The sequence below is a fragment of the Chryseobacterium sp. FR048 genome (genome assembly GCF_056844665.1).
This window is the reverse complement of the sequence record NZ_JBXDSE010000002.1, coordinates 461,371-576,713: the sequence shown is the minus strand read 5'-3', so window position 1 is coordinate 576,713 and position 115,343 is coordinate 461,371. Positions and strand designations below refer to the sequence as shown.

Annotated in this window: 104 protein-coding genes and 2 tRNA genes (1 of these 106 running past the window's edge); 57 read left to right on the top strand and 49 right to left on the bottom strand. The window is 36.8% G+C overall.

The genetic code is table 11. The features are described from left to right. Positions 1 to 117 precede the first annotated feature (117 nt). Both AC106K_RS07580 and AC106K_RS07575 read left to right on the top strand, forming a co-directional pair. Positions 118 to 1,398, top strand: coding sequence for a hypothetical protein (locus AC106K_RS07580; protein WP_482444196.1), 1,281 nt, complete (start codon positions 118 to 120; stop codon positions 1,396 to 1,398). Between the two features lie 213 nt (positions 1,399 to 1,611). Then, positions 1,612 to 1,986 (top strand): hypothetical protein, encoded by a 375-nt coding sequence (locus AC106K_RS07575; protein ID WP_482444195.1) that lies wholly within the window; start codon positions 1,612 to 1,614, stop codon positions 1,984 to 1,986. A 452-nt stretch (positions 1,987 to 2,438) separates the two neighbouring features. Here AC106K_RS07575 and AC106K_RS07570 read toward each other — a convergent pair whose 3' ends face one another. Next, positions 2,439 to 2,669, bottom strand: coding sequence for a molybdenum ABC transporter permease (locus AC106K_RS07570; RefSeq protein ID WP_482444193.1), 231 nt, complete (start codon positions 2,667 to 2,669; stop codon positions 2,439 to 2,441). Positions 2,670 to 3,124: 455 nt separating this feature from the next. After that, on the bottom strand, positions 3,125 to 3,421 hold the full coding sequence (locus AC106K_RS07565) for a hypothetical protein (RefSeq protein WP_482444192.1): 297 nt from the start codon (positions 3,419 to 3,421) through the stop codon (positions 3,125 to 3,127). A gap of 729 nt (positions 3,422 to 4,150) precedes the next feature. Between AC106K_RS07565 and AC106K_RS07560 the strand changes: the two genes are divergently transcribed. From AC106K_RS07560 to AC106K_RS07550, 3 genes are read left to right on the top strand one after another with little or no spacing between them, the layout of a single operon-like run. Then, the gene (locus AC106K_RS07560) at positions 4,151 to 7,270 is read left to right on the top strand and encodes a SusC/RagA family TonB-linked outer membrane protein (RefSeq protein WP_482444191.1); all 3,120 of its coding nucleotides are present in this window, start codon (positions 4,151 to 4,153) and stop codon (positions 7,268 to 7,270) included. Between the two features lie 10 nt (positions 7,271 to 7,280). Continuing rightward, positions 7,281 to 8,672, top strand: coding sequence for a RagB/SusD family nutrient uptake outer membrane protein (locus AC106K_RS07555; RefSeq protein WP_482444189.1), 1,392 nt, complete (start codon positions 7,281 to 7,283; stop codon positions 8,670 to 8,672). Next, positions 8,662 to 11,142, top strand: coding sequence for an alpha/beta hydrolase family protein (locus AC106K_RS07550; protein WP_482444188.1), 2,481 nt, complete (start codon positions 8,662 to 8,664; stop codon positions 11,140 to 11,142). The genes AC106K_RS07555 and AC106K_RS07550 overlap by 11 nt, the downstream gene beginning before the upstream one ends. 43 nt (positions 11,143 to 11,185) lie before the next feature. Here the strand turns inward: AC106K_RS07550 and AC106K_RS07545 are convergent, their stop codons facing one another. From AC106K_RS07545 to AC106K_RS07525, 5 genes are all read right to left on the bottom strand, one after another. After that, positions 11,186 to 12,673 (bottom strand): serine hydrolase domain-containing protein, encoded by a 1,488-nt coding sequence (locus AC106K_RS07545; RefSeq protein WP_482444186.1) that lies wholly within the window; start codon positions 12,671 to 12,673, stop codon positions 11,186 to 11,188. 30 nt (positions 12,674 to 12,703) lie between these two features. Next, positions 12,704 to 13,537 (bottom strand): helix-turn-helix domain-containing protein, encoded by an 834-nt coding sequence (locus AC106K_RS07540; RefSeq protein WP_482444185.1) that lies wholly within the window; start codon positions 13,535 to 13,537, stop codon positions 12,704 to 12,706. Positions 13,538 to 13,689: 152 nt separating this feature from the next. Beyond that, on the bottom strand, positions 13,690 to 14,493 hold the full coding sequence (locus tag AC106K_RS07535) for a helix-turn-helix domain-containing protein (RefSeq protein WP_482444183.1): 804 nt from the start codon (positions 14,491 to 14,493) through the stop codon (positions 13,690 to 13,692). A 136-nt stretch (positions 14,494 to 14,629) separates the two neighbouring features. Next, positions 14,630 to 15,358 (bottom strand): SDR family NAD(P)-dependent oxidoreductase, encoded by a 729-nt coding sequence (locus tag AC106K_RS07530; RefSeq protein WP_482444182.1) that lies wholly within the window; start codon positions 15,356 to 15,358, stop codon positions 14,630 to 14,632. Positions 15,359 to 15,411: 53 nt separating this feature from the next. Further along, positions 15,412 to 16,404: an SDR family NAD(P)-dependent oxidoreductase gene (locus AC106K_RS07525; RefSeq protein WP_482444181.1), complete on the bottom strand. Its 993-nt coding sequence runs from the start codon at positions 16,402 to 16,404 to the stop codon at positions 15,412 to 15,414. Positions 16,405 to 16,712: 308 nt separating this feature from the next. On the opposite strand from AC106K_RS07525, the gene AC106K_RS07520 reads away from it, so the two are divergent. Beyond that, a complete protein-coding gene (locus AC106K_RS07520; protein ID WP_482444180.1) occupies positions 16,713 to 17,549 on the top strand; it encodes an SDR family NAD(P)-dependent oxidoreductase in 837 nt (278 codons plus the stop codon). A gap of 94 nt (positions 17,550 to 17,643) precedes the next feature. Next, positions 17,644 to 18,594 (top strand): helix-turn-helix domain-containing protein, encoded by a 951-nt coding sequence (locus tag AC106K_RS07515; protein WP_482444178.1) that lies wholly within the window; start codon positions 17,644 to 17,646, stop codon positions 18,592 to 18,594. A 105-nt stretch (positions 18,595 to 18,699) separates the two neighbouring features. Here the strand turns inward: AC106K_RS07515 and AC106K_RS07510 are convergent, their stop codons facing one another. Genes AC106K_RS07510 through AC106K_RS07495 form a run of 4 tightly spaced genes read right to left on the bottom strand, consistent with a single transcriptional unit; the run spans position 18,700 to position 20,884 of the window. After that, the gene (locus tag AC106K_RS07510) at positions 18,700 to 18,948 is read right to left on the bottom strand and encodes a DUF6520 family protein (protein WP_482444751.1); all 249 of its coding nucleotides are present in this window, start codon (positions 18,946 to 18,948) and stop codon (positions 18,700 to 18,702) included. Positions 18,949 to 18,982: 34 nt separating this feature from the next. Beyond that, on the bottom strand, positions 18,983 to 20,476 hold the full coding sequence (locus AC106K_RS07505) for a MauE/DoxX family redox-associated membrane protein (protein ID WP_482444177.1): 1,494 nt from the start codon (positions 20,474 to 20,476) through the stop codon (positions 18,983 to 18,985). Between the two features lie 10 nt (positions 20,477 to 20,486). Beyond that, positions 20,487 to 20,660 (bottom strand): hypothetical protein, encoded by a 174-nt coding sequence (locus AC106K_RS07500; protein ID WP_482444175.1) that lies wholly within the window; start codon positions 20,658 to 20,660, stop codon positions 20,487 to 20,489. Continuing rightward, positions 20,657 to 20,884 carry a hypothetical protein gene (locus AC106K_RS07495; RefSeq protein WP_482444173.1) on the bottom strand — a complete coding sequence of 76 codons (228 nt, stop codon included), beginning with the start codon at positions 20,882 to 20,884 and terminating at the stop codon, positions 20,657 to 20,659. The genes AC106K_RS07500 and AC106K_RS07495 overlap by 4 nt, the downstream gene beginning before the upstream one ends. A gap of 304 nt (positions 20,885 to 21,188) precedes the next feature. Between AC106K_RS07495 and AC106K_RS07490 the strand changes: the two genes are divergently transcribed. From AC106K_RS07490 to AC106K_RS07465, 6 genes are all read left to right on the top strand, one after another. After that, positions 21,189 to 22,841: a helix-turn-helix domain-containing protein gene (locus AC106K_RS07490; RefSeq protein WP_482444172.1), complete on the top strand. Its 1,653-nt coding sequence runs from the start codon at positions 21,189 to 21,191 to the stop codon at positions 22,839 to 22,841. 126 nt (positions 22,842 to 22,967) lie between these two features. Then, positions 22,968 to 23,753 (top strand): RteC domain-containing protein, encoded by a 786-nt coding sequence (locus tag AC106K_RS07485; RefSeq protein WP_482444170.1) that lies wholly within the window; start codon positions 22,968 to 22,970, stop codon positions 23,751 to 23,753. Between the two features lie 95 nt (positions 23,754 to 23,848). After that, positions 23,849 to 24,130 carry a helix-turn-helix domain-containing protein gene (locus AC106K_RS07480; protein WP_482444169.1) on the top strand — a complete coding sequence of 94 codons (282 nt, stop codon included), beginning with the start codon at positions 23,849 to 23,851 and terminating at the stop codon, positions 24,128 to 24,130. 497 nt (positions 24,131 to 24,627) lie between these two features. Continuing rightward, complete coding sequence (locus AC106K_RS07475; protein ID WP_482444167.1) at positions 24,628 to 24,756, top strand: hypothetical protein; 129 nt, start codon at positions 24,628 to 24,630, stop codon at positions 24,754 to 24,756. 118 nt (positions 24,757 to 24,874) lie between these two features. Further along, positions 24,875 to 25,294 (top strand): low affinity iron permease family protein, encoded by a 420-nt coding sequence (locus AC106K_RS07470; RefSeq protein WP_482444166.1) that lies wholly within the window; start codon positions 24,875 to 24,877, stop codon positions 25,292 to 25,294. 31 nt (positions 25,295 to 25,325) lie between these two features. Further along, positions 25,326 to 26,795, top strand: a complete 1,470-nt coding sequence (locus AC106K_RS07465; RefSeq protein ID WP_482444164.1) for an alpha-amylase — start codon at positions 25,326 to 25,328, stop codon at positions 26,793 to 26,795. A gap of 84 nt (positions 26,796 to 26,879) precedes the next feature. Here the strand turns inward: AC106K_RS07465 and AC106K_RS07460 are convergent, their stop codons facing one another. From AC106K_RS07460 to AC106K_RS07450, 3 genes are all read right to left on the bottom strand, one after another. After that, a complete protein-coding gene (locus AC106K_RS07460; protein WP_482444162.1) occupies positions 26,880 to 27,884 on the bottom strand; it encodes an SDR family oxidoreductase in 1,005 nt (334 codons plus the stop codon). 34 nt (positions 27,885 to 27,918) lie between these two features. Then, entirely contained in the window at positions 27,919 to 28,383 is a 465-nt protein-coding gene (locus tag AC106K_RS07455) for a PA2169 family four-helix-bundle protein (RefSeq protein ID WP_482444160.1), read from the bottom strand. An 82-nt stretch (positions 28,384 to 28,465) separates the two neighbouring features. Then, on the bottom strand, positions 28,466 to 29,455 hold the full coding sequence (locus AC106K_RS07450) for an SDR family oxidoreductase (RefSeq protein WP_482444158.1): 990 nt from the start codon (positions 29,453 to 29,455) through the stop codon (positions 28,466 to 28,468). Between the two features lie 510 nt (positions 29,456 to 29,965). On the opposite strand from AC106K_RS07450, the gene AC106K_RS07445 reads away from it, so the two are divergent. The 10 genes from AC106K_RS07445 to AC106K_RS07400 all read left to right on the top strand — a co-directional run bounded on the left by AC106K_RS07445 (position 29,966) and on the right by AC106K_RS07400 (position 39,314). Then, positions 29,966 to 30,178 (top strand): hypothetical protein, encoded by a 213-nt coding sequence (locus AC106K_RS07445; RefSeq protein ID WP_482444157.1) that lies wholly within the window; start codon positions 29,966 to 29,968, stop codon positions 30,176 to 30,178. 118 nt (positions 30,179 to 30,296) lie between these two features. Then, the gene (locus tag AC106K_RS07440) at positions 30,297 to 32,048 is read left to right on the top strand and encodes a cbb3-type cytochrome c oxidase subunit I (protein ID WP_482444156.1); all 1,752 of its coding nucleotides are present in this window, start codon (positions 30,297 to 30,299) and stop codon (positions 32,046 to 32,048) included. Between the two features lie 10 nt (positions 32,049 to 32,058). Continuing rightward, positions 32,059 to 33,051, top strand: coding sequence for a cbb3-type cytochrome c oxidase subunit II (locus AC106K_RS07435; RefSeq protein WP_482444155.1), 993 nt, complete (start codon positions 32,059 to 32,061; stop codon positions 33,049 to 33,051). Between the two features lie 2 nt (positions 33,052 to 33,053). Continuing rightward, positions 33,054 to 33,314 carry a hypothetical protein gene (locus tag AC106K_RS07430; RefSeq protein ID WP_482444153.1) on the top strand — a complete coding sequence of 87 codons (261 nt, stop codon included), beginning with the start codon at positions 33,054 to 33,056 and terminating at the stop codon, positions 33,312 to 33,314. A 6-nt stretch (positions 33,315 to 33,320) separates the two neighbouring features. Beyond that, complete coding sequence (locus AC106K_RS07425; RefSeq protein ID WP_482444151.1) at positions 33,321 to 33,728, top strand: cytochrome C; 408 nt, start codon at positions 33,321 to 33,323, stop codon at positions 33,726 to 33,728. Positions 33,729 to 33,807: 79 nt separating this feature from the next. After that, positions 33,808 to 34,404 carry a Crp/Fnr family transcriptional regulator gene (locus AC106K_RS07420; protein ID WP_482444150.1) on the top strand — a complete coding sequence of 199 codons (597 nt, stop codon included), beginning with the start codon at positions 33,808 to 33,810 and terminating at the stop codon, positions 34,402 to 34,404. Positions 34,405 to 34,650: 246 nt separating this feature from the next. Further along, positions 34,651 to 35,493, top strand: a complete 843-nt coding sequence (locus tag AC106K_RS07415) for a KGG domain-containing protein (protein ID WP_482444148.1) — start codon at positions 34,651 to 34,653, stop codon at positions 35,491 to 35,493. 69 nt (positions 35,494 to 35,562) lie between these two features. After that, a complete protein-coding gene (locus tag AC106K_RS07410) occupies positions 35,563 to 36,171 on the top strand; it encodes a ferritin-like domain-containing protein (RefSeq protein WP_482444146.1) in 609 nt (202 codons plus the stop codon). A 1,303-nt stretch (positions 36,172 to 37,474) separates the two neighbouring features. Next, positions 37,475 to 37,648: a hypothetical protein gene (locus AC106K_RS07405; RefSeq protein WP_482444145.1), complete on the top strand. Its 174-nt coding sequence runs from the start codon at positions 37,475 to 37,477 to the stop codon at positions 37,646 to 37,648. Between the two features lie 94 nt (positions 37,649 to 37,742). Continuing rightward, entirely contained in the window at positions 37,743 to 39,314 is a 1,572-nt protein-coding gene (locus AC106K_RS07400; RefSeq protein WP_482444750.1) for a recombinase family protein, read from the top strand. Here AC106K_RS07400 and AC106K_RS07395 read toward each other — a convergent pair. Then, positions 39,274 to 39,348, bottom strand: a tRNA-Arg gene (locus AC106K_RS07395). The two genes, AC106K_RS07400 and AC106K_RS07395, sit on opposite strands and share 41 nt — an antisense overlap. A gap of 890 nt (positions 39,349 to 40,238) precedes the next feature. Continuing rightward, entirely contained in the window at positions 40,239 to 41,015 is a 777-nt protein-coding gene (locus AC106K_RS07390) for an alpha/beta hydrolase (RefSeq protein WP_482444144.1), read from the bottom strand. Between the two features lie 302 nt (positions 41,016 to 41,317). Here AC106K_RS07390 and AC106K_RS07385 point away from each other — a divergent pair, with 302 nt between their 5' ends. Next, positions 41,318 to 41,959 carry an NAD(P)-dependent oxidoreductase gene (locus AC106K_RS07385; protein WP_482444143.1) on the top strand — a complete coding sequence of 214 codons (642 nt, stop codon included), beginning with the start codon at positions 41,318 to 41,320 and terminating at the stop codon, positions 41,957 to 41,959. 51 nt (positions 41,960 to 42,010) lie between these two features. On the opposite strand, the gene uvrA is transcribed toward AC106K_RS07385, so the two are convergent. Continuing rightward, a complete protein-coding gene (gene uvrA, locus AC106K_RS07380) occupies positions 42,011 to 44,803 on the bottom strand; it encodes an excinuclease ABC subunit UvrA (RefSeq protein WP_482444141.1) in 2,793 nt (930 codons plus the stop codon). 714 nt (positions 44,804 to 45,517) lie between these two features. Between uvrA and AC106K_RS07375 the strand changes: the two genes are divergently transcribed. Both AC106K_RS07375 and AC106K_RS07370 read left to right on the top strand, forming a co-directional pair. Next, positions 45,518 to 47,329, top strand: a complete 1,812-nt coding sequence (locus tag AC106K_RS07375; protein ID WP_482444139.1) for a TonB-dependent receptor plug domain-containing protein — start codon at positions 45,518 to 45,520, stop codon at positions 47,327 to 47,329. Positions 47,330 to 47,401: 72 nt separating this feature from the next. Continuing rightward, positions 47,402 to 48,118: a DUF2490 domain-containing protein gene (locus AC106K_RS07370; protein ID WP_482444137.1), complete on the top strand. Its 717-nt coding sequence runs from the start codon at positions 47,402 to 47,404 to the stop codon at positions 48,116 to 48,118. Here the strand turns inward: AC106K_RS07370 and AC106K_RS07365 are convergent. From AC106K_RS07365 to AC106K_RS07295, 15 genes are all read right to left on the bottom strand, one after another. After that, the gene (locus AC106K_RS07365; RefSeq protein WP_482444135.1) at positions 48,115 to 50,160 is read right to left on the bottom strand and encodes a M48 family metallopeptidase; all 2,046 of its coding nucleotides are present in this window, start codon (positions 50,158 to 50,160) and stop codon (positions 48,115 to 48,117) included. The two genes, AC106K_RS07370 and AC106K_RS07365, sit on opposite strands and share 4 nt — an antisense overlap. Positions 50,161 to 50,169: 9 nt before the next feature. Then, positions 50,170 to 50,616 (bottom strand): phosphohydrolase, encoded by a 447-nt coding sequence (locus AC106K_RS07360; RefSeq protein ID WP_047099411.1) that lies wholly within the window; start codon positions 50,614 to 50,616, stop codon positions 50,170 to 50,172. Positions 50,617 to 50,696: 80 nt separating this feature from the next. After that, positions 50,697 to 51,032, bottom strand: a complete 336-nt coding sequence (locus tag AC106K_RS07355) for a YegP family protein (protein WP_047099134.1) — start codon at positions 51,030 to 51,032, stop codon at positions 50,697 to 50,699. Positions 51,033 to 51,067: 35 nt separating this feature from the next. Next, a complete protein-coding gene (locus AC106K_RS07350; RefSeq protein ID WP_482444133.1) occupies positions 51,068 to 51,388 on the bottom strand; it encodes a hypothetical protein in 321 nt (106 codons plus the stop codon). Positions 51,389 to 51,452: 64 nt separating this feature from the next. Further along, positions 51,453 to 51,992 (bottom strand): hypothetical protein, encoded by a 540-nt coding sequence (locus AC106K_RS07345; protein WP_482444131.1) that lies wholly within the window; start codon positions 51,990 to 51,992, stop codon positions 51,453 to 51,455. 87 nt (positions 51,993 to 52,079) lie between these two features. After that, complete coding sequence (locus AC106K_RS07340; protein WP_482444129.1) at positions 52,080 to 53,858, bottom strand: acyl-CoA dehydrogenase family protein; 1,779 nt, start codon at positions 53,856 to 53,858, stop codon at positions 52,080 to 52,082. A gap of 59 nt (positions 53,859 to 53,917) precedes the next feature. Continuing rightward, a complete protein-coding gene (locus AC106K_RS07335; protein WP_482444128.1) occupies positions 53,918 to 54,280 on the bottom strand; it encodes a four helix bundle protein in 363 nt (120 codons plus the stop codon). A gap of 35 nt (positions 54,281 to 54,315) precedes the next feature. Continuing rightward, positions 54,316 to 55,494, bottom strand: coding sequence for an acetyl-CoA C-acyltransferase (locus tag AC106K_RS07330; protein ID WP_482444126.1), 1,179 nt, complete (start codon positions 55,492 to 55,494; stop codon positions 54,316 to 54,318). A gap of 49 nt (positions 55,495 to 55,543) precedes the next feature. Then, positions 55,544 to 55,894, bottom strand: coding sequence for a four helix bundle protein (locus AC106K_RS07325; RefSeq protein WP_482444125.1), 351 nt, complete (start codon positions 55,892 to 55,894; stop codon positions 55,544 to 55,546). Between the two features lie 63 nt (positions 55,895 to 55,957). After that, positions 55,958 to 58,351 (bottom strand): 3-hydroxyacyl-CoA dehydrogenase/enoyl-CoA hydratase family protein, encoded by a 2,394-nt coding sequence (locus tag AC106K_RS07320; protein WP_482444123.1) that lies wholly within the window; start codon positions 58,349 to 58,351, stop codon positions 55,958 to 55,960. A 56-nt stretch (positions 58,352 to 58,407) separates the two neighbouring features. Then, a complete protein-coding gene (locus tag AC106K_RS07315; RefSeq protein WP_482444122.1) occupies positions 58,408 to 58,860 on the bottom strand; it encodes a MarR family winged helix-turn-helix transcriptional regulator in 453 nt (150 codons plus the stop codon). A gap of 166 nt (positions 58,861 to 59,026) precedes the next feature. Further along, positions 59,027 to 59,950 (bottom strand): ABC transporter ATP-binding protein, encoded by a 924-nt coding sequence (locus tag AC106K_RS07310; RefSeq protein ID WP_482444121.1) that lies wholly within the window; start codon positions 59,948 to 59,950, stop codon positions 59,027 to 59,029. A 103-nt stretch (positions 59,951 to 60,053) separates the two neighbouring features. After that, on the bottom strand, positions 60,054 to 60,431 hold the full coding sequence (locus AC106K_RS07305; protein ID WP_482444119.1) for a GxxExxY protein: 378 nt from the start codon (positions 60,429 to 60,431) through the stop codon (positions 60,054 to 60,056). A 651-nt stretch (positions 60,432 to 61,082) separates the two neighbouring features. Further along, entirely contained in the window at positions 61,083 to 62,054 is a 972-nt protein-coding gene (locus tag AC106K_RS07300; protein WP_482444118.1) for a FecCD family ABC transporter permease, read from the bottom strand. Positions 62,055 to 62,083: 29 nt separating this feature from the next. Next, complete coding sequence (locus AC106K_RS07295) at positions 62,084 to 62,590, bottom strand: TlpA family protein disulfide reductase (RefSeq protein WP_482444116.1); 507 nt, start codon at positions 62,588 to 62,590, stop codon at positions 62,084 to 62,086. Between the two features lie 33 nt (positions 62,591 to 62,623). Between AC106K_RS07295 and AC106K_RS07290 the strand changes: the two genes are divergently transcribed. Together AC106K_RS07290 and AC106K_RS07285 are read left to right on the top strand one after the other, a co-directional pair. Continuing rightward, positions 62,624 to 63,748 carry a ferredoxin--NADP reductase gene (locus AC106K_RS07290; RefSeq protein WP_482444114.1) on the top strand — a complete coding sequence of 375 codons (1,125 nt, stop codon included), beginning with the start codon at positions 62,624 to 62,626 and terminating at the stop codon, positions 63,746 to 63,748. Further along, positions 63,745 to 64,362, top strand: coding sequence for a SanA/YdcF family protein (locus AC106K_RS07285; protein ID WP_482444112.1), 618 nt, complete (start codon positions 63,745 to 63,747; stop codon positions 64,360 to 64,362). The genes AC106K_RS07290 and AC106K_RS07285 overlap by 4 nt, the downstream gene beginning before the upstream one ends. On the opposite strand, the gene tamL is transcribed toward AC106K_RS07285, so the two are convergent. Then, complete coding sequence (gene tamL, locus AC106K_RS07280) at positions 64,359 to 66,959, bottom strand: translocation and assembly module lipoprotein TamL (protein WP_482444111.1); 2,601 nt, start codon at positions 66,957 to 66,959, stop codon at positions 64,359 to 64,361. The genes AC106K_RS07285 and tamL overlap by 4 nt on opposite strands. Between tamL and AC106K_RS07275 the strand changes: the two genes are divergently transcribed. Next, entirely contained in the window at positions 66,945 to 67,670 is a 726-nt protein-coding gene (locus tag AC106K_RS07275; protein ID WP_482444109.1) for a TrmH family RNA methyltransferase, read from the top strand. The two genes, tamL and AC106K_RS07275, sit on opposite strands and share 15 nt — an antisense overlap. Positions 67,671 to 67,745: 75 nt before the next feature. Here AC106K_RS07275 and AC106K_RS07270 read toward each other — a convergent pair whose 3' ends face one another. From AC106K_RS07270 to porQ, 5 genes are all read right to left on the bottom strand, one after another. Further along, positions 67,746 to 68,246: a phosphoribosyl-ATP pyrophosphatase gene (locus tag AC106K_RS07270; RefSeq protein ID WP_482444107.1), complete on the bottom strand. Its 501-nt coding sequence runs from the start codon at positions 68,244 to 68,246 to the stop codon at positions 67,746 to 67,748. Beyond that, on the bottom strand, positions 68,239 to 68,559 hold the full coding sequence (locus AC106K_RS07265) for a phage holin family protein (protein WP_068943141.1): 321 nt from the start codon (positions 68,557 to 68,559) through the stop codon (positions 68,239 to 68,241). Before AC106K_RS07265 ends, AC106K_RS07270 begins: the two co-directional genes overlap by 8 nt. A gap of 82 nt (positions 68,560 to 68,641) precedes the next feature. Then, positions 68,642 to 68,992, bottom strand: coding sequence for a YtxH domain-containing protein (locus tag AC106K_RS07260; RefSeq protein WP_047099153.1), 351 nt, complete (start codon positions 68,990 to 68,992; stop codon positions 68,642 to 68,644). A 95-nt stretch (positions 68,993 to 69,087) separates the two neighbouring features. Then, positions 69,088 to 69,762: a (d)CMP kinase gene (gene cmk / locus AC106K_RS07255; protein WP_482444105.1), complete on the bottom strand. Its 675-nt coding sequence runs from the start codon at positions 69,760 to 69,762 to the stop codon at positions 69,088 to 69,090. Between the two features lie 84 nt (positions 69,763 to 69,846). Then, the gene (gene porQ / locus AC106K_RS07250) at positions 69,847 to 70,839 is read right to left on the bottom strand and encodes a type IX secretion system protein PorQ (protein WP_047099155.1); all 993 of its coding nucleotides are present in this window, start codon (positions 70,837 to 70,839) and stop codon (positions 69,847 to 69,849) included. Positions 70,840 to 71,005: 166 nt separating this feature from the next. Here porQ and pyrH point away from each other — a divergent pair, with 166 nt between their 5' ends. Further along, entirely contained in the window at positions 71,006 to 71,713 is a 708-nt protein-coding gene (gene pyrH, locus AC106K_RS07245; RefSeq protein ID WP_482444103.1) for a UMP kinase, read from the top strand. Positions 71,714 to 71,900: 187 nt separating this feature from the next. Here the strand turns inward: pyrH and AC106K_RS07240 are convergent, their stop codons facing one another. Continuing rightward, complete coding sequence (locus AC106K_RS07240; protein WP_482444101.1) at positions 71,901 to 73,247, bottom strand: lipase family protein; 1,347 nt, start codon at positions 73,245 to 73,247, stop codon at positions 71,901 to 71,903. A 396-nt stretch (positions 73,248 to 73,643) separates the two neighbouring features. Here AC106K_RS07240 and AC106K_RS07235 point away from each other — a divergent pair, with 396 nt between their 5' ends. The 4 genes from AC106K_RS07235 (at position 73,644) to AC106K_RS07220 (ending at position 76,473) form a co-directional block, all read left to right on the top strand. Beyond that, a complete protein-coding gene (locus AC106K_RS07235) occupies positions 73,644 to 73,769 on the top strand; it encodes a hypothetical protein (protein ID WP_482444100.1) in 126 nt (41 codons plus the stop codon). A 9-nt stretch (positions 73,770 to 73,778) separates the two neighbouring features. Further along, positions 73,779 to 74,357 carry a hypothetical protein gene (locus AC106K_RS07230; RefSeq protein WP_482444099.1) on the top strand — a complete coding sequence of 193 codons (579 nt, stop codon included), beginning with the start codon at positions 73,779 to 73,781 and terminating at the stop codon, positions 74,355 to 74,357. Between the two features lie 260 nt (positions 74,358 to 74,617). Continuing rightward, positions 74,618 to 75,172 (top strand): ribosome recycling factor, encoded by a 555-nt coding sequence (gene frr, locus AC106K_RS07225; protein WP_482444097.1) that lies wholly within the window; start codon positions 74,618 to 74,620, stop codon positions 75,170 to 75,172. A 239-nt stretch (positions 75,173 to 75,411) separates the two neighbouring features. Continuing rightward, positions 75,412 to 76,473 carry a 3-oxoacyl-ACP synthase III family protein gene (locus tag AC106K_RS07220; protein ID WP_482444095.1) on the top strand — a complete coding sequence of 354 codons (1,062 nt, stop codon included), beginning with the start codon at positions 75,412 to 75,414 and terminating at the stop codon, positions 76,471 to 76,473. 196 nt (positions 76,474 to 76,669) lie between these two features. On the opposite strand, the gene AC106K_RS07215 is transcribed toward AC106K_RS07220, so the two are convergent. The 4 genes from AC106K_RS07215 to AC106K_RS07200 form a co-directional block, all read right to left on the bottom strand. Then, positions 76,670 to 77,467, bottom strand: coding sequence for a hypothetical protein (locus AC106K_RS07215; protein ID WP_482444094.1), 798 nt, complete (start codon positions 77,465 to 77,467; stop codon positions 76,670 to 76,672). Between the two features lie 203 nt (positions 77,468 to 77,670). Further along, on the bottom strand, positions 77,671 to 79,128 hold the full coding sequence (locus AC106K_RS07210; RefSeq protein WP_482444093.1) for an LptF/LptG family permease: 1,458 nt from the start codon (positions 79,126 to 79,128) through the stop codon (positions 77,671 to 77,673). Positions 79,129 to 79,248: 120 nt separating this feature from the next. Beyond that, positions 79,249 to 79,896 carry an outer membrane lipoprotein periplasmic chaperone LolA1 gene (lolA1, locus tag AC106K_RS07205; protein WP_047099165.1) on the bottom strand — a complete coding sequence of 216 codons (648 nt, stop codon included), beginning with the start codon at positions 79,894 to 79,896 and terminating at the stop codon, positions 79,249 to 79,251. A gap of 60 nt (positions 79,897 to 79,956) precedes the next feature. Next, complete coding sequence (locus AC106K_RS07200) at positions 79,957 to 82,542, bottom strand: FtsK/SpoIIIE family DNA translocase (RefSeq protein ID WP_482444091.1); 2,586 nt, start codon at positions 82,540 to 82,542, stop codon at positions 79,957 to 79,959. Positions 82,543 to 83,159: 617 nt separating this feature from the next. Here AC106K_RS07200 and AC106K_RS07195 point away from each other — a divergent pair. The 10 genes from AC106K_RS07195 to AC106K_RS07150 all read left to right on the top strand — a co-directional run bounded on the left by AC106K_RS07195 (position 83,160) and on the right by AC106K_RS07150 (position 94,966). Next, a complete protein-coding gene (locus tag AC106K_RS07195; RefSeq protein WP_482444089.1) occupies positions 83,160 to 84,848 on the top strand; it encodes a DUF8202 domain-containing protein in 1,689 nt (562 codons plus the stop codon). Between the two features lie 12 nt (positions 84,849 to 84,860). Continuing rightward, positions 84,861 to 85,361, top strand: a complete 501-nt coding sequence (locus AC106K_RS07190; RefSeq protein ID WP_482444088.1) for a hypothetical protein — start codon at positions 84,861 to 84,863, stop codon at positions 85,359 to 85,361. A gap of 148 nt (positions 85,362 to 85,509) precedes the next feature. Continuing rightward, positions 85,510 to 86,154, top strand: a complete 645-nt coding sequence (locus tag AC106K_RS07185) for a cysteine hydrolase family protein (protein WP_482444086.1) — start codon at positions 85,510 to 85,512, stop codon at positions 86,152 to 86,154. Between the two features lie 68 nt (positions 86,155 to 86,222). Next, positions 86,223 to 86,804, top strand: a complete 582-nt coding sequence (locus tag AC106K_RS07180) for a Crp/Fnr family transcriptional regulator (protein ID WP_482444085.1) — start codon at positions 86,223 to 86,225, stop codon at positions 86,802 to 86,804. 89 nt (positions 86,805 to 86,893) lie between these two features. Next, positions 86,894 to 88,078 carry a M50 family metallopeptidase gene (locus tag AC106K_RS07175; RefSeq protein WP_482444084.1) on the top strand — a complete coding sequence of 395 codons (1,185 nt, stop codon included), beginning with the start codon at positions 86,894 to 86,896 and terminating at the stop codon, positions 88,076 to 88,078. A gap of 245 nt (positions 88,079 to 88,323) precedes the next feature. Further along, the gene (ccsA, locus tag AC106K_RS07170) at positions 88,324 to 91,668 is read left to right on the top strand and encodes a cytochrome c biogenesis protein CcsA (RefSeq protein WP_482444083.1); all 3,345 of its coding nucleotides are present in this window, start codon (positions 88,324 to 88,326) and stop codon (positions 91,666 to 91,668) included. A 174-nt stretch (positions 91,669 to 91,842) separates the two neighbouring features. Continuing rightward, positions 91,843 to 92,838 carry a type II restriction endonuclease gene (locus AC106K_RS07165; RefSeq protein ID WP_482444081.1) on the top strand — a complete coding sequence of 332 codons (996 nt, stop codon included), beginning with the start codon at positions 91,843 to 91,845 and terminating at the stop codon, positions 92,836 to 92,838. Further along, the gene (locus AC106K_RS07160; protein WP_482444079.1) at positions 92,759 to 93,694 is read left to right on the top strand and encodes a DNA adenine methylase; all 936 of its coding nucleotides are present in this window, start codon (positions 92,759 to 92,761) and stop codon (positions 93,692 to 93,694) included. Before AC106K_RS07165 ends, AC106K_RS07160 begins: the two co-directional genes overlap by 80 nt. A gap of 130 nt (positions 93,695 to 93,824) precedes the next feature. Beyond that, positions 93,825 to 94,691, top strand: coding sequence for an SPFH domain-containing protein (locus tag AC106K_RS07155; RefSeq protein WP_047099169.1), 867 nt, complete (start codon positions 93,825 to 93,827; stop codon positions 94,689 to 94,691). An 86-nt stretch (positions 94,692 to 94,777) separates the two neighbouring features. Further along, the gene (locus AC106K_RS07150; RefSeq protein WP_482444078.1) at positions 94,778 to 94,966 is read left to right on the top strand and encodes a type II toxin-antitoxin system antitoxin; all 189 of its coding nucleotides are present in this window, start codon (positions 94,778 to 94,780) and stop codon (positions 94,964 to 94,966) included. 190 nt (positions 94,967 to 95,156) lie between these two features. On the opposite strand, the gene AC106K_RS07145 is transcribed toward AC106K_RS07150, so the two are convergent. Continuing rightward, positions 95,157 to 95,306 carry a hypothetical protein gene (locus AC106K_RS07145; protein WP_312303825.1) on the bottom strand — a complete coding sequence of 50 codons (150 nt, stop codon included), beginning with the start codon at positions 95,304 to 95,306 and terminating at the stop codon, positions 95,157 to 95,159. A gap of 135 nt (positions 95,307 to 95,441) precedes the next feature. Between AC106K_RS07145 and amaB the strand changes: the two genes are divergently transcribed. The 8 genes from amaB to AC106K_RS07105 all read left to right on the top strand — a co-directional run bounded on the left by amaB (position 95,442) and on the right by AC106K_RS07105 (position 105,871). Next, positions 95,442 to 96,992 carry an L-piperidine-6-carboxylate dehydrogenase gene (amaB, locus tag AC106K_RS07140; protein WP_047099173.1) on the top strand — a complete coding sequence of 517 codons (1,551 nt, stop codon included), beginning with the start codon at positions 95,442 to 95,444 and terminating at the stop codon, positions 96,990 to 96,992. Positions 96,993 to 97,105: 113 nt separating this feature from the next. Then, complete coding sequence (lat, locus tag AC106K_RS07135; protein WP_482444077.1) at positions 97,106 to 98,431, top strand: L-lysine 6-transaminase; 1,326 nt, start codon at positions 97,106 to 97,108, stop codon at positions 98,429 to 98,431. Between the two features lie 61 nt (positions 98,432 to 98,492). Continuing rightward, a complete protein-coding gene (locus AC106K_RS07130; RefSeq protein ID WP_047099175.1) occupies positions 98,493 to 98,723 on the top strand; it encodes a DUF2007 domain-containing protein in 231 nt (76 codons plus the stop codon). 217 nt (positions 98,724 to 98,940) lie between these two features. Then, positions 98,941 to 99,453 carry a GNAT family N-acetyltransferase gene (locus AC106K_RS07125; protein ID WP_482444075.1) on the top strand — a complete coding sequence of 171 codons (513 nt, stop codon included), beginning with the start codon at positions 98,941 to 98,943 and terminating at the stop codon, positions 99,451 to 99,453. Between the two features lie 116 nt (positions 99,454 to 99,569). Then, on the top strand, positions 99,570 to 100,025 hold the full coding sequence (locus AC106K_RS07120; protein ID WP_047099177.1) for a hypothetical protein: 456 nt from the start codon (positions 99,570 to 99,572) through the stop codon (positions 100,023 to 100,025). Between the two features lies 1 nt (position 100,026). Then, positions 100,027 to 101,214, top strand: coding sequence for an efflux RND transporter periplasmic adaptor subunit (locus tag AC106K_RS07115; protein WP_482444074.1), 1,188 nt, complete (start codon positions 100,027 to 100,029; stop codon positions 101,212 to 101,214). After that, positions 101,214 to 104,360 (top strand): efflux RND transporter permease subunit, encoded by a 3,147-nt coding sequence (locus AC106K_RS07110; protein WP_482444073.1) that lies wholly within the window; start codon positions 101,214 to 101,216, stop codon positions 104,358 to 104,360. The genes AC106K_RS07115 and AC106K_RS07110 overlap by 1 nt, the downstream gene beginning before the upstream one ends. A gap of 95 nt (positions 104,361 to 104,455) precedes the next feature. Then, positions 104,456 to 105,871, top strand: coding sequence for an efflux transporter outer membrane subunit (locus AC106K_RS07105; RefSeq protein WP_047099180.1), 1,416 nt, complete (start codon positions 104,456 to 104,458; stop codon positions 105,869 to 105,871). Positions 105,872 to 105,952: 81 nt separating this feature from the next. On the opposite strand, the gene AC106K_RS07100 is transcribed toward AC106K_RS07105, so the two are convergent. Further along, positions 105,953 to 106,933: a BtrH N-terminal domain-containing protein gene (locus tag AC106K_RS07100; protein ID WP_482444071.1), complete on the bottom strand. Its 981-nt coding sequence runs from the start codon at positions 106,931 to 106,933 to the stop codon at positions 105,953 to 105,955. A gap of 187 nt (positions 106,934 to 107,120) precedes the next feature. On the opposite strand from AC106K_RS07100, the gene AC106K_RS07095 reads away from it, so the two are divergent. Beyond that, positions 107,121 to 107,609, top strand: coding sequence for a GNAT family N-acetyltransferase (locus AC106K_RS07095; RefSeq protein ID WP_482444069.1), 489 nt, complete (start codon positions 107,121 to 107,123; stop codon positions 107,607 to 107,609). 2 nt (positions 107,610 to 107,611) lie between these two features. Beyond that, entirely contained in the window at positions 107,612 to 108,091 is a 480-nt protein-coding gene (locus AC106K_RS07090) for a MarR family winged helix-turn-helix transcriptional regulator (protein WP_482444068.1), read from the top strand. Positions 108,092 to 108,153: 62 nt separating this feature from the next. Here the strand turns inward: AC106K_RS07090 and AC106K_RS07085 are convergent, their stop codons facing one another. Together AC106K_RS07085 and AC106K_RS07080 are read right to left on the bottom strand one after the other, a co-directional pair. After that, on the bottom strand, positions 108,154 to 108,957 hold the full coding sequence (locus tag AC106K_RS07085) for a hypothetical protein (protein WP_482444066.1): 804 nt from the start codon (positions 108,955 to 108,957) through the stop codon (positions 108,154 to 108,156). Between the two features lie 234 nt (positions 108,958 to 109,191). Next, positions 109,192 to 111,801, bottom strand: coding sequence for a TonB-dependent receptor (locus AC106K_RS07080; protein ID WP_482444064.1), 2,610 nt, complete (start codon positions 111,799 to 111,801; stop codon positions 109,192 to 109,194). Positions 111,802 to 112,372: 571 nt separating this feature from the next. Here AC106K_RS07080 and AC106K_RS07075 point away from each other — a divergent pair. Together AC106K_RS07075 and AC106K_RS07070 are read left to right on the top strand one after the other, a co-directional pair. Beyond that, positions 112,373 to 112,446 (top strand) — tRNA-Ala (locus tag AC106K_RS07075). A 235-nt stretch (positions 112,447 to 112,681) separates the two neighbouring features. After that, a complete protein-coding gene (locus tag AC106K_RS07070) occupies positions 112,682 to 113,605 on the top strand; it encodes an alpha/beta hydrolase family protein (protein WP_482444062.1) in 924 nt (307 codons plus the stop codon). A 120-nt stretch (positions 113,606 to 113,725) separates the two neighbouring features. Here AC106K_RS07070 and AC106K_RS07065 read toward each other — a convergent pair whose 3' ends face one another. Beyond that, positions 113,726 to 114,298, bottom strand: coding sequence for a YdeI/OmpD-associated family protein (locus tag AC106K_RS07065; RefSeq protein WP_482444061.1), 573 nt, complete (start codon positions 114,296 to 114,298; stop codon positions 113,726 to 113,728). A gap of 151 nt (positions 114,299 to 114,449) precedes the next feature. On the opposite strand from AC106K_RS07065, the gene AC106K_RS07060 reads away from it, so the two are divergent. Then, positions 114,450 to 114,890 (top strand): phosphohydrolase, encoded by a 441-nt coding sequence (locus tag AC106K_RS07060; RefSeq protein ID WP_482444059.1) that lies wholly within the window; start codon positions 114,450 to 114,452, stop codon positions 114,888 to 114,890. 149 nt (positions 114,891 to 115,039) lie between these two features. Here the strand turns inward: AC106K_RS07060 and AC106K_RS07055 are convergent, their stop codons facing one another. After that, on the bottom strand, positions 115,040 to 115,343 hold the final stretch of the coding sequence (locus tag AC106K_RS07055) for a hypothetical protein (protein ID WP_482444058.1). Its footprint extends 383 nt past the window's final position; 304 of the gene's 687 nt are visible here — the last part of the coding sequence; its start codon lies off the right edge, out of view; it ends in the stop codon at positions 115,040 to 115,042.

Genomic DNA, 115,343 nt, shown 5'->3' with positions numbered 1-115,343 from the left:
TCAGAAAACGATTAAAAAAAATGAGCAATATTCGAGATAAAATTGTGCGTGTAAAATACATTGAAGATCCTAATTATCAAAAAATGATATTTTTAAAAATAGATAAAATGTTAATTTATGTTTGAAACAAATTCCATAGGGATTTTACTTTTCTTATTCTTTATAGTACTATTTATTATTAGTTTTATTTATCAAATTAGTGGGGAAATCTTCAATCGATTCGTCACTAATGAGGATAATGATTATAAGACCAATCTTTCACAGAAAATTATTTTTTTAGTGTTGATAGCTATTATCTTTTTAACTTGTTCTATAATAGCAGTGCCATTATTTACTAGACCTGGATTTATGGCTTTTTTTGATCCCAAGGAAACTGGCTATATAGGTGATACAATAGGAGGAATAACAAATCCATTTATTAATTCAGCAGCTGTAATTGTTACTGGATTAGCTTTTTATATGCAGTATAAAGCTAATAAATTGCAAGTTTCGATTTTTAAAAAACAACTTGACGAAGCAAGAGACCAATTCGATAAAAGTTTGAAAGAGGACAGACTAAAAGATATAAGAAATGAAAAGTTAGATTCTTATCACAAGTTAGAGTTACTCTCTGTCAATCTAAATTCTATTTTAGAAGATCTTAATGAAAAAGGTGAAAAAATCTTTAAATATGGACAAGATCTGCATAACGAACCATTTAAGTCTCATATCCTCAGAAGAACACCTTCACGAGATTATTTAAGAATTTTAGAAATTGATAGGCTGGCTGTTTATAAAGGTTTTCGTTTTTTTAACGTTAATGATCAAAGCAAAAATTTTAGCAGACTTTATAATATTTTGGATTTTTTACCTGAATTTTTTCAAGATTTCTATTCTAAAGTTCAAAACTATATCAAAGAGTCTTTTGAAGAAAAAATGGATATAAGAAATAAGATACTTCAGTTTTTAGATTTTAATGCTAAAATTATAATTGATTATGAAGATAACCAATCCCACCCTGTAGCAATCATAGCTAATGAAGCTATTAGGGTTAATTATGAAATAATAGAATCTAGTTATGATGAATTTGGTAATCCTGTTTCCGAAACTGATTGGCAAGAAATCGATGAGAAATTACTAAAGAATTTTATTGAAGAAGCATTGAATTTACGAGGTAGCATATATTTTGATCCCGCTATAATTCCAATTATTGAATTTGCTAGTAACATAAGAAAAGATATTATTTTGTTAAAACAGAGAGCTAAAGAATTTTCTTCTGAAGTTAACAGTCAATATAATAATCTATTGGTTGATGGTGAACAAGAAAGTGTTGGGAAATTACTAGCAGACTTACAGACTGAAATTAATGATAGGCTTTCAATAGCTAAACGTGAAATAGAGATGTTTTATGACGTTTAATTAAATCATCAACTTTGTATTTGGAACAGGCGTTTGTTATATAGCTGGTGATGGTAAAAAACATTGTGATTGTCTGACAGATTGATGTCATTAATTTAACATTACAAATATGTTAATATAGTTATAGTTTTAATTGAAAAAAAATAAGATAAATACCTCTTTTGTGTTATTTTATTAAATGTATATTTATTGAAACAACAAATACTAATAATTATGGGAAGAATCTTTTATGGTAGCCACTCTAACAAAGATGTAGCTATGAAAATCGCCGACGCTGCGGCAAACGCTTATACCGCTGGAGTATGTTATACTCCTTCTTTTAGAATTCCTAATTCTTGTACATTTAATCAAACAAATCGAATATGGACCTGCCAAGCTCATGCTCACCATCATTGGGGTAGTTGTGATTCCGGAACATTCACTTCATCGCATCAGCAAGCAAATGGAACACCTTGGGGACCTATAACAGTTCCCATTCCCATTCCAGATATCTTAGATAAAACTAAAGATAATATTCAAACAGATAAAGAAGAGTATATCGATGCTCTTCCAGAAGAATATTTTCCTGAGATTGATAGTCAATTGTAAATATTTAATAAACTAAAAGAGCCATTTTAAATGGCTCTTTTAGTTTATTAAATATAGTTTTGTTCAATATTTTAGCTATTAATTACATTGAAATATTCATATATTAAAATAATCTCAAAAAGCGATTATTATAGTAAATATTGCTGATCCTAAATATTACGTAAAAAAGAAATTAATTTTTCTGAAGAAATAACTTCGAATGCCAAGGATTGCCAAGAAGTTTAAAAAACTCAAAAACCTAATCTGCTGAATTTTTTCAACTATATCTTATCCCAGACCTACATAGAGTATTAAATAGAGATAAATATTAATAGTACTTTTAAATAGAGAATAAATAGATACTTTAAAAACAACGTAAGACCTAGTGGCATTATCACGAAACAAGATTCCCCCAAATAAAATTGGATTGAATAATACAGGGTTCACTTGCCTAATAACTTCGGATCTTTATATCATAATGTGTGTCTGTAAAATCTCCATACATAAAGTAGACCTATGGCAATTAAAACATAAGCAATCAATTTTCCTAAACGTTCAAAATATCTAAGCATTGTAGCTTTTTCATAACTAGAAAATTCTTCAATTCCACCAATCCCTCGACGATTAAATTTTCGACGATTTATCCAATAACGTAAAGCAAATCCTAGTAGTAAAAAGACCATCGCAATAACCAATAAATACATAGAGTAGAAATTTAGAATTATTTACTAATCTTAAATATATATAAATGTATTTGATTAATAGTCAAATTGAAAATTAGTTTTTACGAACGTTAATAAATTATTGATTTTGGTAATAGTTTTATAACTTAAAAAAGCCTTAATTGTTGTTCAGTTTAGGGGGAAAGTTCAATGTTCTAAAGGATTTTTAGCAGTAAGGTGATAAAGTTTTGAGATTCTAAGAAAAAGATGTAGATGCTTTATTGTGGCAAAACTATCTATTTTTTTTAATATAAGTTATAGTTTTCGATTCATCACATTCGTGCTGGAAAGATAACTCAATAATGACGTAACTATATTTGGCAAAAGGTGGTTTTTGATTTATTAGAAGAATTTAGGATAAACAAGAAGGAATTATACTAATTTTATACAAAATAAACATTAATCAATAATACAATAATACTTAATAATAATTGCATTTAATCTGGTATATTAATACCTTTCGAGTTTTCAAATTCTTTAAAGAAATTTTCTAAGGAATACCGTTCATGTCGTAGTATATTATAGATTGTAGACATGGGTACATCATAACCTTCAGGTAACTTCAGTTTTGAAATTGTAGAAGATGTAATTCCACATAGTTTAGCATATTTGTTTTGTGAAACAATATTACCATCTTGATCATAGTATTCACGAAGAAACTTACCTTCAATAAAATTGCATAAATATTTATTTACTAACGCATTTTTTCTATTCAAAACATCTTTATTTTGCATATTCACAATAATCATTATTCAAAACAAGAGATTTAATCGAAATTTACTGTTCGCTATAGCGAATGATATTCTTTTTTTCTTTATATTTGTAAAATAGGTTACAATAAATGTAACTTTGCGATACTTCAACGAATATTAGAAGCTATTGCTTAGAATCTCACTATTGAAAACTGGTAATTTTTAAACATACGAGACGATAAGCAGGAAGCTCACGACCTAGGCGTGGGCTCTCTTATCTGTATGTAAGGTATACCAGTACCTCAATAGTAGATATGTAGAGTCCCATGCCGTTTTTTATTGATGCAGTTCTGCTTTTCTACAATTATCTTTTTATTCTAAGCCCGCTTTACAAAATAGAGGTATACTGATACTTTACAATGGGGTGTACAATCCATTGCGGCTTTAGGGCTTTCACGGGAACACAAATTTTATTCATATTCATATTAATTAGTTTTTTTTGATGGATTGGGACAGTAGGTTTTGCTGTTACCTCAGTTGGGCTTTTGTTCCTGGTCCATTTTTAAGATGATTAGGTGCTGTATGGAAGGAGTGTGAAGAGAGGAAAGGAATATTGGGTAATTATTAATTAATAGAATAGATAAGAAACAATAGTAATGTAGGGTATAATAACCATAGAAATAGAGAAGATAAAAAGAAAAGCCCTTTCCCTGTAAGTTGACCGCTTGGTAGGAAAGAGCATTGTCTAATAAATTAAACTTATTCAAAAGTATGAAAAAAAACTTTTGCAGCCTGGGTCATGTTCAAATGGCTTTTGGGTTAGCATTGCTGGTGTCTTGCACCGCAATAGGACAGGTACGTGAGATTTCAGGTACCGTCACAGGGAAATCAGGTGCTTTAAGCGGGGTTTCGGTATCTCAGGAAGGAAAGGATCAGGTAGTATTAACGGGAAGTTCAGGAGCTTATCAGATACAGGTTTCGGGGAAGAGTGCGGTACTGGTGTACAGGTACGCTGGGTATATGGTGAAGAGAGTGAAGGTGGGAGATAGGGGTAAGGAAGATGGAGAAGAAGGTAGCGGGAGAAATGGAAATAATGAAGTGGAAAGGAGCGTGATCAATGTTTCGCTTGAAATGGATTCTGAGACTGATGGTAAAGGGGCTGATTTGGGTACGGATAAGGCTGTAGTGACGGGGATTGGAGAGATTGTGCTGAATGCGGGGTATTATAAAGTTCGGGATAAAGAACGGACGGGGAGTATTGCGAAGGTGTCTGCGAAAGAGATTGGGAATCAGCCGGTAGGAAATGTACTGGGAGCAGTGCAGGGGAGAATGGCTGGGGTAAGCATTACCCAGGGTGGAGGAATGCCGGGAGGTGGTTTTGATATTCAGATCCGGGGAAGGAACAGCCTGAGGACCTCTTCCAATAGTGAGATTGATGGGAATCAGCCTTTATATGTGATTGATGGGGTGCCTGTAGGAGGGGATATGAAGTCTGAGTTTTCGACACTCGTTATTCCTTTGCGGAGTATTAATCCGTTAAATGCCATCAATCCTAATGATATTGAAAGTATTGAAATCTTAAAGGATGCGGATGCTACGGCTATATACGGTTCAAGGGGAGCGAATGGGGTAGTACTGGTGACGACGAAAAGTGGAAAGTCAGGGAAAACTGAATTGAGCCTTACTACCAATTATGGGATAAGTAAGGCGATGATGAGACTTACCATGATGAATACAGGGCAGTATCTGGGAATGCGGAAACAGGCCTATGCTAATGACGGAATCTCTGCTTATCCTGCAAATGCGTATGATATTAATGGGAAATGGTCATCGGACCGATATACGAACTGGCCTGAGAAGCTGATTGGAAATTGGGCAGCTTCTTCATCCACTCAGCTGTCATTGAAAGGGGGAAGTGAGACGACCAGTTTTCTGATCAGCCTGGGAAGGAATGAACAGGCTACGGTGTTTGAAAAGGATTTTAAATATGTGAGCCATACCCTGTCAGGGAATCTGTCACACCGTTCTAAGGACAGGAAATTTCAGATGACGCTTGCCAATCAGTTTTCTTTTCAGAAAAATAATGTGGTGAATGAAGATATTACCCAGAAATCACTACTGCTGGCACCGAATGCTCCGGAGCTTTATAAACCGGATGGCAGCCTGAATTGGGAGAATAATACTTTTACCAATCCGGTAGCGGTGTACAACAGTTCTTATCAGAATAAGACCATACAGTTCCTGAGCAGTGTTAATGCGCAGTTTGAACTGCTTCCGCATACGGTGGTTAAGCTGAATGGGGGGATAAACTATGCTGCTTTTGAAGAATGGTCACTTCGCCCGAATACCATTTATAACCCTTCCTTTGTGACAGGACAGTCAAGCTTTTATTCAAGTTCTTCAAAAAGCAATAATAACCGCTTTTCCTATATCGCAGAACCACAGTTAGAGTGGAGCTTGAAAAGGGGAGGACATGAGCTGACCGTATTGTTGGGAGCGAGTGTACAGGTAGAGGAAAATAGCAGGGAATCGATGCGGGGAAGTGGTTTTGCAAGCAATGCCTTATTACAGAATATCGGAGCAGCACAGACCAAGACCATTGCTGATCAGGTGACCACACAGTACAGGTATGCAGCGGTATTCGGAAGAGTAAACTATCAATATAAAAACAGGTATATACTTAATATTACTGGAAGACGTGACGGGAGCAGTCGCTTTGGGGAAAACCGGAAGGTGGCATCCTTTGGAGCGTTGGGCGGAGCATGGCTGTTTTCTGAGGAAGCTTTTTTTAAAGATAGTTCATGGCTGAGCTTTGGGAAACTGAGGGGAAGCTATGGGATTACAGGAAGTGATAATATCGGAGATTATCAGTATCTGGATAATTTTACAGTGTCTGATTATATCTATAATTCAGTCACAGGACTGGTTCCTTCACGCCTGTATAATCCTGATTTCAGCTGGGAGAAGACAAGGAAGCTTGAAACGGCATTGGAGCTTGGATTCTTGAAGAACCGCCTGAATATGTCAGTTTCATGGTATCGTAATACGAGTTCTAATCAGCTGGTGGGTTATCAGCTTCCTGCAATTACCGGCTTTACTTCTGTACTGGCTAACATGAACGCCGTAGTGGAAAATAGAGGTTGGGAGCTGGAGCTGAATGCAAGGCCCATTTCCGGGGAGCTCTTAAAATGGTCATCCGGATTTAATATAAGCATTCCCAAAAATAAACTGCTCTCATTTCCTGGGCTTGAAGGATCACCCTATGAAAATATATTTATTGTAGGACAGCCCGTATCCATAGTGAAGCTTTATCAGCTGGAGGGAATTGATCCTGCGACAGGGTTGTACCGATTTAAGGATTTTAATGGGGATGGTAAGATAACAGCGCCTGAGGATAATAAGGTAGTGGAAAATATCGGAGTCCGCTATTTTGGTGGCTGGAGCAATACCCTGCAATACAGGAACTGGGATTTTTCTTTTCTGTTTCAGTTTGTAAAACAGAGAAATCTTAATTATAACAGCATAATGCCTTTGCCGGGAGGAATGTTTAACCAGCCGGTAGAGGTATTGGATGTATGGTCACCTCAGAATCCTTCCGGGGCTTACATGCCTTACAGCACCGGGACGGTAGGAGATCAGAATAGGGCACAGAACAATTTCAGAAGCAGTACGGCAAGTGTTTCAGATGCTTCATTTATAAGGCTTAAAAATGTTCAGCTGACTTATACCTTGCCGTTGAAAAGTAGGGTGCTGAAAACGGTAAAAATATACTTTCAGGGACAGAATCTTCTGACATGGACAAAGTATTTTGGGATGGATCCTGAATTTACGGTAGGCGGATTTTTACCACCCATGAAAACCTATTCTTTCGGTACACAGATTAACTTTTAAATCTAAAATCATGAAATCATCAATCATTCTTTATATAAAAAATATAGCAGTTATATGTACTGCAATAGGCATAACAGGAAGCTGTGAAAATATGTTGGAGGCAGATCCGCCTTCTAATCAGCTGGATGCAGGGCAGATATTTGAAAATGTACAGACAGCCGATGCTGCTTTAGCCGGGCTGTATGCCAATATCTGGGATAATTCTCCGTTGTCAGGAGGACCGCAGGGAAGTGGGGCTCTGTTGGGGAGCTATACCGATGATCTGGTCTGCTATTATGCTTCGGGAGAAAGCAGTGGAGCACTGGATCTCTATAATAACTTTCAGATTTCATCGAACTCTACGGTATATATGTACTGGGCATCAGCCTATAAAGAGGTGTATATGAGCAATGCAATTATTGAAGGAACAGAAAACTCAAAATCACTGCCGCAGTCAGAAAAAAATAGGATTAAAGGAGAAGCTCTTTTAGTTCGGTCTATCCTGTTTTTTTATCTTCAACAGGTATTTGGAGATATTCCAATGCCTTTAAATACGGATTATAAAATCAACCAGTCGCTTGGGAAAACGTCTGTTTCTCAGGTGCTCTCTCGATTGGAGGCTGATCTGGAGACAGCATCAGGACTTTTGGCGGATGATTACAGGAATACGGAAAGGATTTTTCCTAACCGTAAGGTGGCACAGTTGATGCTGGCCAAAACTTATATGCTTGAAGAAAAATGGAGTCAGGCAGAGGTTTTATTAAAGACCATTGTTTCAAGCCCTCTGTATCCTTTTGAAAATGATATTACCAAAGTTTTTCAAAAGTCTGGAAAGCACATCTTATGGCAGTTAAAACCTAAAAATAATAATGATCCTACAAGCGAGGTTCAGACCTATTACTTTTCCGGTGCCGCGCCTACACAGTATGCCTTGAATAATGATCTGGTGAGTTCTTTTGCTCAGGAAGATAAAAGAAAGCAGAATTGGATGGCAGCGGTGACGATAGGCGCAAATACCTGGTACAGGGCTGATAAATATAAGAATCGTACAGCAAATCCTACAGAGTATTCTGTGGTATTCAGGATAGAAGAAGTTGATCTTAATCTGGCAGAAACGCTCGTTATGCAGAATAAATTAGCAGAGGCGTTGCCGTATATTAATGCTACACGATTGCGTGCAGGACTGTCAGCATTGACAGATCTTACTTCAAAAGAAACCGCATTGAATGAGATTCTTTCAGAATATCGTAAAGAGTTCTTTTCTGAAATGGGACACCGCTTTATAGATCTTAAAAGACTGGGGAAACTCAATACACTGCCCCCTGTAAAGTCCAACTGGAAGTACTACCATCAGCGTTGGCCTTTACCACAGAAAGAACTCCTGCTGAATACCAACCTTAAACCTCAGAATAATGGTTACTAAATGGATCATGAAACTGTTGCTTTTTATTCTGCTATGGTTGATGGTGGGGGAGTTTTCAGGGCAGAAGGTTTCTAAAGATACTATGGATCATTGGCTCTCAGGTTTTTATGGAACAGAAGGTGGGGCGATTTCATCGGATGGACAATGGGTGGTCATGAAGAAAGACTATAAGGACAAAGACAGCTTGTTTATTTTTGATACTCAGGATAAAAAAAATAGTCATAAGATAGCAGAGCAGGCTTCGATGGTCACTTTTCATTTTGGGCATTATGCTATACTTACCGGGGGAAACAAGGTTCTTTGGGTTAATCTTACTACACGTGTGACAAAAGAATATCAACATGTAAAGCAGAGCGGTGTATGGTCTTCAGATGGATATTGTATCCTAAACACATTGGGAGAATTACAGGTGATGGATAAAGAAGGAAAGGTCTTGGCCCGGGAAAGTGATATAGTCTATTACCTGACCGATGGGAAAGGGAATCTTTTTGCACAGAGAAAAACGGATTCCGGATATGATATTCTTAAATTGGAAGGAAAGGAATCTAAAAAGTTGATTTCTCTGTCTGAAATAGAACGAATGGAGTTAACGGATTCTGGTCATTATCTGGTCATTCATAAACAGTCCAGGAGGAAAGGATTTCGTAATATTATGGTGATGAATGTCCTCTCAGGGAAATGGTTTTATCCTTTAGGAGAACAGGATATAAGAGCAGATTTTATTAGGTTTCAGGAAGTTGGAATGGAATTATCCTGTCTTATTGAAGCGGTGAATTTGGTTCCATATCCAGAAAAAGAGGTTCAGATATGGTATGGAAGTGATAGGGATCTTGAAAGCAGGGAACGGGGGAGAAAGAAGTCCCGAAAGTATTGGATATGGAACCCAGGGAGAGATAAAGCAGTGTCCTTGCCTGTTGATGAAGAGGAAACGATAAGCTCAATAGGAAGTGATCGGTATTTTGTGGTGTTTAAAAGTGATGAAGTGCAGGATTATATTCATCATATTCCTGATCTGAATATCAGTTTGTATACTGTGCAGACAGGGGAGCGAAAGAAGATAGGAGAAGTAAAACCTTTGCTGGTCAGCTCAGAAGATGGCAGGCATTTGTTAATGATGGATTCTAAGGGATTGTGGCAGCTCTTGAATGTGGAAACTTTTGAAAAACGAAGCATTGAAGGTCAGGGATTAAAGAAACCTTATTTTAGTAAGGATGCAAAAACAATTTATTTTGAAAGTGATAACGGACTTTGGATATACTCTGTAGGAAATGGAAGGTTATATGCAAATACTGTGGAAAGGGGAAAAAAAATAGAAATTCTGGGCGGTAGCCAGTACCCATTATCTACCGGTTTTAATTTCTATCAGAATTTTATTGAGGATAGCGGTGTACTGCTAAAAGTGAGTAATCAGGAAAAAGGAGAGGTGTCCTACCATAGGCTTAAAAATAAGAAGAATACGATGCTGTATTCTTCCAGTGAAAATCTAAAATCAGTCTCTTTCAGTAGTGATGATCAAAAAATGACCATCTTAGAAGAGAACTTTAACAGTCCACCTAAGCTTTGGTTGATAGATCCTCAAAGGAAACAGAAGAAGCTTATGTTTGATGCTGCCGTATCAGATCCGAATGCGAAATTGTTAAAACAGCAGATTGTTTCCTATTCAAGCTCTTCCGGGTTACCCTTAAAAGGGATTTTATATTATCCGATGGATTATGATCCTTCAAGTCAATACCCCCTTATTGTGCATATTTACCAAAAGCAGTCCGATAAGGCTTCAACATATCTTCTGCCAAGGTATGATGAAGTGGGTTTTAATATCCGTATCTTATTGGAAAGGGGGTATTTTGTATATCTTCCAGATTGTGTAACTGAAAAGGGATCTCCCGGATGGTCAGGGCTGGACTGTGTGAACCGCTCTTTGGATGCTTTAGCAGAATATGATTTGAAAATAGATAAAATGGGATTGATCGGACACTCTTTTGGCAGCTATCTGACTAATTTTATAGCCACGCATTCCAATCGGTTCGCAGCCTATATTTCCGGATCGGGAGTAAGTGATCTCGTAAGTTCTTACTTCTCCTATAACAGCAACTATTCAAGTCCCCATTACTGGCAGTTAGAAACAGGGCAATATGAAATAGGACGTTCTTTTTTTCAGGATAAAGAGCTATATCTTGAAAACAGTCCTGTTTTGAATGCGGATAGGTTGAGTGCTCCCGTCTTGTTATGGACCGGATTGAAGGATAGAAATGTAGTTCCTGAACAGACGATGGAGTTTTATATGGCACTGCGTAGAAGCAGTAAACAGGTGGTCGCTTTATTATATCCTGATCATGGGCATGATCTGGGAATAGGAACTCAAGAAGCCCTGGATTTAAACAGGAGAATACTAGAATGGTGGGACTATTTTCTGAAAGGAAAATCGGAGAGTAGGTGGATACGTAAAGAAATGAAAAAGGATGCTGATTAGCATCCTCTTTTTTATTGTTATGGTTTAAATGGTAAAAAGCTAGTTATTGTATCAGTAATTTATATTTTAATTGAGCATCATGGTCTTCAGGTTCTTTTTCAATATATATCTTAAGATATTCAATCGCTTGTTTTTTTTGACCAGACAATCTATAGGCTTCACTTATGTAATAATAGCCATAAGTTGAGTCTGGAAAAAGGCGATTATTTAGCTTAAATAAATCTATTGCCTGATTAGTTTTTTTTTCGAACAATAGCTTGCAGCCATATCTTTCAATAAGATTTTCTCTTAATGAATATATCTTTGAATTTTGTTCTATTTGCTTAATACCGGCTTCATAACCTTTGTTGCAAACTGTCTTAATTATATTTTTAGTGTAAAAGAAATTGTCAATTGATGGTGTTGAACCCACTAATTGCTTTTTAATTAGATTACTTACTTCCCAATAATTTTCGACTTCTCCATTTGTTAGAATAACAACAGTGTAGTCCAAATCCGGATAGATCATAAGTTCACAGGCAATACCATCGTGCCCACCGGTATGTCCAATAATTCGGTGTCCGTTGATGATGTTTTCTTCGAATCCATAACCATACTTTCCTTCTCTATACTTCACTTTACCGGACGTGCAAAGGGTTGTGCTCTCTTTGGTCAGCAAATTATTGTTTTGTAAAGCATTGGCGAAGTTCAACAGATCTTCGGCTGTTGAATAGCCTCCTCCAGCAGGAGTTCCTTTGGCCATATTTGAGAAAATATTATTCTTCCATTGCCCTGGTTCTTCCAGTGACATTGTGTAGCCAATAGCCAGATTTGAAATGGCATGATCCAATTCGTAAGCATCAGTATTAATCATTTTTGCAGGTTGATATACATGTTCTTTTACGAAATCAAAATAATTTTGTCCCGACACCTTCTCAATAATTAACCCTAAAACCATATACCCAGAATTGCTGTATAGGAAGTCACTACCAGGAGCAAATGCCAGTTTTTTATCAGCAAACAATGGAAGGTAAGCCGCAACGGTTTTGAAGTTAACTTTTGCAACCTTATCGTATTCCTCCCAAAAACTGGACATTCCTGATGTGTGTGTTAATAATTGATGGATGGTCACAGACTCGGCAACCGTTTTATTAGGATAATCCAAAAGATATTGGCCCACTTTATCTTGAAGAGAGATTTTGCCGGATTCTACCAATTGCATAATAGCGATTGCTGTGAACATCTTATTGATAGAGGCTAAGTTGAACTTTGTGTCAGGTTTATTTTTAACACGCTCCGGTAAATTAGCAAAACCAAATGCTTCTTTATATATCGGTCTTCCATTTTTTGCAATGAGAACAACTCCGCTTAAGTTATTTTCTTTTTCAAGAATTTTTAAGTGAGACTTTATAGGATTAACGATGCTTTCTAAATTTTGTGATTGAACGACAATAGGTTGTAAAAAAGCAATTATGAAGAGAGATGTAGTAAAATATAGGTGACGGATTATCATAGTGTATTTACGATTAAGAGACAAATGTAATTTAATCATAAAGAGGAAAATTGTACAAATGTAAACCATCTATAAAAATAGCCAGTGAATTTGATTTTTTTCCAGCGTAGATGTTTTTTTAAAAAAAGCCTTTGGAGAGAGTCCTGTTACAGATCTGAACTCTCTTGTCATATGAGACTGGTCAAAGTAATTAACACTATATGAAATATCCGTTAAGCTGTTTTTTGAATTATCTGATGCATAGATTTTAACTGCATTTCTAAATCTTAGTATCCTTTTAAATTGGGATGGTGTTTTGCAGATATGCCTGTCAAAGTGTTTGTTCAATGTAGTGCGTGAAATGGCATGTTTTTGACATAGTTTAGTAATGGTTAGATCGTCATTTTTATTATCCATCATTTCAGAGAGAACAGTTTCAAGGAAATGATGCTGAAAACCCCTTAATTTGGATAGCCAATAACTTTCAACAGCTTTAATTTTCTCGGGATCATTTTGCAAAGAAAGAATTTCAATCATCGTTTTTTTATAATCTTTAAAAGGTAAAAATTCAGAGAAATCTGAATGGTTGTAATGGTGTAATTCGTGTTCCAAGAATGAATTAATAGCTAACGGTTTAAAGTAGATCGTAATTTCGTTTATCTTCCCTTCGTATTGGATATACACTGGCTTATTGAAGTTAGACACTATATTTGTTTCAATCTCATTGTCATCGCATTGCTGGATTATTAATTTATTTCCTTTATTAATCGATTTCGATTTTTCACTAACAGCTACAATGGTAAAAATAGAAGGGAAGGTGATATAATTGATGGGCTTTTCGTCAGATGTACGTGTAAGTATATAAATACTCTCTATATATATTTTAAGTAAAGGATTTGAAGGGGAGTAAACTTTTATTTCCATGAGGTGTGGTAGGAATTTTGGACCTGACTAAATTGGTTGTTTATTTATTGAATAAAATTAGATTCACTTGCCGTTAAGGAGCCTTTTAATTTATTATGTGTTAACAACAAAGCTATAGAAATTGCTTGATAGATGGTTTTGATTATAAAAATTTAAGGAACTAAAGAGCTTGGTGTAATCCCGAATTGCTTTTTGAAAGCAAATGAAAAATGGGATAGGTTTTCAAATCCTACTTCGTAGCAAACATCCAATGGCCTTTTTTTCTTTTCTGTAATCTGATAATAGGCAAGTTCCAAACGTTTATGAGTCAACCACCTTTGTGGAGTCATGGTGAAAGCCTTCTTGAAATCCCGCTTAAAAGTGGTAAGGCTTCTGCCTGTGAGGTAACCAAACTTTTCCAGCGGGAGATTGAACATAAAATTCTTTTCCATATAGTCGACAAGATTGATTTTTCCGGGCTCTTCAAAATTAGCAAGCACATGATCGATTTTCTGGTTCAGGGATCTAAGAATACTGATGGCTTCGGTAATTTTAATGGAAGCAATATCCACGGGGATGTCCTTCATGTCAAAATAGGGAATAAGCGATGCCAGGCAACTTTCCAGCAGAGGGTGATTATTGAAACAAAAAATCTTTGGTGAATTTTTGGGTTGAGGGTTTATATTCTTGTCTGCATAAAAATTCTTTAATGTTTCCAGTGATAAATGCATGACCACTGTTTTGTGGGGTTCACCGTCTTTAGGATAATTAATAATAGTAGCCAGCTGATTTCTGGGAATCAGAAAAATATCCCCCTTTCCAAATATATAGGTAGCATCTGCCTGTACAATCTTGGTTTCTCCTGAAAGAAACCAGACCAGCATATGCTCATCAAACATAATGTCCGATTTGAAAAACTTGTCTTCGTAGCTTGAAAGCTTTATATCTTCGGTAATGTATCGGGCTTGGTATTCCATGATTTTTGCTTTTTTAAGAAGGACATCAATAACGTAAAGATAAGAAATAGCATCATTTACTTTGTTTAAAAGTTCATAGGTAATGGAAGAGAAGCAAAATGGCTATCCTGCCTCTCTTTTATGATTGTTATTAATTCTAAATAGATTGTCCGCCATCCACCAGAAAATTGGCTCCGGTCAGAAAACCTGCATTTTCACTTGTTAAATAATGGATCATATTAGCCACTTCTTCTGCTTTTCCCATCCTTCCCAGCGGAATGCTTTGTATCAGATGATTTTCCAATTCTTCATTTAAACCGATTTTATCCATGATTTCTGTCGCTATCGGGCCTGGACTTACAGCGTTAATACGTATTTTTCTCGAAGCCAGTTCAAGTGCCGCTATTTTTACAACTGCATTGATGGCAGCTTTACTGGCGGCATATATAGAAGCATTTTGTGGCGAAATGGTTGCAGAAGTAGAAGAAAGCATAATGACAGAAGCACCATCATTAAGTAACGGAATAAAGCGACTCAATGTAAAAAAAGCTCCTTTGAAATTCACATTCATGATTTCATCAAATAAACTTTCCGTTGTCTGTTCAATGGTGGAAAATTTTGTAATGCCAGCGTTGATAAGCAAGATATCAACCTTTCTAAATTGTTGCTTTACTTGACTGACCAGGTTTTCTATATCATTTAATTTCGACTGGTCAGCAATCATTGCTGTTGCATTCAATTCATCAGCAGCTTTCTCAATAGCTTCTTTCCGTCTTCCGGTGATGATAATGTGGGCACTGTTTTCTTTTAGTTTTTTGGCTGTGGCATAGCCAATACCGCTGTTGCCACCGGTAATAACGGCTATTTTACCTTTTAAATTTTTCATTTTTTTGCTTTTTAGGACTGAGTTAGATAAAACATTCGGAGAATAATCAGTATTTACGGATTGAAGCGGATACCCGTCATCTCTTCAGTCAGCTTCCATAGTTTCTTGGCATTGTTTTCATCCAGTGAATAAGGATGTACTCCTTTCTGGTCGGTACTATCTGATGAGACTACTGCGATGTCCCCATCCTCACAATAGACCCCACCAATATCCTCAAGTAAAGGACTGGTAGCGCACCAAACTGTTGTAGCAGCTCCTTGTGGGATAGTTTTTAACGATGCCGCTACTTCAGGTAACATATTGCCATCAGCATCCACGAAACCCATTTTTTGAAATAGTTCCAGTGGAGCTTCCCTGCCTAATTCTGTTCCGCCAATAGAACCGGGATGAACCGCATAGCTTCTGATATGGGAAGATTGTCCCCGCACATCCAGTTCCATCGAAAAAAGATTGACGGCTGTCTTGGATTGTCCATAACCCAATAAAGTTTCATATTCTCTATGCAGGAAATTAGGATCATCAAAATTAAAAGACGCAAAACGATGACCATGGGAAGAAACATTAATAACCCGTGCTCCATTGGCTTTTTTAAGTGCTGGCCATAATCCGGAGGTAAGCTGAAACACAGCTAAATAATTGGTCGCCAGCTGCGATTCTATACCCCGTGCATCTCTGCGGAGGGGTACCCACATAATCCCTGCATTGTTGATCAATAAATGCAAAGGTCTTCCTGACGCTACAAAATTTTCTGCAAAAGCATCAATAGAGGTGGGTGACATCAAATCCATTGCGGCAATTTCCACATTGGCAATTCCTTCCAGATTTTTCTTTGCCTTTTCAATATCACGTGCAGGTACGATTACTGTAGCTCCTGCTGCGGCGAGAACCTTTGTAGTTTCCAGTCCAATTCCTGTATTGCCACCTGTGACAATAGCTACTTTTCCGGTAAGATCGATGTTTTGAATGACATCATGAGTTGTTGATTTTGCATTGAAGCCTGAACCGATTGGTTGTTGTTGAGCTCCCTGATAATTATTCTTTTCCATTTTGAATACGTTTAATTATTATTACTGAGACAAAATTAGAGAAGCTTAAACTGCTCCGCTTTGTTCAAAAGGCCTAATTAACTTTGTTCAAAAGGGCAGGTGGTTTTATAATAATTATTGAAAATGTCTAAAAATCGAACAGTTTAAAACTGAACATGCATCTTTAGATTTAAATCATAACATGAACAAAACAGTTCCTGAATACCAGCAGTTCATTTTCTTTGTTTTGGTTAGGATAATCCTCATTCCGGCAACGTAAGTAGATCTGTTTAGAAGCAACTTTGCATTCATAGTAATACAATTAAAAAATGGAAAATAGACAGAAAGAAAAAGTTTGGTTCATTACAGGATCTTCAAGAGGATTTGGAAAAATATGGACAGAAGCCGCCTTGAAACGCGGAGACAAAGTGGCTGCTACAGCACGTAATATCAATAGTATTGCAGCCTTAAAAGAAAGGTATGGCGATCGGGTTTTGGTTCTTGAAGTGGATGTCACCAACGACTCACAGGTGCAAAACGCTGTGAGTAAGGCCAATGAATATTTTGGAAGATTAGATGTCGTGTTTAATAATGCAGGATATTCTTTGGTAGGAACCATCGAAGAGGGCAGCATTGATGAGGTAAAAGCCATGTACGAAACCAATATTATAGGACCTGTCCATGTCATTCAGGCAGCATTACCAATACTGCGGGCCCAAGGTTACGGGCATATTTTGGGGACATCCAGCGCCGTTGGCATTTACAGTAACCCTCTGATCGGATATTATTGTTCTTCAAAATTTGCGTTTGAAGCGATTTACGATAGTTTATCTAAAGAAGTTGCAGGATTTGGCATCAAAGTAACGCTGATTGAACCGGGGGCCTATAATACTGAATTTGGAAGTGCCGAATCGTTAAAAATAGCCAGAAAAAGACTAGCGGATTATGATGATTTGAAAAGCAGCCTGATGGAAAATTTACAAAAACTGGAACGGGGAAATCCAATTACCACTCCCGATGCCATATTTGCTGTAGTCGATACAGAAAATCCGCCCTTGAGATTACTTCTGGGTAAAAATGATTGGCCACATATCCAACAAATCTATGCTGAACGCCTTCAGGAATGGGAAACCTGGAAAACTGTTTCAGAAGCAGCCCAAGGTTAATTCATCTATGATGTTTTTACATGCTTTTATTCGCTTTTCTTTTTAGTGAGGAAAAGCGAATATTGCTTAACTTGTAATCTAGAATTTTTATCACATGGCTTCAAAAAAATCGCATCATCCCGTAAAAAGATTTAATACGCTGGCTGACGTAATGGAGGCCTCTGGTTTTCCGCCCCCAAAGCACCCTTTAATTGTTTTGTTAAATGGTGTAGACAAACCACTGAAAGGTCGTGCCCCTAATAAATCGCACGTACTGAATTATTATAAAATAGCCTTTAAACCTAATGCCGGAGGAGAGTTAATGTATGGCCAGACTAAATTTGACTTTAAAGAGGGAGGTTTGTTTTTTGTAGCTCCACAACAAATTCTATCCTCAATAGAAGAGCATGATAAAGAGGAAACTGCGGAACAAAAAATACTGAGTCCGCAGATCACATTACTTATAGATCCTGATTTTTTACTGCAATACCCATTGGCACAAAAGATCCATCAGTATCACTTTTTCTCTTATGCTGCTAATGAAGCGCTGCATCTTTCGGTCAAAGAAAAAGAAACCATTCTGTCATTATTCAGAAATATAGAAGAAGAGCTTAAAAACCGTATAGACGATATGACCCATAATGTGATCATATCTCAGATTGAACTGTTATTGAACTATGCGCAACGTTTTTATAACAGGCAATTTCTTACCAGAAAACAAAACTATCCCAGCCTTACCGATCGTATCGATCAGTTGCTGGAGGATTATTTTAACAGTGATAAGGTCCTGAATTCCGGAGTTCCAACTGTTCATTATTTAGCCGATCAGCTGCATATGACAGCAAGTTATTTAAGTGATCTGTTACGAAACCTTACAGGGCAAAACACTCAGCAGATTATTCATGATAAAATGATTTACCGGGCTAAAAATAAGTTATCTACCACAACGCTCAGTATTTCCGAAATCGCGTTTGAATTAGGTTTTGAACAGCCTCAATCCTTTAGCAGATTATTTAAATTAAAAACAAATCAAAGTCCACAGCAATATAGAGCTCAATTCAACTAACTTTTACAGTTATTTAAACACTGATAATCTAACCGTAACTGTTCTATCGTTATATGGATAAGTAAGGAAATTAAAAAGGATGCTGATTAGCATCCTTTTTAATTGTTATGGTTTAAATAAAACACTGCCACACTCGGTAGGGCTTATCGGCGCACTATGAAGTGGCGTCATACCATCAGCTGACCATCTGCAGACAACGTTTTGAACGGTGCTGCATTCCTGGCCAACTTGAATACATAATCCGGATTCAGGATCCATTCTGTACGTTGGAATAACCGTACTTCTGTTCGTGTTTGCTGCTTTAGTTGCAAAGGCAGCGCCTGTGCCCAGTAATACTAAGGCAGCAGGGATCATTAACTTTTTCATAATATAAAGAATTTAGTGATGCCTACTCTGATGTAAGGTTTTCGGCTTCCCCTTGTATTGATTTTCGGAATTGATACCGTAAAAGCTGTTTTCCTGATAAGATATAAAGTCCATGGCCTGTAACCATAATATCGTCAACCTTCTGCTGTGGCAGATAGAAGCTTCCTACATATTCATTACGGTCTGTTCTGTAGATGTCGACCACTTTTCTTCCTTTACGGATTCTGGCAGGCTCAAATTTTCCAGGCTGTCCGGAAACATTATAGACATAATTTCCATAAAGAGCACTGATGATATTAACTCTTAGCGGTGGTGCATTCATGATGTGGGTACCGTCTGAAAGCTTGGTAATAGTAAGCTTGGCTGTAGAGGTAGGATCTATGGTGATCTGTTTCTTTACCTCTGGCAGTTCATTTCCCATAAGGATAAGCTGGTTTCTGTAGAAATAGGTATAAAGAAATTTCCCACTGTATTTCTGATTTTCCGTAAGCTTGCCGTCACAGTCGAAAATACCGTCTATTTGTTTTTCCAGGACAGAAGAAAATAATTTGATAGCATTCTTCTGACTGAGACTAAGCTGTGCTATGGCATACTGATGAGTTTTGCTGTCCTGCGTTCTAAGCATGAAATCTAAAGAATCAATGACTGCCAGCTGGGAAAAGAAAGCATCATCTTTACTGATGGTCCTGGCGTAGGGCTCATTTAATTTACCCCTATAAATAATAGGAACAGTGCCATCATACAGATAGTAGTAAGGAGGCTTAACTTTTATCTGCAGACTCTTGAAAGGGTTGTTAATATGATCAGGTACAATGGTAAAGGATGAAGTATGGTTGAGTTTATAGGTAATTTTTGTTAAAACCATTGGTGTACTCCGACTTCCTAAGTATAGTCCTTCATTGTCCCTTCCAGCGAAATAATAATGGGAGTTGTCAAGATTTCTTTTTTCCTTTTCTAATAAATAATTAGGCAGGAACTTTCTGTTAAAATTATTTTCTTTTTTGATAATATACTCAGAACGGAGGAAAAGAATGATAACAATTGAAAGTGATACAATAACGGTGAAACTTGAATAAAGAATAAGTTTTATTTTCTGCGTTTGTCTCTGCTTTTCGATGATGACAATGGCTGTTAATGAAATAAAAATACATACCGAATTAAAGATCAGGTGTTCGGTCCAGTCCATTTTCTCCAAAATTCCTCCGCATGAACATGGAATAAAGTCACTGTAATTCAGAATGAGGTAAATATAGACCGTAAAAGCGGTCATCATACCCAGTGAACAGTAAAGTCCTGTTAAGCGCAGTCTGGGAATGAGTAAAAAGGAAACAATCACAATCTCCAAAATAATAACACTGTAAGAAGTGAGCCCTGCAAACGCACTAAGCAAAGGTGATTGAGAAATCTGCATCTGAAAATTTTCGAAATCAAAAACCTTACTTATGGCCGCATACGTAAACAGAAGTACAAAAAAATAGCAGATGGCTATTGGGGTAAGTTGAGTTAGCTTTTTCATATGAGAGTGTTCAGGATTGATATAATAACATCCATAAAACCTTTACACCACAGTATTCCGGCATTGCCGCTTTTTCAGAAATAGCTATAGTAGTGGTAAAAGTTCCAAGGTTTTTCCATATTCCACTGACAGGACATTTTTGACCTGATTTTACAGGGGATAGTGGTTTTGTATCACTGGTCATCTTCCGTTATTATAGGTTCTCGATGGTCTCCAGTGATCACGGTCTTTTGGTGGATCCGTTTCCTTATTAGTAGCACTGTCTGACCTTAATGATAAAACACTGTTGTTTTGAAGGTCTTCATCCGTTTGGTAGATTTCATCTATAGAAATTATAGAATCGGGCTGACACGACTGTATCAATATTGAGAATATAATTCCCACTGAAATATATATTAAGTTCTTCATGATCTGGGATTTAAAATGTTAATAATCCCGGCCGGTTTTTTAGAATTCTGAGAACGAAGGTATAGTAAGTTTTAACCGGAAAAAAAGGTGTTTTGGTCTGATTTATAAAAAATAAGGTTATGTTTTGTAAATTGAGTCAGGGTAGAGTTATGGTGTTATGTGTCTGCAAATAAAGCTATTATGTGTTGTGTTTCACTGTGTTTAATTCTCTTATTTATGAAATAAAAGAATTGTTATATGATTTTGCTTACTTTTGAATAATATTCACTGAATTATAAAAAATATTAATAAAACTTTTTCCATTTTGAAAAAAGCAATATTTATTTTCGTATGTATTGGTATTTTAATGAATGGTCAGAAGTTTTCAGACTATAGGGCACGCTATGATAATTTAGAAGAAAATGATGCCGGTGCTATGGAGTTTGTAAATCCTTATATTAAAAAGGCAAAAAAGGATAGGAACTATAAGGAACTTTCACAGGCTTACAGAGATGCCGTTTACTTCAGTAATAATAATAAGCTGGTCTACGCAGACAGTATAATAGGGGCTGCTATTCAGTCAGAAGATCATGATTTAATAGGAAATGCTTATTTAACAAAAGGAAGTATTTATTATTTTACTTTACGGAAATATCAGAAAGCCCTGGATGAATATATAAATGCTTGGGATTATCTGAAAAATTCCAAAGATTCCTACTTGCATTATAAGAATCTGTATCATATAGGAATTGTTAAAAGTTACCTGGGATATTATGAAGATGCCTATATGATTTTTTCAAAATGTAAGGTGTACTATAATAAACAGAATACACCGGAAACCCTTCCCAATCTACGGCATAACAGAAAACGGGGATATTTGAACAGTCTCAACCAGATGGGGATATGTCTCATATTTCTATCCCGTTATAAGGAGGCAGAAGCATTGGTCTCTGAAGGCATTAAGGAATCTGCTAATGATAAAAATTTTGATCTGGAACGAAGTTATTTTTATAAACTTAAAGCCATCTTAGGCTATCTTAAAAATAATGATCAAGAAGCACTGGCAGATTTTAACACAGCATTGGGAGCTATTGAAAAAGCAAACGATTTTACAAACGCATCTGTTATTTATTTTTTAAAAGGTAAAATTCTGCTGAGAAATAAAAAAGACATACAGGGCATTGATTTACTTAAAAAAGTGGATTCAATATTCCAGAAAAATAATTTTGTATTACCGGCAACCAGAGAAACATATGAACTGCTTATTGATTATTACAGGCATGAAGCAGATTCTAAAAAAGAGCTTTACTACACCACTCAATTATTAAAATTTGATAAAATATTATCTACAGATTTTAAATATCTCTCCACTAAGATTCATAAAGAATATGATACAAAAGATCTGGTGGAATCAAAGAATAAGCTAGAAAATACTAACTACTACATTTTTACCATAGCAATAGTTTCAGTCAGCAGTATTTTAGTATTCTTTGTAATAAGCTATTATATAGCAAGGAGGCAGAGAAGAAGAGAACTGGGAGATAATCAGACAACAATTGATGATCCTAATGAATACAGTCCTCCCAAATCTTTAAAGGTACCTGAAAAATTGGTTGAAGATGTTTTAAGTAAGCTGCAGCAGATGGAAGAAAAGAATTTTTATCTTGAAAAGGGACTGACACAAAATCAGCTGGCTAAGAAACTAAAAACCAATACAGCTTATCTATCCGCAATAATTAATGAACATAAAGGCTGCAATTTTAATGCTTATATTAACCGATTGAGGATTATCTATGCAAAAGAAATGCTTACTCATAATCAGCATTGGCGAAAATATGCTATTGATGATATTTCTAAAGAATGCGGCTTCTCAAATAGATCCAACTTTTCTAAATTATTTCTTGAAATGACATCGATGAGCCCCTTGGAGTTTATCCGGAAAATAGAAGTTGATAAAAGCAACGGGTTGAAAATGTAGTATCGAGGATTGATGAAAAAAGGCAGCTCGTTTAATTGTTGTACTTTTTATATAAAAAATATGGAAATACAACTGTTTTTTAAAAAGTGTAAAAAATTACAAGAAGAATTGAGTGAAAAATTAGAAATGATTGAATTAACTGCCCTTGAAGATAGAATTGGGTGCTGTGAAAAATCATTAATGGAAATTGATACCGCTATTAGACTCATCAAGTCAATAGTAAGCGGACTTGAATTTTCATCTGTAGCAGATGAAATATATTTCTTCAAAGAGATAAAGCCATTCTTTATTGCCCGTTTTATTTATTACTCGAACCTTTTATCCATTGAGGCAGCGAAACCAAACGCAGGACAGCTTAATCTTAAAGAATATTATAGTTGTGAACTGGAAGCATTAAAAGATTTTTATCAGCAGCATATTGATTTTTACGAATACTATAGAAGAAAAGCAGCATTTTTGGATCAGAAATATTTTGTCAGGAAGCAATTTGATCTTAAAACAAAGCTTGAATCAGGATTATATAATTACGATGAAAAATTTGCGACCTCCCATGATCACTTAATTGCTCAGATTCTAGCCAATGACCTTTTGGAAAAATATCTCCTGAAATCTATCAATGAAACTGAGGGGTATGTTTATGAAAAACTCAATGACAAATCGCCACTGTACTGGTCTTCTTCAAAGTCTGGATTGGTGGAACTTTTATATGCCCTTCATCAGACACGCTGTTTTAATGGTGGAAATATAGAGTTCAGTGAGGTAATCCGCTTTACTGAAAAATCACTGAATGTTAATCTGGGAAATTTTTATAAAACCCTTCACGAAATCAAAAGCAGGAAAATTAACAGAAACAAGTTCCTTCAGCTTTTAAATGATCATCTTAATCAGCTATTTACAGATTTGGATCAGTAAACTTATTTTGTGGTGTAAATCTTTCGGTAGTTACGATGACCTACCGAAATAATTTTTCCAGAAATACTAAACTTTGCTTCACTAAAAAAAATATCATGAATATTGACAGAACAGAATTTATAGTATGGATGCAGAGGATTATGACAAGATTTGATATCCTAAGTGAAAAAGTAAAAGAAAATCAAAACGCATTAAACAGTATTGATGGAGAACAGCTCCTGGATAATCAGGATGTTTTACAGCTGCTTAAAATCAGTTCAAGATCATTGCAGCGTTACAGGTCCGATAAAAAGCTGCCGTATTATACAATAAGTGGTAAATTATATTACAAACTTTCTGATGTGCATCAACTGATAAGAGACAGTTTTAAAAGATGAATTTGGTATTTCGGAAATAATATGTTTACCCATTAAATAAAGCATTTATCATGTATAGTTCACAAAGAAGTTTTGCCAGAGTCTGCATAGCCTTTTTTGATAGTATCATCGATCAATAGTAATCTTCTTTTCTTAAGAATGATATTTACTATGAATAAAAGTTGTTAATTATATCAAATAAGCTTTCCTTATGTGGGAAAGCTTATTTGATTTCAAGTAAGATATGACTATTAACAGATCAAAACTACATTTAATTTTTATTGAATATTATGATTTGAGTCATAAGATATACATTCCATTTCTAATCAATAGTAATTGAAGTCCTAAAATGAATAATACATAAGGTTTTTAATTATTTACAGATAAAGAATCATTATGAGGATAATCATAAAATAGTCATATTTATGTGTATACCTTTAAAATTAAAAGGTTCTTCACCCCTTAACGGAAGAAATAATAGTCAATAGATAGTCATACATAAATATAATAAGAAATACATGAAAGCAATTATTTTATTAGCAATATGCGCAGCCTGTTTTACAGCCTGCCGTTGCGAGCTGCCTGAGGATGAAGACAAAAAGAAAACTAAGATGAAGCCAGTACCTGATACCATAAAAATCAAATAATATAAAACTAGGGATTGGATAATTGCTTGGGTGTCTGGAAAGAGTAGTATGAATTGCAATACTGAATTGAAAAAATTGACAGCTGCGCTGTTAGACCTTTAAAAATAAAAATTTTGTTATGAAGAATAAATTTTTTGACAGATTCGCAGATAAGGCTGTTTACTTTACCGGAAGTCCTGCAGCTTTTATTATTGCGGTTCTGCTTGTTGTTATATGGGCAGCTACCGGACCTTTATTTAATTTTTCTGAAGCATGGCAAATTGTAATTAATACTGGGACAACGATCATTACTTTTCTAATGGTTTTTTTAATTCAAAAGGCACAAAATAAAGACTCCAAAGCTATTCAGATTAAATTAAATGAACTGATTGAAGCACACGAAAAAGCAAATAACCGGTTAGTAGATATAGAAGATCTTACTGAAGATGAGCTTGACAAGATTCATATTTTGTATGAAAAAAAAGGAAATTCATGGAAAAAACAAGAGCAAAAAGATTCTTATTCCCATGACCATAGCTCTGAATACCGATACCAATAAACCCACTCTTAACTGACAATTGAATAACAGAATGAATGGAGTTATTATTCAATTTTTCCATTGGTATTATCAAGGTAACCTCTGGAACGAATTTATAGAAAAGGCGGACTATCTGAAAAGTCTGGGATTTACCGCAGTGTGGTTTCCACCTGCTACAAAGTGCGTATTGGGAAGAGAAGGGAGAGGATATGATGTTTACGATGCTTATGATCTTGGGGAATTTAACCAGAAAGGAGGGATTCCGACAAGGTATGGCACCAGGGAAGAGTATCTTCGCGCTATTGATAAGGCACATGAGCTTAGCATAGCTGTTTATGCTGATATTGTAATGAATCACCGGATGGGAGGTGATGAATTGGAGAAAGTTACGGTACAGCGGGTTGAGGAAGAAGACCGAAATAAAATGATTGGTGAACCTTTTACAGCAAAAGTTTTTACAAAATTTACTTTTCCTGAAAGGAAGGGAAAATATTCAAAATTTATATGGGATTATACTTGTTTTAATGGAATAGACAGCGTTCAGAAAGATAACGAAGAGCTGAAAGGTATTTTCAGAATTTATAATGAATATAGTGATGACTGGAACCCGAATGTTAGCAGTGAGTTTGGAAATTATGACTATCTGATGGGAACTAATGTGGAATACCGTAATCCTTATGTTGTCAGCGAAATGAAAAATTGGATCAAATGGTATTTGGAAACTACCCATGCCGATGGTCTGCGCCTGGATGCTGTAAAACATATTTCACTTGATTTTCTGCAGGAACTAATTACCTATGTAAAAACAGAACTAAAGTCGGATTGTTATATATTGGGAGAATTCTGGAAAGATGAAGCAGAAAAGATAACACGTTTTTCCGATCAGATAAAAGAAATGATCTCATGTTTTGATGTTCCCCTTCATTATAATTTTTTTGCTGCTTCAGAAAAAGCCCAGGATTACGATCTCAGCCAAATTCTAAAAGGAAGTTTTCTTGAACAAAAACCTGTTTTTTCCGTTTCATTTGTAGAAAATCATGATACCCAGCAGCTACAGTCTTTGGAGTCAACAGTTCAGGATTGGTTTAAGCCGTTGGCTTATGCTCTTATCTTACTTATGGAGGATGCCTACCCCTGCGTATTTTATCCGGACCTTTATGGTGCTGGGTATACAGATATCAGAGAGGGTAAAGAGGTGGGAATTATAATGTCTAAAGTTGAAATTCTCTCTAAGCTTCTTGATGCACGGCAGAAGTTTGCTTACGGAGAACAAATCAATTATTTTGACCATCCCAATTGTATTGCCTGGATGAGGAAAGGAGATGGTGATCATCCAGGCTGTGTAGTGGTCATATCTAACAGTGATGCTGGTTATAAAGATATTGATGTGGGAAATGAAAATGCGAACTCTGTGTTCATTGATTTTACGCACCAAAGGGATGATGAAATTCAAACAGATGAAAATGGGAAAGGCAGATTTACAGTCAGCTCCCGATCTGTAAGTGTGTGGATCAGAGTATAAAGAGAGCACTCAAACCTGATAATATTACTATATAATAAAAGCCACTCTTTAAGGTGGCTTTTATTATCCTATACAAATGCTATTTTAAGGTTGACCGCTTCCTCCTGCAGATCCATAAATCTGTCCGGTTGTAAAACTGGCTTCATTGTCGGCAAGCTGAACGAATATCGAAGCAAGCTCTGCCGGCTGGCCCGGTCTCCCCAATGGGGTGTCTCCACCAAACTTTTCAATATTCTCCTGAGTTTGACCACCACTGATTTCTAGAGCAGTCCAAACCGGTCCAGGCGCAACGCCGTTAACCCGTATTCCTTTAGGACCTAATTGTTTGGCCAGTGATTTTACATAGCTTGTTGTTGCTGCTTTTGTTTGTGCATAGTCATACAGGTCAGCAGAGGGATCATAGGCTTGTACCGATGATAAGCCTATAATGCATGAGCCAGGCTTTAAGTGAGGTAAGGCCGCTTTAATGATCCAGAAGGGGGCATAAACATTGGTTTTCATTGTTCTTTCAAATTCTTCAGTGCTAATATCAAGAATAGATTCATGGGTTTTCTGGTGTCCAGCATTATTAACTAAAATATCCAACCCTCCCAATTGCTGTACAGCTTGTGATACCAGGTTATTGCAAAATGATTCTTCCCGTAAATCACCGGGAATAGAAACAGCTTTTCGTCCTGCTTTTTTTATCAATTCAATAACCTCTATGGCATCCTGCTCTTCTTCTGGAAGATAGGTAATGGCTACATCTGCTCCCTCTCTGGCATAAGCAATTGCCGCAGCGCGGCCAATTCCTGAATCTCCCCCCGTAATGAGTGCCTTTCTGCCAGTAAGTCTTCCTGATCCTATATAGCTTTCTTCTCCGTGATCAGGTATCGGAGTCATTTTTCCAGCTAAACCGGGAAAGGGCTGGAACTGCCTTTTAAATGGTGGTTTAGGATATTTTGTTGTAGGATCTTTAAGATCTGGTTCTGTATTGTTGTTTTTGACATCTTTTTGAGTTTGGGCTAAAGATGCAGGGGCGACGGCTGCCACAGCAATCGTTGCGGCCAATTTTCCTATAGCATTTCGACGTGTGATTTCTTTTTCCATAATATATGAGATTTGGTGAGGAGTAATTTGAAATTTAATTTTCTTTCTTTTTATATTCTTCGATATTTTTGAACTGCTGAAAAGATTTCTTTAGGTTCTGCATTTGTTCCGACACAATTTTTTTACTTTTTTCACAAAGATCTCCACTGTCAAGGGCTGTCTGGTAAGCTTCTATAGCTGCCCTTTCCCCAAATACCACATTCTCCAAGGTAGATTCTTCGATATTACCCAGTATAAATGAATTTTTAATATCTATCCATGTTCTGTGGACTGCTCCTGCAAGTGAAGCTGAATCTTCAGGTTCTCCTTTTTTTTCAGTAATCAGGTTTATCAGTTCATTTTTCATAATCTTGGACTGAGAAATCATCCGGTCATATTCATTTTTAATATCAGGATACATTTCCCAGATTTTTCCTTCTACTTTTTCAAATCCCTCTATTCTGTCGTTAGTGATTTGCAGTAAATCATTTAGTACGGATACTGTTTGTTTTGTTGTCATAATATGATTTTTTGTAATGGCTGTACTAGAAAGTGATTAATTCTTTAACCAGACTATTTATGACGGGTCTTGAGAAAGATTTTTAGGGGAAATATAGTTTTCCTTTTTCCTGATTGAAAAAATAAGGGCTATAATACCGAGACCAACAATTCCTGCAGAGGCTATAATCGGAAGGCATAAGAGTTTTTCCGTCAATACCCATATTTCCTTTTGAAGGCTTTAAGACATTTCCTTCCGTATTTTCATCTGGATTCGCTTTCTCCATAATAAGTCTCATCAGAGCTGAAGATGCAGTTCTGATTGTTTCAGGGAATAAAGTATATAGTTTTTTTGCTGCAATAGAAAACCAGTCAGGATAGGTAGAATTGACTGGGTTTTTGGCAAGCTTAACAATATTATTAGCTAGATCACGCGGATCTAATGATGGAGGAGGTGTACTTAATTTAATTCCTGAATAATTGGCTGCATGCTCTATACCCGAAGACTTCTGAAACCCTGGATATAAGGCGCAAATATGAATATCAGGGTAATTAGATACTTCACCCTGGAGAGTTTCGACCATTCCCCGTATACCAAATTTTGAGGCATTATAGGCCGTTCCATATAGGGCAGGTATCCATCCATCTATAGAAATATTATTAATAAGGACCCCTTTTTTTTGTTTTTTTAAAATAGGCAGAACAGCATGTGCCGAATGGATATAGCCTAATAGATTTGTTTTAATTATCTGGTCTATAATTTCAATAGGCATTTTTTCAAACTTTCCAAATGAAAGAATACCTGCATTATTACTCCAGTAGTCAATTCTGTTATTCAGGGTATATGTTTTTTCTGCCAGATAATAAACATTTTCCGGAATAGAGGTGTCGGTGACAAGGGTAAGCACAACACTACCGGCTTTTCTACATACTTCAGCAGTAGCTGTAAGGGCTTCCTCGCCACGGGAAGCAAGAACAAGATTGGCTCCTTCTTTTGCAAAAGCCTCTGCGGTTGCTTTTCCTATGCCACTGGATGCTACGGTGATAACAACTGTTTTCCCCAATAAAGAAGAAATTCTTTTTTTACCGTTCATAATACATTTTTTAATTGAAGTACTCATAATTTTATTAAAATTAGTCAAGTCGGGATAACTGTATTATAATCTGAATCATAATATGATCTTTTTTTTAAAGATTATGCCGAAGAAACAGACACGAAGATGGACAAGAGTACAATTTTATAAATTGCAAACAGAATAATTAAGTTGAGCAAACTTGCTTTTAAAGATAAAAGTTAGGTAAAATAATACAATAAAGATATGTCATATAAAAGGTAAGTCTTCAACTGTCTCTAAAATAATACTGTGTCACTGGAAATAGTGTTGCAACAGATTTTATGAATAGTGTTGATTTAATGGTTTCATAATTAGTGGATTACATCGTGGTTTTTATAAGTAAGTATACTAAGATAATATTAAGATATATTGCGGATGTTGTCCTTTATGATGTTAAATATTTATAAATAAATCATTATTATGATGCTAATCATAAAATGGCGGACTTCATGTCTATACCTTTGATTTCACACCACAAAATTTATTATTATGAAATTAGTTATTCTGTTAATGCTGTTCACAGGATTTATCCTTAGCAGCTGTAAAAAGGAGTGGCAGCCCCAGCAAACTCATATAGATAGTCTCAATACAGGAGACAGTGTAGTGTCCGGGACAGCACAGATTACACCGGATTCAGCAGATCATACGCTGCCCTTAGATAGTACTGCTTACGACGTAGATTCTATAAAGAAAAGTAAATAGTTAGATACTTTCAGCTTTTAAGGCATCCATTTTATGGAGGCTGGGCTGATATTATCTAATTGTGAGTATTACGATCGAATTCCAGAATCATATTAAAATTAATCCATACACTTTTGTCATGGCAGAATCTTCATTGTTTAATCAGACCGGTATACAGCTGACATTACTTTTAATGTTAATCATTATTATTGCCGGATTAATTGTCCTTGTCTTTAAGTTCTTAGCGCTATATTCAGACATTTTAAGACGGCGGGAATACCTTGAGGTCCAAAAGAAAATTAAAGAATTAAGCCTTTCAGAAATAGAGGAATATCAGAAAAAGGAAGCAGAATTGCACTTTGAACTGCCCGAAAATGAACTGTCAGGAGTATTGCCTGCCGCTGACGAAAAAGGAGTAGTACAGAATATAAATTTCGTAGAAGAATTGAGGTTTTTTCCTAGTAAAAGAAGGACTTCCTCTTTTGTAAATTATGTATCTCCTCAACTTAACCGGCTTATTTTACTGTTCATTGGGACTGCTATATTTTGGTTAATCATCGGTACATCCTTTGGTTTATATGCCGGAATAAAATATGTTGCACCGGATATAGATCATACAGGCTGGTTAAGTTTTGGAAGATTGAGACCTGCTCATACCAATGCTGTATTTTGGGGCTGGGCATCCCTTGCTATGGTTGGGCTTTCTTATTATGTTGTGACAAGAGTAAGTAATATAGAGAATTATAATATGAAATTCGGGTATGTATCTCTTGTTCTTATGAATGCAGCTGTGTTTTCCGGGACAGTATCATTACTTTCCGGTATTAATAACGGAGGAGGAGAGTATAGAGAGTATATCTGGCCCATTATGATCACATTTGGAATAGGAGTTGCCTTTTCCACTTATAATCTTTTTAAACCTGTTGCTGCAAGACTTGTTAAAGAAATCTATATATCCAACTGGTATATCATAGCAGGTTTTATGTTCATTGTTATTGTCATCGCAGTTGGGTATTCTCCCCTATGGCAGGACGGAGTGGGCGAGACCATTACGCAGGGATATTATATGCATCAGGCCATTGGTATGTGGTTTATGATGATTAATCTAGGTTTGATGTACTATTTTCTTCCTCAGCAGTTGAATAAACCTATTTATTCTTATAGTTTGGGAGCCCTTGCTTTTTGGACTCATATTCTTTTTTATACTTTAATAGGAACTCACCATTTTATTTTCAGTGCTATTCCCTGGAGATTGCAAACGACAGCAATTATAGCAAGTATGGGAATGCTTATACCTGTAGCAGCAGGGACTACAAACTTTTTGCTGACATTCAATAATGCATGGTATCAGCTTAAAACCAGTTACACGCTGCCTTTTTATTTTATGGCTATTATTTTTTATTTCACAGGTTCCTTTCAGGGAACGGTAGAAGCATTCAGATATACCAATTTATTGTGGCATTTTACTGACTTCACTGTTTCCCATTCTCATTTGACAATGTACGGAATTATAACCTTTATGTTATGGGGATTCTCTTATACGCTTATTCCCAGGCTGACAGGAATAGAACCTCCGAAATTATTGGTAGGAATCCATTTTTGGTTTGCTTTGCTGGGACTTCTGATGTATGTCATTGCTTTGATGATTGGAGGAACACAAACCGGGCTTATGTGGATGAAGAAAAAACCTTTTATTGATGGAGTGATTAATATGTTTCCTTTCTGGTTATGGAGAGCGATCGGTGGTCTGTTTATGTGGATTTCCCATTTGATTTTTGGATATAATTTTTACAGAATGGTCACATCGAAAGAAAATATAAGTATTCCACATACCCCTTCTGAAATTCTGGCGGCGAAAAAACAATTCAGCAATACCGAGTTACATTCATAAAAAAATAATTATGGTACTACTAAATGATCATAGAATATTATTTGGGTCAGCTCTTTGTCTCTTTGTTTTCCTTACCCTTTATATAGCTGTATTACCAGCATTGGATAACCAAAGGATTAATAAACCTCTGCCAAGACAGTCTAAAGTACTCACAAAAGAGGAAGTAGCTGGGAAAATGGTTTACATCGAAAATGGCTGTGTAGCATGTCATACGCAACAGGTAAGGAATGTGGAAATGGATAATGTCTTTGGAAAGAGACCTAGTATCCCCGCAGATTTTGCAATCAATAAAAGAACTGATTTTTGGCGGAATACAGCCAACCTTATGGGAACTCAGAGAGCAGGACCGGATTTAACGAATATCGGCGAAAGACAACCCAGCGCAGATTGGCATTTAATCCATTTGTTTCAGCCAAGAGCTGCTGTTGAAGCTTCAATAATGCCTTCTTATGAATTTCTTTTTATGGAAAGGGATTATCTGCAGCCTGGAGATGTGGAGGTAAAGGTGCCTGAAAAGTTTTTAAAAAATAAAAGAAAGAAAATTGTAGCCACTCAAAAAGCGCTTCAGTTAGTAGCCTATTTGAAGTCTTTAAGGCAGACCGATTTCACAGATAAATCCATTGTTCCTCCATTTCTATACAAACAAGAAAAAAAACAAGGAATGGGACAGGCAGCAGGTAATCTGCCTGATGGAGGAGAGCTTTTTAGTACCCATTGTGCCTCATGTCATCAGGTTAATGGAGAAGGTGTTTCCGGAGCGTTTCCACCGCTGAAAGGAAGCCCGGTTGTAAATGGGGGAGATATTGAACTATATGTGACCATTATTATGAAAGGATATGATCCAAGACCGGAGTTTGCAACAATGCCTCCCGTGGGGACTAATGCAAATTTTACCCCGGAAGATGTGACAGCAATTATGAATCATGAAAGAACAAGTTGGGGAAATAATGCTAAAAAAGTAACAGCAGAGGAAGTTAAAGTGATAATGGATAAAATCAAATAAATATGAAAGTCTTAAAGTATTTAATAACAATGGCTTCTGTCTTTTTTAACGTATATGGCTATGCATGTGATACCTGTAAACTTAGACAGCCCAAGATAACTCAGAATTTTACCCATGGCACCGGACCTGAAAATGATTGGGACTGGTTTGTTGTAGGGATCGTTATTGCAATAACAGTAGTCGCTCTTATCTATTCTCTTAAATACCTTATAGCACCAGGAGAAAAGAATAAAAGTCACATTAAATATTATTTTTTAAAATAAAAATCCATGACAAAAGATAAAAGTAAGATCTTTCTATTCATTGATGATGGTTCAGCTCCAATTGCTGAGCTTGAGACCCCCATAGTTTTTGATCTGGACACTAAAAAGCTAACGGATGGGGAGCATATTTTAAGAATTGTAAGCCATTCTCCATCAGGGAAAGAAGGAATACGCAAAATTAATTTTACGGTATCTAATGGTCCTGCAATAAGAATTGAAGGATTAAAGAATAAAGACGTAGTAGATGGAACAATTTCATTGATGATTAATGCCTACGATAAAGGAAATCAAAAAAGCTTTTTAATCACAGGAAGTGAAACGCCACAGACCATTCCGTTTTGGATATGGATCATCGTTATTTTATTTGCAGGATGGGCACTCTATTACGAAATAACAAGTGCCAATATGCAATAGCTATTGAAAAGAAGATATGTTGACAAATAAGTGCATCAATGGTACTGAATGAAAATGTAAAATATTAAAACAAAATATTATGGTTATCAATGAAACGTTTTTAGAGGCTGCTGGAGCAACAGTAAGGGAATATTGCCCAGGTGAAGTGATTTTTAATGAAGGGAGTACTCCTCTCTATTATTATCAGATTGTTCAGGGAAAAGTAAAGCTAAGTAACCTTCATAAAGATGGTAAAGAATTTCTACAGAATATTTTGTCCGATGGACAGGCTTTCGGGGATTCTCTATTGTTTATTGATAAGTCTTATCCTATGGATGCTGTGGCTATAGAGTCATGCATCATTATCAGATTATGTAAAGATAATTTTTTGAGTATGCTACAGTTGTACCCCGACCTGTATGATTCGGTTTGCAGATCTTTATCCGATCGTTTATATTATCAATATATAATGCTTCAGGCAAATTCTTCACAAAATCCAGCGGAAAGGATAATGGGATTAATGGAACACTTAAAAAGTTCGCAAAGTAATCAGGATCCATTTTCTTTTAAAGTTCCATTGACAAGACAGCAGTTGGCTAACTTCACAGGCATCTGCGTTGAAACAGCAATCAGAACTATTAAGATTATGGAACAAAAACATCTGGTCAAAATCAGAGATCGTAAAATTTTTATTTAATATAGTAAACAATGGGCGTTAAAAAAAGACGAAAATGTCTTATTATGACCCAGATCATAGCAATACCATTTATTGATTGGTAACTTTGAGTATAAAATAAATTTTATCACTTAACACATCTGTTGAGAAGCATTTGCAGAATCCAATGCTTCACATTCATTACAATATATTCAACTCTTATTGCTGTCTAATACTAGTCACGGCCAGCAATAATTATCACTAAATATTAATATAAAAAATTCAATTATGAACACTAGAAATTCAAAAAATCGCAGTTCAGGAAGACATTCAGAAGAAAACCTGGAAGAAGTATATCAACTAGGATATGATCACGGTTATAACGATGCATCTCAGGATGAAGATTATGATGATGATTTTTCAGAGTATGAAGATTATTTTGACGACGAATACGATAACGATTATGATGATGAAGATTATGATGACGACGAAGATTATGACGATGAAGAAGAAGAAGATGATGATGATTACGATGAAGATTACGATGATGAAGATGATGACGAGAATGATAACAGAGGCCGAAGAGGGGGCGGAAACCGTGGAAACCGAAACCAGCAGAGAGATAGCCAGGGAAGATTTACTTCGGGAGGTGGCAGAGGAAGCTCTGGTAGTAGTTCACGTGGACGTTCAGGCTCACGTTCAGGTTCTGGATCAAGATCCGGTTCTCAGTCTGGAGGCAGAGGCAGATCTTCATCATCTGGAAATGGTACTTCAAGACGAGGCTTTGCTTCTATGAGTAAAGCAGAACGTACCAGAATCGCCCGTATGGGAGGAGAAGCTTCTCATGGAGGAGGTAGATCTTCAGGTTCAGGTTCAAGATCAAATTCAGGAAACTCTGGAAGACAAGGATCATCAGGTAGAGGATCAAGATCTGGTTCCGGAAGCAATAGCAACTCAGGTCGTGGTTCAAACTCAGGTTCCGGAAATGGTACCTCAAGAAGAGGTTTTGCTTCTATGAGTAAAGCAGAACGTACCAGAATTGCCCGTATGGGAGGTCAGGCTTCCCACGGTGGAGGCAGATCATCAGGTTCTGGAAGATCTGGTTTTGGCGGCAGACGTAATAATTCATAATTCACTGTAAGGTTATCCCTTTATATTGTATAGAGGGGTAATCTTTTATCATCAAATCTATTGAATAAAATGGCAACGAAAACAATTGATACCAACAGTCCTAAAGGCGCATCTGATAGTAGTTCAGATCCGGCCAAAAAAACGACAGCAGCAGGCACTGCAAATAATGAGCATGAAAATGAAAACTCTAATCTCCGGAAGTTTTTTATTTCAGCATTAAAAGATATTTATTTTGCAGAAAATACAATCATAGAGGCTTTGGGTAATATGCAGCAAGCGGCTACCACAGAAGAGTTGAAAGATGCTTTTGAGGACCATCAGCTTCAAAGCAAAAAGCACGTCAGCAGACTGGAAAAGATCTTTAAGCTGCTTGATGAAAAACCTGAAAAGAAAGAATGTGAAGCAATAAAAGGGATTATCAAAGAAGGTGAAGAAATCATAAAATCTACTCAAGACGGCTCTATGACTCGTGATGCAGCCTTAATCATAGCAGCGCAGAAAGTTGAACATTACGAAATAGCAACCTATGGCGGACTCATTCAGCTTGCTATTACCATGGGATATGATAAAGCTGCGGATCTGCTTGAAGAAACGCTGCAGGAAGAAGAAGATACAGATTACCACCTGACTGAAATTGCCGAAAATTTTATAAATTTTGACGCTGAGCAGGAGGATTAATGTTCATAACGGTAAACCATATGCCCATAAGACATATGGTTTATTTTTTTTTAGTACATCATGAAAACTCAAGAATTAACCCAATTACTGCGTGAACGCAACTTTTCTAAAACTACAAATAAAGGAAGCTGGTTTAAAGACGCTTCCCTTATTTACTCAAAGAAATAACCGGCGATATTTATCTGTTGTACATCTTCTTTGAAGACAGTATTGAGGGACTGATTGCAAAATTCTACGATGGTACATTGATAGGAAAACATGAGCCGCTAGAATGTTTTATATGTATGTAAAAGAGAAACGTGATGCTGACTATTTTGATAAGTTTTTAGAAGTTTTTCTGGTAGAATAAGGGATCACAAATTCATCTTAACCGGTATGCTAAGGCTTATTCAAAATCCGCCATCCTGGATTCTGAATTTTCTATTCAGGAAGACTTTATCTATCTTATTAATTTAAAATAGGTGATACCTACTATTATGTAACCAATCAATATACCAAGAAAATGACTTATAATGCATTCAATCATATCCTTTACTGTGACCTTGGTGTTGGTATTTTAACATTTCAACGGAGTGGAAATAATGAGATCAAGGATTTTGGTAGGAATGCTTACAGCCGAGTTTCTCTCTGATGATAACGTTTAGTTTTTAGACTGAGACATAATTTATTTAGCCAGTTGTCTTAACAACAAGAAGGCAATAACAAATAGGCTTTTAAATATTAATTAAGCAGACAACTGAAAAGTGTCTGCTTAATTATTTCATAATTGAAGGAAGGAGCATTAACCTACGATAACACATTTTTTTTAAGAAAATGATCTGGCTTGAGATAAAATGGATAATAATATTTTCCACAATTAAATAGTATTATTACTATAAATTTTGTATTTTTATACGATAGAGTTATGCAGGCAATTCTTTGAAATCAAGTGAAATCACTATTACTAAATCATTACTTTGATTTTTACAAAACCTTTCAATAACGTTTCTACCGAGTAGATCTTACTTTTATATTTAAAATATCTTGATGATTATGTAGAACTAACATATGATACCGCATTTTTTTAGAAAACGGTGTAAAATCGAAATTTACTTTAGACATATTTACTTTACCTTTATGATCTCTGCAATGGCTGTAGCAGCAATCAAAGATCTCTATAGGTACTGTATTTTAAGGAGGGATTTGTACAGGAGAGTTTTTTGTAAGGGGAGACATTTACTGCAAAATCTAACGCATCGATTGCTAAATATGTAATTTAACTGAACTACTCTTTTAATTTATGTTCCAAAACAATAATTCGAGCATGGAAAGAGTAGTAATAAGTAAAATAACTTTTGAAGAGCTGAATGAGCTTCTCAAAGCTGATAGCGTGAAGGTTAGCCTGGAAGAGGCAGAGGTGGTTTTAGTATTTTTATATTTAATTGCCAATCTTGTTATTCGTGAAAAATTGAACTTTGAAATAATACCAGTAGAATAATTACTTTAAGAATATTGTTGTTTCTATTGGCTTGATTATTTATTTGATAGTATTTTTGATGTCTTTCAGTAAATTTTTCTTAATATAAATTATTATGGATAGTGTTGTTTTATATATTCGTGTATCAACTGATGAACAGGCAGATAGGGGATACTCTCAGCGTGATCAGGAAGAACGCTTAAGAAAATATTGTGAAACTAATAATCTTAGAATTGATAATATTTTTTTTGAAGATCATTCAGCAAAAAACTTTAATCGTCCGGGATGGAAAGAGCTGTTAACTGTTCTGCGAAAGAAAAGCTCTAAAGTTAATAAGGTCTTATTTACTAAATGGGATCGTTTTAGCAGGAATGCGGGCGATGCCTATCAAATGATAAACCTCCTTAGAAAATTAGGTGTAGAAGTTCAATCTATAGAACAGCCACTTGATCTTTCCATACCTGAAAATAAAATGATGCTGGCAATTTACCTTGCAGCACCTGAGGTAGAAAATGATAGAAGAGCATTGAATACATTTTATGGTATGCGAAGAGCTAAAAAAGAAGGAAGGTGGATGGCTAGTGCTCCTTTCGGATACATTAATAAAATTACTGAGGATGGCAAATATAAATTTATTGAACCTAAAGAACCTGAAGCTTCAATAATACGTTATCTATTTACTGAAATAGCAAAAGGAATTGAGGCTCCTGAAACTATACGAAGACAGCTTTCAGAAAAGGGAGTAAAAATATTGAGTAATCAAGCTTTTCATGTTGCTATAAGAAATCCAGTATATTGTGGCAAAATATTTATACAGAAATATAGGGATGAAGAAGCTCACTATGTAAAATCTTTACATGTTCCTCTTATAAATGAGACATTATTTAATAAAGTTCAGTTAATTTTAGAAGGCAATAAAAGAAAAAACCGAAAATATATAAAATTTAGTTCTGCTGAGATTTTTCCATTGAGAGGTTTTCTGATTTGTCCAAAATGTGGAAGAAATTTAACAGCCAGTGGGTCAAAAGGAAGTCAGAAAGTATATTATTACTATCATTGTAAATCGTCTTGTGGATTTAGGCAAAGTGCTGAACTTACCAATAACCTTTTTGTTGAGGAATTAAAGAAATATGAATTTCTTCCTTCAGTTCAGAAAATCTTACAAAATATTCTACTAACAGCTTATAAAAAGTATAATAGCAAAGCTGACGATAGAAGAAGGAAAATAATTTCTGAAATAGACAATTATAATGCTAAGATAGCCCTTGCCCGAGAAAAATTATTAGCGGAAAAGATTGAAGATGATGATTATACGATTATTAAAGCACAGTACAAACAAAAAATTGAAATTCTTGAAAATGACCTTCATTCTTGTTTAAGTGCTACTCGTAATCCCGGAAAAGTTGATGATCGCTTAAACAAGGCTCTATCAATTATATCTAACTTATCAATATTATACCAAGCCAGTAGCGTAGAAGCAAAAAGAAAAATAATTAGTTCGATATATCCCGAAAATCTTGAATTTACAGGAATTAAATATCGAACTAACAGAGTAAATTCTGTATTAAGTAGTATATCTCTTGTAATCAATAAGTTATGTAGTGCTGAAAATGAAAAAATTGACAAGAAAACAGCTTGTCCCTGTCTGGTAGCCCCACTCGGGATCGAACCGGGATCTAAAGTTTAGGAAACTTTTGTTCTATCCATTGAACTATAGGGCCTTTTTTACTAAATAAAAGTACAACTATTTTACTGAATTTTTCATACACAGAATGATTTAACCGGAAGATCATTGTTTCTACAACTCTTACGTGAAATTTAAACGATTAATGTAAACAATTTGCAGCTCCTCAATTTTGAGATTGATCATGGATTAAGCGCAAAAGCTTGAGGATAATATTGTTTGTGTTGATAGAATTTAATTGACACAAAGATTTTTAACATCTTATCCGATATTCTTAAGTAATCAAAGAATAGAGGCTGTCTCAAAAGGTAAACTAATGCTCTGAGAATCTCCTAAATGACAAAATTTGTCAGACAGGAGTCCGAGAGAGGGGGTACTTTTGAGACAGCCTCTTTCTAAGTGAATGCATATCCATGAAGCTTCATCAGCGACAAAGTCGCTCTTCTTTGCTTCCTAAAATAAAACATTCAAATGAGCTTTCTTTGCGTTTTTAAAATAGATTGTTTTATTCAACGAAAATCGTGTATGTTTTGTCCTGTTCCTCCAACTTTTGAATCTGATCTCTGATCATCCATGTGATTCTATTAAAATAAACCGGTTAAAATAGTATTGATAATAAAAGAATCCGCCCTTTAGAGGCAGATTCAGTAGATAAAACATCTCATTTTTTTAATTAGACAACAATAAAAAGCACAGCCGACAATGCTGTGCTTAAATTTTTATTTCAAATTTAATTGCAATTTCAATACTAGTAAGAAAAGCAAATAAAGTTTCCACTTCGTTTTTTATTACATAGTAAATGTAGTGATATTTTCAATACGAAATATGAATTTAATGTTAAAATTCACAAGTTATCCACATTTTATTGTGGATAACTTGTGGAGATCATCCACTGATTGATAGGAAAAGCTGCAAACAAAGAGATGATTACCCTTCATCCAGATATTTCAGAATAAAATTATTTAGTATTTTCTTCTCTTCTTCATTTCCTTTATTATCCATATGACTATGGTTGATGGAAGTGGTCTGAACGGTCATTTGATACTTTTTCTGCTCCTCTTCACCGGGTAAAACCCCTTCATCAGCAGGGTAGTCATTGGAGCGAAGGGTGTACACCTTAGGAATAGAAGTTCTTGGCAGAAACATTCTCCGGTTATCCATTGTGATCAGCTTATAGACAAGATTAGGATGTTGATTACTGAACAAAGCAGCCATATCACCGCCGTTAGAATGGCCAATTAATATAAGATGCTTGTAATCGAGCTCGGGTTTCCTCTTTTTAAGCTCATTCAAAACATATAGGATATTATCCGAACCAAGCTGCCAGAATGGTCTTCTTACCATTTGCAGATTCCCTTCAGTAGGTAAAGGCTGATCAGTTGTCTGTTCATGCTGGATGCTCACCGTAAAATATCCTTTGGATGCCAACTTTTCAGTCAGGTAAGAATATACAAAATAATCACCACCTTTATTAAAACCATAGCCATGATTAAAAATAACAACCTGTTGGTTAGGTAATGGCTTTTTCGTGACCGGGCTGTAAAAGGCAACAGGAATCTTACGGTTTCTGCTTTGGTCAATTAAAGTCAATGTATCCAGTCTGGTTTCATAATGAGTTTCTGACACTACATTTTTTTTGACTGAGCAATGAGTAAAGAGCAGAAGGGCAGGAAGAAAAGCTATTGGTTGTTTGTAATTCATCATTGAACAGGTTTATGACAAAAATCTGAAATTTTTATTAGAAATACGGAATTAATATTTCTGGAAAATGAAAAATATTGGTATCAAAGTTTCAAAAAATTGAGTATCTTTATTTCATTAAAATCTCGTAATACATAGTACTTCGTTCAGGTATTTCTTTAAAACCTGAAAACCTTAGGTTCAATTTTCGTGAACCCATTATTTCTATTATATAAAAATTAAAACGATGACGGTAAGTCATTGGCAATGTCAATGGCCAATAGTATTGAGATGGCTATTGATATTTAACATTTAATAAAATCATTATGAATACCTATAAAATTGCCGTAATCGGCGGAACCGGAAAATCCGGTCAATATCTGGTACAAAACCTTCTTCAGAAAGGCTATTCCCTTAAACTCTTACTGCGAAATCCTGAAAATTTCAACATTCAGAATCCGCTCATTAAGGTTGTAAAAGGGGATGCAAGAGATCAGTCAGCAGTCGATTCACTGATCAATGGCTGCCATATTGTTATGAGTACACTAGGGCAACCAAAAGGAGAAAAGTCAATCTTCAGTGATGCGACAAAAAATATTATCCGGGCGATGAATAAATATGGAACCAAACGCTATATTGTCACTACCGGTTTGAGCATAGATACCCAATCTGATCAAAAGAATGAACGGGTAAAAATGGCTACAGACTGGATGTACCAAAACTACCCTGAGACAACGGCAGATAAACAAAAAGAGTATGAACTGCTTCTGGAAAGCTGTCTGGATTGGACTTTGGTAAGATTACCATTGATTGATCTTACGGAGGAACATTTTCCGACTGAGACCAATCTGATAGACTGTAAAGGTGGCAATATAAGCGCCTCGGATCTTGCAGCCTTTTTAATTTCGCAGATCGGGGATACTGCTTATATAAGAAAGAGTCCTTTTCTGTATAATACACTATCTTAAAAACTAACTTACATAAAGAAACAGAGAGCTCAATGGCTCTCTGTTTTATATTTAATGTTCAAGTTTTTCCTTGATGTATTTTGCGGTGTAAGATTTTTTGTTCTTTGTCAGATCTTCAGGAGTTCCTGCAAATACAACTTCACCACCATGTTTTCCTGCTTCAGGGCCGATGTCGATGATGTAGTCTGCGCATTTGATGATGTCAGGCTGGTGCTCGATAACGATGACCGAGTGACCCAGATCAATCAATGCCTGCAATGATTTCAAGAGTTTCTGAATATCGTGGAAATGAAGACCTGTAGAAGGTTCGTCAAAGATAAATAAGGTTTTATCAGTAGTTACTCCTTTTACAAGGAAAGAAGCGAGTTTTACACGTTGTGCCTCACCTCCTGAAAGCGTAGAAGAACTCTGTCCCAGCTGAAGATAGCCTAATCCTACTTCCTGTAACGGTCTCAGCTTGGTAACGATCTTTTCTTCATTATTATCTTTAAAGAAGGCCAGAGCCTCATCTACAGTCATGTGAAGGATGTCTGAGATGCTTTTTTCATCGAATTTTACTTCAAGAATTTCACTTTTGAAACGTGTTCCTTTACATACTTCACATTCCAGCTCAATATCTGCCATGAACTGCATCGATACATTGATTACACCTTCTCCTTTACATTCGTCACATCTTCCGCCGTCTACGTTGAAAGAGAAGTGCTTCGGCTTGTAACCCATCATTTTCGCTACTTTTTGTTTCGCAAAAAGATCACGGATGTCATCATAAGCCTTCAGGTAGGTTACAGGATTTGAACGGGAAGATTTTCCGATCGGGTTCTGATCAATAAGTTCTATATTTTTGATCAGCTTTTTCGGGAATTCTACAGAATCATAATCTCCTTTTTTACCGCCCATTCCCAGCTGAATCTGAATATCGTTGGTCAGAATTTCTTTCATCAAAGTAGATTTACCACTTCCCGAAACACCGGAGATTACAACCAGATTTTCCAAAGGAACATCTACGTCTATATTCTTGAGGTTATTCTGGCGGGCTCCTTTGATGTGGATCCATTCTTTTGCTTTTCTGCGCTTTTCAGGAACTTTTATTTCCAACCTTCCGGTAAGGTATTCCGAGGTCAGGGTATTCGCTTTTTTCAGATCTTTATAATCTCCTGCAAATACCAGCTCACCACCAAGATAACCTGCTTCCGGTCCAATGTCAATAATATAGTCTGCTGCCCTCATTACATCTTCATCATGCTCTACAACAATCACGGTATTTCCCAGATCACGAAGGTTTTTCAATACCTCAATCAGGTTTTCCGTATCTTTAGAATGAAGACCTATGGAAGGTTCATCAAGAATATAAATGGAACCTACCAGAGAACTTCCCAGGCTGGTTGCAAGATTAATCCTTTGACTTTCCCCACCGGATAACGTATTCGAAGTTCTGTTTAAAGTTAAATATCCTAAACCGACCTTGAGTAAGAATTCCAGTCGGGTTGTAATTTCGTATAATAATCTTTTGGCTACTTCCTGGTCATGTTTAGAAAGTTTTAATCCATTGATCATTGGTTCCAGTTCATCCAACGGAAGTTCAATCATCGATTGAATGTTGTGTCCGTCAACTTTTACCCAGCTTGTTTCTTCACGAAGTCTCAGTCCTTCACAGGTAGGGCATAGGGTTTTTCCTCTGTAGCGCGAAAGCATCACACGGTACTGGATTTTATAAAGGTTTTCTTCAAGCATTTTGAAGAAATTGTTGATGCATGGGAAATTACCCTTTCCATCACCTTTCCACAGGAAGTTTTTCTGTTCCTTGGTCAGCTGATGATAAGGCTTATGAATAGGGAAGTCACCTGCTTTTTTGATAAAATCCTTTTTCCATTCGCTCATGGTTTCCCCTTTCCAGCATACAATTGCATCTTCATAGACTGAGAGGGTTTTATTCGGAACGACAAGATCTTCATCAATTCCGATTACCTTTCCGTATCCTTCACAAGCCGGACAGGCTCCGTATGGATTGTTGAAACTGAAAAAATGAACGTTTGGCTCCAGGAATTCCATTCCGTCCAGCTCAAATTTATTCGAGAATTCTTTTACTTTTCCTGTATCTACATTCTTTAATGAACAGTATCCACGTCCTTCGTAAAATGCCATCTGGATAGAATCGGCCAGTCGCTGCAGAAAACTTTCATCCTCTTCATAAGAAAAACGGTCAATCACAAGATTGATGTGCATTCCTTTTTCGGGCGCGAATCCAAAACTTTCCAGATCTTCAATTCCGGCTACATTTCCATTGATCTCAAGTCTTGTGAAACCTGCCAGTTTCAGAACATTCAGGGTTTCCTTAAAATTGTCTGCATCATATTCCAGAGGAGCTGTCAACAGGAATGAAGTCTCTTTTTTAGAGGCCTTAATGAAATCTACAACATCAGTAACTGAATCTTTTTTTACTTCTTCACCGGAAACCGGAGAAAAGGTCTTTCCGATTCTGGCAAACAGAAGCTTCATATAATCATAGATCTCCGTAGAGGTTCCTACCGTTGATCTTGGATTGGACGAAATTACTTTCTGCTGGATAGCAATGGAAGGTGCCAGTCCTTTAATATCGTCAACTTTAGGTTTTTCAAGCTTTCCTAAGAACTGACGGGCATAAGAACTCAAACTTTCAACATATCTTCTCTGTCCTTCCGCATAGATCGTATCAAAAGCAAGAGAAGATTTACCACTTCCGGAAACTCCTGTAATCACGATCAGTTTATTTTTCGGAATCAGAACGTCTATATGTTTCAGATTGTTAAGATGAGCATTCTTAACGAATATCTGTTTTTTAATATCAATATCGGTTGCGTTAGCCATATTTTGTTTATTCATAAAAGTAACCGGCTTGTATTATAAGCATCGGTAATGGTGTTTTGCCATAGAATATTCCAGGCTTTTTTGTCATCCATCCAACTTTAAAACTATTCTTGAATTTGAGGGTATCTGTCAAAAATACAGTCGAAAAAAAGAATACTTTCATTGTAAAATTAAGACCCACAAAATTACGAATTTTTAGTGAAAATTTTATGCATATCTTATTGTTAAAAATTGTTATAATGAGCATTAATTGTCGGCAAAAATTGGGAACAGTAACTTCAAAAATTAATAAAAACCAATCTGTTTTGTGGACTTATCCTTGTTTTTGTATTTATTTTACAGGGTCTTATGTGATTTTGTCCAATACATTGTATTTTTTTAGTAAAGTATTGTTTTATGTTTTAAAATTTTTTAAAATTGTACACCTAAATTTGTAATAGAACAATGAGAAAATTATTCAGAGATCTGGTTACACATTTAATGAGAAAAAGATAATAATTACTCCCTCACACAAGCTGTCTCCGCGAGATAGCTTTTTTTGTTTTCTGCTATGACTAAAGATGATCAGAGCGGAGATTTATGTTGTTAACAATCAAAGAAATTGAGATAAAATTGAATTGTGATGATTTGTTTTTATGACAAGTATCATTTGTCTGTATTGGTGAACTCCCTTACTTTTGAATCCTGTTATTAAAGAAAACTACGGAAACGATTATGATCAAAAAGATAGGAAGTGCTTTTTTTCTGGGATCTTTACTTTGGGTAAATGCACAGGAGAAGACAACGGATATTGAAAGCATTGAATTTCAGGGGAAATTTATCTCTACACCTTATAAAAGTGCCAACCAGAATATCAGTGTACTCACCAAAGAAGAAATTGCCAGTTCACCTGCAAAAAGCATTGATGAAATCCTGCAGCAGGTACCGGGAATGGACATCAGAAGGAGAGGTGCCAATGGGGTGCAGAGTGATATTGGTTTTCGTGGAAGTTCTTTTGAACAGGTTCTTTTGCTGCTGAATGGGATCAGAATGAATGACTCCCAGACCGGACACAATAATATGAATATTCCTGTGGACCTCGAAGATGTAGAAAAGATTGAAATCATCAAAGGTCCGGCAGCCCGACGTTTCGGGCAGAATGCTTATGCAGGAGTGATCAATATCATCACAAAAACAACACCAGGTAAAAAGGTTAAAATAAGTGCTGAAGGCGGAGATTATGGCTCTTATGGGCTGGGATTCAATGCTCAGGTTGGAAATGAAAAATTTTCCAATTCACTTCAGGCCAATTCTGCTTCTTCGGAAGGCTATATGTTCAATACCGATTATGAGATCAGAAATGTATTTTATCAGGGAAAACTGAATATTAAGAACGGAGATCTTAGACTACAGGCCGGTTTTTCCGAAAAGAAATTTGGAGCAAATGGTTTTTATGCCTCTAAAGATGCTACAAAACAGTATGAAGAAACACAGGCTTCTATAGTAAGTTTGGCGCATCAGCAGACGTTCGGAAAGCTGAAGCTTAATTCTAATGTATACTGGAGAAGAGGGCAGGATATGTACCTTTATGACCGATGGAATCCCGGATTCTACAGAAATATGCACATTGGAAATAACGTAGGTGGTGAAGTGAATTCAAGCTACCAGTGGGGATTAGGAACTACCGGAATTGGAGTGGAACTGAGAAAAGAGCTTTTGGTAAGCAGTAATTTAGGAGACAGAAACCGTTTTGTTTCTCAGGTTTTCTTTGAACACCACTTTTCATTACTGGATAAAAAGCTGAATATCAGCCCGGGAATTTCATGGGCCAATTATTCTAAAGAAGGTAACTTTTTCTATCCGGGACTTGATGTGGGCTATAATTTTACTCCCAACAGCAAAGTGTATGGAAATATAGCAAAAGTACATCGTGTCCCTACATTTACAGATCTTTATTACGTCAGTAAAACCGAGCAGGGAAACCCGGATTTGCGTCCTGAAAATGCGCTGTCATCAGAAATTGGCTATCAGTATCAGAACAAAAATATTTTGGCTAAAGTCAGCGGATTCTTAAGGAATTCCAGCAATTCTATCGACTGGGTGAAAACGGATCTGAGTGATAAAGTGTGGTATGCACAGAATGTAGGAGATATTAAGACCAAAGGGATTGAGGCAGAATGGAGCCACAGACCGATCGACTGGTTGAAATATACGGTTGGATATACGTACATCGACAGCAAGTATGAGGAAAAAAATGGCCTGGTTTCAAGATATATCCTGGATAATCTGAGACATCAGCTGATTTCCAAATTGGAAGTGAAGTTCCTGAAAAACTTTACCAATGAGCTTGTTTACCGCTACAATGAAAGGGTGAATCTTGGAACTTATAATCTTCTTGATGAAAAGCTTAGTTTTGCGAAAAAAGATTATTCCGTATACGTTTTGGTTAATAATCTTACGAATACGAAATATACGGAAGCATTTGGAGTGGCCATGCCGCAAAGGTGGTTCCATATTGGGTTTTCTTATATAATCAATGTTAATTAGATGTTAAGTTAAATATGAATTAAACTTAATATTAACAAATTGTTAAAAAAATTACATTTGCAAAAATTTTTTATGAAACGTCTTTTAGGCTTAGGTTTGCTACTTGGTATTTCTTTTTTCAAAGCTCAGGAACACATTTCCAGCTTCAATGCAGTGACTCTAACCTACAAGTTTCATCCGAAATTTTTCCTCTATGGCGAAGGGCAGATGCGTGGTAACGAAGATTATACCTATCCCGATTATTATGAGATAAAAGGAGGGCTGGGATATAATCTTACCAAGAATCATAAACCTTTTGTGGGGCTCGGAAGATATGTCAATTATAAAGATCACAGCTTAAGCAGGGAAGAGTTCAGGGTATGGCTTCAGGATGTCATTGATCTTAAAAAAGGTATCGTGAAATTTGAAAACCGTTTCCGTGTTGAAAAGAGTTGGTTTTATGAGCCTAAAACAGACCAGACCTCGCAGAGAATGCGCTACCGATACCGTCTGAATGTAAGTGTGCCTTTGAATTCCAAGACCATTAAGAAAGGAACTGTATTTGCGAATGCTTACGATGAAATCTTTTTTGTAAGTCCTATGACGCCTACTTTTGCCAGAAACAGGGTATATGGCGGTTTCGGCTATCAGATCGATGATTACTTCGGAATTGTGAGCGGCTATCTGTGGCAACGTGAATTCGAAGCTAAAGGGAACAAAAATTTACATTTTGTCTACCTGGCTCTGAATATCAATATCGACGGTACAGATCATCATGTGAAGACTTACGATTTCCCGGGTGCGGATTAATTTTTATGCAAACCTGACTGAAGATTCAACAACTCCAGTTTAGAATTGAGATAATGATCATTAAGTAAAGCCTGGTATTTTTCAATTACTAAAGATACTGAGCTTACTTCATGGTCAATATACCGGTCTTTATTGAAATAGATATATTCAGAATCTACAAACTGCTGTAAAAGATTTTTATCTTCCTCATTCAATGCCTCCTTATAAGCAGAGTTTTCGAGAAGTTCTCTGACCTTTTGTTTGAAAGGTTCTTCAGCTTTCAATAGCTTGGCTCTGTGCTTACGGATCTCTTCAAAAGGTAAAGTAACAGCCATAAACTGTAAATATCCTGTAAACTCATTAAGGCTTTTCTGAAAATCATCAAACTCCTTATCCAGTATTGCAAATGTGCGGTATTTACTGAAAAGCTCCTTTTTCACATCTTCACTGGAAATATGGTAATAGTGGCGGAAAATAGCTTTGTCGTTTTCCTGAAGTTCTTCTTTTACCTTTTTCAGTTCTTTTTCCAGTCTGGGAATAAGACTTACTGCATCTTTGGATTTGTATAAAATAGCATCAAACCTGAATGTCGTTATTTCTTTCGGATGGGAAGCTAAATATTGCAGCGTTTGCAGATCATTTTCTATTCCAGTTTTTTCATAAACCAGGGAGACTTTTTTATCACTGAAGAAATCATGTTCATGATCCGGTACAAAATCGGCAATTACAGATTCGATATTTTCTAAAACGGGATGATGTCTTTCGTAGTATCCGTTAAAGTTTACGCTGAAGGTCTGATAGGTGCTTTTGTCCAGGTAAAGGGCTACAAATTGTTCATCATCTATGACCTCTCCTACATTTTTTACGCCGTATAAAGTCAGGTATTTGGCGGTCATGGTTTCACAGATTGTATCAAAACCATTGATGATTTCTTTTGCATACCTGTGATCTGAAGGAATATTTTGGGTTTCGTTGGTTTTTATCCTTTCAATTCTTTTTAAAATATCGGGATGGGAGGTCCATTGGTCTTCAATTTCTATCCTTGATTTATTATAACGGGTAAGATCTTCAGGATCTATTTGAGGAAGTCCGTTTACATAAGGATGATTATTTCTTTCGGATAAAATTTTCATCAAAGAAACCTGATTCTTATAAAGATCTTTGGGAAGATACTTCTGCTCGCTTTCAATATAGAAGTTGAAAGAATGATTGAAAGCAACATCACTGAGTTCCAGCCTTAATAAAGATGATGTCTGTTCCTCTCGGTTGGTAATAAAGGTTGAAATGGCATCAGCATGATATTCCATTTCTCTTTGAAGGGAAGCATGGTTTTTAAAAAGGAAATTGGAGCTCGTTTTAAGAACAGACTGAAAAGCATTGATGAAGCTGACCGAGATCAGACCAAAAAATTTAAAAATGGCATTTCCTGAAAACTCCATGATGAAATTTTCATAGTCTTTGTTATTGTATACGGTTTCGAAAATAATTTTTTCAGCCTGGTTGACATAGCCTCCCAGCTTCATACTTCTTTGGGAGAAATGCCCGAATTCGTGAGCCAGAATTGTTTTTAATTCTCCTACGCTTGTTGAGTTGATCAGTCCAACCCCAATTGTTAAATTTTTCCTTACAGGCAGGAACATGCTCCAAAAAACAGAATTATAGCTTACACTGGCATTCACATCCGGAGAAAGAAAAACTTTTTGAGGGGCTTTTACTTTTGTTTCCGCTACAATTTCATCAATGATCGCAAACAGCTCAGGCTGGTGAGACCGATGGACCTCTATAAGATGGCGTGTGCTGTAATTTGATTTTCTGAAAATAAATTTAACGAGAAAGATAAATACAAAAACACCCACACTGAATAGTCCCGCAGCGCCAAGCATTGTAAAGTAATTGAATTGTATACTTAATAATTTGATGGCGCCATATCCCAATAAGAAAACCATTAGGAGAGCGGCCGCTATCAGTATCAGATACATCAGAAAAAAAGCGGATACGGATACAACAGCAGAAATCAACTTAGATTGATAAGCTGATGAAATTTTTGGTAGGTTATTAGTCATGTGTTTTTATTAGTATTTCTCTATCAGGTAACGATAGGCTTTCAGGTATTTATTAAACCTTTTGATGTCTTTGGGAGTAAGCTCTCTGTTTACTCTTCTCAGGTCCATATTATCACGCAGATCGTTCAGCTTTACGGCAACTGCCAGCGGAGATCTTTCCGTTCTTTTCACGAATTCGTCATAATCCTCTTCAGGATCAAATTTTGTAAGGCAGCTGATGGCGAAAATAATGTATTCAGGAAATCCCTCGGTTCTTAAATAATCCAGGCTGAATTCCAGCGGATGATCTTCTACAACGTCGTGCAGTACACCTACAATTTTTTCATCCATTGTTTTGCCATATTCCATCACACGCATGACGTGGGCGATGTAAGGAGCATGGTATTTATCAGTTTGACCTTTGTGTGCCTTATCGGCTATTTTGATTGCTTTATTCAGTAGTTCTTCTTTTGTCATTTTTCTGAGAAAATAGACTACAAAAATAAAAAATGCCTTAAAAAAATAAGGCATTTTTATTAAGATTATTTCACGTTAGTTTATCCTTCGGTTTCATCCTCCACAGATGCATGCGGAGCATTGTTTTTTACAGAGTCGATGCCGTTTTCCATCCCGTTATCAGATTCATACATCTGGCTGGTGCCTATGATCTGTCCGTTTCCGGCTTTAAGGTTGAAATAGCATCTGCCGTCTTTGGCTGTATTTCTCTCAAATTTTGTGTCTTCCTGTGAATTGGTTTTTACAGAATTGACTCCGTTTTCGCAGGAAGATTTGGTGCTGTATCCCTGGCTGGTTAGGATGACCTGTCCGTTTCCGGCCTTAAGATTAAATTGAAAATCTCCGTTCGTTCTTTTTGAAATAATAAATTTTCCCATAGTATATTAGTTTTTTATGAATGGTTATCTGAGGGTTATTTGGTAGATTTGGGGATCTTGTCGAGATTCGTTTTGGGCTTTTCAGGGGTAATGGCATTCAGAATTTTATATTTTGAATAATCCTTATCATGTTCTTTTAAAGCCATATAAACAGGGGAGTCCTTAGGTTTCTTGGTAAGTATCTTATAGAAATCTTTTTGTTGTCTGGCTGTTTTGGATTCCACAACTCCGGAGATCTGCTCCTTATTATCCTTTTTTAAAGTATCTGTTTTCTTAAGAAGTGCTTCAGGTTTTTCTTTTTCCTGTGCGGTAAGTGTAATGGAAAGTAAGAGTAGGGGAAATAATAGTGCTTTCATGAGTGCTGCTAGGGTTAAAAGTTTTAAATTAAAATAAAATTAGTAAAAATTATTGATCCTTAGATCATAATTTGTAGTGTTTTGTAATGACTTGCCCGGGAAATCTTATCGTAAGGGTTATTTTTTCTTGCTTACCATCCGTTTTATCTGATATAATAATTGCTGAAAAATAGGAATGATTGCCGTGAGTCATCCATTTCTTAAGTTCTTTTTCTCTATAAGCGTTGATGTTTTTATCACCTTGTGTCTTATCTTTTTCCAGCCAAAATATATCTGCCTTTTTGTAGTTGGGATACTCAGTTGCCTTTTTTTTGATTTCATCAATCACAAAAGGGTATTTCTCAAGTATCATTTGACCATTCCTACACCGATTTCTTTCAGCTTCTCTGGTTTCCCCAGTTTCTGGAGTACCACAGACCGCAGGTCCACGAGGTGTTGATACAATGGGTTGAGTAGGCCTGTTTTCGTAAGCATCGGTTACTTTACTTACAACCAGGTCCTCAAAAAGGGTCTGGCATTTCAATGTATCATTGGGTTTGGTTTGCGAAAAAGAGATCCCTGATATTAGAGATGTGATAAGTAGAAAATATGATTTTACCTTCATTGATTAATGACCAGATTTTTATCGGCTAAATATATAAAAAACGCCCCGGGAATGGGACGTTTTGAATCAAATTTATGTTATCAGAGACTAATAAGCTCCTTTTTCAATATAGTGAGCTGCAACTTTTTCAGTTAAAGCTACTACATTCGGATGGTTGGTATATTTCGTGAATCTTCTTAATCCTGAAAGCATCATTCTCTGCTCATCTCCTTCAGCGAAAGAAACAATTCCTTCTTTAGCCGCTGTGATGATTTTCTCAACCGCTTTATAAAGGTTCAATTGAGCCATAGCCGCTTCTACAGATTCAGGAGAGAAATGTTTCTCTGCTCTTAATACCGCAGATTCTGCCATATAGATCTGGTTAAGGATTTCAGAAGCATTCAACAATAAGTGCTGTTGTTTTTCAATATCCATCATGAATTTCTGAAGAGCCGCTCCGGAAACCATAAGGAATACTTTCTTAAGGTTAGCGATAATTGCTTTTTCTTCGCTCATGAATTCTGAATAATCAGGCACTTCGAATGAAGGAATACCCATCAGTTCTTTGCTGATCGCCATTGCAGGAGATAAAAGATCCAATTCTCCTTTCATTGCTCTCTTGATCAACATTCCAACAGCCAATAGTCTGTTGATTTCGTTTGTTCCTTCATAGATTCTTGAAATCCTTGAATCTCTCCATGCCGCTTCCATAGGAGTATCTTCAGAGAATCCCATACCACCGTACACCTGGATTCCTTCATCAGCAGTGTGTTGAGCAAGATCAGAAACGAATACTTTCAGGATTGAACATTCTACTGCGAATTCTTCAACACCTTTCAGCTCTGCAGCCTGATGATCCATACCACCAGCTACCAATTCGTCTACTTTATCCTGAATATTTTTTGCCGCTCTGTAAGAACCAGCCTCACTTACGAAAACTCCGGTTGCCATTTCAGCAAGCTTCTTTCTGATAGCTCCGAAAGTTGAAATAGAAACTCCAAACTGTTTTCTTTCGTTAGAATACTGGATAGAGTGGTTTAAGATTCTTCTCTGTGCATCTAAACATGCCGCCGCCAATTTGATACGGCCAACGTTCAATGCATTCAAAGCGATTTTGAAACCATTGTTTCTTTCTCCCAAAAGGTTCTCCACAGGAATCTTCATATCGTTGAAGAATACCTGACGGGTAGATGAAGCACGAATCCCTAATTTATGCTCTTCTTCACCGAAAGTTAAGCTTTCCGGGTTCTCAAGTTCAGATCTGTTGATCACGAAACCTGTAATGTTTTTATCATCATCAATTTTAGCAAATAAAGTGAACGTATCTGCAAATCCTGCATTAGAAATCCACATTTTCTGTCCGTTGACGATATAATGTTTTCCGTCTTCGGAAAGTTTTGCTTTTGTTTTCCCAGAGTTGGCATCAGAACCTGCGTCCGGCTCAGTAAGACAATAAGCTCCAAACTTAGTTCCCGTAGCTAAATCCGGAAGATATTTTTTCTTCTGCTCTTCAGTTCCGTAAAGAACGATTGGCAAAGTCCCGATTCCGGTATGTGCTCCATAAGCAGTTGCCAATGAACCCGTAGTTCCGGAAAGATAGTCGCAGGCAAGCATGGTCGTTACAAAGCCCATTCCAAGACCTCCGTACTCTTCAGGAACAGCAATTCCCAACATCCCCATTTCACCAAGCTTACGCATTGTTTCTTCAGTGAATGCATAATCTTTCTTCTCAAAACGCTCTCTTTGAGGAACCACCTCTCTGTCGATAAATTCTTTTGCAGAATCGCGAAGCATTTTTTGCTCCTCATTCAGTTCTTCAATGCTGAAAATTTCGTTTGCAGGAATTTGTTTGATTAGGAATTCCCCGCCCTTTACTATGTTGCCCATTTGTTATTATTTTAAATTTTTAGTTATTTAATTTTGAATTTTTGATTATGGATTTTGAATTATGCTTTCCGTTTTAATTTCTCTTGAAGTGTTTTGACAATTGATGTTAAAATATTTACAATACTTTGTATTTCTTCTTTATATTTTATTTCATCAAATTTTACCAATTGAGATTGTGATAACAAATCAATCCAATATTGTGTTTCTCTGGCTTCTTTACTTGCAATTGACATTTTGTGAAGAAAATCTTTCTCTGAAAATCCAGCTAAAGCTTCCTGAACATTTGCCCCAATAGAAGTCCCACTTCGTAATAATTGTTTTGAAAGGATGAATTCATTTTGAGATTTACAAATTTTATAAAGATCAATAATTGCTAAAGCAAAATTAAATGTCTTTTCCTTGATTAAATTTTCTTTTTGCATCAATCTAAAATTTAAAATCCATGATTCAAAATTTCTTAAAGTAGTTCAAAAATACTCGCAGCTCCCTGTCCTGTTCCCACACACATAGAAACCATTCCGTATTTGTTGCCTCTTCTTCTCATTTCGTCAAGAAGCTGAACGGTAAGTTTGGTTCCTGTACATCCAAGTGGGTGTCCAAGAGCAATTGCACCTCCGTTTACGTTTAATATGTCAGGATTTAAGCCTAGTTCTTTTTTGATTGCTACAGATTGAGAAGCAAATGCTTCGTTAAGTTCGATCAAATCGATGTCTTTCAATTCTAAGCCTGCCTGTTTTAATGCTTTAGGAATAGCATAGATAGGTCCCATACCCATGATTCTCGGTTCAAGACCAGCTGCTGCATAAGCTACTAATCTTGCTTCCGGCTCAAGACCCAGTTCTTTTACCATTTCTTCGCTCATGACCATGACAAAAGCAGCACCATCACTCATCTGAGAAGAGTTTCCGGCAGTTACGCTTCCTCCGTTGGCAAATACAGGTCTCAGTTTAGCTAAACCTGCTAAAGAAGTATCAGCTCTAGGACCTTCATCTACCGAGAAATCAAATTTCTTGGTCTGAATCTTCTGATTTTCATCAAGGAAGTTATATTCTACAGGAATGGGTACAATCTGATTCGCAAATTTACCTTCCTGATTCGCTTTTAAAGCCTTCATATGAGATTCAAAAGCAAACTGATCCTGCTCTTCTCTGGTAATGTTGTATTGTTTTGCTACTTCTTCAGCCGTATAACCCATTCCCCAATAGTAATCAGGGTTAGTCTTTGCTATATCAGTTTCAGGAACCGGCTTATAACCACCCATCGGGATATAAGACATCGACTCAGTACCACCGGCAATGATACAATCTGCCATACCAGCCTGAATTTTTGCAGAAGCAATCGCAATCGCCTCACTTCCTGATGCACAATATCTGTTTACGGTTACCCCCGGAACTTTATCTGTATTTAGACCCATTAAGGAGATCAAACGGGCTACGTTTAATCCTTGCTCTGCTTCAGGCATTGCATTTCCTACAATAAGGTCATCAATTCTGTTTTTATCTAATTGCGGAAGCTCAGCCATTAATTTTTCAATAACGGTAGCCGCCATTACGTCAGGACGTGTGAAGCGTAGGGTACCTTTTGGTGCTTTTCCTACTGCTGATCTGAATCCTTTTACGATGTATGCTGTTTTCATTTTTTTATAGTATTATGTACAATGTACAAAGTACAATGTACCCTGGTTGTTATTTAAAATTATTGATTAATTTGACAAGCATATTTTGAACATGTTTTAATTCAGTAAAAACCAGGTCATAGTTTTCATTTGAAATATATTCTAAATTTTTTGCAACAATGAGTTGTGTTTCAAATTCAAACGAAGAAGCAAGTGCAATAGAAAGAAACTGAACAAATTGTTTATCAGTACCTCTTCCTGCTCCCTCTGCAATATTTGATGGGATTGAAACCATACATCTCCTGGCTTGTGATGTTAAACCAAAGAGCTCATCTTTAGGATATAACTTTGAAAATTTATAAAAAAGCGTAGTTAAATTGATTGCCTTTTTCCAAACTTCCAATTCTCTGAAATTGTGCATGATCTGAATATTAAAAACATCATTTAAAATACTTTGTACATTATACTTTTTACATTGTACAAATTAATTTCTCAACGGTTTTCCATTTTGTAACATATACTGAATTCTCTCCAGAGTTTTTCTTTCACCACAAAGCTGAAGGAAGGTTTCTCTTTCAAGGTTCAATAGATATTGTTCAGTAACAACTGTTGGTTCAGATAAGTTTCCACCTACCATAACGTTGGCCAGTTTGTCAGCAATTTTCTTATCGTGTTCAGAAATGTATTTTCCTGTTAACATCTGGTCTGTACCTACGTAGAACATTCCTAATGCATCTTTACCAAGAACTTTTACTTTCTGCTCGATAGGTTGAGTATAGCCTTGCTCTGCCAATAGTTTTGCCACTTTTTTAGCTTCGGCAATCTGTCTGTTTTTGCTTACGGAAACAATATCTTTCCCTTTTTCAAGGATTCCCATATCATAAGCTTCATAAGCAGAAGTAGCTACTTTACCCATAGCAATATTCATGAAGGCATCACGAAGTCTGTTATTTTTTACGTCATCGTTATGGAATTCTCTGGAAGTTCTTAGAGTAAGTTCTTTAGTTCCGCCACCGCCAGGAATTACACCAACACCTGTTTCAACAAGTCCGATATAAGTCTCTGCTGCGGCAACCACTCTGTCTGCATGCATGGTCATTTCGCAGCCTCCTCCTAAAGTCATTCCGTGAGGAGCTACTACTACAGGAATAGAGGAGTAGCGTACTCTCATCATCGATTTTTGGAAATAAGCAATTGCCATATTTAAATCATCCCAATCCTGCTCGATAGCCATCATAAGGATCATCGCAAGGTTGGCACCTACAGAGAAGTTAGCCCCTTGATTTCCTACTACTAGACCGTCGTATTCTTTTTCTGCTAAATCAATAGCTCTGTTTAATCCATCAAGAACTTCACCTCCAAGAGAGTTCATTTTTGAGCGGATTTCAAAATTGATGATTCCGTCACCAAGATCTTCAATAGCGGCTCCTGAATTGCTCCAAAGCGTTTTGTTTTTTCTTATATTATCAAGGATAATGAAGGCATCCTGTCCAGGGATTTTGTTGTATTGTCCTGAGTTTTTATCAACATAGATGCTTTGTCCTTCATCATTTACTTTATAGAAGGTTTCTACATTTTTTACCCAGTCTGAAACTTCATATCCTGCATCTTTAGCCAGCTCAATACCTTTCTGAACCCCTACAGCATCCCATATTTCAAATGGACCGTTTTCCCATCCGAAACCAGCTCTCATGGCGTCATCAATTTTATATACTTCGTCAGAAATTTCAGGTACTTTGTGAGATACATAAGCGAATAGTGCCCCTAAAGATTTTCTGTATAGTTCACCTGCTTTATCTTTTCCTCCGATCAATACCTTGAATCTGTCAATAGGTTTATCAATAGACTTTGTTAATTCTAAGGTAGGGAATGATGATTTTCCTTGAAGTTCGTACTCCAGTGTATCAAGGTTCAATCCGTGAATTTCAGATTTTCCTTCTGCGTTTTTCACTTTTTTATAGAATCCTTGCTCCGTTTTTGAACCCAGCCATTTATTATCCATCATTTTCTGGATATAGCCAGGAAGGGCAAATACGTCATTGAAATCGTTAGCTTCGGCTCCACTCTGACGAACGCCGTTGGCTACCATAACCAAAGTATCAAGACCTACCACATCTGCTGTTCTGAATGTTGCAGATTTTGGACGTCCAATTACAGGACCGGTTAATTTATCAACATCAGAAACCGTTAAGCCCAGTTTCTGTACATTGTGAAGAAGATCCATCATAGAGAATACCCCGATTCTGTTGGCAATGAATGCCGGAGTATCTTTTGCCAGAACGGTAGTTTTTCCTAAGAATTTAGCACCATAGTTCATGTAGAAGTCTATGATCTCAGGAGCTGTATCGTTGGTAGGGATAATCTCAAGAAGAGGAAGGTATCTTACCGGATTGAAGAAGTGAGTACCTGCAAAGTATTTTTTGAAATCTTCGCTTCTTCCTTCTGTCAATAGATGAATAGGAATACCTGATGTATTAGAAGAAATTAATGTTCCCGGTTTTCTGAACTGCTCTATCTTTTCGTATACTGACTTTTTAATATCAAGTCTTTCTACCACCACTTCAATGATCCAGTCCGTATTTTTTATTTTTGGTAAGTCGTCGTCAAAATTTCCAACTTTGATTCTGTCTGCAAATTTTGGAGAATAAAGAAGTGCAGGACTTGCTTTTTTAAGTTTTTCAAAGTTTTCGGTAGCAATTCTGTTTCTTACTGCCTTATCATCTTTGGTCAAACCTTTTTTCTGTTCAGCCTCAGTCAGTTCAAAAGGAACAATGTCTAAAAGTGACACTTCAACGCCGATGTTGGCGAAGTGAGCTGCGATACCGCTACCCATAATTCCTGAACCAAGAACCGTTACATGTTTGATTCTTCTTTTCATATGTAAATTTTTATTATTTAATAAGATCCTATGTCACCTAGCGGTTTCATTATCATTTATTTTCTGTTATTTAATAATTCGTTTGCGATTTTCATGATCTCCGTCATTACTTCTTTAAAGGTTTCCATTTTTTCAGGAGCAATTTTCTCCATCACCTTTTTATTGAAGTTGACGACAACCTCTTTGGACATATTTCTTGAGTTCAGCCCTTTATCTGTAAGTTTGATGATCACCTCTCTTTTATCTGTAGTGGTCTTTTCTTTATAGATATATCCGTTGTCTTCTAAGAGTTTGATAATTCTCGTTAAAGAAGTGGGTTCTATAGCCATCTTAGGACCCAGATTGGTACTTCTGGTGCCTTCCTTGGGGTCAATTTTAAGAAGAGTGAGGGCCTGTACTGCTGTAGAATCATGTTCCTGAGCCAGTTCTGTGTACATTTTCGAAACAGCCAACCAGGTCTGTTTTAAAATTAAGTCTACGTTTTCTATTTTTTCCTTGTTATTATCCATCAATTTTTGCGCTAATGGTTTTACCCAAATTTAGTAAATATTATGCATGCATAGTATTTATTAACGTTAAATTTTGTTAATAAGCTGGAAATAAGTAGATTAAATTATATGACTAGCATAATACTATGCATGCATAGTATGTGAAATAATCAAAGAAAAGTGCGGATTAATAAATGTTTACGATGAAATTGATGATTTCTTCAAAAGATCCGCATTTGTGCTTTGCGGAATCCTTAGTGATTACCCAAAAATCGTTTTGAAATTCAAAATTAAGGGAAGAAAGGTCTTTTTGGAAGTTTTTTTGAAGCAAAGAATACAGCATTTCCTTGTGAAACTGCGGAGCGGAGATATGAGGCGGAATAAAATACTCGTTGATTTGAAATAGGGAAGCATTGGTCAGTTCATCATGCTGAATCAAAATATCCTCAACAATACCTGAATACAGCTGTTGATCCTTTACATACCATATTTTATCTGCAAATTCTTTGGCAAGCCTCCAGTCATGAGAAGAAAACAGGATTATTTTATGCTGCTCTTTTGCCAGTTTTCTAAGGGTTTTAAGGATAATAATCTTATTCTTTTCATCAAGATGAGTAGTAGGTTCATCAAGAATAATAATAGGTGAGTTCTGCGTTATAGCCCGGCCGATAAATGCTTTTTGAAGATTTCCGTCAGAAAGATTTTTAAGCAGGGTATGTCTGTATTGATTCAGATCCAGTTCATTAATAATATGGATCACCTCATCGCGGTCTTCCTTTTTTAGTTCAAAATAAAACGGGTAGTAGATGTATTTCCCCAAAGAGATAAGATCTTCCACCGTGTAATGTTGCGGAATCACAGATTTTGAAAAGACGATTGCAATATTTTCTGCAATCTCCTTTACAGAAAGCTTCTTTACATTTTTACCCTTAATAGAAATCTCTCCCCCCAGTAAAGGAAGCTGATGCAATATAGATTTGATCAGGGTTGTCTTTCCTACACCATTATTTCCAATCAATAAGCATACATCACCAAGCTTCAAACCTGTATTAACATTTGAAATTAATGTTTTATTATATCCTATATTGGCTTGTTTGATCTGTAAATGCATGTTTAAGATGGGCTAAACGTAATGAGTGCAAAATGTTTTACAAAAATACTATTTTAAGGTACAAAGAATCCGACTTTATCCAATTTTTATCTGAATTTTTGGTTTATAAATTATTTACAATCCTTGTTACCCCATTTTTAAATATATCAGACTGAAAGTTGAGCAATAAACCTAGTTTACAATTGGACATTTTTAGATAAGTCAAAAGCTGAGCTTTGTGAATGGGACTTATGTAATCGACTGTTTTGATTTCCAGGATTACTTTGTTTTCAATCATCATATCAAGTTTAAATGCATTTTCGATTCTTAGATCTTTATAAATAATTGGAAGTAGTTTTTGTTTTTCAACCAGAAACCCGGATTTTTTCAACTTATAAAATAAGCATTCTTCATATACGTGCTCAAACAATTCTGACCCGAGCTTTTTATGGATCTTTAATCCTGCTTCAAAAACGATTTTTGATAATTCATTTTCTGTCATTTGTGGTATTTTTTATAAATATATGAATTGTTGGATGATTGTAATTTTTTTATGTGCTGTAAAGATTTTTATAATTGGAAGGATAATTGTAGAATTAAAATCTGTTAAGAACAAATTGTTGGGTTTCGCAAAGGCGCAAGGTCTATCATATTTCGCAAATTTTAAGGCGCAAGAAAATCAAAGATTTTCGGCAAGTGGAGCGCGTGTTTTATGATTTTAGAAATACTGTATTTTATATTTTATCGGAGATAAAATCTTTGCGCCTTAGAACATGGTTTAGTTAAAAACCTTGCGTCTTTGCGTTTATCCAACAAGAAACGACTATATTTTATTTTACATCAAAATATTTTTATGCTCGTCAGAATTTTTAATAGAAAACTTATACAATATTTGGTTTATAACAGATCAATTGTTGGAAGACGCAAAGGCGCAAGGTCTATGGTATCACGCATATTTTAAGGCGCAAGAAAATCAAACATTTTCAGCAAATGGAGGATGCATTTTATGATTTTAGAAATTGGGTGTTTTATATTTTATCAGAGACAAAATCTTTGCGCCTTATAACATGATGTAGGTAAAAAAATTGCGCCTTTGCGTTTTTCCAATAAGATAAAAAGCTTATATAAGATTTGTCCAACAAAGAGAACAACACTATATCTTATTCTGCTTCAAAAGCATCATCAGAATTACAGGAATCCCAAATACCGAACTTATCACATTCAAAGGGATCTGTGTCTTTTCTGCGATTACAGAGAAAAACAGCATGATCAGCATTCCCAGAAACATATTGAGAATCCATTGCTGCCATAATTGGGATGGATTATAGATCATTCTGCAGAAATGAGGAACCACAATTCCGATAAACAGAATAGGACCCAGAAAGGCTGTAATGGAAGCAGAAAGCAGAGTAGAAGTTATGATGATCAGAAACTTCAGATATTTCAGATTTACGCCTAAACTTTGTGCATATGAAGTCCCTAAGGAATTTCCTATGAGGGGTTTAATCGTTTTAAAACAAAAGAATAATCCCGTTAATACCAAAGCCGACAAAACATAGATCTGATTTCTGGTCACCATATTATTGGCTCCGAAAGACCATAGGATATAGTTTTTCAGACTTTGATTCTCCGCATAAAACTGAAGCAAAGAAACAATTGCTCCGGCAAAAGCGGAAACCAGGAACCCAAAAATAATAAGATAAGACTTATCCTGGAATTTACTGGACATTGATAATAATACCAGCATCAGTATAAAACTTCCTCCAATAGCAGCTAAGCTCAGAAAACTGTTTTGCAGAAATTCCGGCAGTATGATATTATGTGAGAAGAAAATATAAAAGGCTACAGATAAACTGGCTACAGAAGTAATCCCCAGAATATCAGGTCCAGCCAATGGATTTTGAAAATATTCCTGCATCAGAAAGCCGGATGTAGGAATGGAAATTCCTGCCAGCAGCATGACCAGGACACGATTGACCCGGATTTCGGCGATCTGACTTTGAGAAGAATCCTGAAAGAAATCCTGGAAGCTTAAGCTAAGAAATCCTGTATTTAGATTAATGAGCGCACCTATTATGATTGCGATCAGCAATAGTAAACACAGGATTTTAAATCTTTTTGACATGATTCATAAAGACTGCATACAGTCTGTTTTTATTTTAAGAATGAATCAATTTTTGAGTTCAATACTTCTTCCGTCATCATTCCCGAATATTCTTCCGTTTTATCTCCTTTTCTCATAAATGTAAAAGGAATCGATTCTCCGGCCCATGTTTTGAAGCTGCTCGAAAAGAAATTCTGGTCCAGTTTTTTTCCATCCAGCAAGATGACATTCCCTGCAAGGTTGTTTTCTGTGACAAAATCTTTAACGTGAGTATTCCAGTCTTCTTTTTCATCCAGATTGATAAACGTAAATTTTACTGGTTTATCCTTTAGCTCCTGCATTTTGTTTTTAAAACTTGGAATCTCTCTCATGCAGGGACCACACCATGTTGCAAAAAAATTCGTAACATATAATGTATCATTGTTTTTAGCCAGGAATTTACCAACCTCTTCTGGAGACTGTTCAACAGGAGCTACATTTTGTACCGTTGAGGGAGTTTCTTTTTTACAACTGTAAAGTGCCGTTAGAAGTAACGTGGATAAAATTATCTTTTTCATAAATTATTTTTTATCTATTTTTGAATTGAAGTTATGGAACAACAAATCTACAAAGGGAAACTGATACAGTTTCATCGGTTAAAAATAGCGAAAAAGGAAGAGCTGACCAAAAATACTTTTTCTCTGGAGTTCGATATTCCAGAGCATTTAAAAGAAAATTTCAGGTTTGAAGCAGGGCAGTATGTAAGTGTAAAATTCCAGTCACATGGTGAGGAAGTTATTAATGATTACTCAATGACTTCGGCACCTTATGAACGAAGAATCTGTTTAGGGATAAAAGTAAATTCCCCTGAAGGAGCTACTTCGCAGTTATTTCAGAACTATAATGTGGGAGATGAACTGTTGGTAAGTGAGCCTGCAGGAAGATTTACATTAGTCTCCAAACCCAGTGAATTCAGAACCATTGTTGCTTTTGCAGCCGGTATTGGAATTACCCCGATTTTAAGCCATTTTAAAAACATCCTTCATAACGAGCACAGAACAAGATTATTTTTATTTTTCGGAAATAAAAGTTCAGAAGATCTGATCTATCGTGATCAGCTGGATAACCTTGCCAGAACCTGCGGAGACAGGCTTCAGATCTTTTACTTCTTCTCACAGGAAAAGACTGCAGATCAGTTTTTCTATGGCAGGTTGGATGAAAAGAAACTTCACCTTATCATCAACCAGATTCTGCATTTGGATGATACAGACGAAGAATCCACGATCTGGGATGCCGTAGACGAAGTATTGATCTGTGGAAAAGGGGAGATGATTAAAACATTGGCCAATGCCTGCTATCACCATGGAATTCCGAAAAAGAACATTCATTTTGAACTTTTTGAAGAATTCAATAATGATATTTACCCCGTGGAAAAAGAATTTCCTCTTATTGAAAATATAGAGGTAGAATTTACCATGTTGGGGAAAAAATATACAACTCAGCTTCCTGACAACAGGGATAAGATCCTGCAGCAGCTTTTGTTACAGAAATTCCCTGTTCCGTACTCCTGTAAATCCGGAATTTGCGGAAGTTGTGAATGTGCTTTGGAAGAAGGAGAGGTGGAACTATTGGAAAATGAGTATCTTACCGAGAAAGAGGAAGGACAGGGGCATATATTGGCTTGCATGTCGATAGTGAAAAGTCAAAAAATAAAGCTTAACTTTGATCTTAGTTGAGATTGATCAGGAACATATTTAAGCTAGGTTTTATATCACTGGAATTGGGAATTCTAATGATATGCTTCTGCAATGTCTGGGTTTTCGGGCTCACCAATGGACGTACCTATACCAAAATCTCCAAAATACCACCCCGGGAAATCGCTTTGGTTCTCGGCACTTCTCCCAAGATGAGATCAGGGCTTTCCAATCCTTATTTTACCAAAAGAATGGATGCAGCCGCTCTGTTGTACCATCACGGAAAGATCAAAAAAATTATTGTTAGCGGAGAAAAAAGCCGTGGCTATAATGAACCGAAAGCAATGAAAAACTATCTGATTTATCAGGAAGGAGTTCCAGAAGATATTATCTTAGAAGATCCGAAAGGCTTTAATACCTATAAAAGCATCCTTCGCTGTAAAGATGTCTACAAAAAGAAAAATGTCATCATCGTATCGCAGGGCTACCATAACCTTCGGGCTTTGTTTTTTGCGAGAAATAATGATATGAATGCTTTAGGATTTGATGCTCAGGATGTGACAAAACCTGAAAGTTTTTACAGAAATCAGGCGAGGGAAATCCTCGCCCGTGTGATTGCTGTCGTGTATTTTATCTTAGGCGTTTCTCCTGATTAGAAAGGATAACCGAATGCAATATTAAGAGTAGGTTTGAAAGGCTGGAAGTTCTTAAATCTCCATCGGTCACCTTCCGGTTTATTAGGATCATAGATCTTATAGGCGAAGTCGAATCTTGCTGTTACATAGGCGATATTGATTCTTATACCAAATCCGCTGCCGATACCCACCTGTTTTAAGAATCTGTTGAATTTGAATTCATCTCCATATCCATCATTATAGTTATGAAGACTCCAGGTATTCCCAATATCGGTAAATAAAGCCCCTTCATACATTTTGTTGAACGGAATTCTGTATTCTATATTCGTTGTCAGCTTTACATTGTCGGTCATATAAGTACGAACCCTTTCATCTACCTGAGAATCTGCAGGTCCTAATCCGCCAAATGCTACCCATGCTCTTATATCATTCGAACCTCCGTTGAAATAAGACTTGATAATCGGCATATCTTCAGAATTTCCATAAGGAATCCCAACTCCGATAAACTGACGCAGTACCAGGGTCTGATTTCCATTGAATTTGAAATATTTTCTGGTATCAATGTCAAACTTGACAAATTGGGCATAAGGTAATCCAAAAATAGTTCTTTGTGGTCCTGTAACAACACCGCCACTATTATCCTTCTTGTTGAACAGGCTTAAAATATTACCTGCCAATTCTACTTTTCCGTTAAAATAGAACGCATTCGGATATTCTTTTTTACCGATCTCACTATAAACAAAATTATAGATCATAGACGAGATAAGTACATCTTGCGTTTGTCTGTCTTTGTTGACCAAGGTTCCTCTGAATGCGGTTAAAAGATCAGTTCCCTGTTGATCGAGTCCTGCACGATAATCTGCATCATTAAGAATTCTGGTGGCAAGATTGTCAGAGGAAATGAGTCCTGCTTTATATTCGTCTTTAAGGCCGGAATGCTGGTCAAAATAACCCTCGAATACCTGATCTCTTACCACACCGTCATTCACGAAATAATCATAATACGCATCCTTATTTTTAGTCAGACTGACCTGGGTGTTAAATAAGGTAAGCTTATGATATACCTGATCATTAACATTCGCCTGGTAGTTCAGTCCCGTGTTGAAGATCACTCTTCCCAAACCAATATTGTTCTGTATAGATGCCCCAAGCAAGATCGATGAAGTAGGGGTATAGCGTTTAGGTAGGAACCTATAATAATTAAAAGGAAGTAGCAGTCTTGGGAAATTTAAAGAGGCCTGTGCCGACATCTCATATGCTGCAACCCTTTTATCGATATCTTTTGTACTTCTGATGGATCCAAACGTTCCTGAAAGACTCGTAGACAGGTTTTCTGCCCCTCTGAAAACATTACGGGTCGTAAGGTCTATAGAAGGAGAGATCCCGAGATTTAATACCTGGGAATAATTGACATCAGTTCCTACTTTAAGCTCGTATTTCGGAAGAGGTTTCAGTACATACAGAATATCTACAATACTGTCGTTTGGAGCCTTCATTCCCCCTTGTCTTAAGGAGTCTCTCGCTTTCACAATGCTGAAGTTATTCATCGCCAAAAGATTTCTTTTGGTGACATCAAGCTTGCTTTGATCAAATACTTTTTTGCTGTCCGGGATGATGGCTCTCCAGATCGATGAAAGCTTATACTTATCATTCATCGTATGGAATCTTATTCTCCTTAAACTGTCTTTCTTCGTATTTTTAGGATAATCACTGGCCCGATCTACAATGGCAACATCAATATTTCCAAAAGTTGAAATTTTATAAGGACTGTCCAAAGAATCCTTGTGAATTTCCAGGGTGAGCGGAACCTGTTTTCTACTTTTAAGAGAATCGGCTACAAAATAAACCTCATCATTAAGGTTATTGAATTTATAGAAACCGAACTCTCTCATCAGATCTGTAATTCTTGCCACTTCTTTTTCAAGGACGGTCTGATCGAGAACCTGACCAGATCTTACAAGACTTCTGTTGAGATTGTAGGTATAGTATCCTTTGATCCCCTGATCCGGGATATTGTAAAAATAGTCCTTAATGTGAGTAGGTTCGTTATGCTTGATGAAATAATTAACTGCAGCTTTCTTAGAAGAGGAATCAAGCTTTTGTTTATAGGTTACATCAGCATCCCAGTATCCTCTGTAAGTCAGTCTCTTTTTAATAGACTCTGCACTTTTTTCACTTTTGGTCTGATCCAGAATAACCGGAGGAGTTCCCCAGTTGTGAAGGAGGCGGTCAAAAAGAAGCCCTTTTCCTACATTATCCTGCATATTATATCTAATGAATAATGAGTCCCTCAGTTTCTGATTTCTCATCTCACGGGGATAGGTCATATATTCATTAAGGATCGTGTCGTATTTCGGATTGGCCATATTGTACAGAAGAAGACTCAATGGCATAAAGAGGAATTGCTTTTTATTAGGCTTCTGCTGAATGTAATCTTTCAGCTCCTCATCGAAGAATTCTTTCTTATCCCCGAACTCAAAACTGTTCTTGGTAAGCAGATATTCGCCTTCCGGAACCTTTTTTGTCGTACTACAAGCATAAAGGAGACCAACAAATGTTGCAAATGAGATAATTTTATAATATTTTTGAGGAGAATTCTTATAATGCTTACAGCTCATACAATAAAAGTTTTACAATCTTTAGATAAAAAGAAGTTCAGACAAAAATACAATTTGTTTTTGGTTGAAGGTAATAAAATCATTTGTGAACTTTTCAATTCTAACTTTAAAGTTAAAGAAATATTATCAACCGATCCGCAAAAATTGGACCGTACTGACATCCCCGTGACCCATATCTCTGAGAATGAGTTAAAAAAAATCAGTTTTCTTAAAACCCCAAAAGATTCTGTTGCCGTATGTTATCTGGCAGAAGAGGAAAAGTGGGCAGACAAGAATGTGCAGCTTGTTTTGGATGGAATTCAGGATCCTGGAAATTTGGGTACAATCATCCGTCTGGCAGACTGGTTCGGGATAGAACAGATCATCTGCAGTGAAGATACGGTAGATTTCTACAACCCGAAAGTCATCCAGGCTACAATGGGTTCTTTTACAAGAGTGAATATCGTATATACCAATCTTGTGGAATACCTTTCTAAAACCGAAAATGTAAATATCGGAACAGATATGGAAGGAGAGAATATCTATACTTTTGAGAAACCGGAAAAGATCAACCTGATTTTAGGAAACGAAGGAAACGGAATGAGACCTGAAACGGAGAAACTTTTACAAAAAAGTATAAGTATCCCGAGGTTTGGAAAATCCCAGTCTACAGAAAGCCTCAATGTGTCTATGGCTGCCGGGATTATTTTAGGACAGTTGTTTTCAAAATAGAAACTAGAAACTAGAAGTTAGTGTAAATCAAGTTGTCTGAATATTTTCTAACTTCTAGTTTCTAACCTCTAACTTCTATATAAGCTGTTCCATACTGGAAACACTTTTATTTTTCTGATAGACCTCCATTTTTTTTCTGACGTATTTCAATGCAATAGGAGCAAGATAGATCAGGGCTGCCCCGATCAGTTTTTTCTTCCAGTTGGAGCTTTTCATATTCTTTTTGGCATAATTGCCTACCAAAGCTGTAACGCCGAGTTTCACAAGGCTGTCTGTGATGTTTCCCCCTTTGAATGCGGAACTGGCAATTCCTACAGCTGTATTTTTGCTGATCAGCAGATCTTTTACTTCTGAAGTAAGCTGCTTGGCAATGACATCTTTTCTCAGGACTACTTTTTCATCACCGTCTTCATCTATTTTTTCCTGCAGGTACTGATCACTCAGACCGTTGGTAAATGCACTTAGACTTTCCTTTGTATTTTTGAAGGTCAGAAGATTTTCCAGATCATTGATTTCACCCTGAAGCAGTTTCTTCTTTCTTCTTAATTCTTCTATGCTTTCATATTTTCTACTCATGGCTTGAATGATTTAAAAATTTAATAACCTGATCTGCAACAGTATTCACAATTTTGTTCTTGAATGAAATGACGAAAGCCATTACCAAAGCATAGAATGCCGCAACAATTAAGAAACCGTAGGAGTAATTATCCAATGCTTTACCGATAAGAAAAGCAATCCCGAAGTTGAAAAGGATAATAAAAAAAGCAAAAGCAACAAGCAGTACTACAAAGTAGGTAATGAGCCCGGCAGAAAGAGAAGACTTCTCAGTAGCTTCAATTTTCAGAAGATCGATTCTCTTTGATGCGTATTCTTTAATAGTTTCTATCATTGTTTTTTTTTAAAGTTACAAAAAAAGGAACTTTCGCACAAAAGTTCCTTTTCGTAATTTATTTAAAAAGATAAATTACTTATTATTTTTTAAGATCATTCAGTTCCGCTTCTACATCTTTTGCCAAATCTGCAGTTTTAGAAACAATCTGATCTTTGTATTTATCATATCCGTCTTTCACAGTATGCGCTACGCTGTTTGCTGTTTCTTTGAAAGTAGAAGAAATATTGCTGTACTGGTCTTTCATTTTTTCAGAAACCTCATCGTATCTGTTTTTTGCCTGATCTTTAAGATCATTCGCTTTAGTTTTGATTTTTTTTCTGGTTTCTTTTCCTTCTTCCGGTGCGTAAAGCATACCTAAGATTACACCCGCCGCAGCACCTGCAAGAAGTCCTGCCAATATACCTGCTGTATTATTTCCTTTTCTAGACATTTTAAGTTTTTTAATAATTAATAATAGATTAGTTTTTACAGTAATAAAACTTACAATTTGTATACCAAAGGGGGCTTTAAGCCTATTAAAAATTGTTAAATCTTTTCGATGTGAGATAAAATAAGCTTAATTGTTTCGTCTTTGGTAAGTTCGGAATTGTCGATAACAATAGCGTCGTCAGCCTGCTTCAATGGTGCTATTTCACGCTCACTGTCGATTTTGTCTCTTTCGATGAGATTCTGTTTTACCTGCTCCTTATCTGCTTCAATTCCCAGTCCTTTCAGTTCCAGAAACCTTCTGTTGGTTCTTTCGTCAATACTGGCAGTAAGGAAGAATTTATAGTCCGCATTTGGCAGAACTACTGTCCCTATGTCACGTCCATCCATAATCACGCCGCCTTTATCTGCCAAAGAGCGCTGAGACTGCAGTAGAAAATCTCTTACTTCTTTCTGTTTGGCAACGAGACTTACATTGTCAGAAACAATATTAGTACGGATTTCTTTAGAAATATCAGTATTATTAAGGAAGAGGATCAGTGTCCCGTCGTTGTTCTTAAATTCAAGCTGAATCTTATCAAACGAAGAGAATAAGGCCTTCAGATCAATTTCACCGTTTTCATTCAGGCAGTGCTGCAATGCATACCAGGTAACACCTCTGTAAAGCGCTCCTGTGTCCATATGAATAAGTCCTAATTGATCAGCAATGATTTTGGAGATAGAACTTTTTCCGGTAGACGAGTACCCATCGATAGCTATTACAGGTTTTTTCATACTGCAAATTTCAAGATTTTTTCTTAAAAATCAAGAAAAGGGAAGAAATTTCTTACTTTATTTTAAGATTTTTCAATAGAAGAATTATTCACCTCTGTGGCTTGAAAGATCCATTGAGATTCCTATCTGGTTGACATTCGAAGAGTTGTGGTATCTTACGTGGGCGTAATCGATGCGGAATCTTGAGACTTTTACTCCAAATCCTGCAGAAAGTCCGGAGAAGTTTCTTTGATCTGCCACTGCAAGTTCATTTCCTCTTTTTACATTATATCCAAGTCTGATATTGAAGTTTTTTTCTGGGAAAAGTTCTGCACCCAATGAGAAGTGGTCTGCGATTTTTCTGCCCGCATTTACTTTCTGCCCATCTTTGTTGTATTCTGAAGAAATATCAAACTTCTGAAGGTCGTGTGCCGTAATGGTGATGGCAAGAGGGAAGTTCTTGATAATTTTTGTATATCCCAGATCGATTCTGAACGGAAGATTTTCTCTCTCTCCATTGAATGATTTCAGCTGGAAACCGAAGTTTCTCATGACAAGGGAAAGGACTTCCTTATTCTTTTTATTATGATAGGTAATTCCCGCGGTTCCTGAGATGGCGGAAGAAGTATAGTTGTCAATTTTTGAGGTCACAAAATTAAGTCCTCCACCAATGGTCCAGTCTTCTTCAAACTGATACGCATATCCTGCACCAATGGCAACATCCGAAGCTTTGAATTCTCCGTCCTGAAAACCACTGTCATCCGTTCTCGGAGTACTTCCGTAGCTCATATACCTGGCATTGATGGTGGCCATGTGGCCATTTTCAAAATCTTTGGCATAGGCTATGGTTCCGTATTTCGAATCGGCAAGATAAGCCGTAGCATTTACAGAAAGCTGTTTGTCTGAATCTTTATTTAACAGGGCTGGGTTTGCAATAGCAAAGGAAACATCATAATCCCGTACCGAAATTGCATCTCCACCCAAAGCGGCCTGTCTTGCAGATACAGGAACATTTAAGAATGGATAAACATTTGTTCCTGTTTGCGCATAAGAAACAATTCCTGATAGAAATAATGAAAAAATGATAATTTTCTTCAATTCAATTTATAATTAATGCAAAAATAATCCTTTTTCGTACTTTTCAAAATATTTCTTGCATTATTTCTATTTAAATATTTTTCTTCTATCAATATTTTTAATGATTATATTTGCAAAACCAAATTTTGGGGAAACAACGCTAATAAAAAGTTATTAAAAATAAAAGATGAAATATAAAAGAATCCTTCTGAAACTAAGTGGAGAGGCATTAATGGGGAACAGACAGTACGGTATTGACAACGAAAGACTGCAGGAATATGCTGCTGAGATCAAAAAAGTAGTTGAGAAAGGCTGTGAAGTAGCGATCGTCATTGGAGGAGGAAATATTTTCCGTGGGGTAGCAGGTGCTGCAAAAGGAATGGACAGAGTACAGGGAGATTATATGGGAATGCTGGCTACTGTGATCAACGGTATGGCATTGCAGGGAGCATTGGAAGATGCAGGAATCAAAACCAGACTTCAGTCTGCCATTGAAATGGATAAGGTAGCTGAACCTTTCATCAAAAGAAGAGCGGTAAGACACCTTGAAAAAGGAAGAGTCGTAATCTTCGGTGCCGGAACAGGAAACCCTTACTTTACAACAGATACGGCAGCTACTTTGAGAGCGATTGAAATAGGGGCTGATGTTATTCTGAAGGGAACAAGAGTAGACGGAATCTATGACAGCGATCCTGAGAAAAACGCTGATGCTGTAAAATACAACTCTTTATCTTTCGATGAAGTATTTGAGAAAAACCTTAAGGTAATGGATATGACAGCATTTACCCTGAGCCACGAAAACAAATTGCCTATCATTGTATTCGATATGAATAAAGATGGGAATCTGGAAAAAATCGTTGAAGGAGAAAACGTAGGTACTTTAGTTGATTTGTAATTGAGTTGAGCAGGTAGCAGATTGTAGGAGTCGGAGAATATAAACTTAACGATTCTCAGTATTTATCTTTTTCCCTGTCAGAAATCAATTCACTATAAAAATATAAACCACTTGTCACAGCAATTAATGCTACGGCAAGTGGTTTTTTTTATTCATTTATTTCTTGCCTGTTATCATTGACTTTGGATCATCCATTTGATTCGGTGGCTATTGATTGTTTTTCTGCTAAATGAATATGAGCTTCAATCCATTGAAAAATCTGGTCGATTATTTTCAAAACTGTATCCTCATCTGTTACACGGGTTACTCCATTTAATAAACCTGTATCCGTAGGCGGAAGCGGTTGTGACAGGATGATTCCTTCTATCGCTGGAGTATCATTGCCGGCAACACGACCATAATAGAGATAAGTATGCTGCAGGGCTAACTGCGAAACATAATCATGCATAGACTGGGGTGGGATATTGATTTCTCCTGAAGATCCATAGTTTTGAAGGGTACCGGGTAATGACTGATTTCTGATCATGGTATAAGGAGCCCCTGATTTCAGAGAGTCAATAATGGCAAAGTCCCGTAGCGCTTTCAGAATACCGGAGGTGTATGGGTCGGGTGACTGACCGTATAAATCTGCAATCATTTCAAGATAGGTTTCCTGCCAGGCATGAGGGACAACATCGAAATTATTCCAATGCATGGTATTCCAGCTCTGATAATCTCCCTGTTGAGGCTGCCAGCCAGACGGAAGCGCAGGAAAGGTATTGTTGAACGTATTGGCAAAGTTGACATCGCCTGGCGTGGGCCCGGCAGTAGAGTAGACAAGGGTAATATCAAATGCATCCAGTTGCTTCTGTTCCTGCAGATAAAGTGCTAATGTAGGAGATAATGCCCCAGCCAGGCTGTGACCGCAAAATATAATTCCTGTTTCAGTATCAGGTTTTAAACCCGTCAGGAAATGCTGAAGAGTAGTGCCGGGAGCGGCTGCGGTTTCAGGGCTGGTAAGTCCGAGGAGTATACCTATACCCGTGGCGGTACCTTTTGATATATACGGATCATTTTTATTGTACTCTGATGTGACGATTTCTGAAGGATCATAGGTTGTCCAGTTCACAACCTCCGATACTGAAAAATCTTCTGTCTCCCAGTCATAAAGTGAGGCTGGGTTGGTAGCTGCAATCGCAACAACGTAGACAGGTAATGTAGGGCCTCCCGGAAAAGCAAGGGCATCACATTGCACTACATATAATGCATTGTCTGCAACTCCGGTCGGCTGGTGATTTTCATCAGTTTCTTCAATCAGTGCCGGCCCCCACACAAGATTCCAGTTTCCCAGGATCGGAGTAACTGAAGGGTTAGCAATTGAAGGTTTTTTTTGATGGCCTGCTGCAACAGGGGGAACGTTATTGAAATAAAAAGATAAGTCATACTGAAGTTGTTCCTGCAACTTGCTGCGGCTACCGCTGTAATTGCCAGCAAGGTTGGCCAGACACGCCAGACCAAAAACCTGTTGATAGGCATCTAAAGATGGATTTGTCATGATTTGAATGTTTTAAGATTAGAGAATAAAATGGCTAAGAGTTATTGGTTTCCATGAAATTGCTTTCAGGGTATTTCATCATTACAGACAATATTTGTTTTTGTACCTAACCTTTCAGAATCTGTTATGCTGATTTGAATTGGTTTTGTAAAAAGAACATTGTAAAGTAAGAGATAAAAAACGGTGTGTATAAGCGTGAAAACCTCTGAAATATTTTGTAGGTATTTGTACCTAAACTCTTTTAAAATGATACAATGAAAAATAGGCAATTGTGTGCTCTTTAATAGTGGTTTCTAAAATAAATTCAATTATATTAATCACCTGGAAACCCCTTTAAATAAAGGAAATGCTAAAACTATATATGAAGATTATTTTATATTTGTAAAAAATTAATACATGAAAAAGTTATGTTTGCTCATTCTCTTGCTTGCAAATGCTGTGATTTTTTTCCAGAAATTAAAACATGAAGAATTGGTTGTAGTAGACCTTGAAAATAAAACCGAAATAAGTAACAACTGGTAAGACATTGACATGAATAAAATCTCAGTAATGCTATTGCTATTTAGCTTAATATCAATTAATAGTTTAGGACAGAATAAAAAAAATACTTCATGGTTTGCATGTTATTTACCAACTGGATTAAAGTGTAAAGATTTATCTCCTAATGATAATACTATTCATAAAGTAAGTCTGCATTTTGAGCCTAAAGGAAGGATATGGATTGCTTCTACAGATTTAGACAAATCTATTATGATCGTTTTTAAGTCATATACTAAAGAACCTCTATTTATAATATCAACCAACAAGAAGCCATATTCATCTGATAAGATTAAAGATTTTATCCAGAGTGTAAATCCGGATAACAGTAGCTTTAATTACTATTTTGGAAAACATAATTATGGGACACATTGGGGAGTAAAAGCAAATACCAAAACCTTTATTGAAAAAAAGATATTAGATGAAGAATTTCTTACAAAGAATCTAGGATCACCTGCGGAAATTAAAGATTCAATATATGATGGAGAGCCTGCAAAATGTTTTGTTTATCTCATCGAAGGAATGAGAGTTTATTTTATAGATGGTATTGCTGTTGGAATGGAGGAATTATAATTTTGCTTATGAATTACAATTGGTGGTAAAAAGCAAGACAGAAAACACTCTTTTACGTTTAAATAGACTATATAGATTAAAAATACAGAATATAAGCTTGCTTATATATCGAAAACAATCATTATTTTTGCACCACTGAATAGTAAAAAATAGTAAAGAAACAGTAAGAAAACACTTTAAAAGCAGGTGTTGGGAAACTTCAACAGGTTGTATTCAGTAGGTATTAAGTAATGTGCAATTTATCAAACTATACTATAATAATGGAAGAATTAGATCTTATATTAGAATCTGTAAGACAGGACATGGATGCAGCTGTAAAGCACTTGGATCATGCATTTCAAAGAATTAGAGCAGGACGTGCTTCTACAGCGATGGTTCAGGATGTAATGGTAGAATACTACGGAGCAATGACTCCTATCAACCAGGTTGCCAATGTTTCTGTTCCGGATGCAATGACCATCTCTATTCAACCTTGGGACAGAACTGCCATCAATGCGATTGAAAAAGCGATCATCAACTCCAATTTAGGTTTTGCTCCTTCTAATAACGGAGAAAACATTATCCTGAATGTTCCACCTTTGACAGAAGAAAGAAGAAAAGAGCTTGCAAAACAGGCTAAAAGTGAAACTGAGCAAACAAAGATTGTGGTAAGAAATGCAAGACAGGATGGTTTGAAAGAACTTAAAAAGCTTGACGGAGTTTCTGAAGATGTGGTAAAAGGAGTAGAAGAAGAGATTCAGAACTATACTGATAAATATGTGAAGCTTTGTGATGAGCATCTTAAGACAAAAGAAGCTGAAATTATGAAAGTATAATTTTCAGTTTTTGAAAATATTTTAAAAGAGGTTTCCGGTTGGGAACCTCTTTTTTTCTATGGAAATCAGTGCTTTTTTGCCTTCAGAAGCCCTATTGATAAGACTTGCATATAAGTTGTTTTCGATTTTTAATATAATAATGCCTGAACTAGTAATATATTCACGATTTTTTGCGTTACTTCGTTATACTTATAAAACAATTCTGTGATCTTATTAAAAACAGAAAATTAAACATTAACATGATGACGAAGATTACCGGCGTAGGAAACTACATTCCGTCCGAAACAATAACCAATCTCTTTTTTGACCAACATATTTTCCTGAATGAAGAGGGAATATTACTGAAAGACAACAACGCATCTATCTCGGATAAGTTAAAAAAGATTACAGGGATTGAAGAGAGAAGATATGCACACTCTACACAGGTTACTTCAGACCTGGGAGTCATTGCGGCCCGCTCAGCAATAGAAGATGCAGGAATAGATCCTGAAACGCTGGACTATATTATATTTGCCCATAATTTTGGCGATGTCCGCTTTGGAACCGTACAATCAGATACGGTACCCAGCCTTGCAGCCAGAGTAAAGCACTTACTGGGAATAAAAAATAACTTTTGTGTTGCCTATGATGTCCTGTTTGGGTGTCCCGGATGGATTGAAGGGGTGATTCAGGCTAATGCATTTATCAGAGCAGGTATTGCAAAACGCTGTCTGGTCATTGGAGCAGAAACGCTTTCCCGTGTCGTGGATATTCATGACAGGGATAGTATGATCTATGCCGACGGAGCCGGAGCAGCTGTTTTGGAAATAAATAGCGAAGATGATTCAGGTATAAAAGCCCATCTCTCGGCTTCCTATACCCTCAATGAAAAAGATTATCTGTATTTTGGAAAATCTTACAATAACGAAGTATGTCCAAATACAAGATACATCAAAATGGATGGTCGGAAGATATACGAATTTGCACTGTCGAATGTTCCTGATGCTATGAAGAAATGTTTGGACAGCAGTGGCTATTCCATTAGTCAACTAAGCAAAATTATTATCCATCAGGCTAATGAGAAAATGGATGAAGCTATTGTCAGCAGGTTTTACCAGTTGTATGGAATGCCAATGCCTGAAAATATAATGCCTATGGTGATTCATAAATTAGGAAACAGCAGTGTGGCAACCATTCCGTCTTTGCTTACCATGATTTTAAAAGGAGAACTGGAACATCATGAGATCAAAAAGAATGATGTGGTTTTATTCGCTTCAGTAGGAGCTGGGATGAATATCAATGCTTTTGTATATCAGTTTTAAATTTGCTGAATCAGAAATATAACTTTTAAATATATAGTTTTCAGCTTTTGAAAAAAATGGAAAAGCATAATAAAACCTAAAGTCAAAGTAAAACCACTTAATAGCTTTATTATTTACGATTTCACTTTGCTGTTAAAGGGAATAAAAAAGAGGTTTCAGTAAAGAAACCTCTTTTTCTATGGATAATACGTCTATTTTATTTACAGTTCTCGTTGTAATCTGTAATGACTTCTTCTACGATTTCCGGAACGTTAGACATGGCGTCATCGATCTGACTTTTGATAAATTTGCCAAATGCGGATCTTTTCTTTTCGTCGTTTTTAAGAGAAGCATAAGAGCCGCTGGTCATTTTACCTTTGGCATAGCTACAGTCTGCTATAAGTATTTTAGCTTTGGCCAGGTTGAGTTCTTCAACTTTACCTCCTTTCTTGGAATAGAGGTAAGAAGGGTTTTGTCTCATTCTTTTGGTTTCCTCTTCAGCTGCTGCGATCTGGCTGTTTCCTGCTGAGAATGTAGTAGGGTAGCCATAAAGCTTATATACTTTGATTTTCCCGTCTTTTACAATCTCTGCAAACTGATTGCTTTTCGTAAGATTATTAAAAGCTTTGATGTTTCCGCTCAAACCACCTGTGGCAGTATTGAATCCTTCTTTGGTATTGGTGTATTTGATGCTTTCGAAATGTCTTTCATGATCGTTTTCATCAATGGCAACATATTCTTTGATGTCATCAGTATCCAATGTTTTGAATTTTTGTTTTTTTCTGGATTTGTCAATATCAGATACAGCAACAAATTTTACTTTCTTCTGATTGTTCCAGGGGTACATGGCATCTCCGTTCAATCTTACAATTCCTTCTACTTTTTTTCCGCTTTTGTCAACGATGTAGCCATACTTTTCATTGCTTCTCAATTCATAATCCGTATTGTTGTCTTCCTGTGCGTAGACATTGAAAGAAACTACGGCAAACAGGCCAAGGGCCAGTACTTTTCTCATGTAGTTACAGTTTTATTTTGTAAATATAGTCTTTTATCATTGTTCAAGACCACAAAATCATCAAGAGCTCATTAATCATCGATGTTTTTTTGGGGTGATTAAACGAATTTGGACTCCTATGGTCATCAAAAATAAACTTTTCACTGAAACAGATGCAATAAAAAAGACCCGGAAGATCCGGGTCTGTACTATTTAAAAAAAGATTATTGGTATCTCTTATGTTCTTTATCCTTTGCAAATAATTTGGTAACAGGTTTAAAGAATGCCTTGTATTTTTCCGCATCAAACAATTGTGAATCGGTAAGGGCTTTGTACGTCATCCAAACTCCAAAAGGGAAGAGGATGAAATTCGGAAGCCATGCAGCCAGATAAGGGTTCATTTTTCCACTCCATGACATGTTTTCCACACCTACGTTCATTACGTAAAAGATGATGAAAATAACAATAGCAATAATAACCGGAAGTCCCATTCCTCCTTTTCTGATGATAGATCCTAAGCTGGCTCCGATCAGGAAGAAGATGATACAGGTTACAGAATAAGAAACAATTCTTTGCTGGTAGATCACTACTTTACTGAAGTATTTTACATTGTTGCTTACTTCATTCTTTTTAGATTCCAGTGTTGATTTCAGATTATCCAGTCTGTTGTGGGCAAAATAGATCATGTCAAGCTTTTTATTTCCTTTTACCGTATCCAGTTTGATCTGGGATTTTGGAGCTACTTTGGGCCTGTTTCCTTTGTCCATATAGCTGACAACTGAATTGGTCTGATTCAGAACTTCAGAACCTACATTATCAAAAAACTGTTTGTTTTCTTTCTTACTTCTTACAATGGTTTCGTTGACCTGGTTATAACTCTGGAAACGGTAATCATCTGTAATCTGTTCTTTCTCTATCGCTTTATTAATAATCTCACTGATGTCGAAGTGAGAAACTAAAGTATCAAATTTAATAGCCTGATCCGGCTGTTTCTGTCTTACATTATCTCCTTTTCCGGCGTAAGAATCTTCAAATACATAGCCGTTGTAAAGGACCAGTTTTAGGAAATTCTTATTGGCAGCAGGCACAAATTTTCCTTTTTCAGCGACGATAGACTGCTGATTTTCGTAGGTATTTGCTTTTTTGTGAATAAAAACCCCGTCAATATTTTCTCCGTTTTCACCATAGATCTTGTCAAACTTTACCATATAACTCGGGATCTGGTCAATAAACTGTCCCGGAGTAAAGTTCAGCGCAGGCTTGGTCTGTGCAATATTGAACAGCATATTTTTCGCTTTCTTCTGAAAATCCGGACTGATATTGTTGGAGAAGAAGTAGAGAATGATGGCGAGGACGGTGGCCACTCCCAGAAGAGGGGTCATTACCCTTGTAAGAGAAATTCCTGCCGCCTTCATCGCTGCAAGCTCGTATCTTTCCCCAAACTCCCCGAAAGACATAATGCTTGCGAGAAGAATAGTAAGCGGGAGCACCATACTGATGACACTTACCCCAAGATAGAAAAGAAGTTTAAGGATCTGCCAGTAGCTTAATCCTTTACCCATAAATTGCCCCAGCTGAACCCAGATAATGTTTACAATAAAGATGAAAAACAATACGCTGAATATAAAGAAAAACGGTCCAAAGAAGGTTTTTATGATATATCGGTCTAGTATTTTTAACATGCGTCAAAATTAATCAAAAAGCCACAAAGTTTACTTGTGGCTTTTCATATTTTGTTATTTTTTTTAGGCTGAATCGTAAAAAAGCAAAACTGTAAAACTGCAAATTTGCTTTTTAAGTTCTTAAAGTTCTGTAACGACGTAGTTTTTAAACTTATTCTTATCGAAAACGAACATCATAGGATCCAGTTCCTGATTCTCTTTATACTCTTTAATGGCGATCACGGCTACATCTTTATTGCTTCCATGCTGTTCCAGTTTTACCATTTGCTTCTTTGCAGAGTCTACAAAAAGATAAACAAACTGTATTCCGTTTGCTTTCACCGGAGTAAGTTTAATGAAATCAGCATTCACTCCGTTCACCATTTTCTTACCGTTATAAGTTACATTATAGTCATTTCTGTAAGTGGTCAGATAGTTGATAGGGGAGAACATGGTACTGCTGCCATTCGGTTTTGCTACCGTTACTTCCATATCATCCGAATTGATGTTGTAGATTTTATTTCCATCGAAGATCTGCTCAGTATCCATAATCTTCAGTTTGTACTTTTCTCCTGCCACATAGTAGATACCAGGTTCCGTTTTTGTTACCTGCCCGTTCAGGCCACTTCCAAAAGAAAATTTGAAGTAAGAATTCTTTTTAGAATTGTAGTTGGCGGTAATATCATCCAATATCTTTTTAGCTTTAGCATCGATCTTTTGAGCATTCGCCATTCCTACAGCACCTACAACAAAACTTCCTAATATAACTTTTGAAATAATATTTTTCATTTTCTTATTTAATCTTTTAGATATTTTAAATTTTAAAGGGTTGAAATCATCTGTTTTCCCTTAGCTACGCAAATCTTCCAAAAACTGTTCCAAAGAATGAAGATCACTGATGATGACTTCTCTTGCCTTAGCTCCGTTGAAGCCTCCTACAATACCGCTGGCCTCAAGCTGATCCATAATTCTTCCGGCTCTGTTGTAGCCCAGTTTCAATTGTCTCTGAAGCATTGAAGTAGATCCCTGTTGCGTAGAAACAATAATTCTTGCAGCTTCTTCAAATAAGGCATCCTTTTCGTTAGGGTCAAAAGAACCTGCCGCTGAACTGTTGGCATCTTCAGAAACATATTCCGGTAGAAGGAAGGCGGATGAATATCCTTTTTGTTCCCCGATAAATTCGGCAATTCTTTCCACTTCCGGAGTATCTACGAATGCACACTGAAGTCTTAAAATTTCATTTCCGTTGAAGTAAAGCATATCCCCTTTACCGATCAGCTGATCTGCACCCGGAGAGTCAAGGATGGTTCTGGAGTCTACACTTGAAATTACTCTGAAGGCAGCTCTTGCAGGGAAGTTAGCTTTAATCATCCCCGTGATTACATTTACAGACGGTCTCTGTGTTGCCACGATCAGGTGAATACCAACGGCTCTTGCAAGCTGTGCCAGTCTGGCAATCGGTAATTCAACCTCTTTTCCGGCAGTCATGATAAGATCTGCAAACTCGTCTACTACCAATACGATATAAGGTAAATATCGGTGTCCGTTTTCCGGATTCAGTTTTCGCTCCGTAAACTTCTTGTTGTATTCTTTTAAATTTTTACAGAATGCGTTTTTAAGAAGATCATATCGGGTATCCATCTCAATACACAATGAATTCAGGGTATTGATTACTTTATTGGTGTCTGTGATGATCGCTTCTTCAGCATCAGGAAGTTTAGCCAGGTAATGTCTTTCAATTTTTGAATATAAAGAAAGTTCTACCTTCTTAGGGTCCACCATTACAAACTTAAGTTCACTAGGATGCTTTTTATAAAGAAGAGAGGTAAGAATTGCGTTAATACCAACAGACTTACCTTGTCCTGTAGCCCCTGCCATCAATAAGTGAGGCATTTTTGAAAGGTCAGCCATGAAGATTTCGTTGGAGATCGTTTTTCCGAAAACCACCGGAAGATCCATATCTGTATTTTGGAATTTCTGAGAAGCAATAACGGAACGCATAGACACCATGGTAGGGTTCTTTCTCGGTACTTCAATTCCTATCGTTCCTTTTCCTGGCATCGGAGCGATAATTCTGATTCCTAAAGCAGAAAGGTTCAGGGCAATATCATCCTGCAGCTTTTTAATGGCAGCAACTCTGATTCCGGCTTCCGGAACGATTTCGTATAAAGTAACTGTAGGCCCTATCGTTGCCTTGATCTCTGCGATTCCTACATTGAAATTCTTCAGAAGTCCAACAATCTTATTTTTATTTTCTTCTAATTCTTCTTTATTGATAGAAATTTCTTCGCTTCCGTAATCTTTTAACAGTTCTACAGGAGGCATCTGGAATTTGGCAAGATCCAGTTTATGATCATAAAGCCCATGCTTTTCTACAAGCTCCTGGGATTTTTTGTCAGAATCATCCAGAATATCAATTACCGGAGCAACTTCTACGTTAAATTTAATGTTTTCCTGTGCCGGTGCGGAAACGGAAGGCGTAACCGCAGGGGATGGGGTAGAAGGTCTAATATCGAAAGCTTCTTCCGGAGTTGATACCGGAACGATGGGTTTCGTAGAAAGATTCAGGCTTACAGGTTGAGAAACTTCTTTAGGTTCAGTTTCAAAAGAAGTATGATTAGGAGTGGTAATGGTTTCTATATCGGCAGCAACCTGTACTTTTGGAGCGCTTACTACAGGCTCCGGTTCTTTCATTTTATTGATCGGGTTCCCGGAAGCAGGCGTTGTAATCTCACTTACTGTAACATTAGGAGCAACTTCTTGTTCTTCTGTTTCCTCAATTTCTTCTTTCAGGTCTTCATCCGCTTCAAAGTCTTCATCAGAATCCGGCATCATAGATTTTACTTTTCCGATGGTATTTTCGTTGAGTGTATTCAGTTTTGCTTTGATTGAGCTTGGACGAAGATTAAATTCAAGGATAAAATACAAAAGAATGCTCGCGGCCAATACTGTCCACAAACCTACCGTTCCGATAATGGCATTCAGGTAATCCATGATCTGGTATCCATATACTCCTCCCAAAACTCCCTGTCCTTTGGTAAGAGTTCCCATGAAAATAGGAAGCCAGCAAATGAAAAACAGGGAATGCCCGATTGTTTTCCATGGCTTAAAGGTTTTTTTCTTCAGAATCAGCGTACCTACTACCAAAAATAAAAAGGCAATGATAAATGAGGCGATACCAATACTTTCAAATATGAAAATATTTCCTAACCAGTCGCCTGCTTTACCAAATATATTTGAAGATTTTATACTTTTGTCAAGCATGGTGCCTGCCTGGCTTTGGTCTGCTTTCCAGTTCATTAAATAAGAAATGAAGGATAAGGCAAGGACAGCAGAGAAAAGGATAAAAGTAAGCCCGAAAAAGATACGTGGCTTAGATAAAATTCTGCCTTTATCAGGCGATTCAGTCGGTTTTTTTTGTGTCTTTTTGTCCATAATATCAATGTCGCAAATTTAACGTTTTTTCAATACTAAAAGAATCTTTTTTTCTTCAAAAAACATTTTGCAATTCCCGATTTTTACTGCGATTATTTAAAATTGTGAAAAGAATATTTTTCGTTATTGTATGAAATAAAATAAGGCATTTTTTTTTGTTTTTCCAAATCCGTATCTGTTAAATTATATTAATTGATCGGTATTCCTTTGTTATAATGCTTGTAGAAGAGATAATAAATTTCTGTCCGGGATGATTTAACAATGAAAAATAATAAGTATTATGTAAATAATGGTTGATATTATTAAAATGTATGCACGGTTATTATTGTTGTATAGTTAATGTATTGGTGATATTAGTGAAAAATATTAATCATTTCTGATGAATGCGTTTTGTTTTGTTGAAAAAATATGTTATATCTTTGTAATAATATCAGGAAAATTTTAGATTTATTGATTGTACTGTTACAGCATCTTGATTGAGATCATTACTATGTTCATACACAGGCAATAAATCTTACTTTTTAATCCCTTCCATATTCCATTTATTCCTGTTAATTGGCATGTCTTTATTGATTCTGCTGATTTGAAAAATAAACGAGAACATTAAAAATACATCAATGAGAAAGCAGTTATTCTTTGTATTCTTGTTGGGTAACTGTACTTTGTGGGCACAATCTCCGGGGGGTATTTCCAACCACTTGCAGATATGGGTGAAAGCCGATGCGGGTACAGGTACAACGACAGACAATACACAGGTTTCCATATGGGAGAATCAAAAGACTGGTGGGGTAAACGGAATTGCCAACCAGGGAATGCCCGGCTATTATGCTGATCCGGGAATAACAGAGAGACCGGTTTATCGTACCGCAACGTCTATTCCGGGTTTCAATTTTAATCCGGCTATTGAGATTGTAAGCACCAATGGCTACAGGTCCGGGTATAAATTTCCTTCAGGATTTCCTGATAATACCACCCAGTCACTTACTTCTTATACCCATCTTACAAGAACTGCGTCTGCAACCTACAGAACGGTCTTCGTGATGAATGGTAATGCTCAGAGCTCCAATACCACCGACATTGCAGGTGTGTGGCAGTCTCCGTTTTTCGGAACAAAAACCAATCGTCCTGAATTTTATAATGAAAAAGAATTTGGAGATGTGTTTTTTGGGACAGATTTCATCAATACAGTAGAAAGTGAGACTCCCAGTATTCAGTCTTATTATAATGCTGTGGTCAATGGAGATGTGAAATATTTTTTTGATAATAACGGAGCGGTTTATGGCGGTCCTTCCAATGATGTTTCTTCCACTAAAAATTATCCGGGAATGGTTCTTTTGATGGATAATGACGGTGGGTCAGGTTCCAGTTCCCTGGCCGGGGACAGGATTGGAGAGTTTATTCTGTATTCGGAAACCCAGACTCCTGAAGAAAGACAACAGGTGAATTCTTACCTCGCTATAAAGTATGGAATCACTTTGCAGCAACCTCAAAATTATCTGAACGCCGATAAAAATATAACGTGGAACTCTGATCTGAATCCGGTTTTTAACAATAACATTTTTGGAATAGCGAGAGATGATATGTCGGTTTTGAACCAAAAGGTAAGTAACAGTATCAATGATGTGAATAACAGTATGCTTATACTGGCTACTACAAATAATTTTATTTTGCCTAATGCTGACCTCACCAGAATTGCCTTTGCTGAAGACAAAACATTTCTTGTGTTAGGAGATAATAATAATCAGGCTCTGCCTCTGAGCAATTTTGGAACGGCACCCGGAAAGATTATTCAGAGGAGCTGGCTGGCGCAGAGGACTAAAGATGCCGGTTCTGTATGGATTCAGGCTGATCTTTCAAGATATACGGATATACAGGCTACGGATAAAGTTCTGATGATCGTTGCGGATGATGCAGGATTTACACAAAATGTACAGGTGATCCCTGCAACAAGTAATGCTGGTGGCAAGGCCGTGTTCAATTATTCATTTCCGGCCAATCAATACTTTACATTTGGAACTAATGTTCAAACGTATTGTACCAAAGATCCTGCATCGGGAACTCCGGATGGGATCACGAAAATTGGAATCTCGGGACATACTCAGATACAGAACGGCTGGCCGGGGAATATTCCCAATGGGTTTCTGGCGCTTGAATCAAAAGACAAGGGAATGGTAATTACGAGAAGTGTTTCGGCAAATATTGCTTTGCCTGTGGAAGGAATGCTGATCTATGATACGGCAGATAAGTGTTTTAAGTTGTATAATGGCACAAGTTGGCATTGCATCGCCAGATCTTGTAATGATTAAAAAAGTGGAAAAATGAAAAAAATAATCACAATAGTCACACTATTTTATGTAGGGATATTATCAGCTCAGATCGCTGTTGAAAAACCTCAGGTTGATGGTGACGGTCTTTTAGACTTTGCTCCCAATACTACAAAAGGTATCTTATTGCCTATTGTTGAAACGCTTCCAATAAATGCAGCCGCAGGTACACTTTTGATGGATAAGAATGATCAGGTAATCAAGATGAATGTAGAGTCTGTATGGGTTCCGCTGAGTGATGCAGGTTCCGTTTCCGGAGCTGTTTTCAATACCAATAGTGAAATTGCAGGGCCCAACAGAATTATTATGGGGGCTGATACAACAACAGCTCGCGGCGTTTTGGTACTGGAGTCTTCCAATAAAGCACTCATTCTTCCTAAAGTGGATGCCCCTCATATAAATGTTAAAAATCCATATCCCGGTATGGTATGCTATGATACGGCCAGCAAAACGATGGCTGTATTTGACGGTTTGAAGTGGAGTTATTGGAAGTAGATTCTGCATTCCTTTATATAATAAATCAAAGGCTGTTTCAATTTCGAAACGGCTTTTTTTGATCAATAGAATTTTGTCTTCATTTTTTGAACTAGTTCAAAGGTCAGGAGATAGAGGCTGGATAACTTTGGGGCATAAAATTCAATCAATGAAAAACAAACTTCAACGTTTACTGACGGTATGCCTGATTTTAATTTCTACACTATCAATCAACGCACAACAAAAAAGAAAAATGGAAAACACTGCATTATTAATTATCGATGTACAAAATGATTATTTCCCGGGAGGGAAAATGACCTTAGCAAAAGCTGAGCAGGCTGGAGAAAACACGAAAAAAGTTCTGGAATATTTCAGGAAAAACAATCTTCCGGTAGTTCATATTAAACATATTTCAACCAATGATGGGGCTACATTTTTCCTCTCGGGAACTTCCGGAGCAGAGATCAGTTCACTGGTTTCTCCACAGGCAGATGAAAAAGTCATCATTAAACATTTTCCGAACAGCTTCCGAGAAACAGATCTTCTGGAATATTTGCAGTCCAAAAAGATAAAAAATCTTGTGATAACGGGAATGATGACAGATGTCTGTGTGGAGTCAACAACAAGGGCTGCATTTGATTTTGGTTTTAGTAATACGATCATTGGAGATGCTACAGCGACAAGGGACCGAGAGTTGGACCATGAGATTATTAAAGCTGAAGATATTCAGAAATCATTTCTGGCTGGAATATCGGCGTTGGGAAATCTCTATGCCCGCATCATTAATGCTCATGATGTTGTGAATGAAAAATAACTTAACATAACTTATTATTATAAAGGTGTCATTTATTTTGATACCTTTATTTCTGTATATAAAGAGTCATGTCCCATTTACTTTACCAAAATATCAGCCGATACATTCATCTTTCAGAAGAGGAGTTTAATCAGTTTGCGAAACCGTTTGAATTAAAAAAGATTAAAAAGAAAGAAACTGTTCTCCGGGAAGGCGATTATTGTTTTTTTGAAGGATTTGTGCTGAATGGATGCTTCAAAGTATACTATCTGAACGAAAACGGACTTGAGCAGACTTTGTATTTTGCCGTGGAAGGCTGGTGGATTACGGATATAGATAGTCTGATCAATCATGTTCCCAGTACCCTGAATATTGAAGCGCTTGAAGACAGTGAAGTGCTGATGATTTCCCAGAAAGACAAAGAACAGCTGTACGAAAATATGCCCCGGATCGAAAAACTCTTCAGGATTATGAATCAGAATGCTTCAGTGGCGCTTCAACGAAGAATTCTTTCCTTAACGGGGAAAACCGCAGATAAACGCTATCTTGAATTCCTCCAAAAATACCCGGGATTAGAACAAAGGCTTACCCAGCAGCAAGTGGCTTCCTATCTTGGGATTACTCATGAATTTTTAAGCAAAATCAGAAAGAAGATGTCATTGGAAAAATAGGTATATTGCTGCATATTTCTATGTCATATAAGGGATTATATTCAATATGATAGAAAATCTTAATTAATAACCAGTTGAATACTTTTTAAATGGAATTATTTGGTGTCCCAGGAATTTTTATTTTTTTATTTTTATCATTGATCAGACCTTTAACGGTTTTTTTTCATGAAATGGGGCATGCTGTCACAGGTTGGTTGATCACAAGAAAAAAAGTATATGTTTTTATAGGTTCTTATGGAAATAAGGATAACAGTTTTCTCTTTAATTTCAAGGATTTTTCTTTTTATATATTTAAAAATCCACTTACATGGGGAAGAGGACTTTGTGAAACTGAAGAAAAAAGATTTTCCGTCAACATGCAAATTTTATATGCATTTGGTGGACCAGTTACTTCTCTATTATTAGCGTTGCTATCTTATTTCATAATTTCAAATAGTCAATTTTTTACTTTATTTTTCATTGTCTTAATGGTTTCTTCAGCAATTGACTTTTTAATAAATATTTTTCCGAATCAGAAGACTATTTACATGGATGATGGAAGACCAATATTTAATGATGGGAGGGCTATTATTAATCTTATTCGTCAGAGAAAACTACCTAAAGAATATACCGAAGGAATATATCAATTTCACGAGAAGAAGTATCAGGAAGCAGCATCAATCTTTGATAGTTTATTGCAGGAATCGAAAGATCTCAATATCTACAGGATGGCAATAGCCTCTCATATCAATGGTAAGAACTTTGAAAAAGCAAAAGAAAGAGCCATTAAATTTAAAGAAAACAATCCTTCTATGACTGCTGATGACTGGACAAATTTTGCATTGACTTTTACTAAAACAGGTGCGTTAGCAGAATCTCTTGAATATTATGATAAGGCCTTGAAAATGAATCCTGATAACAAATTTGCTTTAAATAATAAAGGATATACATTAATTCTCCTTCAAAAATATGAAAATGCTATACCTTTATTAAACAAAGCTATTTCAGTGGACGAAAAATTTTCATATTCTTACAATAATCGCGGACTTGCAAAAATTAACTTAGGGTTCTATGAAGAAGGACTTAAGGATATTGAAAATTCATTAAAGCTTGATTCTCAAAATGCCGATGCGTACAAGAATTTAGGAATTTATCACATGAAAAAAATGGAGTATCAGGAGGCATTGGATTTGTTTTTAAAAGCGAAAAAAATGGATGAATCGCTCTCTGGAATTGATACTTTAATAGTAGAAATAAAATCAGAAATAGAGGCGGGTTACAGGTCTGAGTTGTAACGGGTTTTATTCCAGTGGATTGTCTTGAAAATGATAAATAAGAAATAGAGTTTCTCAATCATTCGGATAGGTAATATAAATTCGAATTTTCACCTTTTTAAAAATTGAATTTTTCCTAATATTTTTGGGCTTATTAAGAATGTTTCAAAATAAGCAAAACGGAGGCCAAAATGACAAATAACAGCTTTTTTTACCTCCTTTGTAGTTTATCATCCTTATTTTTGCATGTCAAGTACATATAAATCATGAAGAAGCTCCAAGATATTATTATCTCAACCAGGACAATGGCTGTATTGTTACTGGTGTATGCATTCGCAATGGCCTATGCAACGTTCTTAGAAAACGACTACGGAACTCCTACAGCAAAAGCATTAATTTATGAGGCGAAATGGTTTGAACTGATCATGGTCCTGCTCATTCTCAACTTCATAGGAAATATCGGAAGATACAGACTATGGAAAAAGGATAAATGGCCGGTTTTGGTTTTTCACCTTGCCTTTGTTTTCATTTTCATCGGTGGTGCTATTACCAGATACATCAGTTTCGAAGGACAGATGCGTATCAGAGAAGGAGAGACCTCCAATGAGATCATAACGGATAAAACTTTCCTTAAGATCCAAATTGAGGAAAAAGGGGATGTTCTTAACTATCAGGATATTCCTTATCTAATGTCTCCATTGCACAAAGATCTGCAGGCTACCTATGACTTCCACGGAAAAGAAGTAAAAGTTTTCGCAAAAGAATATATTCAAAGAAAAAAAGACAGCCTGATTGCTGAGCCGAACGGAACTGAATATCTTCACCTTGTTTCCACAGGAAATACCGGTAGACAGAATATCTACATCAAACCGGGAGAAACAAAATCAATTAACGGAACTTTAGTAACGTTCAACAGAGCTATCGATGGTGCTGTAGAATTCAGAAATGATGGTGGCAAACTATCAATCAAAACTCCTGTTGATGCAAACTATATGACCATGGCAACGCAGGCAACCGGAACCACCAAGAAAGATGAATTCCAGCCATTGGCATTGAGAAGTTTATATACGATCAACGAATTGAAGCTTGTAGTACCTGAAGGTCTTAAAAAAGGAAGACTGATGGCTATTGAAGGAGACAGAAAGAAAGATGCAAACGTTCCGGATATGCTTCAGGTTGAATTACAAGGGCCAAAAACAAAACAGATTGTTGACCTTTCTGTAGAAAAAGGAAATCCAAACGCTTACAAACAAATTACAATGGACGGATTGAACATTATGCTTGGATTCGGACCAAAAGTATACAACACTCCTTTCGCATTGAAATTAGACGATTTCGTAATGGAAACGTATCCTGGAAGTAGCTCTCCAAGTGCTTACGAAAGCCACGTGAAAATCGTTGATGAAGGGAAAGAAACCCCTTATAAAATCTATATGAACCACGTTCTAAACTATAAAGGATACCGTTTCTTCCAGTCAAGTTTTGATCCGGACAGAATGGGAACCGTATTATCGGTAAACCATGATTATTGGGGAACTTTGATTTCTTATATCGGATATGCATTGTTGTTCTTAGGAATGTTTGTGATCTTCTTCTGGAAAGGAACACACTTCTGGAAATTAAGTAAAATGCTGACAGACGTTAACAAAAAGAAGGCTGCAGCAGTGCTTTTAATATTCCTGAGCTTAGGGTTGAATGCACAGAAAATTGAAACTCATGGTACAACAGACGGAAGCAGAGAGCACGTTCATGTAGAGGGAGATAACCATTCTCATACTCCGGCTCCGGCACCTCAACCGCTTGATGGTGCTGCTCCAAAACAAAATTCATTGGCAACTCCAATGAGTAAAATGAGATCAATTACTCCTGATGAGATCATTGCGAGAAATAAAATCAGCAAAGAACATGCAGAAAAATTCGGGTATCTTTTAGTTCAGAGTTTTGAAGGAAGAATTGTTCCGATCAATACACAGGCTTTAGATATTTTAAGAAAACTTTACAAACATGATAGCTTCAAAGGGACAGACGGAAAATCTCTGACTGCTAACCAATGGTTCCTTTCTATCAATACAGATACTCCAAGCTGGACAATGGTTCCTATTATCAAAGTAGGACCTAAAGGAGGAGACGAACTGAAGAATAAGACGAAAGCTGATGAAGACGGATATACTTCGTTGATGAACCTTTTCCCAGCGGATGCAAATGGTAATTTAACATACATTCTTGAGCATGATTATAATACGGCTTTCCGTAAGAAACCTGCTGAACAGACCAATTATGATAAAGAAGTAATTGCTGTAAACGAAAGAGTACAGATCTTCAATGAATTCTTCAGCGGTCAGTTTATGAGAATTGTTCCTGTAAAGAATGATGCCAACCACACATGGCATTCATGGCTGGATCAAAAATTTGAACCGGACATGGAATCTCAGCAGGTAATGGGACCTTATTTTGCTGAAGTTTTAACAGCACAAAAAACAGGCAACTGGAGTAAAGCAGATACAGAATTGACAAAGCTTTCAGACTACCAGCAAAAATGGGGGAAAGCAGTAGTTCCTGCAAAATCTAAAGTTGATCTTGAGGTTTTCATGAATAAAGCGGATATTAACTTCAAATTATTGATCTTCTATACCATCATAGGCGGACTTATTCTTGTTTTAGGATTTGTAGAATTATTCAAACCTAACAGAATATTAAAGAAAGCGATCAAAGCAACTATTTATATTGGACTAGTTGGGTATATTTGTCATTTCCTGGGTCTTGTGGCAAGATGGTATATTTCAGGACACGCTCCTTGGAGTAACGGATATGAAGCGATTATCTTCATCTCATGGGTCGGTATTACTGCCGGTTTGATGTTCTATTTTGGATTTAGAAAACCTAGTCTGGAGCAAAGAACAGCATTAGCCGTGGGAAAATTAGTGAATCCTAAAGGTGAAGCTGGTGTAAACGCTTTGATTCCTGCATCCGGATTTATGGTAGCTGTAATTATGATGGGATTTGCTCACGGAGGTTCAGCACTTGATCCACAGATCACGCCGCTTGTTCCGGTATTGAAATCTTACTGGCTGATCGTTCACGTAGCGATTATTACGTCAAGCTACGGTTTCTTTGCTCTTTCAATGATCATTGCTGTAATCTCATTGGTATTCTATATTATTTCCAATAAAGATACTTATAAGATTCATCATGATACAACTCTGAAAGAATTAGTAGTCGTTTCTGAAATGTCCTTAACAATTGGTCTTTTTGCACTTACTGTAGGAAACTTCTTAGGAGGGATCTGGGCCAACGAATCATGGGGAAGATACTGGAGTTGGGACCCTAAAGAAACATGGGCGTTCATCTCCATCATGGTCTATGCTTTTGTATTGCACATGAGATTAGTCCCTGGATTGAGAAGCAGATGGGCATTCCACGTAGCAGCCATGTTTGCATTCTGTTCGATGGTAATGACCTATTTCGGGGTAAACTATTACCTGAGTGGTCTTCACTCTTACGCAGCAGGAGATCCGGTACCGGTGCCAGCTTGGGTATACATCGGAATTGCGACAATGATTACCTTATCAGCAGTTTCTTACTTCAAGTTTAAAAAGCTTACGAAGAAATAGACTTCAGACATATAAAGAAATCCCGGAATACATTTTCCGGGATTTTTTGTTTATAATGAGCCTTGTTTTCTGCATATTTGTTGTAGGTAAAAACGTTTTTAAAGGGAGAAATATTGAAATTTAAGCAATCATTCAACCCCTGATAAAATATTATTTAATTGTATCTTTGTAAATATGGATCCGGAGAAGAAAAATAAATATAAAACAGCGTTTAAAAAGGCACTGGATGTCTTTACTGACAAGCTTGAAAAATATGTTTCCACAGAAAACGGCGAGTGGTCAATAAAAGGTTTTATTGATGTCTATAAAAATATCTATACTATTTCATCAGATACTAAGATTATTTCGAAAATTTTAGAAATCCATATTTTCCCTCAGATTATTCAGTTTGCAGAAGAAAATGGATATAATATTATACTGACTGAGCATCAGAACTATTATCCGGATCTTACGTTTGTTCATAAAGAAGATGAAACTATAAAATTCGCTGTTGATCTAAAAACAACTTACAGAAAGAAAAGTGGGATTTCCAGTTTTACTTTGGGAAGCCATGGAAGCTATTTCAAAGAAAGGGAGAAGAAAAAAAACATTCAGTTCCCATACAATGAATATCTGGCCCATTTTTGTCTGGGGGTGATTTATACACGAACAGATGAAGAAGATGATGTTTCTGAGACCGAAATTTATCAGGTTGAGGAGCTTCAGGAAAAGGATGAAAAACCGGTCAAAAAAGTAGGTGACAGAGAAGTGATAGCTGTAAAAGATTTTAAATCCATTACCTCTGTGATAAAAAATTTCGAATTTTTTGTAGCCGAAAAATGGAAAATTGCCAGTGATAAACAAGGCTCAGGAAATACCGCCAATATTGGAGCTACGCTCAGTATTGATGACTTGAGAAATGAAAATGGAATTTTTAGCCAGTTGGGAGAAGAATGGTTTGATGAATACTGGATGAATTATGGTACTGCTACCATGGTAAAAGACGGGAACCCATCAAAAATTACATCTCTCAAATATTTTTTGGAGTTTAAAGGAAGAAAAGATTTAGAGGCTAAAATTGTAGATAGAAAAGCAAGTAAAAAAAAAAGAAATGAAAGTAATAGTTCCGCCAATAAAAAGTCAGGGGATAAAGACCAAATTGGTACCCTGGATTTTGGACATAGCTCCTAAAGTTGATGGGAAATGGATAGAACCATTTTTGGGTACAGGGGTGGTGGCCCTCAATTCAGGATATAAAAAAGCTATTTTAAACGATACGAATCCCCATATCATCAATTTTTATAAAGGGATTCAAAAGAAGGAAATTACGGCCTCTCTGATGAAAAGTTATCTCGAGAAAGAAGGAGCCATTTTAAGCAGTGCCGAAAATAATGGATATGAACATTATCTTCATGTTCGTTCCCGTTTTAATGCAGGAGAATTTTCACCTTATGACTTTATTTTCCTTTCAAGAGCAGGATTTAATGGGATGATGCGCTTTAATAAAAACGGGCAGTGGAACATTCCTTTTTGTAAAAAACCGGATAGATTTGCCCAGGCTTATATTACAAAAATAACCAATCAGGTATCTGCTGCAGCCCAGATTATTCAGGAAGAACCGGATTGGACGTTTCATAATAAATCATTTGCCGATATTATTCCATTAGCCACTGAAAATGATATTATTTATTGTGATCCCCCTTATTACGGCAGACATGTTGACTATTATAATGGCTGGACAGAGCAGGACGAAGAGCTTCTATTCAATTTACTGAAAGAAACAAAAGCTAAGTTTATACTTTCAACCTGGCATCATAATGACTGGCGTGAGAATGAAATGATCGGAAAATTCTGGAACCAATTCAATGTTGTTACAAAAGATCACTTTTATCATAATGGGGGCAGCATCGAGAACAGACGTACAGTGGTGGAAGCGCTTATTTGCAATTTTGATGTGGGACATTTCGATCCGCACAATCATAGCACAAAAGACAAAGCAAAACTTGAACAATTAGAAATTAACTGGAACAATGAATTAATCTCTTAACTTAAGATTAAAAGAATAATGAATAAAGGCTTTATAATAAATTACATTATAAAGCTTTTTTATTTGCATGATTGACAAAATTGTAACTATCTTTAAGATATCAAAATAATATCAAAATAAAAATTCAATCATGGAAAAAACACTAAAACCCATGTCGGGTTATCTTACCTTAGTCATTTGCCTGGCGTTGTTTGCTGCAGCAGTTTACTTCTTTATCAGTGGCGTTGATCAGAGTATTACTTTCGTTGTGATCGCTATGCTTTGCTTTCTGTTGTCATGCTTTTTCTTAAAAGGCTTAATGATCATTCAGCCTAACCACTCCAGAGTGTTGAACTTCTTCGGAAAATATGTAGGAAGTGTCAAAGAGAACGGATTATTCTTTATCAATCCTTTATATTCATCACAGAAAATATCTTTACGTTCCGAAAACCTTCAGGGGCAGACTTTGAAAGTAAATGATAAAATGGGTAACCCTATTGAAATTGCTGTAGTGATTGTATGGAAAGTAGGAGATACTTACAAGGCAGCCTTTGATGTAGAACGCTATTCAGACTTTGTAAAAATGCAGAGTGAAGCCGCTGTAAGACATTTGGCCATGAGCTTTCCTTATGATAACTTAGAAGATGATCATGCTCCGATCACGTTGAGAGAAGGAGGGGATAAAATCAATTCTATTTTGGAACAGGAACTTACAGACCGTCTTTCAAAAGCAGGAATTGTGATTCAGGAGGCCCGAATTTCTCACTTAGCGTACGCTTCTGAAATTGCGGGAGCAATGCTTCAAAGACAGCAGGCAACTGCTATTGTGGCAGCAAGAACAAAAATCGTGGAAGGTGCTGTAGGAATGGTAGACCTTGCCCTGAAAAAGCTCTCTGAAGATAATATTGTAGAACTTGATGATGAGAGAAAAGCAGCAATGGTAAGCAACTTAATGGTAGTTCTTTGCGGAGAAAAAGCGGCAACGCCTATTCTGAATGCAGGAACACTTTACAATTAAGAACAAAAGATTTATAAGTGAAATTTTAATGTAGGAAAATCTGCACTGAAATAATTGAGAATAATCATCTTAGAGAAATAGAGAACATGAAAGTAGAAAAAACTCAGAACTCTTCAGAAGCCAAAGGTAAAAAGACCTTTGTCATAAGAATAGATGAGTCGACATATAAACTTCTTGAAAAATGGGCCAATGATGAATTCAGAAGTGTGAATGGGCAGATTGAATATCTATTACATCAAAGCCTGGTCAATGCAGGAAGAAAGAAAAAAGACTGACTTGGAAAGGGCAATTTTTGAGGTTTTAAAAGTGTTTTCGGAGATTAAAGAAATGAAAATCGGTGAATGATCCCGAATTTTAAATTGCAGAAAACATAAAAAAGACCCATTTTTTGAACTTTTCAATGAAAAAATAACAATTCGGTTAATTTACTACAAAAAGAAAGCAGAGAAATTTTTCTCTGCTTTTTTATTTCATACAACTCTGAAGAGTATCTGCTCCAAAGTAGAATATTACGAGCCAAACCAAGCCTTTAATGGTAAAGAAAGCCAATCCTGCCCATCCTACACGCTTGAACCACTTTTTAAACTTTGAGTTATTTTCTTGTGAATTTTCCATTGGTGAATATCAAAATGATTACCCTGCAAAGATAAGCATGTTTATAATTAGTCCAAATAAAAAGCGTATTAAAAATTAAAGTTTTGAGGTTCGCATAATATTTTTATCTTTAGAGAGAACGAAAAGTAAGATTTTATGTCAAAAAAAGTAAAGGATTTCGGAATCGAAAAAACACTAAAAAACTTAGGTATTAAAGAAGAAAATAAAGGTACCTCAGTAGGCGGAAAATATTTCGCTTCAGGAAAGGTGATCGAAAGCATCTCTCCTGTAGACGGAAAACTGATCGCCAAAGTAAAAACTTCCGGAGAAAGTGATTATGACAAAGTAATTGAAACGGCTCAAAAGGCATTTCAGGAATTCAGACTGATCCCGGCTCCTAAAAGAGGAGAGATCGTAAGACAGCTGGGATTGAAATTAAGAGAATATAAAGAAGATCTTGGTAAACTTGTTTCCTACGAAATGGGTAAATCATTACAGGAAGGCCTTGGAGAAGTGCAGGAAATGATCGACATCTGTGATTTTGCAGTAGGACTTTCCAGACAGCTTCAGGGATATACAATGCACTCTGAAAGACCTGGTCACAGAATGTACGAACAATATCATCCGCTTGGAGTAGTGGGAATCATCACAGCATTCAACTTCCCGGTAGCAGTATGGTCATGGAATACAGCATTGGCATGGATCTGTGGTAATGTTACCATCTGGAAGCCGTCTGAAAAGACTCCGCTTTGTGCTGTAGCATGCCAGAACATTATGGCTGAAGTTCTGAAAGAGAATAATCTTCCTGAAGGAATTTCGAGCGTATTGATCGCTGACCATGAAATCGGACAGAAATTGGTAGATGATAAGAGAGTTGCCCTGGTATCTTTCACAGGTTCTACAAGAGTAGGAAGAATGGTTTCTTCCAAAGTAGCAGAAAGATTCGGAAAATCGATTCTTGAATTAGGAGGGAATAATGCTATTATCATCACGAAAGAAGCAGATATTGATATGTCAATTATCGGAGCCGTTTTCGGAGCAGTAGGAACAGCAGGACAGAGATGTACTTCCACAAGAAGACTGATTATTCACGAAAGTGTTTATGATGAAGTAAAAACAAGATTGGCTAAAGCATACGGTCAGCTGAAGATCGGAAATCCATTGGATGAAAAGAACCATGTAGGTCCTTTGATCGATACAGATGCGGTGAACCAGTATGAAGAAGCAATCAAGAAATGTAAAAAAGAGGGCGGAAAATTCGTTGTTGAAGGGGGTGTTTTATCCGGTAAAGATTACGAGTCCGGATGCTACGTGAAGCCTTGCGTTGCTGAAGTGAAAAACTCTTACGAGATTGTTCAGCATGAAACATTTGCTCCAATTCTATATTTAATCAAATACAAAACGTTAGAAGAAGCGATCGCTATTCAGAATGATGTTCCGCAGGGACTTTCTTCTGCGATCATGACCCAGAACTTAAGAGAAGCAGAATTGTTCCTTTCTCATGCAGGTTCAGATTGTGGTATTGCGAACGTAAACATTGGAACTTCAGGAGCAGAAATCGGAGGCGCGTTCGGAGGTGAAAAAGAAACCGGAGGCGGAAGAGAATCCGGATCTGATGCCTGGAAGTACTATATGAGAAGACAAACCAATACTATAAATTACACCGCACAACTTCCTTTAGCACAAGGGATTAAATTTGATTTATAAAAGCTTTACTTAAAGCACCTAAAAAACAATAAAAATTAATAACCTGAATGATCAGATGGCTCAGACCTTTGATCATCTGATCATTCGCTTATTAAATCACACAACAATTTATTATGGAACAAACATTGGATATAAAAGCAAATAAAGTAAAAGAAACCGTAGGAAAACACGTTTTGGCTGATGGTTTTGATTTCGTGATGGATATTGAAAAATCTCACGGATCATGGCTGTATGACAAACTTACCGACAGAGAATATTTAGATATGTTCTCCATGTTCGCATCAGCATCTATCGGGTACAATCATCCTTATCTTGTAGAAAGATCAGAATGGTTGGGAAGAATGGCTGTGAACAAGCCGACTCTGGCCGATGTATACTCAGAAGAATATGCTCATTTCCTTGAGGTATTCGAAAGAGTGGTTATTCCTGAAGAATTACAATATGCTTTCTTTATAGAAGGTGGATCTTTAGGCGTTGAAAATGCGATGAAAGCATGTTTCGACTGGAAGACCCGCAAAAATTTTGCAAAAGGACTTGAAACAGAAGCAGGAATCTGTATCCACTTCAAACAGGCTTTTCATGGAAGAAGCGGTTATACTTTGAGTTTAACGAATACTTCCGATCCAAGAAAATACCAGTATTTCCCAATGTTCAACTGGCCGAGAATTTTAAATCCAAAATTGAAATTCCCGATTACAGAAGAAAACCTTGAAGAAACCATCAAAAACGAAAACCTTGCTTTACTTCAGATTGAAGAGGCTATTCTGATGCATCCTGATAAAGTGGCCTGCATCATCATTGAACCTATTCAGGCAGAAGGTGGCGACAATCATTTCAGAGATGAATTCCTGTTGGGATTAAGAAGAATCTGTGATGATAATGAAATCTTACTTATTTTTGATGAAGTTCAGACAGGGATTGCCATTACAGGGAAAATGTGGGCATTCCAACATTTTACAGCTAAGCCGGATATTATTTCTTTCGGGAAAAAAGCTCAGGTTTGTGGAGTATTAGCCAACAAAGAGAAATTTGACGAAGTTCCGAACAATGTTTTTAGAGAAAGCTCAAGAATCAACTCTACATTCGGAGGTAACTTTATCGACATGCTTCGTTTCCAATTGGTAATGGAAGTCATCGAAAAAGAAAATCTTGTTGAAAATGCAAGAGTAGTAGGTGATTTCTTATTAGAGAGTCTTAAAGCTTTAGCTGAAAAATATCCTGAGAAAATTTCCAATGCAAGAGGAAGAGGGCTGATGTGTGCCATCGACCTTCCAACCGCTGCACAGAGAAACCAGTTGATGAATGAGCTTTTCAAAGATGGGTTGATCATTCTTCCGTGTGGAGATCAGTCTTTACGTTTCAGACCTCATTTGAATGTGACTAAAGAGGAAATTCAGCTTGCTTTAGATAAGATCGAAAACAATATTAATAAGATTTAAAAACAAAGATTTGTAATTTTCAAAAAAACATTGTATATTTAGATATTCAAACATTTAGAGTATGGAAAGAAGCACGAGAGTATCGGTATATGAAAGTGACAAACCTTCAGAAATTCAGTTGGTTAAGTCTAAATTGGATGATGCGCAAATTACAAATACAGTTGAAAACAACTATCTTACATTCACCACAACACCTACAGCTACTTCGCTGAAAGTGATGGTAGATTTGCAAGATGAGAAGAAAGCCTTTGAAATTATTGATGCTTATCTTCAACAAAGTGAAAATCAATAAACAATTTCATAATTTTAAATTTTACTACTTCGAACCGAAAATTAATTTTAATTAGTTTTCGGTTTTTTAATTAATCACATTATCATTTGAAAATTTAAAAATTGAATGATTAAAAGAGGATCAGAAATGGATTTGTATGATGGGGAAATCTATAAAATACTTTAGCTGTAATTTTTTAATCCTTTAATCTTTAAATTTTTTAATTCAAAATTACAACATGAATTCAGAGATCAAACTAAGAAAAGCGGAAATTGAAGACAGGGACATTATTTGGGGAATTATCCAACAGTCTATTGAAAGAAGAAAACAGGATGGGAGCACGCAGTGGCAGAACGGCTATCCTAACCTTGGAACAGTAGAAAGTGATATTGCGAAAGGTTTCGGGTATGTTCTGACGGTAGAAGGGGATATTGCAGTATATGCAGCATTGATTCTGAATGACGAGCCGGCTTACAGCAAAATTGAAGGAGCATGGCTGAGTGACGGGGAATTTGTCGTGGTACACAGAGTGGCCATTGACGAAAAATTTGCAGGTCAGGGAATGACGAAAAAACTTTTTGATCATATCGAAGACTTTGCCAGATCGCATGATATTCAAAGCATTAAAGTAGATACCAATTACGATAATATTGCCATGCTGAAAATCCTTGAAAGCAAAGGATATTCCTATTGTGGAGAGGTGGTTCTGGCGGATGGACTGAGGAAAGCATTTGAGAAGATTGTTATTTAAGCAAAAAGTTAAATCAACTTTCATTGAATTTTTAATAGAGGCTTTATTTATAAACTCTATCAGCTTTGTTCGTTTGGTTCTGAACTAATATTTACTTTTGTTCAAATTTTTATATTATGCACCAAAGTATAGAAATTGATGAAAAAATTTTTCAGGATGCCGTAAAGTTCTATGGCACCGTTTTTAGCTTGCCTCCTTTAGCTTCAAAAATCTATTCCTACCTTCTTTTCGACTATGAGAAAGTAGGAATTACTTTTGATGAGTTTGTTGAAGTGCTTGCAGCCAGCAAAAGTTCCGTTTCTACCAGTATTTCTTTGCTATTGAACGCTCAGCTTATTGTAGATCACAACAAGATGGATGAGCGGAAACGGTATTTTTTTATCAATGACGAATACAAAAAAATTCGATTCGAAAAAATTGTCCAGAAAATGCAGGACGAACTAAGACTATTAGATGATTTAAACAATTTTAAAAAAAGTAAAGACGATGGATACAACGAAAGAATAGAACATTACAAAACACTCTTAAACAAAAACATAGAAAATATTCAGGAATCTCTTAATAAACTATAAAATGAATAATAAGCTAGTTATACTTTCCATTGCAGCGCTTTCACTCACTGCCTGCAAAAAAGAAGCTCCAAAACAGGATGGTGCCAAGCCGTATCCTGTAGTTTCTGTGGAGTCAAAAAATATAGTAGGTTATCAGACGTTTCCGGCTACCATTCAAGGTAGAGTAAACAATGATGTACGTGCCAAAATACAGGGATATATCACCCAGGTATTGGTAGATGAAGGACAATACGTAACGAAAGGGCAGCCTTTGTTCCGCCTGGAAACCAATATTCTGAGCGAAAATGCAGCCGCTTCCAAAGCAGGGATTGCCGCATCAGAATCCAGTATTGCAGCAGCTCAGGCTTCTGTAAATGCAGCACAGGTTGAAGTCAACAAACTAAAACCTTTGGTTCAGAAAAACATTATCAGTAATGTACAGCTTCAGACGGCGCAGGCTAATCTTGCCCAGGCTCAGGCTCAACTGCAACAGGCTACCGCAGCAAAAAGACAGGCAGTTGCCAATTATAAAGGAGTAGAAGCCAATATCGAATATTCCATTATTCGTGCTCCTATTTCAGGGGTGATCGGAAGACTTCCTTTGAAAGTGGGAAGTTTGGTAGGACCATCTGATCAGACTCCTCTGACGACGATTTCCGATACTTCAGAGATCTTTGCCTACTTTGCAATGAATGAAAAAGAATACTTCAATTTCCTTGAAAAGGCACCAGGTGCTTCTATGCCTGAAAAGATCAAAAATCTTCCGATGGTGGAACTTCAGTTGGCCAACGGAAGCCTTTATCCTGAAAAAGGAAGAATTGAAGCTATTACCGGTCAGATTGATCCTACAACAGGAACCATCCAGTTCAGAGTCGCTTTCTCTAATGCCCAGAAACTCTTGAGTAACGGAAACAGTGGTACCATCAGATTCCCGCAACATTATGATAATGTATTGGTAGTCCCTGAAAGTGCTACTTATGAACAACAGGGTATTGTGTATGTATACAAAATAGAAAAAGGAGATACTGCCAAAAACGTTGTGATCAATGTGCTTGACAGGATCGACAATTTGGCTCTTATAAAATCAGGAGTTAATAAAGGTGATAAAGTGATTGCAGCCGGTATCGGAGGCTTAAAACCGGGAACTGCGGTGAAGCCGAAACCAATCAAAATGGATAGTCTTGTTGAATCAATAAAACCGAAATTCTAATGATAAAAAACTTTATTAACAGACCGGTTTTATCCACCGTAATCTCAATTCTGATTGTGATTCTCGGTGTGTTGGGACTGATCTCGTTACCGGTTACACAGTATCCGGACATTGCACCGCCCACAGTAAGTGTTTCTGCAAACTATACAGGAGCCAATGCTGAGACGGTGATGAAAAGTGTAGTAGTACCTTTGGAAGAACAGATCAACGGGGTAGAAGGAATGGATTATATCACTTCCAGTGCCGGGAACGACGGTTCTGCCCAGATCCAGGTTTTCTTCAAACAGGGAATAGACCCGGATATTGCTGCGGTAAACGTACAGAACCGTGTGGCAAGAGCAACACCTCTTTTACCATCTGAAGTAACGCGTTCAGGGGTTGTAACCCAGAAGCAGCAAACCAGTGCCCTGATGTATATGTCATTCTATTCTGAAAATAAAGATCTGGATGATGTATATCTTCAGAACTTTTTGAATATCAACATTATTCCTAACCTGAAAAGGGTAAATGGTGTAGGAGATGCCAACGTTTTCGGGGGTAAAAACTACTCTATGAGAATCTGGCTGGATCCGGCAAAAATGGCTGCTTATAGTGTAACTCCTACGGATGTTACCAATGCAATCAACGAGCAGAGTAGAGAAGCGGCGGCAGGTTCTATTGGCCAGAATAGTGGAAGTTCTTTTGAATATATCATCAAGTATGTAGGTAAATTCAACGATAAAGAACAGTATGATAATATCATCATCAAATCTCTAGGAAACGGACAGAACCTGATGCTGAAAGACGTTGCCAAAGTAGAACTGGCAGGTCAGTCTTATACAGGAATCGGGGAGAACGGAAACAATCCTTCCATCAGTATGGGGATCTTCCAGACACCTGGATCCAATGCACAGGAGATTATTAAAAATATCAAAACTTACCTGAAATCTGCAGAAAGTACTTTCCCTAAAGGCATTAAATATACTTTCAACTTTGATACCAACGAATTCCTTGATGCTTCCATTGAAAAAGTGGTTCACACACTGATTGAAGCATTTATTCTGGTATTTATCGTAGTGTATATTTTCCTTCAGGATTTCAGATCTACCCTGATTCCGGCCATTGCGGTTCCGGTATCTATTGTAGGAGCGTTCTTCTTCCTGAATCTCTTCGGATATTCATTAAACCTGTTAACCCTTTTCGCATTGGTACTGGCCATCGGTATTGTGGTGGATGACGCCATTGTAGTCGTCGAGGCCGTTCATGCCAAGATGGAACACGGTATTTCGGATGCTAAAAAGGCGACCGTAGAAGCGATGGATGAGATTACAGGAGCTATTATTTCTATTACTTTGGTAATGGCAGCGGTATTTATCCCGGTAACATTTATTACAGGTCCTACAGGGGTATTCTACCAACAGTTTGGTATTACGCTGATTATTGCAATTATCATCTCGGCTATTAATGCATTGACGTTGAGCCCGGTTTTATGTTCATTATTCCTGAAACCTCACGCAGAGCATCATGCAGAGTATAAGAATTTAAACTTAATGCAGAAGTTTTTCTATAAGTTTAATATTGCTTTTAAAACCACCACTGAGCGTTACGGAAGAGGATTTGTATTCCTGTTAAGACATAAATGGGTAACTCTTGTTATTTTCGCGGTGACAGGAGGAATCTTATTCTGGGCAAGCAGCAGCATGAAGAAAGGTTTCGTACCAACAGAAGACAGAGGGATTATCTTTACCGATGTACAGCTTCCTCCGGGAGCTTCTATGGAAAGAACTTATAACGTGCTGAAAACTCTTCAGGCCAAAGCATTGAAAGTTCCGGGTGTACAGAATGTAACCATTTCTACAGGTAGAGGATTCTTATCAGGAAACGGAAGTAACAACGGTCTTGCCTTTGTGAAACTGAAGCCATTCGAAGAAAGAAAAAAAGACGGTCAGACTTCTGAAGATATTACCAAAAAACTATTCGGGATTGTAGGATCTGTTCCTGATGCCAAAGTAGTATTCTTCCAACCGCCAAGTGTACCTGGTTTTGGTAACAGTGCCGGTTTTGAGATGGTATTGCTGGATAAGTCAGGAGGTGAGTATGCAGATTTAGATGCTAAAACCAATGAATTCATCGGTAAGCTGATGCAGAGACCGGAGATTCAGTTTGCACAGACTTCATTCAATACAAAATATCCTCAGTATCAGATGGAAATCAACGTTCCTCTGAGCAAGCAGCTTGGAGTATCTGTCAATGATATACTTGCTACCATGCAGGGATATATTGGAGGGATTTATACAGCCGACTTTACCAAATACGGGAAACAGTTCAGAGTAATGGTTCAGGCACTTCCTGAAAACAGAAAGAACATTGAAAATCTGAACGAGCTTTATGTAAGAACCGGTTCAGGAATCATGTCTCCTATTTCTCAGTTTGTAACCTTAAAAAAGGCATACGGACCACAATCTGTAAGCCGTTATAACCTGTTCACTTCGGTGAAGGTAACGGGGGCAAACTCTGACGGATACAGTTCCGGGGATGCTATTGCCGCTGTACAACAGGTTGCTGAAGAAACCCTGAATCAGAACTATGCCGTAGAGTTTACCGGGTTGACAAGAGAAGAATTGAATTCAGGATCTCAGACACTTCTGATTTTCGGTCTGAGTTTGGTCTTCGTTTACTTCATCCTTTCTGCACAGTATGAAAGTTATATCCTTCCGCTGGTTGTCGTTATTTCCCTTCCTCTTGGGGTAATGGGAGCTTATTTCGGACAGAAGATTATGGGCTTGGAAAATAACATTTATTTCCAGATTGCACTGATCATGCTTGTAGGATTATTGGCGAAAAATGCGATCCTTATTGTCGAATTTGCCGTCCAGAGAAGACATCACGGCGAAACGATTGTCATGTCTGCCATCAATGCAGCTAAAGCCAGAGTAAGACCAATTCTAATGACATCATTTGCCTTTATATTTGGTTTATTACCGTTAGTTCTGGCAAGCGGAATCGGTGCGGTAGGTAACAGATCTATTGCAACCGGAGCGGCTATCGGACTATTGATCGGAACTGTTTTAGGACTTTTTGTAATCCCGGTACTGTATGTGATTTTTGAAACCCTACAGGAAAAGATCAAACCTATTAAGAAAGAAGAGATCAGTTTAGCAGAATAAAATTAATTAGAGAAGTTAGAAGTTAGATATTTAGAAATTAGTCTAAAACCCTATCTAACTTCTAGCCTCTAACACCTAATTTCTAATTTTAAATAATGAAGAGTTTATTAAACATTATAAAAGGAATTACTTTTTCAGTTTTCATACTCGGTGCCATTTCATCCTGTATGGCCAGAAAAGAGTATGAAAGACCGAAAAACGTTGTAGACGAAAAGCTTTTCCGTACTGATATGCTTCCTTCAGACAGTGCAAACATTGCCAATGTTTCATGGAAGGAGATCTTTACAGATCCTATACTTCAGGGGCATATTTCAAAAGCTTTAGACAACAACCTGGACATTCGGATTGCTTTACAGAGCATCAATTCTGCTGAAGCTTACCTGAAGCAAAGTAAGGCTGCTTATCAGCCTACACTTTCTATTGGTCCCAATTATACTTTCCAGACCCAATCTATCAATACCCAGTTTGGACAGATCATTGGAGAAAGACGGTATGTGAATCAGTTTGATATTACAGGAAGTCTTACCTGGGAAGCCGATATTTGGGGTAAATTGAGAGCACAGGAAAAAGCTCAGCTGGCCACTTATTTGGGAACTGTTGCAGCGCACAAGGCTGTAAAGAGCAGTCTGGTGGCTTCCATTGCTTCAGCTTATTATCAGCTATTGACTTTTGATGCTCAGAAAAAGATCATCACAGAAACCATTGCGGTACGTGAAAAAAACCTGGAGACGACGAGAGCTTTAAAAGCTTCCGGAACGCTTACTGAGGTAGCCGTACAGCAAAGTGAAGCCCTTGTTTTCAATGCAAAATCTTTATTGATTGATATTGATACACAGATTCAGCAGCTTGAGAATACAATGAGTCTTTTGATGGGTGAACCTTCACATGCCATTGAAAGATCTACACTGGAAGGACAGAGAATTCCGATTGATCTGAAACTTGGATACCCAACGCAATTACTGGCCAACCGTCCTGATGTCATGAGAGCAGAATACAACTTGATGAATGCTTTTGAACTGACCAATTCAGCGAAAGCACAGTTCTATCCGACATTAAAATTGACGGGATCCGGAGGACTTCAGTCTGTAGATATTGATCACCTGTTCAGTGTGAATTCATTATTTGCAAACGTAGTAGCAGGGTTGGCGCAACCTATCTTAAACAAAAGAACGATTAAGACGAACTACGATGTAAGTCTTGCCAATCAGGAAACAGCTTATCTGAATTTCAGAAAGACTGTGCTTACTGCAGGAAAAGAGGTTTCGGATGCAATCAGAGTCTTTTCCGTTCAGGATTCATTCATCGAATTAAAACAAAAAGAACTGAATGCCTACAAAAAATCAGTTGATTATTCTCAGGAATTGGTAAACTATGGTATGGCAAACTATCTTGAAGTGTTGAATGCAAGTGTGAATTCATTAAATGCAGAACTTAATATTTCCAATGCACAATACAGTAAAATGAAAGCAGCTGTTGAGCTTTATCAGGCTTTAGGCGGAGGCTGGAAATAGAACGTATTTTCGCAGTAAACAATAAAACGTGTGTCAGCAATGGCACACGTTTTTTTATGGATGAAGGTTTGGGAGATCAGGCTAAACGGTTGCCAATATTTCCATAGCCTTTTTCTCTTTGTCTGATAAGTTTTTTAAAATATCTGATGCCTTTTCAATATACCGGATGTCCTGTGTCTGGCTTACTTTTTCAAATAAATGAGAGACGGATGTCCATAGCTCAGCAATCTCTGCAAATGCCTCATAGCCTGTTTTGAGTGGAGCAAACTTGAGCAGTTCATGGCTTTCTTTCAAAAAATCACGGTACAGATTTCTGAATAAAGCTCCTCCTGTTCCGGCTCTTTCCATCATCATGGCCGATAGCTTAAACTCACCTTCAATATCCTTGCTTGTACGAAACCATTTGCCAATTTCAGTACTTGTTTTCAGGATTCCTTTGTAAGCAACATTCGTAATAGGTGGATTCAGATATTCGGTGGCGTTATTTCTGATGGCAGCAGAAATTACTTTTTTCAAATCATACTCCTGATCTGTTTTCTGTAGAGTGTAGTACAGATTTTTAGAAGCCATAGGTCCTTTTTCCGCCCGTGCTTTTGCCAGACTTTCTAAAGATGTCTGTACCAGTCCGCCTTGCTGTCTGGTGTCTACCAGGAAAGCATTTTGATCATCATATCCGTAAATGGTGGCATAGTGCCCTGCAAAATGAAAGGGATTGGAGAAATATTCCAGATGGTAGCAATCCAGTTTCAGCCCTACAGTCTGCCCGCTGTCAAGGAGATCTTTTACCTGAGTCCAGGCTTTTTGCGGAGAAGACGTTTCTTTAACGGTGAGTTCAAGGTTTAAATTTCTGGCAATATTCCGAGTCAGTAAGTCGGGTTTTATACGTCCACCGATAAAAGGGGAGTTCATCGTTTTCATATTCCAGTAGATGAAACCCAGTCCTTCACCCAGCCCGAAAAGCATGGGTTCAGAAAGGTTAATTCCGATTTGTTGCAGTAAAGTTCCGGTGGCTGTAGTTTCGCAATGCTGGCCTTCAAAGGGTTTTAGATTTTCTATTTTCATTTTTATTGGATGCCATTGAGGTAGAACGAGAATTCTAACTTATTATATTGTAGAAAATTACATAAATATTCTAATATACAGGAATTCGAACATGGTTTATTTAAGTTATGTTAAAATTATTTAAAAAATAAAATTTATTTGTATATATGTATTTAACTACGTAGTTTTATACTTTAATTTGAATCTTATGAAATTAGAAATTAAACCAATAGACAATTCGTACTCAGAACAGGCAGTTGAACTGATTCTTACGATTCAGCAGAAGGAATTCAATATTCCCATCAGTGTAGATGATCAGCCGGATCTTATCCACATTGAGAACTTTTATCAGGAGAAGGGAGGAAACTTCTGGGGTGCTTTTATAGATGGTGAGCTGGTAGGTTCCATTGCTTTGGTAAAGTTTGATGAAAGGGCAGGGGCAGTCAGAAAAATGTTTGTGAAAAAGGAATTCAGAGGAAAAGAACTGAATATCGCCCAGATTTTACTTGAAATTTTAATTTCTTTCTGCCGTGAAAATGGTATCGATGACCTATATTTGGGGACTATAACGGTATTGAAAGCAGCTCAGCGTTTCTATGAAAGGAACCATTTTACAAAGATTAAAAAAGAAAATCTTCCTACCAGATTCCCTTTAATGAGCGCTGATGATATTTTTTACCATTTTAAAACTGACTGAATATGAATGTGATCAACGAAGCAGGAATTCTTGCCATATCTACAAGGCTGCACCGGCTCAGTGAACAACTGAGAAAAGATGGAGCCATGATCTACAAAGCTTTCGGAATCGATTTTGAACTGAAATGGTTTCCGGTCATTTTTACCATTTATCAGAAAAAGGTGGCCAGCGTTGTAGAAATTGCCAACGAGATAGGGTATACCCATCCTTCCACAATAACTCTGCTCAAGGAACTTGAAAAGCTGGAGCTGATACAATGGGAGAAAGATAAACAGGATGAACGCAAAAGATTATTTATGCTGACCCCAAAAGGCCAGGAACTTATAGAAAAGATGAAACCGGTCTGGGAACTGATGTCTACTGTTCTGGGAGATATTGCTGATAATACAAACAATCTGCTTACTGCTATTGATGAAGCTGAAGAGAAGCTTGCCAGCCAGTCTTTTTACCAGAGGGCTTTGCAGGTGAAGAATTCAAAATAATAGAGATCATTCATTACATTATAAACGGGTCATACTGAAAAGTGTGACCCGTTTGTACTATTTTATTGTAATTCAATTCTTGCATCAGATGCAGTTGTATAATATTTTAAAGTATGTGAAGTTGATGTATAAGGATCTGTAAAGTTGATTTCACTAAGAACCGGATTGGCTGTGCCAGGTTCATTGGTGAGACAGATTTCTCTGGTAGCCGCATGATACATGGTAACGGTCTGAAAACTGCCATACAGGTCGGTCACTTTTCCAAGCGGAATCCATTGCGGATCAAAACTTGGAATGGTTGAAACATCATCATAATCATCCATGAATTTTTGTTTCAGATAACCGGATTGAATAACCCTTTCTCCTGCAAATATTTCATATTTAAAGTAATGAATCTTTGAGTTTTCTGCTAAGGCAGAAAGATTGAAGGAAGGATAAATACTAAAATCATAAAGGATAGGAGAGCTTGGGCAAGGATTGGAAAGCGAATGCTGTAAAACCATATCGCATGACTTATTATTGATGGTCTGATTGGGACCAATATTAAATGAAGGAATGGAAACTGTCTTAAGATCAGGATAACCACTTGTGACAGACGAAGTAAAAGACTTTTGCATCTTTTCAGTAATAAAACTTACATAAGGCGTCAGTACCAAAGTGTAATTTGTTTGATTAATATAACGCATCATTAATCCATAATTATCAGTGATCCCTGCTTTGTATGGTGATTGATAGAAAGGGGTAATGGTTTTGCTTACATCTGTACTCCTGGCATTTCTGGATTGACTCTGATTTTCAAACTCTCTTTCTCCGCTGCAAGATAGGAGCATAAGAATTCCTGAAAAAAATAGAATTGTTTTTCTCATAATATCATATTTTGTTGATTAGTAATTACTAATATAATGATTAATTTTTATTTTAACGAATAATTTTCATTTAAAATGAATTTTTACAATTAAAAAATACTATGCATTATGAATTTTATTGCTTTTTCAGATTTTATCTTATGAAGTGAAATTTTTAACCATGTTAAGATTATAAAGAAATAACCCCGCCAAATATTGACGGGGTTGTTGGATTCATTATTAAATGAGATTGTATTAGAATCTTAAAGTGGCTGCAACAGACCAGGTTCTTCCAAAACCTAAGAATCCTGTATTGCCATCAGCTACTCCCTGGTAAACTCTACCTGCATCCTGATAAGTTTTCCCTGCATCCGGACCACTGGTGATTTTATCAGTAGCATGAATATTAGAGCTCAGTTCAGAAATATAATATTTATTGAACAGGTTGTATACATTAGCTCTTAATGTTAAAGATTTTTTCTGATCAATTGTGAATTTGTAAGAAGCACCTACATCAAATAACTGATAGCTAGGTAATTTTACAATTCCTTTTTCTCTTGCTGCTTCAGTAAGGAAGTTGATAGGGTTGAATTGTGCATATAGTTTGTCATAATATTCCCAGTTGGCATCAATACTGAATGCTTTAGTAATATTATAGTCAGCACCGATACTTGCCGTTGTCTGTGCTGCATCTCCTACCTTCAGATCTTTGATATTGATCATTCCTGTTGCTCCGGAAACTTCCTGGTTGCTTTGAACGTCAATGATGTTGAAATTTGCATTTCCTTTATACTTCCAGTTACCCAGTGATACCATACCTCTAAGTCTCAGGTTAGCAAATGGTCTTGCTTTAGTTTCCAATTCAATTCCCTGGTGAAGCTGCCCAACGTTCAGTGCATTGTAGAAATAAGCATTTCCTTGCTTCAATTGAGGGAAGTTGGCTACATCTGCCGCTCCTGCATTGAATGTTCTTGAAATAAATCGGTCATCCCACTGTGTTCTGTAAGCGTTGATGTTAACATCGATATAACGGGATTTGAAACCATATCCTAATTCTATAGAGAAGATTCTTTCGTTCTTCGCATCGTTGTAGATATTCTGGTTAGATGGGAATAATGCGTTGAATAAAGGCTGTCTCGAAATAACCCCTGTATTGAAAAATACGTTATGGTGCTCGTCAATATTATAGTTAGCACCTCCTTTTACGATATAACCAGTTTTGTTATACCATTTGGTTTCCTGATTTTCCGGAGTATACAGCATATAATCTCTTCTCTTATAAGACTGCTGAGAAACCGATCCCTGAACAGAAGCACTTAGTTTTTCGTTGCTATATTCGATCATCCCGTAAGCTCCTGCCCATCTTACCAATCCTTCGTTGTAGATGGATACTTTCTGAGCGTTGCCTAGCTTCGTAAGAGGCTCGGGTTTTACGGTTTGGTTGATATAATATCCTTTAGGAGCATTAGTGGTATTGGGTACAAATAAAGCATCAGACCCCAACATATCAGTAACGATGTCATAAAGGGCTCCTTTATACGTTTTAAGATCAATACCTCCGTTAAAAGTCCAGTTATTTTTCTTGTAATTAAGATCTGCAATAGCCCCATACCAGTCGTGAGAGTTGATACTTTGCTTTCTTACAATTCCAGTTGTCCCGTTCAGAGTAGCTACATATTGTCCATTGTAGTCACCAGGAGATCCGGCTGGAGCATTAAACGTTCCTTTCTGGAAAGTGTTTCCATTATAGTCTGTTACCATGCCGCCTCTGTTGTAGCGGTAGATCATATCCCAATTGATCGTACCGTCACCACCTGCGCCATAATTCATGAAATTCATGGTTTGTCCGCTGGCGTTTTTAATAGAACCATTAAGTCCGGTACCACCGCCACCGCGTCCCCAAGACCCATACACTACTGTTGATAGCTTCAAAGCATCGTTAATGTTCCAGTCCCAGTTTAATGAGGCAATAGGTTTATGATAGAAGTTAGGCGCCAGGTTGAACTGAGATCCGTTCAGCATCCCGGTTTGTGGGTTGTATCTTCTTCCGTAAGTTTCAAATTGCTGTAAAGTAGCTACATTAGCTCCGGTTGCAGAAGATCTTCTGGTATCGTGTACCTGTGGTGCACCCGTTGCAATTAAATTGAACGCATGTTTTTCATTTGGCTTAAATCCGGTAGAGAAAAACCAGGAATATCCTTCTCCTTTCGTTCCGTTGATGTAGCCATCACCTTGCCAACGGGAAAGCAATACTGTTGTTGCCCACTTATTCTTTAATCCTGAAGAGTACATCGCTGATAGTCTGGAATAGTTATCATTACCAACTTCTCCCTTTATCATTGCTTTTTGCTCAGAATCGGTAGCTTTGGTAGTAATGTTTATCGTTCCTCCAACAGAAGGTACAACAAATTTAGAAGCTCCCAGACCTCTCTGAATCTGAATAGAGCTGGCAATATCCGCCAATCCAGTCCAGTTAGACCAATACACGGTACCTCCCTGCATATCATTTACGGGCTGCCCGTTGATGATCACTGCAATGTTGGCCCCATCAAAACCTCTCATGTTAATTCTACTGTCTCCAAATCCGCCACCTACTTTGGTAACGTACACAGATGGGGTAGACTTCATAATTTCAGGGAATTCTCTGTTTCCCAGTTTTTCCTGGATTTCTGCCGATTTAATCGTAGAAACGGCAACAGGTGTTTTTCTTTCTTTGGCTGTTTGGGAAAGGTTTCTACCTACCAACATCACCTCGTCAATGGATTTAGATTTTTCCAGCGAATCCTTCGTACTCTGCCCGTAATATAGGGCGGCCGTAGGCAATACAAGCGCTATAATTAGACGCTTTTTAAAAATAATGCTCATGAAATAAACTAGCGTGTTTGAGTTTGAGGCTGCAAAGATGAAAATTTATTTTTGAATAGAGTATTAAATCTTCATGACGTGATTTTGTAATACCTTTACACAAGCCATTTTACAGCTCGTTTTTTAAGCCGTATTAATTTTATGTAATATTTTAATTTATAATCTGTTATAGGAGTGAAATAGAATAAAATAAATGGATATGTATAATACGGATAATTATTTTCTGACATGATATAGATCAGTCATTCCGCTTTTATTTATTTTTGATCATCAACATTCATCAAGCGTAAAATTTGGGAAGTTTATAATAAACCAGAACCTTCTGTAAATGCAAATTTTATATTTTGATAGGGTAATATTTAATCAATCTCAATGATTCTTTCTAAACGAGTATATATCCATGAAACTTCTTCATTTCACTTCGTTATATTCAGAATGACAGAGCTTTAGTAATTATATATTAGATTAGCTCAAAACTGTATATGATTATCAAAGATAATTTTTTTAAAAAAGATTCTACAAAAATTTGCACGTATCATTAAAATACTTACTTTTGTACCGCTTCAAAAATGGGGGATTGGCGCAGTTGGCTAGCGCGTTTGACTGGCAGTCAAAAGGTCACGGGTTCGAATCCCGTATTCTCCACAATATAAAAAAAGAACTGTAATATTTTGAATTACAGTTCTTTTTTTATGATCTTAATGATATTCTTGAGCAAACAATTATTCTCCTCAACTCTTGAGGCTGATTCAAGAAAGGTTATTCAAATGTATTTATTTTAGAGAATTAGAAATACCTGAAACTTTTTGTACATTTAGACTGAATAAAAAAACTAAAAAAGAACTGTAAATCTTCTTTTTTAGAAAACTATAACCTGAACATGAAATTAAATATTCTCAATTCATTAGCTGTTTTTAAAAACGGTCTTATTTCAAGTAAGTTATTGGGGTCTTTTCTTGTGATAACTTTTTTCTTCACTAATAATCCGGTGTCGGCGATGTCTTCAGACTTTACGGTCAAAGAAGTAAAATTTGTTAGTGAAGGAGTTTCGCTTGCGGGAACAATTTTTAAACCTGACCATGCTGTTGCGGCTGTTGTCATTGTTCATGGTTCCGGACAGGAAAAGAGAATGACAGAATTTGCAAGCCTTTTGGCAAAAAACGGGATTGCTGTTTTGACGTATGATAAAAGGGGAGTGGGAGAGTCCGGGGGTACTTATGCAGGACCGGAAGTAGGAACTAATAATGTTGATTCTTTAAATCTCAACCTTTTGTCGTCAGATGCGAGTGCTGCAGTGAATGTATTATCTAAAAATTTGGGAGGTAATAAGATCCCAATCGGTTTGATTGGTGGTAGTCAGGCAGGCTGGATCATCCCTTTGGCTGCCAGAAAAAATAAGAATGTTAAATTTATGACCATATTCAGTGGGGCACTTATTACTGTAAAAAAACAGCTTCGGTTTCAATTTTACACCAATGGAAATTCAAAATTCTGGGATACCCATACAGAAGAAGATGCACGACAACATATCATGAATGACCCGGACAAATATGAATTTGTAGATACTGATCCTTATAATGATCTTTCTCAATTATCGATTCCCGGACTATGGATTTTTGGAGGTCGGGATATACAGGTTCCTGTTAATCTGTCTATTGAATATTTAAATACTTTAAAGTCAGCCAAGAAGCCTTATGACTATAAACTGTATCCGAAATTAGGACACAATACTGCTTTCTCAAGCTCTGATGAACCTGTCAGGTATGCTATCGAATGGATGAAGAATATAAAGTTAACCAAATAAGAAACTTTTGTTGGGAGAGTCTCGGCTTTCCTTATATATAATAGGAATCTAAAAACGAATACCAATTCAAACTAGAAATCTTTGTAAAAGGATCTATAGATGAACTTGATTATGTCTCAACTATTGAAGTTGTTTGGGCTTCTTTTGCTGGGCTGCCTGTTCAGCAATTTCATCAATACGCTTTTTCCTGGTTTCCGGGCGTTTTGCCAATACAATCCATTGCAGGATGATCTTTTTCCCGGATTTGCTCAGGCTTAGAAAATACTCCTTTGCACCTTGGTGGCGCTTAAATGCTTCTTCCAGATCTTCCGGAATGATCAACTCTTCAACACTGTCTAATATCGTCCACGAACCATTTTGTTGAGCTATTTTAATGACGTTATACCCGGCAGGCATCATTAATTTATTGTCTATGAGTTTCTTAACTTTTTCCTTATTGATTTTTGACCAGGTACTGTTGGGTTTACGTCTGCTGAACAATTGTACAAATGAATATTCATCAACTGTTTTTCTTGTACTGTCAATCCACCCGAAACAAAGCGCCTCGTCTACCAATTCACTCCAATGGACAGTAGGTAAATCAGATTTTATAGTGTTGCAGACAAGCCATACGGATTGCTCTGTCTGATGATTTTGCTCCAGCCATTGTCTCCATTCCGTTTTTGTGTTCAGATGTATAGTTTGTCTTTCCATTTCAGTCTGCGTTAAATCGTATTTTGAATTATTAATCTCAACTTTTAATGTAAAATTAAGAAAGATTGATGACAACCACCTGTCAGTAGGATAAAAAGTAATTGAAGAATATTCCTTTAACAGAACTTTTTTTATATTTGATAAAAAAGCAATGAGTTTACATTTACTTGAAAAAGCAATTTCTATTGCTACGCAAGCGCACGCAGGCCAAACGGACAAATCAGGGAAGCCTTATATTTTACACGTATTAAGAGTAATGATGAAAGGTAAAACCGAAGAGGAAATGATGTGTGGCATATTACATGATCTGGTAGAAGATACCGATTGGTCTTTTGAGAAATTGAAAGAAGAAGGGTTTCCGGAAGCTGTCATCAACGCACTAGAGCTGGTTACAAGAAAAAATAATGAGAGCTATTCTGATTTTATTGAAAGAATTGCCGGGAATGATTTGGCGATCAGGGTGAAATTAAATGATCTTGAAGATAATATGGATGTTCGCCGATTAAATAAAGTGACCGAGAAAGATGCGGAAAGACTTTCCAAATATATCAAGGCTTATAATTATTTAAAAAGTATACCTTCCAATCCATAAAAGCATCCATTAGCTGGACGAATTGTATTCCTTCAGGTTTCTGTTTGTTGTTTTATAGTGGCTCTTACGATTTCCTTTCCCTATAATTTTGCATTAAAAAAACAGTCGCAATATGCATTACGACTGTTATTGATGAAATCAGATATTTATTATAAACTTCTGGATCTTGCCACCCCAAGAAGATAGATAAGATGAGAATACATGCTTCTTTTTACAGATTCTACCTTTATGTCTCCGGTAGACTGGTTGATCGTAGTTATTATATCAGCATTACACTGCCCGCCAATGTCACCAACTCCTAAATAATTGGCTGCATTCGGATTCAGATAAGTAATCCTTGGATAATCAGGGGCTTTCTGATCAGCAGTGGGCTGAACACCATTAATGTACCCTTTATTGTCCACATACCGGGCTTTCCACGTCCCTAGGAATCTTCCGTTGGAGGTATCAAGG

Coding starts and splice junctions, on each gene's coding strand:
- AC106K_RS07445 (WP_482444157.1), top strand. CDS start 29,966: ATGAAATTAGTTATTCTGTTAATGCTGTTCACAGGATTTATCCTTAGC.
- AC106K_RS07360 (WP_047099411.1), bottom strand. CDS start 50,616: ATGACAAAAGAAGAACTACTGAATAAAGCAATCAAAATAGCCGATAAG.
- AC106K_RS07505 (WP_482444177.1), bottom strand. CDS start 20,476: ATGAAAAAGCTAACTCAACTTACCCCAATAGCCATCTGCTATTTTTTT.
- AC106K_RS07440 (WP_482444156.1), top strand. CDS start 30,297: ATGGCAGAATCTTCATTGTTTAATCAGACCGGTATACAGCTGACATTA.
- AC106K_RS07435 (WP_482444155.1), top strand. CDS start 32,059: ATGGTACTACTAAATGATCATAGAATATTATTTGGGTCAGCTCTTTGT.
- AC106K_RS07430 (WP_482444153.1), top strand. CDS start 33,054: ATGAAAGTCTTAAAGTATTTAATAACAATGGCTTCTGTCTTTTTTAAC.
- AC106K_RS07220 (WP_482444095.1), top strand. CDS start 75,412: ATGATGACGAAGATTACCGGCGTAGGAAACTACATTCCGTCCGAAACA.
- AC106K_RS07195 (WP_482444089.1), top strand. CDS start 83,160: ATGAGAAAGCAGTTATTCTTTGTATTCTTGTTGGGTAACTGTACTTTG.
- AC106K_RS07125 (WP_482444075.1), top strand. CDS start 98,941: ATGAATTCAGAGATCAAACTAAGAAAAGCGGAAATTGAAGACAGGGAC.
- AC106K_RS07520 (WP_482444180.1), top strand. CDS start 16,713: ATGGAAAATAGACAGAAAGAAAAAGTTTGGTTCATTACAGGATCTTCA.
- AC106K_RS07180 (WP_482444085.1), top strand. CDS start 86,223: ATGTCCCATTTACTTTACCAAAATATCAGCCGATACATTCATCTTTCA.
- lat (WP_482444077.1), top strand. CDS start 97,106: ATGGAACAAACATTGGATATAAAAGCAAATAAAGTAAAAGAAACCGTA.
- AC106K_RS07215 (WP_482444094.1), bottom strand. CDS start 77,467: ATGAGAAAAGTACTGGCCCTTGGCCTGTTTGCCGTAGTTTCTTTCAAT.
- AC106K_RS07260 (WP_047099153.1), bottom strand. CDS start 68,992: ATGTCTAGAAAAGGAAATAATACAGCAGGTATATTGGCAGGACTTCTT.
- AC106K_RS07495 (WP_482444173.1), bottom strand. CDS start 20,884: ATGAAGAACTTAATATATATTTCAGTGGGAATTATATTCTCAATATTG.
- AC106K_RS07100 (WP_482444071.1), bottom strand. CDS start 106,933: ATGAAAATAGAAAATCTAAAACCCTTTGAAGGCCAGCATTGCGAAACT.
- AC106K_RS07535 (WP_482444183.1), bottom strand. CDS start 14,493: ATGGAATACCAAGCCCGATACATTACCGAAGATATAAAGCTTTCAAGC.
- AC106K_RS07390 (WP_482444144.1), bottom strand. CDS start 41,015: ATGATGAATTACAAACAACCAATAGCTTTTCTTCCTGCCCTTCTGCTC.
- AC106K_RS07510 (WP_482444751.1), bottom strand. CDS start 18,948: ATGATCCCTGCTGCCTTAGTATTACTGGGCACAGGCGCTGCCTTTGCA.
- AC106K_RS07210 (WP_482444093.1), bottom strand. CDS start 79,128: ATGTTAAAAATACTAGACCGATATATCATAAAAACCTTCTTTGGACCG.
- lolA1 (WP_047099165.1), bottom strand. CDS start 79,896: ATGAAAAATATTATTTCAAAAGTTATATTAGGAAGTTTTGTTGTAGGT.
- AC106K_RS07485 (WP_482444170.1), top strand. CDS start 22,968: ATGATTGAATTAACTGCCCTTGAAGATAGAATTGGGTGCTGTGAAAAA.
- AC106K_RS07275 (WP_482444109.1), top strand. CDS start 66,945: ATGCTTACAGCTCATACAATAAAAGTTTTACAATCTTTAGATAAAAAG.
- AC106K_RS07500 (WP_482444175.1), bottom strand. CDS start 20,660: ATGACCAGTGATACAAAACCACTATCCCCTGTAAAATCAGGTCAAAAA.
- AC106K_RS07175 (WP_482444084.1), top strand. CDS start 86,894: ATGGAATTATTTGGTGTCCCAGGAATTTTTATTTTTTTATTTTTATCA.
- AC106K_RS07200 (WP_482444091.1), bottom strand. CDS start 82,542: ATGGACAAAAAGACACAAAAAAAACCGACTGAATCGCCTGATAAAGGC.
- AC106K_RS07420 (WP_482444150.1), top strand. CDS start 33,808: ATGGTTATCAATGAAACGTTTTTAGAGGCTGCTGGAGCAACAGTAAGG.
- AC106K_RS07515 (WP_482444178.1), top strand. CDS start 17,644: ATGGCTTCAAAAAAATCGCATCATCCCGTAAAAAGATTTAATACGCTG.
- AC106K_RS07325 (WP_482444125.1), bottom strand. CDS start 55,894: ATGCACAATTTCAGAGAATTGGAAGTTTGGAAAAAGGCAATCAATTTA.
- AC106K_RS07305 (WP_482444119.1), bottom strand. CDS start 60,431: ATGACAGAAAATGAATTATCAAAAATCGTTTTTGAAGCAGGATTAAAG.
- amaB (WP_047099173.1), top strand. CDS start 95,442: ATGTCAAAAAAAGTAAAGGATTTCGGAATCGAAAAAACACTAAAAAAC.
- AC106K_RS07355 (WP_047099134.1), bottom strand. CDS start 51,032: ATGGGAAAATTTATTATTTCAAAAAGAACGAACGGAGATTTTCAATTT.
- AC106K_RS07080 (WP_482444064.1), bottom strand. CDS start 111,801: ATGAGCATTATTTTTAAAAAGCGTCTAATTATAGCGCTTGTATTGCCT.
- AC106K_RS07335 (WP_482444128.1), bottom strand. CDS start 54,280: ATGCAAAAAGAAAATTTAATCAAGGAAAAGACATTTAATTTTGCTTTA.
- AC106K_RS07530 (WP_482444182.1), bottom strand. CDS start 15,358: ATGAAAAATTTAAAAGGTAAAATAGCCGTTATTACCGGTGGCAACAGC.
- AC106K_RS07345 (WP_482444131.1), bottom strand. CDS start 51,992: ATGAAGGTAAAATCATATTTTCTACTTATCACATCTCTAATATCAGGG.
- AC106K_RS07290 (WP_482444114.1), top strand. CDS start 62,624: ATGGAACAACAAATCTACAAAGGGAAACTGATACAGTTTCATCGGTTA.
- AC106K_RS07470 (WP_482444166.1), top strand. CDS start 24,875: ATGAAGAATAAATTTTTTGACAGATTCGCAGATAAGGCTGTTTACTTT.
- AC106K_RS07375 (WP_482444139.1), top strand. CDS start 45,518: ATGATCAAAAAGATAGGAAGTGCTTTTTTTCTGGGATCTTTACTTTGG.
- AC106K_RS07165 (WP_482444081.1), top strand. CDS start 91,843: ATGGATCCGGAGAAGAAAAATAAATATAAAACAGCGTTTAAAAAGGCA.
- AC106K_RS07370 (WP_482444137.1), top strand. CDS start 47,402: ATGAAACGTCTTTTAGGCTTAGGTTTGCTACTTGGTATTTCTTTTTTC.
- AC106K_RS07565 (WP_482444192.1), bottom strand. CDS start 3,421: ATGCAAAATAAAGATGTTTTGAATAGAAAAAATGCGTTAGTAAATAAA.
- AC106K_RS07350 (WP_482444133.1), bottom strand. CDS start 51,388: ATGAAAGCACTATTATTTCCCCTACTCTTACTTTCCATTACACTTACC.
- AC106K_RS07480 (WP_482444169.1), top strand. CDS start 23,849: ATGAATATTGACAGAACAGAATTTATAGTATGGATGCAGAGGATTATG.
- AC106K_RS07570 (WP_482444193.1), bottom strand. CDS start 2,669: ATGTATTTATTGGTTATTGCGATGGTCTTTTTACTACTAGGATTTGCT.
- AC106K_RS07270 (WP_482444107.1), bottom strand. CDS start 68,246: ATGAGTAGAAAATATGAAAGCATAGAAGAATTAAGAAGAAAGAAGAAA.
- tamL (WP_482444111.1), bottom strand. CDS start 66,959: ATGAGCTGTAAGCATTATAAGAATTCTCCTCAAAAATATTATAAAATT.
- AC106K_RS07150 (WP_482444078.1), top strand. CDS start 94,778: ATGAAAGTAGAAAAAACTCAGAACTCTTCAGAAGCCAAAGGTAAAAAG.
- AC106K_RS07190 (WP_482444088.1), top strand. CDS start 84,861: ATGAAAAAAATAATCACAATAGTCACACTATTTTATGTAGGGATATTA.
- AC106K_RS07110 (WP_482444073.1), top strand. CDS start 101,214: ATGATAAAAAACTTTATTAACAGACCGGTTTTATCCACCGTAATCTCA.
- AC106K_RS07455 (WP_482444160.1), bottom strand. CDS start 28,383: ATGACAACAAAACAAACAGTATCCGTACTAAATGATTTACTGCAAATC.
- AC106K_RS07330 (WP_482444126.1), bottom strand. CDS start 55,494: ATGAAAACAGCATACATCGTAAAAGGATTCAGATCAGCAGTAGGAAAA.
- AC106K_RS07295 (WP_482444116.1), bottom strand. CDS start 62,590: ATGAAAAAGATAATTTTATCCACGTTACTTCTAACGGCACTTTACAGT.
- AC106K_RS07090 (WP_482444068.1), top strand. CDS start 107,612: ATGAATGTGATCAACGAAGCAGGAATTCTTGCCATATCTACAAGGCTG.
- AC106K_RS07300 (WP_482444118.1), bottom strand. CDS start 62,054: ATGTCAAAAAGATTTAAAATCCTGTGTTTACTATTGCTGATCGCAATC.
- AC106K_RS07555 (WP_482444189.1), top strand. CDS start 7,281: ATGAAATCATCAATCATTCTTTATATAAAAAATATAGCAGTTATATGT.
- uvrA (WP_482444141.1), bottom strand. CDS start 44,803: ATGGCTAACGCAACCGATATTGATATTAAAAAACAGATATTCGTTAAG.
- AC106K_RS07460 (WP_482444162.1), bottom strand. CDS start 27,884: ATGGAAAAAGAAATCACACGTCGAAATGCTATAGGAAAATTGGCCGCA.
- AC106K_RS07185 (WP_482444086.1), top strand. CDS start 85,510: ATGAAAAACAAACTTCAACGTTTACTGACGGTATGCCTGATTTTAATT.
- AC106K_RS07145 (WP_312303825.1), bottom strand. CDS start 95,306: ATGGAAAATTCACAAGAAAATAACTCAAAGTTTAAAAAGTGGTTCAAG.
- cmk (WP_482444105.1), bottom strand. CDS start 69,762: ATGAAAAAACCTGTAATAGCTATCGATGGGTACTCGTCTACCGGAAAA.
- AC106K_RS07525 (WP_482444181.1), bottom strand. CDS start 16,404: ATGGAAAAGAATAATTATCAGGGAGCTCAACAACAACCAATCGGTTCA.
- AC106K_RS07405 (WP_482444145.1), top strand. CDS start 37,475: ATGGAAAGAGTAGTAATAAGTAAAATAACTTTTGAAGAGCTGAATGAG.
- AC106K_RS07130 (WP_047099175.1), top strand. CDS start 98,493: ATGGAAAGAAGCACGAGAGTATCGGTATATGAAAGTGACAAACCTTCA.
- AC106K_RS07340 (WP_482444129.1), bottom strand. CDS start 53,858: ATGGGCAACATAGTAAAGGGCGGGGAATTCCTAATCAAACAAATTCCT.
- AC106K_RS07545 (WP_482444186.1), bottom strand. CDS start 12,673: ATGATTAAATTACATTTGTCTCTTAATCGTAAATACACTATGATAATC.
- AC106K_RS07415 (WP_482444148.1), top strand. CDS start 34,651: ATGAACACTAGAAATTCAAAAAATCGCAGTTCAGGAAGACATTCAGAA.
- AC106K_RS07410 (WP_482444146.1), top strand. CDS start 35,563: ATGGCAACGAAAACAATTGATACCAACAGTCCTAAAGGCGCATCTGAT.
- AC106K_RS07320 (WP_482444123.1), bottom strand. CDS start 58,351: ATGAAAAGAAGAATCAAACATGTAACGGTTCTTGGTTCAGGAATTATG.
- AC106K_RS07115 (WP_482444074.1), top strand. CDS start 100,027: ATGAATAATAAGCTAGTTATACTTTCCATTGCAGCGCTTTCACTCACT.
- pyrH (WP_482444103.1), top strand. CDS start 71,006: ATGAAATATAAAAGAATCCTTCTGAAACTAAGTGGAGAGGCATTAATG.
- AC106K_RS07475 (WP_482444167.1), top strand. CDS start 24,628: ATGAAAGCAATTATTTTATTAGCAATATGCGCAGCCTGTTTTACAGCC.
- AC106K_RS07450 (WP_482444158.1), bottom strand. CDS start 29,455: ATGAACGGTAAAAAAAGAATTTCTTCTTTATTGGGGAAAACAGTTGTT.
- AC106K_RS07580 (WP_482444196.1), top strand. CDS start 118: ATGTTTGAAACAAATTCCATAGGGATTTTACTTTTCTTATTCTTTATA.
- AC106K_RS07230 (WP_482444099.1), top strand. CDS start 73,779: ATGAATAAAATCTCAGTAATGCTATTGCTATTTAGCTTAATATCAATT.
- AC106K_RS07060 (WP_482444059.1), top strand. CDS start 114,450: ATGAGTTTACATTTACTTGAAAAAGCAATTTCTATTGCTACGCAAGCG.
- AC106K_RS07095 (WP_482444069.1), top strand. CDS start 107,121: ATGAAATTAGAAATTAAACCAATAGACAATTCGTACTCAGAACAGGCA.
- AC106K_RS07070 (WP_482444062.1), top strand. CDS start 112,682: ATGAAATTAAATATTCTCAATTCATTAGCTGTTTTTAAAAACGGTCTT.
- AC106K_RS07540 (WP_482444185.1), bottom strand. CDS start 13,537: ATGGAAATAAAAGTTTACTCCCCTTCAAATCCTTTACTTAAAATATAT.
- AC106K_RS07365 (WP_482444135.1), bottom strand. CDS start 50,160: ATGACTAATAACCTACCAAAAATTTCATCAGCTTATCAATCTAAGTTG.
- AC106K_RS07550 (WP_482444188.1), top strand. CDS start 8,662: ATGGTTACTAAATGGATCATGAAACTGTTGCTTTTTATTCTGCTATGG.
- AC106K_RS07385 (WP_482444143.1), top strand. CDS start 41,318: ATGAATACCTATAAAATTGCCGTAATCGGCGGAACCGGAAAATCCGGT.
- AC106K_RS07105 (WP_047099180.1), top strand. CDS start 104,456: ATGAAGAGTTTATTAAACATTATAAAAGGAATTACTTTTTCAGTTTTC.
- AC106K_RS07235 (WP_482444100.1), top strand. CDS start 73,644: ATGAAAAAGTTATGTTTGCTCATTCTCTTGCTTGCAAATGCTGTGATT.
- AC106K_RS07315 (WP_482444122.1), bottom strand. CDS start 58,860: ATGGATAATAACAAGGAAAAAATAGAAAACGTAGACTTAATTTTAAAA.
- AC106K_RS07065 (WP_482444061.1), bottom strand. CDS start 114,298: ATGGAAAGACAAACTATACATCTGAACACAAAAACGGAATGGAGACAA.
- AC106K_RS07120 (WP_047099177.1), top strand. CDS start 99,570: ATGCACCAAAGTATAGAAATTGATGAAAAAATTTTTCAGGATGCCGTA.
- frr (WP_482444097.1), top strand. CDS start 74,618: ATGGAAGAATTAGATCTTATATTAGAATCTGTAAGACAGGACATGGAT.
- AC106K_RS07425 (WP_482444151.1), top strand. CDS start 33,321: ATGACAAAAGATAAAAGTAAGATCTTTCTATTCATTGATGATGGTTCA.
- AC106K_RS07575 (WP_482444195.1), top strand. CDS start 1,612: ATGGGAAGAATCTTTTATGGTAGCCACTCTAACAAAGATGTAGCTATG.
- AC106K_RS07310 (WP_482444121.1), bottom strand. CDS start 59,950: ATGCATTTACAGATCAAACAAGCCAATATAGGATATAATAAAACATTA.
- AC106K_RS07400 (WP_482444750.1), top strand. CDS start 37,743: ATGGATAGTGTTGTTTTATATATTCGTGTATCAACTGATGAACAGGCA.
- AC106K_RS07465 (WP_482444164.1), top strand. CDS start 25,326: ATGAATGGAGTTATTATTCAATTTTTCCATTGGTATTATCAAGGTAAC.
- AC106K_RS07265 (WP_068943141.1), bottom strand. CDS start 68,559: ATGATAGAAACTATTAAAGAATACGCATCAAAGAGAATCGATCTTCTG.
- AC106K_RS07240 (WP_482444101.1), bottom strand. CDS start 73,247: ATGACAAATCCATCTTTAGATGCCTATCAACAGGTTTTTGGTCTGGCG.
- AC106K_RS07085 (WP_482444066.1), bottom strand. CDS start 108,957: ATGAGAAAAACAATTCTATTTTTTTCAGGAATTCTTATGCTCCTATCT.
- AC106K_RS07560 (WP_482444191.1), top strand. CDS start 4,151: ATGAAAAAAAACTTTTGCAGCCTGGGTCATGTTCAAATGGCTTTTGGG.
- ccsA (WP_482444083.1), top strand. CDS start 88,324: ATGAAGAAGCTCCAAGATATTATTATCTCAACCAGGACAATGGCTGTA.
- AC106K_RS07155 (WP_047099169.1), top strand. CDS start 93,825: ATGGAAAAAACACTAAAACCCATGTCGGGTTATCTTACCTTAGTCATT.
- AC106K_RS07160 (WP_482444079.1), top strand. CDS start 92,759: ATGAAAGTAATAGTTCCGCCAATAAAAAGTCAGGGGATAAAGACCAAA.